Source organism: Rathayibacter sp. AY1F9 (assembly GCF_002932155.1).
Classification (GTDB): Bacteria; Actinomycetota; Actinomycetes; order Actinomycetales; family Microbacteriaceae; genus Rathayibacter.
Window position 1 is genome coordinate 1 of record NZ_PSVA01000012.1, and the last position, 92,126, is coordinate 92,126.

Sequence of the window (92,126 nt, forward strand, 5' to 3'; positions counted from 1 at the left end):
GAGCTGGTCCACTGCATCCGCACCGACCTCGCCTGCGCCGGTCCCTCCTCCGCACCGCCCTCATCTGGACGACGACCGCTCTGCTGGCCGTCCTGGTCGCGGCGGCGCTCCTGTTCCACGCGTCCGGCGGACGCTGGTTCATCGTGCAGACGCCCTCCATGGGCACGGCCGCCCCGGTCGGCACCCTCGTCCTCACCGAGCCGACGGCCCTCGAGGACGTCCGGGTCGGCGACGCGGTCAGCTTCCACCCCACCACCACGCCCGACGAGACCTACACCCACCGGGTCGTCGAGATCGCGGACGACGGCACGCTCCGCACCCAGGGCGACATCAACGGAGCCGTCGATCCGTGGGCCACCGGCCAGGATCAGCTCATCGGAGTCGTCACCACGGCGCTGCCGGTGCTCGGCTGGCTCGTGCGCGGCCTGCCGCTGCTGATCATCGGCGCCGTCCTCGTGCAGCTGCTCACCCGCTTCATCGCCTCGCCCACCCAGCGGGCGTCGATGCGGATCCTCGGCCTCTCGCTCGTCGCGTCCGTCACCGTCTTCGTGCTCCGCCCGCTCGTCGGCATCGTCGTCCTCGAGGCCACGGTCGACAGTGGCACGACGAACGCCACGCTCGTCTCGACGGGCGTCCTCCCCATCCGCGTGAGCGCCGAGGGCGCCGACCCCGTGGACCTGGTCTCCGGACAGGTCGGCCGCCTGCAGATCCCGGCGCACGACGGAGACGCCTACGCCCTCTCCTCCGCTCTGCACCTGCCGTTCTGGGGCTGGGTCCTCTTCGTCCTGCTCTGCGCGATCCCGGTGCTCTACACGGTCTTCGTCGGTCTCCCCGGCGAGCCGGAGCGGACCGCCGAGCGCGGCCGCCGCGCCGCCCGCGAGGAGGAGACGGCATGAGCCGGCACCGCCTCTCCGCCGCCTCGCCGGCCGCGCGGCTGCGTACCCTCCTCGCCCGCCCGAGGTCTGTCGTCGCCGCCCTCGCCGCCGCCGCCCTGGCCGCCGTGCTGCTCACCGCCCCTGCCACCTCCGGCGCGTACACCGCCTCGATCCTGAACTCGACCAACACGGTCGGCAGCGCCGCCGCGTTCTTCACCTGCGACGGCGCCCTCGCCGCCGACCGCGGGGCCGCGCTCTTCGCCTACACGCTCGCGCAGCCGAGCGGATCGACGACCGCGCCCGACACGGACTCCGGCCAGTACCCGGGCACCTACCGCTCCACCGGCCTCTTCCCGACCGCGATGGTCAGCTCCGCCGCGACGCCCAAGGCCTGCCCGCGCGACGCGGGCGGCTCGTGGACGCCGAACGGCACCAACCAGTACCTGAGCACGCCGCTGGAGATCAGGAACCCCGGCACCTTCAGCACCGAGATCTGGTTCAAGACCACGAACGCCGGCGGCAAGCTCTTCAGCTTCAGCGCGGGCGCCACCGCTCCCGGCGGCCAGTACGACCGCCACACCTACATCGGTGCCGACGGCAAGCTCGTCTTCGGCGTCTACAACGGCGCCGCGCAGACCATCACGAGCACCCGAGCCGTCAACGACGGGCTCTGGCACCACGTCGTCTCCACGCTCTCGCCGACGGCGGGCATCGCGCTCTGGGTCGACGGCGTGAAGGTCGCCTCGAACAGCACGTACCGCACGGCCGAGAACACGACGGGCACCTGGAAGATCGGATACGACAGCCTGGGCGGCCAGTGGCCGAACGTCGGCTCCTCGTACTTCGGCGGGAGCCTGCGCTACGCCGCGGTGTACTCGACGGTCCTCACGCCGGAGCAGATCCAGACGCACTACGCGGCAGGACGCTGAGCGAACGGCCCGGTCGGCGGCGCCTCCGCAGCCCTAGGGTGAGCGGATGACCGCCCCCGCCCTCTCGCGCCGCGCCCGCTTCCACCAGCGGTTCCTCGTGGAGGAGCGCGTGATGGCCCCGGAGGCGCGCCGCGGCCTCGACCGGGCCGGCTTCGGCCTGATCGGCGTCGGCGTCGTCCTCTTCGCGGCCTTCACCGCGCAGGTCGCGAGCGGCACCGGCCTCACCGTCCTCGATCCGGTCGTCGCCGAGTGGTTCCGCGAGAAGCGCTCCGCCGAGGGCACGGTCGTGATGGACGCGCTCGCCACCGTCTTCGGGCCGGTCTACCTGCCGGTCATCATCCTGGCGGTGCTCGTGCTCTGGATCGTCCTCGCGCGGCACCTCTGGCGGCCGATCCTCCTGGCCGGCGGCATGCTCGTCGGGATGCTCAGCGTGCAGCTGGCCGCTCACCTCGTGATGCGGATGCGCCCGCCGGTCGAGTACATGCTGCTCGGGCCCGACGGCACGTTCTCGTTCCCCTCCGGCCACGTCACCGGCGTGAGCGACTTCTTCCTGATCACCACGTTCCTCCTCGCCTCCCGCCGCTCCTCCCGGAGCTGGATGATCGGGGCCTTCGCGCTCTCGCTCGGGATGATCGCCGGCCAGATCGTCGCCCGGCTCTACCTCGGCTACCACTGGCTGACCGACACGCTCGCCTCGGTGTCGCTCGCCCTGATCGTGCTCGGCTCGGTGATCGTGATCGACACCCGCCGGACCGCGGTCGTGCGGGGCGGCGCGGACTGACCGGCGCGGCGCCTCCCGCTGCGGCGAGGAGCCGGCCGCGGGAGCAGGCCCTGTCGTCAGCCCCGGTCGGCCGGATCCTCCCCGGTGACGATCGGCACCGGCTCCGTCACGCCGATCGTGCTGACGATCGGGACGATCCCGGTGCGGGTGAACGGCTCCTCGGCGGCCGACGCCGACTCGTCGGACAGCGGTGGGGGGTCGACCGCGGCCGGCGCCGACGGGTCGGACGCCGTGAGGCCGGATCCGCTGCCCGGCGCCGTGACGACCTGCGCGGTGTCCGCCTGCCCGGCCTCGGCGCCGTCGGGGTAGAGGACGTCGGCGGCGAGGGCCTGCTCGATCCCGCGGTCCCGGCGGGTCCGGGCGCGGACCGGCGCCACCGCCCGCACGATCGGGGTGCGCAGGCGGCGGTAGGCGATCCGGCCGAGCGTGACTCCGCCGGCGAGGCCCAGCGCGATCATGCCCGCCTGGAGCAGGAGCTCGATCCCGGCGCTCGGGCCGGCGTTCGAGGTGAGGCCGAGGACGCCGCGGTAGAGGGTGAGGCCGGGCAGGAGGGGGACGATCGCGCACGCGGTCGTCACCACGGCGGGCACCCGCATCCGCTCGGCCAGCATCTCGCCGAGCAGGCCGATCGCCAGCGCCGGGAGGGCGTTGGCCATGAGCGGCGCGAAGCCCGAGGTGGTCAGCGAGTCGGAGACGAGGAACGCGCCGGCTCCGGTGAGGGCGGCGATGAGCGCGGGCCGCGGCGGGGTGTGCGACGAGAGTGCCCAGGCGCCGGCCGCGACCCCGGCGCCGAGCACCTGCACGGCGGCCGGCCAGGGGCGGGCGTAGGAGTCGACCAGCACCAGCTCGACCCCGAGCGAGCGCGCGCCGTCGAGCACCACGGCGATCCCGACGACGATGCCCAGCGTCAGCAGCCCGACCTCGAGCAGTCGGCCGCCCGCCGTGATCGGGAACCCGTTGATCGCGTCGTCCGCCGCTCCCACGAACGAGAGCCCGGCGAGGAGCACGACCACCCCCGACGCGACGACGAGCGCGGGCGGCAGCACCGCCAGCTCCACGGGCAGCCGCGGCACGACCGCGAGCAGCACCACCGCCACTCCGGTCGCCAGCGCGGCGCCGGCGATCTGCTGGAAGAAGGCGGGCAGGCCCCAGCGGGCGAGCAGCTGGTTGACCAGGTCGATCGCGGCGGCCGTCGCGGCGGCGAGGAGCACGACGAGCGGGCCGCCCCCGAGCAGGAGCGCGACGCCCGCGGCCATCAGCGCGAGCGTGAGGGTGACGACTCCGCGGCGGTAGCGGTGCGGCTGGACGAGGATCGCGTCGAGCCGGTCGTGCGCGGCCTCGAACTGGTGCCGGGCCTCCTCGCGGGCCTCGGCGGAATCGACGGCGTCGGCGACCCGCACCTCCGGCGAGCCCTCGGTGATGGCGGTGACGAGCGCCGTCACGCGGGCGAGCCGCTCGTAGTCGGCGCTGCGGGAGGGGACGACGCGCAGCACGCTCACGCTGGGGGAGTCGTCGCCTCCGTCGTGCACGACCAGGATCGACGTGAAGGTGAGGTCGACCTGGCACTCGATGCCGTAGGCGCGGCACACCCGCTGGATCGTCTCGGTCACCTCGGCGGCCGCGGACCCCAGCGAGAGCAGCGTCTCGCCCAGCCGCACGGCCAGCTCGAGCACCCCGCGGACCGTCTGCTCGGCGAGGAGCGCGCGCTGAGCTCGACGGCTCACCGGGGCCGCGGGCCGCTGCCCGCCGAGCTTGCCGACGACCTGCTGCAGAAGACGAGGAGAGCGCACCGTCCAGGGTAGGCACGCGGGGGCCGGTCCGGGGACGGGTTGCGGCGGCTTTCCCGCGGATGTCCGAGCAGCAATCCTCAGAAGCAGGCGAGCACCCGGGTCGTCAGCCAGAGGGCGGCCTCGAGCTCGGTGTGCAGCTCCCGGCCGAGGGCGAGCCAGCGCTCCTCAGCCTCAGCGCTCCTCCAGCCCTCGAACACGTCGCATCCGGACGCCCAGAGCTCCTGCCAGCGGAGCAGCGGTCCGTGCAGGGCCTCCGGGACGCCGATCGCACCCGGATCGTCGATCGGGCCGTCGACCGCCCAGAGCGGATACTCCGCGCCGTGGTCCGGGTACAGGCGGAGGTTGGCGAGCCGCCCCTCCCGATCGGCCCGCGCGCGGGCGAGGGTGTCCTCCTCCGTCGCGAACGGCGGGACGATCCACTCGATCTGCGTGACGGGATCGACGACTCGGCGTTCCACGGCTCCTCCTCCGCTCCTCGATGCGCGCACGACGGTAGCAGGGCCGTTCCGCGCCGCATCGGAGGGGGCCTGCCTACACTGGCGAGCGACTGCGTCCGCGAACGGGCGGGCGGGGCGAGGGGGGGGAGCGCATGAGGGTTCACGAGCGCGCGGTGCGGCACGGGCGGCTCCGGCGGCGGTCCGGGGTGCGGACAGTGGTGGTCGGGATCGCGGCGGTGGTCGGCGTCCTCGCCGTCAGCGCCACCTCGCTCGTGGCGATCGCGACGGTGAGCATCAGCCGGAACGTCGCCGACAACGCGGTCGATCTGGGCGTCGCTCCTCCCACCGCCGGGAACGTGCAGATGGGCGCGGTCGAGGGCGGCTTCGACGTCCTGGTCGTCGGCACCGACAACGACGCCACGCAGGGCGACTCCTTCGGCGTCCGCGACGACACGCTGAACGACGTCAACATCCTGCTCCACGTCTCGGCCGACCACCGCAGCGCGACGGTGATCAGCTTCCCGCGCGACCTGATCCTGGACCGTCCCGCGTGCACCGACCCCGAGACGGGCGTCGTCACCGAGGCCGCGGCCGGCGTCCCGCTCAATTCCGCGTTCCAGTACGGCGGGCTCGCCTGCGTCAACGACACCCTGCAGCAGTTCACCGGCCTGACGGTGCCCTACGCCGGCTGGGTGTCCTTCAACGGCGTCATCGAGATGAGCAACGCCGTCGGCGGCGTCCCGGTCTGCCTCACCGGTCCGATCCTCGACACCGACTCGGGCCTCGACCTGCCCGCCGGCACCTCGACCGTCTCCGGGTCGATGGCCCTCTCGTTCCTCCGCAGCCGCCACGGCGTCGGCGACCAGAGCGACCTCAGCCGCATCTCGTCGCAGCAGCAGTACCTGGCCTCCCTGATGCGCACCGTCCGCTCGGCCGACACCCTCTCGAACATCCCCGCCCTCTACGGACTCGCGCAGGCGACCTCGTCGAACGTGCACCTGTCGACGTCGCTCACGAGCCCGGCGACGATGATCTCGCTCGCCCTCGCACTGAAGGACGTCGACCTCTCGAAGATGGTGTTCGTGCAGTACCCGGCGCTCGACGACCCGGACTATCCGGGCAAGGTCGTGCCGAACGCCGAGGTCGGCGCCGAGCTCATGAACCGCGTCCTCAACGACCAGCCGGTGACCCTCGCATCCGACGCTCCGGCGGAGGAGGCGCCCGCGGCGGAGGCGCCCGCGGACGGCGGCGCGGCTCCGACGGATCCCGCTCCCGTCGCCGTCGACGCTCCGGGCCAGACCGCGGCGGAGGAGACCTGCGCGGTGCCGTCCGACTGACCCGACGGGTCTCGCGACGACGAAGGCGCCCGGGCGGTGTGCCCGGGCGCCTTCGTCGTGCGCGGTGCGCGGCCGTCTACGCGCGGCGGCGGCGGAGCACCGTCAGGGCGAGACCGCCGAGGATGCCGAAGGCGGCCAGGGCGAGCGGCGCGGTCGTCGAGACGCCGGTCGAGGCGAGGACGGGGCGGTGGCCGCCCGTCTGCGCCGCGGGTCCGGAGCCGGCCGGGTGCACTGCGGGCCCGGCGCCGGCAGGGTGCGCCGTGACGGCGGCGACCGCGGCGGAGCAGTCGGCCTCTCCGGCGATCGGGTCCTCCTCCGTCAGCGTGTAGTCGTAGGAGGTGCTCGCCACGAGACCGCTCGACGTGCCGCGGGCGATGACGCAGTAGATCTCGCTCGCCGGGTCCTGCAGAGGGTACTCGCCGAGGGAGATCAGGCTCCAGCCGAGCCCGTCGACGCCGACCTCGAGGCTCGAGCCGCCGCCCGTGAGCGTCTGGCGCGCACCCGAGGTCGAGAAGACGCCGATCGAGACGGTCTCGTCCGCGCCGAAGCCGAGGAGAGCGCCACCGCTGGTGGGCTGTCCGTCCGCCGGGGCGGGCTCGGGCGAAGCCCCCTGGGGCCAGATCCGGATCGCGGTGCGCGAGGGGACCTGCTCGAGCGACGACGTCACGGAGCGTCCGCTGGTCTCTCCCGTGGCGGTGACGGTGAAGGTGCCCAGCTGGTCCGCCATGGTGTCGGCGTCGAGCAGGACGAAGGCCTCGCCCGAGAGCGGGGTCGGCGCGGGGGGCACGAGGGCGGAGGTGCTGCCGTCGGGCGCGGTGAGCGTCACGGACACGTCCTCGCCGCGGTCGAATCCGCGGAACGAGGCGACGACGCCGTAGATCCGGAACTCTCCGACCTGGATGTCCGCACCGGCCGGGAGCACCCCGCCGTCCTCCCGGTTCTGGAAGACGACGCTCGTGTCGGGCTGCGTCACGGTCAGCTCGACGGCATCGGAGGCGACACGGGCGCCCGAGGCGTCGAGTCCCTCCGCGACGACGGAGATCGTCTCGCCGGGGAGCGGGAGGTGGGGGTCCACCGCGACGCCGTCCGCGTCGGTGGGGAGCCAGTCCTGGAGGCGGAGCTCGCCGGAGGCGGTGATCACGCTGGTGGTGACGGCCTCCTCCGAGGCGCCGTCGCGGAGCACGACGACGGCGACGGTGCCGGGCTGGAAACCGGTCCCGGACACGTCCAGGCCGCCGGCCCAGCCCTCCGCCGAGGGGATCGCGGAGAACGCCGAGCCCGCTTCGTAGGTGGTGCGGTCGAGGGCGATCGCCAGGGGCGACTGCGCGCTCTCGACGGGCGCGGTGGTCGGAGCCGGAGTGGGCGCCGGAGTCGAGGCCGGCTGCGGCGTCGCCGTGGGCTCCGGAGTCGCGGTCGGCTCCGCGGTGGGAGCCGGCTCGGCCGGTGCGGGGCTCGAGGCGGCGTCAGGGACGACCTCGGTGGCCAGGGCGACGGACGGGAACGCGAGCGCCCCCAGCAGTGCCGCAGTGGTGATGATGGTGACGCCGTGGCGTCGTCGCGCAGAACGCACGATTCCTGCTTTCTCCGAGCCGCTGATCGCGGTCGGCTTCCCCATGAGCGGGGGACGATCGCCCCCTGTGGCCGAGTGTGTCCTATGCGGAACCTCAGCCTGTGCTGGATCCTGCAACGATCCGATCACGCCGCGCGGCGCGAGGTGACGGTTCGGTCACGGCCGGGCGCGGCGATTCTGACGGGCCGGTGGTCGTCGCTCTCCGGAGGCTCCTCAGGCCGGCGGCACGACCAGCAGGACCACGCCGATCGCGGCGCTCACCGCGGCGACCACGCACCAGCGCTCCGCCCGGGTTCCCGCGGGTCCGCGCGTCCGCGCCACGGCGCCGAGACCGATCGCGAGCACGGCGATGCCGATCTGCAGGGCCACCGTCGTCCGGATCAGCGCCCACGCCTCGAAGGCGCTCGCTCCGGTCGATCCGGTGGCGAGGAGCGGCACTCCGCCGACGCCCGCCGGGACGAGCAGCAGGCCGGATCCGATCGCCAGCGCCGCGATCAGGTGGGCGAGCACGTCGTCCAGCGCGGTCCGAGGCGGCGCGCCGACCGGCGCGAGGGCGGCGGTGCCGGGCCTGATCGCGACCGTGCGGAGGTGCATGGGGCGAGCGTAGGCCCGGACCGCACCCGAGCGGACCCCCTGCGGAGGCCCCTGTCCGGTGGGCATTCCGGGGGAGGATCGGCGCTGAGCGAGTAGTCGAGGGCCCCGCCCTCCGGTCGCTCGTCGACGCCGTCCGGGCGGCTCGCTTCACGCCCGTCAATCGCTGCTTCCGGTCCAGGTCCCTTCGATCACCTGGATCAGGTCGTGCCGCTCAGCGGGACCCAGGTGGGGTTCGAACTCGATGACGAGCCGGTCCGACCGGTAGACGTCCGTCGTGTTGTACACCGTCGCCTGCCGCGCGAGATCGAGGGAGTGGTAGCGGTGGATCGACGCCCCGGGCCCGTCGACGCCCTCCACGCACCCACGACGATCTCCGCAGGCCTCCCTGCTCGGAGCGGCAGCGCGCTCGAGTCCGTCCAGCTCCGCGCGGGTGACGTCCCGGATCGTGATCCTCGATCTCGAGTCGTCGAGGAGGAGCCCCGCTCCGAAGACGGCGGCTCCGCCGACGACGGCCCCGACGACGAGACCCGCCGCCCCGAAGACGACGGCGGTCCGGCCGACCGTTCCCGTGGCTCTGCTCGTCGCTGTCATGGAGGTCCTCTCTTCGGCCGGCTGCTCGGGCGGACGGCGGAGTGCCACCGCATCCGGAGAACCTCCCAGCGCGCATCGGCGGAGTCAAGAGCGCACACCTCGATGGCAGGAGATGTGGCGCGATCGTCGACGCAGAGGGTGCAGCAGCAGGCTCCGCATCCGCCCGGCGCCTCCGCCTCAGGCGCCGTCTCCGGCAGGATCAGGGGATGCGCCTGCAGACCCTCACCACCGGATCCGGACCGCAACACGTCGGGCTGGTGCACGGCCTCGGCGCGTCGGCGACGACCTGGGGGCCGTTCGTCGAGCGGCTCGTCGCGACCGGCCGCTACACGGTCACGGCCGTCGATCTGCGTGGGCACGGCGCGAGCCCGCGGGCGGAGTCGTACCGGATCGACGACATGGCCGCTGATCTGGTCGAGTCGCTGCCGGCGGGGCTCGACAGCGTGGTCGGCCACTCGCTCGGCGGCGCGGTGCTGCAGCGCGCCGTCGCCGCACTCGCGCCCGGCCGGGCCGTCTACCTCGATCCCGGGTTCGCCCTGTCGCTGCCGACGAGCGGCCTCGCCGGACGGCTGTTCTGGGCGGTGCCGCTCCTGTCGCTCGGCCTCGCTCAGCTCGGACAGGCGCGGGCGGGCGCCGCGGTCCGCGCCGCCTACAGCCCCGAGACCCGCGCGCTCCTCGACGACGCGAAGAAGCGGTTCGACGCGCGGATGGCCGTCGGCGTGTTCCGGGACGTCGCCTTCCACCCGGTCCCGGTCGAGGCGCCGACGGTCCCGTCGACGGTCGTGCTCTCCGACCAGTCGCCGGCGGTGCTGCCGGACGCCCTGGCCGCGCGGCTCGAGCAGCGGGGCTGGCAGGTGCGCCGGCTCCCGGGCGTGCACCACGACATGCAGCTCGAGGACCCGGACAGGACGTTCGCCGCGATCGCGGACGTGCTCTAGCCGCCCCCTCCGCGGGTCGGGCGCCGGTGAACGGGGATTCCGGGTGCATCCGTACCTCGCGGATCGAGACGGCGGGCGATCCCGGAGGCCCGCCCGCCGTCCCCCTGCGCCCGCCGTCAGCGGACGGTCGTCGCGGCGGTGTCGGCGTTGCTCCGGATCGACGGGTCCGGCGTCCTGACCGAGAACGCGGCGGCGAAGGCGGTCGCGGTGCCGGTGCCGGTGGCCGTGACGGTGATCCTCTCGGTGACGGTCCGCCCGTTCGCGAGACTCGAGCGCGGGAAGATCACGATGCTCCCGATGCGGCTGTACGAGCCCGTGGCGGACACGAACTGCACGGTCGGGGGGAGGATCACCTTCGAGTAGACGGACGTCGACGCGGAGGGTCCGGCGTTCTTCGTGATGATTGTGTACGTGAACGTCCTCCCCTTCACCGCGGTGGTCGGAGCGGAGACGTCGACGCGCAGGTCGGCCCTCGTGGTCGCCTTCTGCGGAGAGACGGTCAGCGTGCTCGCCGCCTCGACGGTGCCCGCCGGGTTCGCCGCGCGGAGGGTGAAGCCGTAGGTCCCCGCGGTGGTCGGGGTGCCCGTGAGGCGGCCTGAGCCGTCGAGGGCGAGCCCGGGAGGCAGAGTGCCCGACGCGACGGTGACGACCGGCATTGGCGATCCGGTCGCCGTGTACGTGAAGTCGTAGGCGGAGCCGACCACGCCGGCCGCGGCCGTCCCCGAGAGGGTCGGAGCGGTCGCCGCCGGTCCGACGGTGAGGGTGTGGGGCGCGCCGGTGGTGGTGCCGAAGGTGGTGCGGGCGGACACACTGAAGGAGGACGCTCCCTCGACGGTCGGGGTGCCGGAGAGGACGCCCGCGGAGGTGAGGGTCAGGCCGGCCGGGAGGGACCCGGAGGCGAGCTCGATCGTCGACGCGCCGCCGGTGGCGAAGGTGTAGGAGAAGGGCGTTCCGAGAGGCGCCGTCGCCGGAGGGGCGTCGGCCGTGAAGATGGGCCGAGCGCCGAGGGCGAGGCTGTGGAAGCTGCCGCCGGACACGGCGGTGGCGCCGGTGAGTCCCGCCGGCACGGAGGCCTCTCCGAAGCCGTCGTAGCCCCAGGCGGTGACGGTGCCGTCGCGGCGCACAGCGAGGCTGTGGTACCCGCCGGCGGCGACGGCGGTGACGTCCGCGAGGCCGTCGGGGACATCGGACTGGCCGTCGCTGTCGCTGCCCCAGGCGACGACGGTCCCGTCCGAGCGCAGCGCGAGGCTGTGAGAGGCTCCGGCGGAGACGGCGGTGACGCCGGTGAGTCCCGGGGGCACGTCGGTCTGCCCGAAGGCGTCGTCTCCCCAGGCGGTGACGGTGCCGTCGCGGTGCAGCGCGAGGTCGTGGAATCGGCCGGCGGCGATGGCGACGACTCCGCTGAGCCCGTCCGGCACGGTCGCCTGGCCGTAGAAGTCGTATCCCCAGGCGGTGACGGTCCCGTCGCCGTGCAGGGCGAGGTTGTGGTAGCCGCCGGCAGCGATGGCGGTGACGTCGGCGAGCCCGTCCGGCACTGTGGCCTGCCCGTCGCCGTCGTCGCCCCAGGCGGTGACGGTCCCGTCTCTCCGCAGGGCGAGGCTGTGGTTCACGCCGGCGTCGACGGCGACGACGTCGTCCAGACCGGTCGGCACGGTGGCCTGCCCGCTGCTGTCCTCGCCCCAGGCGGCGACGGTGCCGTCGCTGCGCAGGGCGAGGCTGTGGGAGCCGCCCGCGGCGATCGCCGTCGCGTCGGTGAGCCCAGCCGGCGCAGTGACCTGCCCGCTGGAGTCGTCACCCCAGCCGACGACACCGGTCGCAGCGGGAGCCGCGGCGACCGCGGACAGGGGAGCCGTGGTCCCGAGGAGGAGCGCGACGGTCGCCGTCAGCGCGAGCAGGCCGAGCGCCGGCCGAGGCCTCGTCCTCCGCTCAGGGGTCGAGCGGGCCGTACCGGCGTCCGGGTCGGTCGGGCGGGAGGCGGAGGGAGAGCGCATGCTGGAGCCTTCGATCGGGTCGACCGTGGGCGGCCGTCTCCGAACAGTGGCACCCGGTCCCACCGCGGACAACAGCCTCTAGCGGACATGTCCGCAACAGGGCAGGGGCCGGTGCGCGGAGGACGCGTCGCCTCGTCTCGTCCCCCGCGGAGCATCCCCCTCCGGTGCCCGGGGGCGGTCCCGCCGGATCGCGCGCAGGCGTCTCGCGCGGACCGATCGCGGCGAGACGTTCTCCTCCCGGCCACCCGTGCCGGACGGCCCGGCCCCTACCGTGGCCGCATGACAGCAGCGGAGTCAGGACGTCCCGGAGCCCGAGAGCGGAGCTCGAGCCGGATCCTCGTGGCCGGCGCCCTGCTGCTCGCCTCGGCCGGGCTGCAGCAGCTCGCAGCCGTCCAGCGCTGGGCCGTCGCCGGGCCGATCCTGGGCGAGCAGGCGATCGAGGACCACCGGTACGACTACTCGTGGCCCGCCGATCCGTGGGAGAACGTCGGATCGGCAGCGCAGCTGCTCGGGATCGGGCACCTCCTCGTCGCTCTCGCCGTCCTCGCCGCGGTCGGTCCGGGACGGCGGCGCCCGGTCGCGGTGATGCGGACCGTGGTCGCCGCGGCGTTCGGCTGCCTCGGCCTGCACGCGGTCCTGTCAGGGATCCTCGGCGCACCGACGATCCTGCAGGCGATGCTCCCGGCGGTCGTGCTGGGCCTGGTCGCGCCCACCGCTCTTCTCGCGCTCGCGGTCCTCGTGGCGAGGACGTCGCCCCTCCGCGCAGCGTCGTTCGTCCTCCTGATCGGATCGACGCTGCCCGGCTACCTCGTCGCGACGTTCGCGATCGCTCCCGCGCTCGTCGGCTCCCAGTCGTACGACACCACGCCCTGGACGGAGTCGGTCGTCGCCGCCTCGGTGGCGCTCGCCGGGGCGCCGCTCCTGCTCGAAGCGCTGATCCGCTCGATCGTGCATCGCGCGGGGGCCGTGCCGCGTCGCGAGTCGCCGGGAGCCGACGCGTCCTGATCGAACGGCGGGCTCACCCGGCCCGCTCGGTTGTGCCGATACCCCCGGACGCGAGGAAGGGCCGCCCCGAGGGACGGCCCTTCCTGCGACTCCGCCGGCCCGCGCTCCTCCAGAGGAGCCGGGCCGACGAGTGCTCAGTGCTGGCGGATCTTGTCGATCAGCTTCCCGCCGATGTCCTTGACCTTGTCGGTGATGGGGGTGCTCGACTTCGGGCGCTCGGTGACGGTGAACGGCAGGGTGATCGCCTTGCCGGTCTGGTCGCCGGTCACCGTGACGCTGTAGTCGCCGGGCGTGGTGGGCGCCTTCGCCGTGACGGTGAGGCCGCCGCCGGCGAGGTCGCGGGTCGCGGTGCGGTCCGTGAAGAGGGGCGCGGAGCCGATCAGCTGCGTGTCTCCGTTGAAGCCCTTCGCGGTGAGAGTGACGTCGGCTCCGGGGGCGAACGACGAGCCGGAGAGCTCGGCGGTGGCTCCGAAGCTCATCGAGCGGATGTCGCGGTCCACTCCGAGCGCGTTCGTGATGGTGAAGAACGTGTCGGTCTGGTCGGTGAGCCCGGCGACGTTCGCCGCGCCCGGTCCGTAGGCGGCGATGCGCAGCTGCGTTCCGGTGTGCTGCTGCGATCCGCCCTCGGCGGCGGTGCCGTACGACACCTTCATGGTGCTGCCGTCGGCGGTCTTCAGCGCGGTGCTGAGCGAGGTCGGCGGGGTGGAGTCGACGATCTGGCTGGAGTGGGCGTGGTCGGCGGTGACGATGACGAGGGTGTTCCCGTCCGCCTCGGCGAACGCGAGCGCGGCCTGGACGGCCTCGTCGAGGTCGACGGTCTCGCCGATCTGGCCGCACGCGTTCGCGGCGTGGTCCTGCTTGTCGATGCTCGCGCCCTCGACCTGGAGGAAGAAGCCCTTGTCGCCGGTGTCGAGGAGGTCGATCGCCTTCTCGGTCATGGAGCGGAGCGTCGGCTGCTCGGCCGGACGGTCGGGGTTCGCGACGCAGGTCTGCGGGGCGGCGTCCGCTCCGCCGACCGTCGCCGGGGTGGGCGCGTAGCGGACGGGCAGGTTGCCGGAGTTGAACAGTCCGAGCACGGGCGCGTCCTGGTCGGCGACGGTCAGCGCGTCGAGCTGCGCGGCGGTGGCGGCAGTCGTGGCGTCCCCGAGCACCTGGAAGCCGCGCTCCGCGGCCTGCTGGAACAGCGGCTCGCCGCTCCAGTCGCCGGCGCGGGCGACCTGCGCGAAGCTGGCCGAGCCTCCGCCGAGGGTCAGGTCGGCGCGGGTGTCGAGGATCTGCTCGCTGATCGAGCCGAGTCCGCCGTTCTCCAGCGCGTCGTCGCCGCAGCTCGCGCTGTCGGGTCCGTAGCAGCTGCGGGCGTCGACGTGGGCGGCCTGCACGGCCGGGGTGGCGTCCTGGATCTCGGCGGTGGTGACGTTGCCGGTCTTCAGGCCGTTCGCCTTCGCGATCTCGAGGAGGGTGTCCTTGCGCTGCTGGTCGATGTCGACCGAGATGGCGTTGTCGTAGGTCTTGGTGCCGGTGGCCCAGGCGCTGCCGGTGGCGGCGGAGTCGGGCACGTAGTCCGGGGCGCCCTTGACGGCGCCCGTCGCCGGGTCGTCCGCACGGTAGAGCGAGTAGGTCGTGTACTGGCCGGTGATCGGCAGGGCGTCGATCCCGGGGAAGCGGCCGGCCGCTCCGTACTGGTAGTTGCGAGCGACGGTGATCTCCGAATCGCCCATGCCGTCCCCGATGAGGAGGATGACGTTCTTCGCGTCCTGCTCCTTCACCGCTGCGCGCAGCGAGTCGGAGAGGTCGGCGTCGACCGGGGAGATGCGGGCGGCTCCGCCGGTGGCGGAGAGGTCGGCGGCACCGACAGCAGTGGCGGCGCCGGGTGCGGCCAGTGCGGCGGCGCAGACCAGAGCAGCGGCCGAGAGGGCCAGAGCGGAGCGTCCGCGGTTCGCGGAGCGGAACAGTCGTGTCACGTCGTGGACTCCTTGAGAGGTGAGACCCCGGAAAGGGGCACGCTCATCTCACTCCGGATCGCCCCGTCGGTGGGTGAACGGTGATGCATAGCTGAGTGAACTTTCCGACGAGGGCTCTCGGCCCCGGCGGCCCGCCGGAGCGTCCTGCCGACCGGCGTCCTGCCGACCGGCGCTCACCGGGAGCGTCGGTCGGCAGGGGCGCGGTCGCCGGGAGCCTTTCGGGTCAGCGCTGGACGAGCGGGACGGCGATGTCCGTGACGTCCGCGCCGATGGCGCCGAGCGGAGTCGCCGTGCCGTTCAGCAGTCCGATCTCGTAGAGCGACCCGTTGACGGCGGCGAGGCCGACCGAGCCGATGGAGCTGCCGTTGCGGAGGACGGAGTAGATGTCGAAGCCGGTCGCACCCGCGGCGTCGAGGCCGAGCTTCCCGGTCGGCGCCAGGGTGCCGGCGTTGGCCGGGGACTGGATCGCGATCTGGTCGAGGGCCGTGTCGAGGACGAACAGGGTGGTCGCGCTGTTCGCGTCGAGGTCGTTGTTCGTGTACGCGGCCCCGGCGACACCGGTGGCCACGGCGGGCGCGGCGTAGCTGAGCGTGCCGTCGGCGACCGTCGCGGCGCCCGCGGTGGCGAACGGCTGACGGAGGTTCTGGCCCGTGTCGCTGACCACTCGGAGCGCGTTGGCGGCGGGGTTGAAGTCGACGCCGAAGGAGGTGCCGCTCAGCGCCACGGTGAGACGGGTCACCTGGGTGGCCACACCGGTGGACGGGTTGATGGAGTAGACGCCGGCGCTCGCCGCGTTGTCGCCGACGCCGTAGAGGGCGCCGTCCTGGACCCGGTAGTCGATGCCGATGAGCGCGGTGTCGCCGCCGGTGAGGCCGGTGACGGCGACGCGGTTGGTGACCTTGCCGGGCTTGGTCGGGTTGAACTGCACGAGCTTCGTGCCGCCGTCGGAGAGTCCGACGACCCGCAGCTTCGCCGCCACGGAGCGGACCGCGTTGATCAGGTTCCTGTCCGACGCGCTGCTGGAGTCGCTGGTCGCCGCGGCCGGAGCGACGCTGCTCGCACCGGCGAGCACGGGTGCCACCGCCATCACGCCCGCGACGGCGACAGCTGCGATACCGACTCTGATGTTCCTGGTCATCGTGCACTCCTCGAGACTTGCGGTCGCCGGAGATCGGCGGCTCGGAGGGGGATACCGTCCGGAGCGCGCGAGCGTTCATCCGATCCGGAGATCCGTGCCCCGTCACTCCAGAGAGCCGTCGGCGAACCGGCGGAGCGCGGCCGCGTAGCGGTCCGGGTCCCGGTGGTCGCTGTCGGTCAGGAGCAGCACCGAGCCGGAGACGGCGCGCGTGTACTCGCCGCGGCAGGGGAGGGTGACCACCGTCGTCAGTCCGGCCTCCCAGGCGGGGACGAGGGAGCCGAGGCAGCGCCGCTCGGGGGCGGCGTCCAGAGGGACGTCCCGTGCGTCCATCCGGGCGGACCGCAGCTCGTCGTGCCAGGCGCGGAAAGGCGCTCCGAGGGAGTCGTCGCCGAAGCGCTCCCGCCAGCCGGGGCCGCGCGCGAGGTCGAGGAGGCGTGCGCGCTCGGGGGATCCGTCGGCGGTGCTGGAGAGCTGCCGGAGGAGCGGGCCGGTCTCGACCGCCAGATGCTCGACGCAGTCCTGCCACAGCTGAGGCCAGGCGCGCTGCTCGTCGGCGCCGGGCTCCGCCGACCCGACCCGTTCCGGGGACCGCTCGAGCGGCGGCGGCCCGTCGCCCGCCGGAGTGAAGCCCCACGCTTCGCGGATCCAGAGGAGCTCGAGCAGCGCCGCGGGGTTGTCCTCGACCGTGATGACCATCTCCGACGGCCAGGGGTCGCCGGGAAGAGGACGGGATGCGCGCATGAGAGGAGCTCCTTCCGAGGGGATGAGGTCGGATCGTGCCGGAGAAGGCTCCAGGGAGGCTGGGCTCGCGTCGGCCGACGCGCCACTCCTCCGGGCGCCCAGCGGCGTCCCCGGTGATCGTCCCCGCGAGCGGTCGAGGACGGCGCCGAGCGCCTCCCGAATGTCGGTGCCCCCGACCTACACTCGGACGCGTTCGAACACCCGTTCGATACCACGAGGAGGGAGCCGACCATGGGCGTGACCGTCGTGGAGCGCATCGCGACCCCGGCCTCGGACGCCGTCGCCGTCACCTTCCTCGTCACCAGCGAGGCCGTGGCGGCGGGATTCCCGTCGCCGGCGCAGGACTACTTCGACGGGTCCCTCGACCTCAACGACCACCTGATCCGCGACAGGACGTCGACGTTCATCGTCCGCGTCTCGGGCGAGAGCATGGTCGGCGCGGGCATCAGCGACGGCGACGAGCTCGTGGTCGACCGGTCGATCACGCCGACGCACGGGAGCGTGGTCATCGCGATCCTCGACGGCGAGCTGACCGTCAAGCGCCTCGAGCTGCACCCCGGGGGAGTGGTCCTGCGGGCCGAGAACCCGGAGTACCCGCCGATCCACGTCGCCGAGCTGAGCGACCTCCAGGTGTGGGGCGTCGTCACCGTCTGCCTCCACCGGCTGCACCGTGCGCTCTGAGCGGCGCATCGCCCTGGTCGACGTGAACTCGTTCTATGTCTCCTGCGAGCGGCTGTTCGACCCCAAGCTCGCCGGCCGGCCCGTCGTCGTCCTCTCGAACAACGACGGCTGCGTGGTCGCGCGCTCCGACGAGGTGAAGAGGCTCGGGATCGAGAACGGCACGCCCTGGTTCCAGATCGAGCCGCTCATCCGCTCCGGTCGCCTCCCGGAGGTGATCGCCCGATCGAGCAACTACGAGCTGTACGGCGAGCTGTCCGCGCGCGTGATGGAGCTGCTGGGCCGCTACTCCGCCTGGCAGGAGGTGTACTCGATCGACGAGTCCTTCCTCGGCGTCGACGGCGACGTGGCGGAGCGGGCGAAGATCGGCCGGGCGATGCGGGCGGCCGTCGCGAAGAACGTCGGCCTGCCCGTCTGCGTCGGATTCGGGCCGAGCAAGACTCTCGCGAAGTTCGTCAACAAGGGCGGAGCGAAGAAGCACCCGCGCCTCGGGGGCGTCTGCGACACCGACTGGTACACGCCCGAGCAGCTCGACGCGCTCATGGCCTCGCAGCACGTCACCGAGCTGTGGGGAGTCGCCGGCCGCACAGGGAAGCGCCTCGCGGAGCTGTCCATCCACACCGTCCGCGACCTCCGCGACGCGGACCCCGCGCTGATCCGCAAGAAGTTCTCGGTCGTCCTGCAGCGCTCCGTCTACGAGCTACGCGGCGTCGACTGCATCCCGCTCGAGGGCGCCCGCACCGTCCGCGACCAGCTGATCTTCTCCCGGTCGTTCGCCACTCCCGTGACGACGATCAGCGACATGGAGCAGGTGCTCTCCGTCTACGCGCAGCGCGCCGCCCACCGCCTCCGCGCGCAGGAGTCGGTCACCAGGACGATGAGCGTGTTCGCGTCGACGTCGCCGTTCGCGGACGCGCCCTACGAGTCCGCCGGCGGCCTGGCCGGCTTCCCCGTCCCCACGGACGACCCGGTGGCGATGGTGAGGGCCGCGATCGGCACCCTGCGCCCGCGGCTGCGGGAGGGCGCGCGCTACGTGCGGGCCGGCGTCATCCTCACGAACCTGTCGCCTCGGAACTCCCACGCGCTGCTCGAGATCTTCGACACCGCCTTCGACACGAAGGGCCTCGGCGCCACCATCGACGCCGTGACCAAGCGCCACGGCCGGTCCGCGGTCGGCCTCGGGCTGGCAGGCATCCGCACGGGGCCGGTGTGGACGATGAAGCGCGACGCCCTCTCGCTCCGGGCGACGACGCACTGGGGCGAGCTGGCGACGGCCCACGCGCGGTGAGCCCGCCGGCGGGGAGATCGGGTCATCCGACGCGTAGGCGCCCGGGGCGCTCTCGGGCAGGCTCGTCGCCATCGACGAGTGTCGGTGCGGGGACGGCGGGAGGACCCATGGCCGAGAGCTGGCAGGACGCGTCGGTGCGGGGTGTCGCGATGATCGAGAACGAGCTGGTCGTGCGCGACTTCCTCGAGGTGTGGAGCGCTCGCGACAGCCGCCAGCTCATCCCGTTCCTGCATCCGGAGGTCGTCTACAGCGCGTCGAGTTCGCAGGAGATCGCGGGGCGGGCGCGGGTCCTCGAGATGTGCGACGAGGTCCACCGGGCGTTCACCGAGATCCGGATCGCCCTCGTCACGATCGCCGTCGCCGGCAGCGTCGTCCTCACCGAGCACGCCCTGCACCTCCGCTCGGACACGGGGGAGGGCCACTGGCTCCGCTGCTTCGGGAGCTACGAGCTCCGCGGCGAGCAGATCGTCACCTGGCGGCAGCTCCATGGGTGAGGGCCGCGCGTGACGGCGGTGACCGGCCCCGCGCGCCTCAGGCTCGCCCTGGTGCTGCTGGCCATCGCCTCGGGCGCGACCGACGCGTTCGCGTTCCTCCTGCTCGGCGGCATCTTCACCGCGAACATGACGGGCAACCTGGTGCTGCTGGGGCTGTACCCCCGCTCCGCCTGGCTGACGACCGCGGCCGGAGCGGTCACGGCGATCGTCTTCTTCGCCGGAGCGGTCTACGCCGGGTTCCGCACGACCCGGGCGCGCACGCCGTCGACCGGCGACGGGAGACGTCCGCTCCGCGCGATCGCGCTCGTGGGGGTCGTCCTGCAGCTCGCCGTCGCGGTCGCCTGGCCGACGGTGCAGGGCGGCACGTCGCTGCTCGTGGACTGCGCGTTCATCGCGACCAGCGCGGCGGCGCTGGGGCTGCAGACCGTGCTCGCGAAGCGGATCTCCGGCGCCGCCGGCCTGACGACGACCTTCGTCACGGGCACGCTCACGAGCCTGATGCAGGAGCTCGCCGAGCGCTCGTCCGGGTCGAGGACCCTCCAGGCGCTCATCGTCGCGAGCCTCGCGGGCGGGGCCGTCGTCGGAGCGGCGACCGTGACGCTCGCTCCGGCCTGGGCCCCGACGCCGGCCCTGGTGCTCTCGGCGGTCGCCGTCGTGCTTCTCTTCGCGCACCGCGCGCGAGCCGTGCCCGCGGGAGCGGAGCCCTGGGCCCCGCGTCCCGCGTGACCGGAATCAGGCGTCGAGCGCCCACTTCGGCCGGACCCAGTGGCAGGTGTAGCCACCGGGGTGCTTGCGCAGGTAGTCCTGGTGCTCCTCCTCGGCGTCCCAGAACTCTCCCGCGGGCTCGACCTCGGTGACGACCGGTCCGGGCCAGCGGCCCGACGCGTCGATCTCGGTGATCGTCTGGCGCGCGACCCTCTCCTGCTCAGGCGAGAGGAAGAGGATCACGGAGCGGTAGGCCGTGCCGATGTCGTTGCCCTGACGGTTCTTCGTCGTCGGGTCGTGCACCTGGAAGAAGAACTCGAGTAGGTCGCGGTAGGAGAGCTGCTCGGGATCGAACTCGATCTCGACCGCCTCCGCGTGGTCGCCGTGGTGGCGGTAGGTCGCGTTCGGCGTGCTGCCGCCGGCGTACCCGGCGCGGGTGCTGAAGACGCCCGGCATGTCGCGGATGAGCTCCTGGAGCCCCCAGAAGCATCCGCCCGCGAGGATCGCGCGCTCCTCGGCCATCAGACGCCTGCCTTCGTGTCGTGCGCGGACTCGCGCGGAGAGATCATCATGCGGGCAAGTCCATCACGACCGGGGACGCCGCGGCGAGCGTCGGACGACTCTCCGAGCAGACCGTCGGCGGGGGAGCCGAGCGTGTCCCGGCCGAGCGCTCCGTCACTGCGATCGGTACGCCGCCGGAGATGCACCGGTGGGAACGAGTCATCTGACCGGGTCGCTCCGGGTGCCCCCGTTCCTACGCTCGTCGGTACAACCGAGGAGAGAGCGGAGCCGACCATGGAGCAGCCGAACGTCGAGACGCGCAGTGCACGGCGGGTGATCGAGACCCTGACCGCCAACGGCGTGAAGTACGTCTTCGGGATCCCGGGAGCGAAGATCGACGCGGTCTTCGACGTCCTCGCCGACGAGGGGCCGGAGCTGATCGTCTGCCGGCACGAGCAGAACGCCGCCTTCATGGCCGCCGCGGTGGGACGGCTCACGGGCAGCCCGGGTGTCGTCCTCGTGACCTCCGGCCCCGGCACGACCAACCTCGCCACCGGCCTGCTCACGGCCAACACGGAGCAGGACCCGGTCGTCGCGCTCGCCGGGGCCGTGCAGCTCTCCGACCGCCTCAAGCGCACGCACCAGTCGATGGACGCGGCCGCCTTCCTCACCACCGTGACGAAGTACACGGTCGAGTCGACGGATCCGGACGACGTCACGGAGGCGGTCAGCAACGCCTTCCGCGCCGCCGTCACCGAGCCCCGAGGCGCCGCGGCGGTCGTCCTGTCGGCCAGCGTGATGGCCGCGCCGACCTCGCAGGTCATCACCCGGGCGGCCACGGGGCCGACGAGCGGTCCGGCGCGCGCCGAGGACCTCACCCGCGCCGCCGACCTGATCAACACGGCGGAGCGGCCCGTCCTCCTCGTGGGCCTCCGCGCGTCGGAGCCGGGGACCGTCGCGGCCCTGCGGGCCCTGATCAGCGAGACGGAGCTGCCGGTGATCGAGACGTTCCAGGCGGCCGGCCTCGTCTCCCGCGAGCTCGAGGACCACTACCTCGGCCGCGTCGGCCTCTTCAAGAACCAGCCCGCCGACCTCGCCCTCGCCGAGTCCGATCTCGTCGTCGCGATCGGCTACGACGCCGTCGAGTACGACCCGGTGATCTGGAACAGCGACGTCGACCGCCAGATCGTCCACATCGACTCCGTCGACGCCCCGCTGGACAACCACTACCTGCCGGCGCTGGAGCTGAAGGGCGATCTCGCGCAGACCGTCGCGGCCCTCACGCCGCTCGTCTCCGGCCTGCAGCTCGACGAGGACGCGGCCGACCGGGTCGCCCGGCACCGGAGCGAGCTGGAGCGGATCGACGACGCGGCGCGCACGGCCGAGGCTGCTCCCGGGACCGTCGATCCCGCCCGCCTCGTGCTCCTGATGCGCGACCTGCTCTCGGACGACGCCACCGTGGCCTGCGACATCGGCTCGAACTACATCTTCATGGCCCGGCACTTCCGGGTGTACGAGCCCAAGCACCTGCTCTTCTCGAACGGGCAGCAGACCCTCGGCGTCTCCTTCCCGTGGGGCATGGCGGCGAGCCTCCTGCGCCCCGGGACCCCGGTGGTCTCCGTCTCGGGTGACGGAGGGTTCCTGTTCTCCGCGACGGAGATCGAGACGGCGACGCGGCTCGGCCTCTCGTTCACGCACGTGATCATGCGGGACGACACCTACGACATGGTCGGCTTCCAGCAGCTGCTGAAGTACGGCCGCAAGTCCGGGGTCCAGCTCGGCGACTACGACATCGAGAAGTTCGCCGCGGCGTTCGGCGCCACGGGCAGGCGGGTGAGCGGCCTCGCCGAGTTCGAGGAGGCCTTCCGCGCCTCCCTCGCCGAGCCGGGCGTCTCGATCATCGACGTCGCGGTGGACTACAGCCGCAACGTCGACATCGCCGCCCACCTGGTCGAGGACGCCTTCGAATGAGCACGCACACGGTCGACTCGACCGACGACTACGCGATCTACCAGAGCTCGACCATGGCCGCCCTGCTGGCCGGGGTCTACGACGGGGACCTGACGATCGGCGAGCTGCTCACCCACGGCGACCTCGGGCTGGGCACCTTCAACCACCTGGACGGCGAGATGGTGATCGTCGACGGCGTCTGCTACCACCTGCGCAGCGACGGCTCCGTCCAGGTCGCGGACGGCGACGACCGGACGCCCTTCGCCGCCGTGCTGCCCTTCCACGCGACCACGACGTTCCCGGTGGAGGAGCCGACCGGTCTCGCCGGCCTCACCCGGCTGATCGACAACGCGGTCGACGGCGGGAACATCCCCGTCGCCCTGCGGATCGACGGCCGGTTCACCGAGGTCCGAACCCGGACCGTGGGCGCGCAGACCGAGCCGTACCCGCCCCTGATCGAGGCGACCGCCCACCAGAGCGTCACCGGCATCGCCGACACCCGCGGCACGATCGCGGGCTTCCGCACTCCGCAGTTCGAGCAGGCCGTGTCGGTCCCCGGGTACCACCTGCACTACGTCGACGACGCCCGCGAGAAGGGCGGGCACGTCCTCGACGTGACCGTGGCCGAGGTGACGGTCTCGCTCACGACCGTCGCCGGACTGCACCTCGCGCTTCCGGAGACGGACCAGTTCCGCCGGGCGGACCTGGCGATGAAGGACATCGCGGCGCAGGAGGCGCGAGCGGAGGGGTGAGGCGGGCGGGACCTCCGGGGAGACGGGCCGGCCGCGACCCGTCTCCCCGGAGGCCGGTCAGGGCGCGAGCTCCTCGCGGACGATCGCTGCTCCCGCGCTCAGCGCGCTGAGCTTCCCCCAGGCGAGGTCGCGGGGCAGCGGTGCCATGCCGCAGTTCGTGCTCGGGAGGAGCAGGTCCGCGTCGACGAACCGGAGGGCGCGGCGCAGGGTGTCGGCGACCTCCTCGGGCGTCTCGACGGTCCCGCTCGCCACGTCGATCGCTCCGAGCATGACCTTCTTGCCGCGGACGAGCTCGATCAGCTCCATCGGCACGTGGGAGTGGTGGCTCTCCAGCGAGACGATGTCGAGCGAGGACTGCTGGAGGAGCGGCAACGACTCCTCGTACTGCCGCCACTCCGACCCGAGGGTCGCCTTCCAGTCGGTGTTCGCCTTGATCCCGTAGCCGTAGCAGATGTGCACCGCGGTCTCGATGCGGAGTCCCTCCGCCGCCCTCTCCAGCGCGGCCACGCCCCAGTCCTGCACCTCGTCGAAGAAGACGGTGAAGGCGGGCTCGTCGAACTGGACGATGTCGACTCCGGCGTCCTGGAGGGCTCGCGCCTCCTCATTGAGGATGGTCGCGAACTCCCACGCCAGCTTCTCGCGACTCCCGTAGTGCCGGTCGGAGAGAGTGTCGATCATCGTCATCGGGCCGGGTAGCGCCCACTTGATCGGCTGATCGGTCTGCTCGCGCAGGAACCGGGCGTCGTCGGCGAACACGGGCCTCTCGAGCCCTACGGCGCCGACGACGGTCGGCACGCTCGCGTCGTACCGGTCGCGGATGCGCACCGTCTCGCGCCGCTCGAAGTCGACGCCCGTGAGGTGCTCGATGAACGTCGTGACGAAGTGCTGCCGGGTCTGCTCCCCGTCACTGACGATGTCCAGGCCCCGGTGGTGCTGCTCGTGGACAGCGGCGCGCAGGGCGTCCTGCTTGCCCTCGGCCAGGGCGTCGCCGGTCAGGCGCCACGGGGACCACAGGGTCTCCGGCTGCGCGAGCCACGACGGCTTCGGCAGGCTGCCGGCGATCGAGGTGGGCAGGAGCGGGAGGGACGTCGAGGATCCGCGGGCGCTCATCGGACCGCTCCCGCGTACCCGGCGGCCCACTGCCGCAGCCGCTCCCCGTGCGGCTTCATGAGGTGCTCCTCCGCGAACCGCCCCTGCTCGACCGCGAGCCGGCCGCGCTCCTCGCGGTCGTAGGAGACCGCGGGCCGCTCGTAGTCCTGCTGCTCCAGGTCCGGCCGGTAGACGTCGGCGGCGGCCGAGCGCGCGCCGTAGATCTCGGGCCGGTAGATCCTCTGGAACGTCTCCATCGTGCTGATGGTGGCGATGAGCTGGAGGTCCGAGTAGTCCTCCAGCAGGTCGCCGCCGCAGTAGAACGCGAGCGGCGCCGTGCTGCCGGGCGGCATGAAGAAGCGGACCCCGAGGCCCATCTCCGCGAAGTACCGGTCGGTCAGCGAGAGCTCGTCCTGCCGGTACTCGACGCCGAGGATCGGATGGAGGGTCCCGGTGCGCCGGTACGTCCTGCTCGTCGAGACGCTGATGCAGATGACGGGCGGCGTCGACGAGAGCTCCGCGTACTGCGCGGAGTCCCGGAAGTGCTGGAAGAGCGCGCCGTGCAGGACGCCGAAGTCGTCGGGGACGGTGAAGCCGGCCTGCGCGGCGTTGACCGCCGGCAGTCGCACGCTGAAGTCGTGGTCGCGGAGGTAGGAGGAGAAGTTGTTCCCCAGTGTCCCCGGCTGACATCGGCCGGTGCGGCGGTCGAGGATCCGGGTGCGCAGGACCTCCAGCAGGGGGAACTCCCGGTCCTCGCCGTCCGTGGTGAGCCGCAGCCCGACGGAGACGATGTCGAGCCCGACCGTGTAGCGGCCGCGGCTCGGATCGTCGCCCGGCACGAGATCGTTCAACCGGTCGTCGATCATCCGCAGCGCGGTCCGGAGGTTCTCCCGGCGGCGCTCGCCGCGGGCCAGATTCGCGAAGTTGGTGGTGATCCGGGAGCTCTGGGCCGGCGAGTAGTCCTCGTCGAAGGGGGTGAGGGTGATGCTGAAGGCGGGTTCGTTCGTCATGATCGGCCGATCGGTAGGAGGGACAGGGGCGGGGGCACGATCAGTGCGGGTGGTCCTCGGTCAGCTTGAAGCCGAGTCGGCCGTGCGCGAAGGCGGCTCCGGCTCCGATGGCGGCCGCGACCCAGGCTGATTCGGCGAGCTCGGTCTCGGTCGCACCGGCGCGCACGGCGTTCTGGCCGTGGCCGTCGATGCAGTAGACGCACTGCTTGCTGATGCCCACGGCGTAGGCGATGAGCTCGCGGTACTTGAGCGGGATCTCGCGACCCTGCGGAGCGAAGACGGCGGTGTCGAAGGCGGTGAACGCCGCAAGGACGTCGGGGGTCTCCTTCTTGTAGGCGGCGGTGTAGCGGCGGTCGGCTGCGCGGTCGTAGTAGGCGTCGGTCATGGTCTTCCTTCGGAGGTCGGAGAGGGGGCGGAGGGGATGAGGTCACGGCCGGGCGGGGATCTCCAGGCCGAGGTTCTCCCGCAGGGTCGTGCCCTCGTACTCGGTGCGCAGCGAACCGCGCTCCTGCAGCAGCGGCACGACGCGGTCGACGAACTCGTCCAGACCACCCGGGTGCAGGTGCGATCCGAGGACGACCCCGTCGCCGCCTCCGCTCTGCACGAACTCGTCGAGACGGTCGGCGACCTGCTCAGCCGTGCCCACGTACTCCGTGCGGTCGAAGACGGTCTCGGCGAGACCGCGGAGGGTGAGGTCGCGCTCCTGAGCGAGCGCACGCCAGGCGCGCACGGTCCCCGCGCGATCACCGTGGATCAGTGCGCGGCCCTCGATCAGCGGCGGCGCCTCGAGGTCGGGCTCGAGATCGGGTACCGGCCCGTCGACGTCGAAGCCCGACAGGTCCCGGTTCCAGACCTGCTCGAAGAGCACCTGGATCGTGCGCGGTGTGAGTTGCTGATTGCGGATCCACCGCGCTCTCTCCTCCGCCTCCGCAGCGGTGCCGCCGAGGACGACGGCGGCTGACGGGAGGATCCGCACGGAGCCGGCCGGGCGACCCGCCGCCGCGACCCGGGCCGCGATGTCGCGCGCGAACTCGTGCGCCTCAGGTCCCCGGTGGTAGGGGGAGAAGATCACGTCGGCGCTCGACGCCGCGAAGTCGCGACCCTGCGGAGAGACGCCCGCCTGCACGATCACCGGGCGGCCCTGCGGGCTGCGCGGCACGGTGAAACGGCCGGAGACGTCGAACTGGCTGCTCGAGACGGCGAACGACCCCGTCGACGAGTCGGCGAGGAACTCGCCGGAGGGGGCATCGGCTCGCACGGCGTCGGAGGTCCAGGTGTCCCAGAGCGTCGTCACCGCGCGGACGGCCTCCTCGGCACGGGCGTAGCGGTCGGCGCGGTCGAGGAAGCCGCCGCGGCGGAAGTTCGCGCCCGTGAAGGCGTCGAAGGACGTGACCACGTTCCACCCCGCTCGTCCGCCTGAGAGGTGGTCGAGGGTCGCGATCTGACGGGCGAGCTCGAAGGGCTCGTTGAACGTCGCGTTGAGCGTGCCGACCAGGCCGATGTGCTCCGTGACCGCGGCCAGCGCGGCGAGGAGCGGCAGAGTGTCCGGTCGTCCGGCGATGTCATGGTCGAACGGGCGCCCCGCGCGCTCCCGCAGTGCCAGACCCTCGGCGAGGAAGAAGTAGTCGAACCGCCCGCGCTCCGCGGTCTCTGCGACGCGGCGGAACGTCGAGAAGTCGACCTGGCTGCCGGCGTCGGGGTGCTCCCACAGGGTGTGCTCGTTCACCCCGCCCACGTAGGCGGCGAGGACGATCTGCTTCGGTCGCCGCGTCATGACTGCTCCTCGGAGGCGTAGCGGTTCGGGATCGACGTGGGCAGGCCCAGGGCTGAGCGGAGGGTGCGGCCCTCCTCCGTCCCGACGAGCAGACCGCGTCGGCGCAGCTCGGGCACGAGGTCGTCGGCGATCAGCGGCAGATCGGTGGCGAGAACCGCGGGTCGGAGGCGGACGCCGTCGTAGCCGAGCCGTGAGAGCTCGGCGATGCGGTCGGCGACGGACGCGGCCGACCCGGCGGCGACGGCGGCGTCGCCGGTGAGCGGTCGGCCGAGAGCGTCGAGGCGCGAGAGTCTGGCCGCGGCGGACTCCGCCGGGGTGTCGAGGACGACGACGAGGTCGGCGAGGACCCGCAGGCGCTCGCCCGTGCGCCCCGCCCCGCGCTCCGCCTCGGCGATCTCCTGGAGGATCCTCTCGGCGTCCGCTGCGTTCTGAGGCGTCGCGAACACGACGTCGGCCGAGCGCGCGGCGAAACGGTACGGGATGTCGGCGTGTGCGAGCGCGGCGACGACGGGCTGCCCCTGCGGCGGCCGGGGAGTGATCGCGGGGCCGCGCACCGAGAACCAGCGTCCTGCGAAGTCGACGCGGTGCACCTTGTCGGCGTCGAGGAAGCGATCGGTGGCGACGTCGCGGATCTCGGCGTCGTCCTCCCAGCTGTCCCAGAGTCTCCGTGCGACCTCGACGGCGTCGGCCGCCTCCTCGAAGAGCTCGTCGACGACGGCGCGGATCGCGGGGTCCTCGAGAAGGGGCGTGCCCGGCTCCGGCGGCACGATCGCCGCGATTCGTCGTCCGACGTGCGAGGCTTCGTCGACGCGTGACGACACCCTGACCTGCCAACCGCCCCGCCCCCGGCTCAGGTGGTCGAGCGTCGCGACGGCCTTCGACACGTGGAAGGGCTCCGTGTGCGTCACGGTGACCGTGGGCACGAGACCGATGCGGCTCGTGAGGGGGGCGACGTAGGAGGCGATCAGCAGCGCGTCGAGCCGGCCGCGGACCTCGTCGGTGCGGTCGTCGGCCAGGAAGGGGTCCGCCGATTGCAGGGCGAAGGAGTCCTCGATCGTCACGAAGTCGATCCCGCCGCGCTCCGCCCGCTGCACGATGTCCGCCCAGTACGCGCCGGTGAAGAGCGCGTCGGGACGGGCGCCAGGCTCGCGCCAGGACGCGGGGTGCCAGCCGGCGCCCTCGAGGGCGACGGCGAGGCTGAGGGGTGGGGCGGCGGTCATCGTGCTCCTCGGATCAGGGTGCCGGCTCGGACGAGCTCCTCGTCGTCGAGTGCGCGGAGGCGGCGCAGCAGCGCGCGCGCGACCTTGTCGTTCTCGCGGAACGACACCGCGTTCGTGCCCGGCCGGGAGAAGGCGCCGACGAACGGCGAGTCGGTGTACGGGCCGATCGCGTACCGGCGGCCGACGCGGCCTCCCGCCGTCGAGCGCAGCAGGGTGTCGTCCTGGTGCACGCGCAGCCTCCCGGTCGACAGGAGAGTGTCGCCGACGTCGACGAGGTCCTCGACCGCCGACCCCGACGCGACGAGCGCTCGCATCAGCGCGTCGTCACTCCTCGCAACGGACGTCCGGGGGAGGCGCGCGTCGACGAGAGCGTCAGCGAGGACGACCTGATCGGTCGCCCCGCCGCTCGCGACGAAGCGGCCCTCCTCTTCGGAGGTCTCCACACGGATGCCCGGGCCGAGGAAGTCGACGACGCCCGCGTCCGAGAGTGCGAGCAGCTCCTCGAGACGGTGCGCGGGCGGCCCGCTCGCGAGGAAGCTGAACCAGCCGAGCCACCATCCGTGCAGATCCTCGATCCGCGAGCGGGGCGTCCACCTCGCGGACGCGGTGAGATCGGCGACGAGGAAGTGGCTGCGCAGAAGCGCGAGGAAGAGCGCCATCGTGGCGCTGTGCTCCTGCCGGCTGCGCAGAGCCAGGTCGTCCCGGATGTAGGCGCGCACCGCCTCCTGCAGCGCCGAGCCGTCGGCGAACCGCACATCGGCGAACGGGCGGTCGAGATCGGGGAGGAGCAGCCTGTCGAGGCTGTCCGGCACAGTGTCCGCGACGAGCGCGGTCAGGGTCCGCGCATCTCCGAGGACCCGCTCGGCGTCGGCCCCGAGTGCGGGGAGAGCGTACCCCTGTCCCGCTTCGGGTCGCGGGCCGCGGGAGCCGGCGAGGACCGAGGCGCGCGGGTCGAGCCGCGAGAACACCTCCGAGAAGTGCGTCCAGTCGGTGCTCACCCGGTCGGGGTGCCCGGTGAAGAGCTCACGGTAGTAGCCCCAGAGCATCTCCTGGGCGATCAGGGGCCAGACGTCCTCGCTGAAGTCGAGCGGGCGGTGTCGCGAGCGCAGCTCCTCGACGACGGACGCCGAGAACCAGCGGGGCTCGGGCGCGGCTCCCTGGAGCGTCGAGCCGATCTTCGAGTGGTAGGGGACCCCGCGGCGGCTGCCGATCAGGATGCGCGGCTCACGTCCCGACGGGTGGTAGCGCAGTCCGCCGGCGTCGTCCCGTTCGAAGCGGCCGCCCCGGCCCTCGGTGAGCAGCACCAGGAGGTCGACCGCGACGAGGCCGAGGCCGCGCACGATCACGTCGTGTCCGGCGCGGAGGGATCCGAGGTCGGCGTCGGCCGTGAACGACGGCGGCAGGTAGGCGAGGCCGTGGCGCTCGGCGAACCCGGCCAGCCGGGTCTCGTCGACCGTCGGCAGAGCGCCGCTGTGCCCGAGCGAGAACAGGACCAGGTCGGCCTCGATCACGTCGCCGGAGTCGAGGACGACCCGCTGCGCACCGTCGTCGCGGCCGAGCACCTCGACGACGCGCGCCGCGTGCTCGCGGACCTCGACGTCAGGGCGGAGAGCGGCGAGCGCCTCCCGGTGGAACCAGCGCAGATAGAGGCTCTGCAGCCGGCGGGTGGGGAAGCTGTCGGCGCGGAGCCCGTCGAGCTCGCGGCGCACGGCTTCGTCGCCCTCTGCGAGCGCGATCCGGCCGGCCCGCACCGCCTCCGCCCACTCGATCAGCGAGGGTCCGGGGCGCACCGGCCCCTCGATCGTCGCGCTCGCGTCGGTGAACATCGTCACGTCGGCTGCGAGCGAGTTGAGCTTCAGCAGCGGCGACTGCTCGTAGCGCCAGATCCGGCCGGGGCCGACGGGGTACGGGTCGACGACGTGGACGACGAGCGCGGCCGGCCCGAGGGCGTCCTCGGCGGCGTTCGCGGCGAGGCGCTCGAGGACCCCGACCGCGCGGGGACCTCCCCCGACGATCACGAGGGAGCGGGTCCCGTCCGATGGCGCTGACATGCGTCCACGATGACCCGTCCCCCGTGAGGGCGCCGCTCTGTGACGACTCGTGACGATGTGAAGAAGTGTGTAGCGGCGGGTTGGAGCCGGGTGGCCGCGGACCCTAGCGTCGGCCCCCACGGCGTGCAGAACGGTGCGCCCCGACAGGCAGGAGCCTCGAGTGCCCATCGAATTCCTCGGCATCGCCGCGCTCAACGACGGCAGCGAGACACGAGCACGCAGCGGCGCGAGCTTCGACCCGGAGTACACGGTGCGTCTGGCCGCGGCTCATGAGGACAGCGGGTGGGACCGCATCCTGTTCGCCTACCACTCCGGAGCCCCCGACCCCGCCGTCGCCGCCGCTTTCATCGCGTCGCGGCTCGAGCGCATCCAGCTGCTGCTGGCGCACCGGCCCAACCTCTCCTACCCCACGGTCGCGGCGAAAGCCTTCGCGACCCTCGATCAGCTGAGTGGAGGCCGCCTGAGCGTCCACGTGATCACGGGCGGGTCGGACGCGGACCAGGCCGCGGAGGGCGACTACCTGAGCAAGGACGAGCGCTACGCGCGCACCGCCGAGTACATCAGGATTGTCAAGCAGGTCTGGACGACCCGTGAGCCGTTCGATCACGTCGGGGAGCACTACCGCTTCTCCCGGTTCGTCAGCGACGTCTGGCCGGTGCAGCAGCCTCGGCCGCAGATCTCGTTCGGAGGCTCCTCTCCCGCCGCTCTGTCCGTCGGTGCCGCCGAGAGCGACGTCTACGCGCTCTGGGGCGAGCCGCTGCGGGACACCGCCGAGCAGATCCGCAGCATCCGGGAGGCGGCGGCGGCGGCCGGCCGCGACGTCGCGCCGCGCATCCAGGTCGCCTTCCGACCCATCCTCGGGGCCACCGAGGAGCAGGCCTGGGAGAAGGCGGAGGGGATCCTCCGCCGCATCGAGGCGCGCACCCGCGAGACCGCCCCCGGAGGCCTCGCCGCGCCGGAGAACACCGGCTCGCAGCGCCTCCTCGCGATCGCCGCCGCAGGCGACCGTTTCGATCGCGCGCTCTGGACCAGGGCGGGAGTCGCCGCGGGAGCGCGCGGCAACTCGAACGCCCTCGTCGGGACGCCGGAGACGGTGGCCGCCGCGCTGCTCGACTGCGTCGATCTCGGGGTCGACATCATCTCAGCGCGCGGCTACGACTACGTCGACGACACCCTCGACTTCGGTCGCCACGTGATACCGCTGGTGCGCGAGGAGGTCGCTCGACGCGACGCCGCGGCCGCCCAGGCCGCCGAGGAGGCCGCTCGTGTCCTCGTCTGACACCGTCGCGGCCGACGAGTTCGTCCATGTGCGGGCCGATGACCCGCGGGCCCGGCCCCTGCTCGACGAGCTCGAGCGCGAGTACGACACCCGCTACGGCACCGCCTGGGGCGAGCCGGCATCGGCCGAGCTCGCGCGCTACCCGAGCGAGGTGTTCGCCCCGCCGGAGGGATCCTTCGTCCTGCTTCTGCGCGACGGCACCGCGATCGCCGGAGGCGCGCTGAAGAGATTCGACGACACGACCGCCGAGCTCAAGCGCATCTGGACATCCTCGGCGCACCGTCGGCAGGGACTCGCCCTGCGCGTGGTCGCAGAGCTCGAGGCGGAGGCCCGCCGGCTCGGCTACTCGACCGTCTACCTCACGACCGGGCCGCTCCAGCCGGAGGCGCAGCGGCTCTACCTCACCGCGGGCTACACACCGCTCTACGACGTGACCCAGCCTCCGGAGGTGGTCGTCCTGCACGGCTATGCGCGGACGCTCACCGATCGGCCGCTCGACGTCGCGAGGATCCGGACCGCGCACGACGACTCCTTCGCGCAGCTCACCGCGTCCCTGCCCGACGGCGGAGCACGCCTGCGCGGTGGCGTCACGGGGCGTGCCTCATGAGCGGCACGATCGCGCCGCCTCGACCGCGGGACACGTCCGGCCCCCTTCCCGGAGGCATCGACCTCGCCCGACTCGGCGAGCGGCCGGTGCTGCCGCTGCGCCACCCGGTGCGCTGGGTGGTCGCCGCACTGGTCCTCGTGCTCCTGCTGAACGCCGGACAGACCCTCTTCACGAACCCGTCGTGGGAGTGGCCGAAGGTCGGGACCTGGCTCTTCAGTCCGGCGATCCTGAAGGGGCTGCAGCTGACGCTCCTCGCCACCGCCATCAGCGCCGTGATCAGCTTCGTCGGAGGCATCGTCGTCGCCGTAGCACGGCTCTCGGGCAATCCGGTGCTGTCGACGCTCAGCTGGGTCTACATCTGGCTGTTCCGCTCGGTGCCGCTGATCCTCGTCCTCATCTTCCTGTTCAATCTCGGCAACCTGTATCCGACCGTCGGCATCGGCATCCCCTTCGGTCCGCAGTGGTCGGTGCCGACGGTGTCGCTGCTGCCTCCGCTCGCCCTCGGCGTGATCGGCCTGAGCCTGTCCGAGATCGCCTACAGCGCCGAGGTCGTCCGTTCCGGGGTGCTCGCGGTCGATCAGGGGCAGCACGAAGCGGCGAAGGCGCTCGGGATCCCGCAGCGCCGCCAGTTCACCCGCATCGTCCTCCCGCAGGCGCTCCGCTCGATCGTGCCCGCCTACGTGAACCAGATCATCGGCCTGCTGAAGGCGAGCTCGCTGCTGTTCTACGTCTCGCTGCTCGACCTGTTCGGGGTCGCTCAGAACCTCGGCAGCACGTACCCGACGGACATCATCCCCCTGCTCGTCGTCGCGACGATCTGGTACCTGGTGCTGACCTCGGCGATCTCGGTCGTGCAGTTCTACATCGAGCGCTTCTACGCCCGCGGCGCGCACCGGGAGCTCGCGCCCACGCCCCTCCAGCGGGTGCGGCGCTCGCTCGCCGGCCTGAGGAGTGCGCGATGACCGCCGCCATCGAGATCCACAACGCGACCAAGTCCTACGGCGACCGGACCGTGCTCCGGGGAGTCGACCTGCGCGTCGAGGCGGGCACCGTCACGGTTATCCTCGGTCCGAGCGGCTCGGGCAAGTCGACCCTGCTGCGGGCGATCAACCATCTCGAGAAGCTCGACGAGGGGTTCGTCTCCGTGAACGGCGAGCTGATCGGGGTGCGGCTGCGCGGCGGTCGGCTCAAGGAGCTGCGCGAGAAGGAGATCCTGCGCCAGAGGGCGAGGATCGGCTTCGTCTTCCAGAGCTTCAACCTCTTCCCGCACCTGACGATCCTCGAGAACGTCACCGAGGCGCCGATCTCGCAGGGGCAGCCGCCCGCGGAGGCCCGCGAGCGGGCACGCGCCCTGCTCGAGCACGTCCGTCTCGCCGACAAGGCGGCGGCCTATCCGAGGCAGCTCTCCGGCGGCCAGCAGCAGCGCGTGGCCATCGCGCGTGCGCTCGCGCTCGACCCCGAGGTGATCCTCTTCGACGAGCCGACCTCGGCTCTCGATCCCGAGCTCGTCGGGGAGGTGCTGCAGGTCATCCGGTCGCTGGCCGAGAGCGGCCGCACCCTCATCGTCGTGACCCACGAGATCGGCTTCGCCCGCGAGGTCGCCGACCGGGTGGTGTTCGTCGACGACGGCCTCGTCGTCGAGCAGGGCAGCCCGAGCGAGGTCCTCGACCGCCCGCAGAATCCGCGGACCCGCGACTTCCTCGGCCGAGTCCTCGGCTGATCCGCACGACAGACACAGGAATCGAATCATGACCAGACCGCACATCACTCGTTGGACCAGAGTCGGGGCGCTTCTCGCTGCCGCCGCGCTGACGACGGGCCTCGCGGCCTGCTCCGGTGCCGCCGCCTCCGACCCGGCCTCCCCGGGAGCCGCCTCCGGCACCACCACCGTCACCGTGGGTGCCCTCTCCAACGGAGCGGCGACCGAGACGGACATCGACGTGCCGGTCGTCGACGAGATCCGCGGCACGCTGCCGCAGGAGATCCTCGACCGCGGGACCCTGACGATCGGCGTCGGCGCTCTCCCCGCAGGCTTCCCTCCGCTCGCGTTCACCGGGACCGACACCGAGACCCTCACCGGCTCGGAGCCCGATCTCGGCCGCCTCGTCGCCGCCGTCCTCGGGCTGCAGCCCGAGGTGGAGAACTCCACCTGGGACAACCTCTTCGTGGGCATCGACACCGGAGGCAGCGACGTCGGCTTCTCGAACATCACCGTCACGGAGAAGCGCAAGGAGAAGTACGACTTCGCCTCCTACCGCGCCGACACCCTCGCATTCCAGGTCCTCGCCTCGAACGACTGGGAGTTCGACGGCGACTACGAGAACCTCGACGGACTCACCGTCGCGGTCAGCAGCGGCACCAACCAGGAGAAGATCCTGCTCGAGTGGCAGGCCCGTCTGCAGTCCGAGGGCAGGTCCCTGGAGATCACGCGACTGCCCGATGCCAACTCCGTCACTCTCGCTCTCGGCTCCGGCCGGATCGACGCCTACTTCGGGCCCAACCCGACGACGGTCTACCAGAACCGGATCTCGGAGGACGGCGCCGACCCGACCCGCAACGCCGGCACGTTCTCCGGAGCGGGCGAATCGCTCGACGGGCTGATCGCGGCGACTGTGAAGAAGGACTCCGGACTCGCCGAGCCGATCGCCCAGGCCCTCGGCTACCTCATCGGGAACGGTCAGTACCAGGACTGGCTGTCGGCCTACGGCCTGCAGGACGAGGCCGTGGACGAGGCCCTGGTGAACCCGCCCGGGCTCCCGCTCGACAACAGCTGAGCCGCCCCCGCCTCGGGCGCCCCGATCGACCAGCGGGGGCGCCCTCCGCCCGCTTCCCCGAGGACTCCCATGCACCTGTTCGACTCGCTCACGCGCGAACGACTCGACCGCCCGACGAGCCGCAAGTGGAGCCTCCGCCCCGGCACCATCGGAGCCTGGGTCGCCGAGATGGACTTCGGTACGGCGCCGGCCGTTCGGAGGGCACTGCACGACGCCGTGGCCGGCGACGTGCTGGGCTATCTGTCCCCCTCGACTGCGGGCGAGCTGGGCGAGGCCGCCGCGGAGTACCTCGCTGAGCAGTACGCGTGGACGGTCGACCCCGCCCGCGTGCACTCCGTCTCGGATGTCATGGCCGCGCTCGGAGTGGCCGTCACCGAGTTCTCCCGCCCCGGCTCACCTGTGATCGTGCCTACCCCCGCTTACATGCCGTTCCTCACCTACCTGTCGGCCATCGGACGCGAGGTGATCGAGGTCCCGGGAACGATCGTCGACGGCCGCTGGGAGCACGACCTCGACGGGATCGATGCGGCCTTCGCGCAGGGAGCGGGCACCCTGGTGCTCTGCAATCCGCACAACCCGACGGGCTCGGTCCTGCCGCGGTCTGAGCTCGAAGGTCTCGCCGCTGTCGTCGAGCGCCACGGCGGGCGGGTCTTCGCCGACGAGATCCACGCGCCGCTGCGGTTCGACGGCGTCCCCCACATCCCTTACGCCTCGGTCTCGGAGGAGGCCGCCCGGCATTCCGTCACCGGAACGAGCGCCTCGAAGGCGTGGAACATCCCCGGCCTGAAGGCCGCGCAGCTGATCACCACGAATGACGCAGACGAGGACGTCTACTCGCGCTTCGGGTTCGCGGTGCAGCACGGCGCTTCGAATCTCGGCGTGATCGCCTCGACGGCCGCCTACCGGGAGGGCGGAGCGTGGCTCGACGAGGTCGTCGACTACCTCGACGGCAACCGGCGCCTCATCGCCGACTTCCTCGCCTCCGAGCTGCCCCGGATCGGGCACCGCACCCCGGAGGCGACGTATCTCGCCTGGTTCGACCTGGGTGCTCTCGGCCTCGCCGATCCCGCGCAGCACCTGCAGCGCGAGGCGGGAGTGACGCTCACCTCCGGACGCCTGTGCGGCGCCGGATACGCCGACCACGTGCGTCTCGTCTTCGCCATGCCGCGTCCCCTACTCCTCGAGACGCTCGAAGCCGTGCGGGCCGCCGTGTGAACGGCGGAGCGCCTTCGCGGGGACTCGACGAGGTGGGACGGCGGAGCACCGAGGCGGGCGGCATCGCACGACAGTGGCGAGGAGCCGTCCTTCAGCGCCTCCGCTCCCTCTGCACCCCCGATGAGGCCGGGCCGCCGGCGGTGGACCGGGCGGCCTCGCGTGTCGAGGCTGTGCAGCTCGCCCACGAGATCGAGCACGGGTTCTTCCGCCCGGTGCCCGGCCGGGCGCAGGATCCGGAGTGAGACGGGGCGGACCCCCCCTACGTCCCGAAGAGGTTGGCGCGGGTCCCGCCGGGAGCGAGCTCGTCGCGGAGGATCCCGCGGCGGCGCAGGACGGGGACGAGGTCGTCGAGCATCCGGTGCAGGGTGACCGGGTGCAGGTCCCCGGAGAGGAGGAGCCCGTCGCTGCCGCCGTCGTCGCCGAGCTCCTCGACGAAGTCGGCGAACTCCTCCGCGGTGCCGACGAAGCCGGCGCGCTCGGCGACGCGGCCCTTGCGCGCCTTCCTGGTGAGCAGCTCCCGCAGCGGAGCGTCCTCCGTGCCGCCGTACAGGCCGGCGATGGTGCCGTGCGAGACGTGCTCGCCGAACACCGACCGCGGGACGGGGAGGTCCAGGTCCAGCCCGGTGAGGTCGGTCTCCAGGTCGCTCGACCAGCCGAGCGCGATCCGCCGCAGCGCGTCCTCGTCGGGGTGGCGCGACGCCTCGACGACGCGCGCGGCCTCCTCCGGGCTCGACACGATCTCGGGCTTCACGACGAAGAGCACGCGCAGGTCGTCCGCCGTCCGCCCGTGCTGCTCGGCCGCGGCGAGCACGCGCGCCCGGTAGTCGCGCACCGCCCGGGCCTCCAGAGGGGCGAGCGCGAGCTGCACGTCCGACTGCGTGCCGGCGAAGGCCAGGCCGCGCGGAGACCCGCCGGGGGAGACGACGATCGGGTCGCCGTTCGCGAAGGGGACGGCGTTCAGGGGTCCGTCCACGTGGAAGTGCTCCCCGCGGTGCCGGAACGCGTCGATCCGGGTGCCGTCGGCGTAGCGGCCCGACCCGGGGTCGGCGATCAGCGCGCCCTCGCCCCAGCTGTGCCAGAGCCGGCGGACGACCGCCATCCACTCGTCCGCCCGGTCGTAGGCCGCGTCGTGCGACAGCGGCTCCAGGCCCACGTGGCGGGCGCTGCCGACGTCGGTGACCAGGTTGATCCCGAAGCGGTCGGAGCTGAGGTGCTGCAGCGTCGCCGCCTGCCGGGCGGCGAGGTACGGGGGCGTGATGCCGGCGTTGATCGTCGGCGCCAGCCCGATCCGCTCGGTCGCCGCGAACAGGTACGGCGCCAGGAGGAGCGGATCGTGCTTCGGCCCGCCGTACGCTCCCCGCACCCGCAGGTCGAGCGTCTCCGGGGAGCCGAGCGAGACGGCGTCCTCCATCACGATCAGCTCGAAGCCGGCCTGCTCCAGCTCGCGGGCCGACTGCTGGTAGAGGCCGGGCTTCGTCCAGTCGTGGTTCCACTCCCGGTAGGGGTGCTCCCATCCCTGCGGTCCGAAGCCCCGGGAGAAGAACCAGCCGAAGTGCTGACGGCGCGCCACGCTCACACCTCCGCGAGCGCGGGGAGGGCGCGTGCGCGCACCGCGGCGAGCCCGCGTTCGAGGTCGCGGAGGAGGTCGTCGACGTCCTCGATCCCGATCGACAGCCGGAGGAGCCCGGGGTGGATCCCGGCGGCGGCGCGCTCGGCGGGGGTGCGTCCGGCGTGGGTGGTCGACGCGGGATGCAGCACCAGCGAGCGCACGTCGCCGAGGTGGGTCATGTGGCTGAACAGCTCGACGGCGTCGATGAAGGCGGCCGCGCCCGCCTCGCCTCCGGCCACGGTGAAGGAGAAGACGGAGCCCTGCCCGCGGGGGAGCAGGCGCTGCGCGAGGGCGAACGACGGGCTCGACTCCAGGCCGGAGTAGTCGACCGACACGACCTCGGGCCGCCCCTCGAGGAAGCGGGCGACGGCGAGGGCGTTCGCCGAGTGGCGCTCGACCCGCAGCGACAGCGTCTCGACGCCCTGCCGCAGCAGGAAGGAGTTCAGCGGTGACGGCGTCGGTCCGAGGCGGGAGACCACGATGTCCCGCGTGTACGAGACGAAGGCGCGCCGGCCGTGCTGCTCGGTCCAGCTGCGGCCGCCGAACGACCGCTCCTCCTGGTTGAGGTGCGGGAAGAGCGCGGGGCGCGCCGCCCAGTCGAACGTGCCGGCGTCGACGATCACGCCGCCGAGGGCGGAGCCGTGTCCGGCGAGGAACTTGCTGGTCGAGTGCACGACCACGTCGGCCCCGTGCTCGATCGGGCGGAGGAGGTACGGGGTCGCGAGCGTGTTGTCGACCACGAACGGCAGCCCGTGCCGATGCGCGATCGCGGCCAGCGCCGGGAGGTCCAGCAGATCGTTCTTCGGGTTCGGGATCGGCTCGCCGAAGAGGACCCGGGTGTCGGGCCCGATCCGCCGCTCCCACTCGCCGAGGTCCGACGCGTCGTCGACGAAGTCCACGCCGATCCCGAGCCGACCGAAGTTCTGCACCAGCAGCCCGCGGTTGCCCTCGTACAAGCGGCGCGACGAGAGCACCCGGTCGCCGGCCTGCAGGATCCCCAGGAGAGCGGAGGCGGTGGCCGCCTGGCCGCTCGCCACCAGGATCGCCTCGGCGCCGCCCTCGAGATCGGCGAGCCGACGCTCGACCTCCTCGGTGGTCGGGTTCCCGTTGCGGGTGTAGAGGTAGCCCTCGTCCTCGCCGGCGAACCGCTCGCGGGCGTGCTCGAAGCTGTCGAACACGAAGCCGGCGCTGAGGTGCACGGGAGTGACGCGCGCCCCGTGGGCGCCGTCGGGCGCGGCACCGGCGTGCACCTGGCGCGTGGTGAAGCCGGCGGCCGCGGAGGCACGGTCTTCGGACGCCGGGGTCGAGGTCGCGGCGCTCGCCGCAGTGGTCGCTGTGGTCGCCGCAGCGGTGGTCGCGGTGGTCGCCGGTGCAGTGATCGTCACGGTGTGCTCCTGTCCAGACGCCCTGAAGGCGGATGCCGGGAGCCTGTCAGGCCGAGGGGAGTGCGCGCCGGATCGTGACGGAGTGTGACTGCGAGGGGTGCTGTCGCGGGTCGTGGACGTCGACCGCTCGGAGTCCGCGGGTCGTGCCTCAGCTGTGCGTCGTGTTCGCCCGGATCTCCTCGACGGACAGCTCCGGCGCACCGCCCGCCGCGGCCGCCGGGTCCATCCAGACGAAGTCCCAGTGGTGGCCGTCGAGGTCGTCGAAGCTCTTCGAGTACATGAAACCGTGGTCCTGCTCGCCGGCCGGGGTCGCGCCTGCGGCGAGGGCCCTGCCGTGGAGGGTGTCGACCTCCTCCCTGCTGTCGGCGCTGAGGGCGAGCTGCACCTCGGTCGAGGTGGTGGCGTCGATGATCGGCTTGCTGGTGAACTCGGCGAAGAACTCCCGCGTGAGCAGCATCGCGGTGATCGTGTCGCTGATCACCACGCTGACGGCGTTCTCGTCGCTGAAGCCCTCGTTGATCGAGTAGCCGAGCGACTCGTAGAAGGCCCTCGCCCGGGCGAGATCGGCGACGGCCAGGTTGACGAAGAGCATGGTGGGCATCGGTGCACCGTTCCTGTCGGGACGCCGGTGGCGCGCCGCCGCCGGTCGTGACTGCATGATGGTGACCGGCCGGCGGCGGTGTCAAGGAAGCGCTGCCGAGTAGGCGGTGGATGCCCGGCGCGGGCGTCCGGAGGAGGACGCGGCGCACGGATGCCGCGGATCTGCTGGACTGGCCTCGAGCACCGCAGCACGAGCAGGAGGGAGCGGAGATGATCCGGACCCTCGTTCCCACCGTCCTCGCGGCAGCCCTCCTCGCCGCCGCCTGGCACGCGATCGGACCCTCGCGCCCGGTCTTCGCCGTGGTCGCGCAGATGGTCCTCACCGGCTGGGCGGCACTGACCTTCGGTGCGCGCACCCGTCCGCTCGAGCAGTCCTGGTTCGACGTGGGCCGCCGTGAGCCGACGGTGCTGCGGGCGCTCGGGGTCGGCGTCTTCGGTCGGCTGCTCGACGTCGTCGGGTGGAACCGCCTCGTCACCCGCGAGCGCGGCTTCGACGGCACGCGCGCGGGGCTGGCCGCTCTCGATCAGCACACCCGCCGCTCCGAGGCGGTGCACGTCGCGTGCACGGCCGTCGGAGTCGCGCTCGCCCTCGCCGCGACGGTCACGGGTGCGACGGGCGGCGCGGCCTGGCTGCTCGGGTCGACGATCGCCGTTCAGCTCTACCCCGCGCTGCTGCAGCGGCTGGTGCGGGCGCGCATCCAGCGGGCGGGGCGGGCGGCGCGAGGTGCGCTTCACGTCGCGGACGCGGGAGACAGCGCCGCCGGCGGCGGACCGTCCACGGCTCCGGAAGGGCGGTGATCACGGGGTGCCCGACGCGCCGCGATCGTCACCGGGATCGGCCAGGGGATGGCGGCGCGCGAGGACATCGCGAGCCACGTCGGGCGGATCGCGCCGGTCGTCCTCCGCCGCCGTCAGCAGGAGAGCGAGGGCCGTGTCGGCGGGGACCCGCTGCGCTGCGCTGATGAAGCCGACGGCCTGCAGCACGGCGATCGTCCCCGGCGTGAGCGGGGCGCGGGACGCCGCCCAGCGACGGACCTCGGCGTCGTCCGTGTCCCCGGTCAGAGCGTCGGCCAGGGGGCGTGGAGGGAGGGCATGGGCGGGCCGGTCAGTACCCGAAGCCGTGCTCTAGCTCGACGTCGAAGGTGACGTCGTCCTCGCTCGGCTGCACGGGGAACACTCCCGTGAGCATCCTGGTGCGTTCGCGGATGCGGGCGACCTCGGCCGTGTTGTCCGGCTCCGGGAGATCGGAGGGAGTGGTCTCGGCGACCAGGGCGGCGCCGGCGTTGAGCAGGAACACCGCCTGCACGGTGCCGCCGTCGCCGCCGATGCCGGTGTACTCCACGCGGTCCGCCGTGCTGCTCACGGCGAGGGCGACGCCGTACTCGACCAGAGCGTCCGCCGCGTCGTCTCCGACCAGCATCGTCTTGTTCGCGAAGAGGAGATGCTTCATGCCCCCAGCGTGCGCAGCGCCGAGGCCGACGGGGGAGAGACTTGACAGCTCCTGGGGCGGTCGACAGACGCGACCGCGGCACCCGGTGACGGCCGGTCGCGCCCGGTCGTCCTCGACGTCGCCGAGACGGCACCCGTGGCGTCGGCCGTCCTCTGAGCAGGTCCGCGTCACAGGGACGTGGATCGACGGACCCGTGCTGATGTCGGCCGCCGAGACACCCGGCCGAGAGCAGGGCGACGTGACAGGCGGTGTCAGCGGGACATGCGCCGACGCCCGCGCCGCTTCTCCCCTCTGAGGATCAGGGCGGCGAGGAACGCGGCGAGGACTGCGCCGATGGTGTTCATGAACCAGTCGTTCGTGTCGCAGGAGCGGCCGATCGCCGGAACGCACGCCTGGACCACCTCGATCAGGGCGGACAGGCCGGAGACAGCGGCGGCGACGAGCAGGGGCCGGCCGACCGCGACCGCGAGCAGCAGGGCCCCGGGGAGCAGGAGCGCGATGTTCGCGAGGGTGTCGATGCCGTCGAACGGCACCGAGAACTGCACGGTGCAGAAGACCCGCGGCGTCCCGTCGGGCGGATACACGGTCAGCGCGATCCCCACGACGAAGGCGAGCGCGGCGAGGACGAGAAGAGACCTTTCCGCGCCGCGCCGGTGCAGCAGCCAGGCGATCGCCGTGACCACCGCGACCGCGATCCAGAAGGCGATCGGGACGAGCGCGGCGTGGTCGACGAGGAACGTGCTGATCACGGTGCTCCGCTTCGAGGTGTCGGGGTGGCGGGAGAGGAAGAGGTCTTCCGTTGACGGACGGCCCGCTCACTCCAGGTCGGCCTGTGCCGACGGCCGGCAGGCCTTCGGCGCGAGTCAGCTCCGGAGGGGAGAGCCTGCTGAGTCGAAGCGGTAGCCGCCGAAGGCGCCGCTGAGCAGCGGGCGCGCCGTCGCGATCGCGGCCTGGACCCGGGGGAGGGCGAGGGAGGCCCGATGCGCCTCGGCGCTCTCCCACAGCTCGACGACGAAGACGGTGTCAGGCTGCTCGTCGTCGACCCCGACCTCGTAGAGCAGGCAGCCGGCGTCGACGAGGTCGTCGTTGTGCTCGGTGAGGACGGCGACGAGCTCGTCGCGTCTGCCGGGGACGGCCCCGAGGGTGCCGACGTTCACGAAGGTCATGCCGCGAGGGTACCGCCGAGGACACCGGCGGCGGGTGGCCGTCCCGACGGTCGGAGTGCGGTCGGGACGTCACGCGGGACGGAGTCGCCGTGCTCCCGCCTGCGAACCGCAGACCGGTCGCGCTCGGCCCGACGCCACGCCCGCTCGGGAGGATCGCGTCGCGAGAGAGGATCCCCGGTGGTCTCCGCGATCCCCGTCGGGTCCCACCGGCCAGGCATGGGCGTGCTCGGACCGACGGAGTGCGCCCGGTCAGCCTGCGGGCCTGCTGAACAGGTTGACGACGTTCCCGTCCGGGTCGCGGACGAGGGCGGAGCGGTTGCCCCACGGCATGGTGCTCGGCGGGAGCACCACGTCCTCGCTCCGGGGTGCGAGCTCGGCGAAGGCGCGGTCGACGTCGGGCACCTCGAACTCGAGCATCGCGGAGCGGTTCGACGCGGGGACGACGGCGCCGTCGAGCATCCCGACGGTCGTGGTGTGGGCGATCGCGAGGGTCGCGCCCGCTCCGGTGAACTGCGCGAAGACCGGCGCCGGGCGCTCGGCCGGACGGCCGATGACCTGCTCGTAGAAGGCGACGAGGCCGTCGAGGTCGTCGGTGACGATGCGGAGGGAGGTGAACGACACGGGGCTCCTTCAGGGCCGGGATGAGGTGATGGCACCAGGCTCGCCGGTCGTCGCGACACCGTCCTGTCGGTGTTTCCGAAGATCGTCCGGGACTCCGCGAGGTCCGCGGCGGCCGTCCCCGGAGCGGGTCAGTCGTCGACGACGGACCGCAGCCGTCCGTACTGGAGCGCGAGGTCCTCGGCTCGCAGGGTGCGCTGCGGAGGCCGCTCGTCGGTCACCTCGACCGACAGCATCCGGTCGCCGCGGAACGCCCTGACCCCCTCCCGCAGCCGGCACCACGCGATCAGGTACCAGTGCTCCTCCTTCCCGATCGAGCCGAGCGGTTCGACGTCTCGGACCGATTCCGCGCCGCTGCTGTCGCGGTAGCGGAGCCGGACGACACGATCCGCTCGGAGGGCCGTCGCGAACTCCGCCGGGACGACCGCCTCCTCCTCGCTCTCGAGGAAGTGCACCCGGGAGGCGACCGCGCCGGCGCGGGCGGCCACGTCGTCCGGCAGGACCGCGAGCGTCTTCCGGGCAGCGGTCCTGGCTGCCTGCCGGAACGGACTGCGCTGCAGCGCGCTGAGGCCGATCAGCACGGCGACGGCCTCCTCCACCGTGAATCCGGCCGGCCCGAGGGTCGCGGACGCGTCGATGACGTAGCCGCCCGTGCGGCCGGGCTCCGCCCAGATCGGCAGACCCGCCTGCTGCAGCGCGGACAGGTCCCGCTCGATGGTCCGCACCGACACCTCGAACCGCTCGGCGAGACGGCGCGCGCTCCGCGGCCGGGGCGAGACCGCCCGCAGCTCCTCGACGAGCCCGTACAGACGATCGGTGCGGTTCACCCGACCATCATCCGCCCGGGCCTTCGGGGTGGCGTCCGTCGCCGGACTCACTGCGGAGAGATCTCCGCGGCAGCGGCCGCCGCGGGGCGCCTGCGGGAGGAGCCGTCCTGACGGTGGGCCGCCCCTGGGAGTCGCCCGTCTACTCCGCGAGCGCGCGCAGGTGCACCGCCGCCCAGGAGCGGAACGGCGTCCACGTCTCGGAGATCTCGTCGATCGACCGGTCGTCGCCGTAGCGCTTCGCGACTTCGTCGCTCAGCCTGCCCTCGTTGCGCGGCAGGACGTCGGGGAAGTTCGCGCCGCGGATCACGACGAGCTCGGCCGAGAACGGCCCCATCCCCAGGATGCTCTGCACCTGGACGAACGCCTCGGCCGGCTGGAGCGAGCGCAGGTGGGAGCCGGAGAGCTGTCCGTCGAGGGCGGCCTCGGCGATCGCCTGCAGGTACTCCGCCTTGCGGTCGGGCAGGTCGAGGGACGCCGCACACAGGACGGCCGGGGACGGGAAGGCTCCGTCATCACCGAGCTGCTGCGCGAGACGCGTCCTGACCGCCGCCGCCTGCCGGATCTGCAGCCGACGCGACAGGACCGTCCAGACCGCCGCCTCGTAGGGCGAGAAGAAGCCGCACGGCCGGAACCCGGGGAGCCGAGCCTGCGCGTCCGCGATGACCTCGTCGCGCGCCGCGACGTCGGGCCAGCTGCGCCCGTCGATGTCGATGGACAGCAGCCGACGGACCTGCTCGGTCGCGGCGTCCAGGTCGCCCGGGCCCTCGACCACGATGCGGGCGGACGGCCCGTCCTGGGTGACCGCGACGTCCACTCGCTGCCAGTCGGCATCGCAGAGGAGGGCGGAGCGGATGCCCGCGGCCTGCGGCTGCGACGCGAGCCGGTTCGGGGTGAAGCCCTTCCAGAACCGCTGGGTGGTGGCCAACGACCAGGGCCCGAGGATCTCGTGAACGGTCTCGAGTCGAGTCACGGTCGGGCCTCGGGGCTCTGAGCGGCGGCAGGACCGTCGGTCCCGGAGGGGGTGGACGAGCCGTCGGGCGGTTCATCGGCGGGTGCCGCATCGGTCGACCGTTCTCCGAAGAGGAAGGCCTCGCCGTCGGAGTAATGGCTGTTCACGCTCAAGTGCTCGGCGAAGCGCTCGTCCCCGAACGCCGCTGTCAGGTCGTCGGCCGAGCGCCACTGCACGTACTCGATGATCCGATCGCTCCGGAGGTCGCGGAAGAAGCTCGTCGAGACGAAGCCCTCGAGCGTTCTGATGTGACCGCGCGTCTCGCTCTCGTTGTACTCGGCCATCCATGCCTGCTTGCCCGCGACGGGCGCCAGTCGGATGATCTCGTGGGCCGCCGTCGGGGCAGCGCGCACCGGATCGACGGGAGTCGCGTCGTCCGGGCTCGCCGTCGCCGAGGTGGTGAACCGGTAGATCCCCTCGTCCACGACCCACGACGATTCAGTGCGGCTCAGTTCCGCCGCGAAATCCTCGGCGTCGCGGCGGCTGCGCCAGAAGAGCAGCCCTAAGAGGAGCTCGGTGCCGGGGGAGGAGGGCGGGCCGAGCACGCGGCCCTGCGCCAGCCGGATCGCTCCGCCGTACCCCGTCCTCGGACGTGCGAGCGCTGCCGGCGAGGTGGCCGGATCGGACCGTTCCGAAGCCGCGCCGCTCGGGTGCGCTTCTGCGCTGACCACGACGACGAAGGGGGACGCGTCACCGTCGACGGTGGTGCTTCGTGGGGACACTGACATGGGAGGACCTCCGGGCTTCGAGGACGCCGGAGGTTTTCAGCCCCGGATCGACACCGCCGGTGAGACGGGTCGACCACTCCGATGAGAATCGGTCAGGCGATGACGGTACACCACTTCCCTCCCGCCGTCCCGATCCCGGACGCCCGATTCGCATCCCTCGGGTGAAGCGGTCGGTCCCGCGCGGCGGTGACGGGGACAGCCGCCCGACCGGCGACCGCGGCTCAGTACTGCGCCTGCTCGTGCACCTCGAGCGAGCCGTAGAGGGGGGCGCGTCGGGCGTACCGCACGGCGTCGTCCCGGGTCGGGCAGTCGAGCAGGTAGTAGCCGACGAGGGCGGACCGCTCCTCCGCTCGGGAAGGGGCCGGAGCGCCGCTTTCTCTGCCCGCCACGGTCAGATCCGTCTCGACGGAGACGTCCCCGGAGGCGTCGGCGAAGCGTCCGGAGTCGACGAGGACGCCGTCCGCCTTCAGCGACGCGTCGTAGTCCGCCCAGGCCGCGTAGTCCTCGGGCGCATCGCCCCCGGCGTAGCTGCCGTCCGACCGCATCACGAGCATGATCTTCATCGCGCCTCCTGGTTCATCCGACCACCGTTCCCCCGGCGGCCGCCTCCGCGGTCGGATCGCCCCCGGGAACCGGCACGCCGAGCCTCCGACCATTCTGGGTCGAGGCGACCGTGCAGGGAAGGGATCGCTACGGAGCGGGATCGTCCGCGTCGAGGGCCTGCTGGAGGAGCCGGAGCGCCTTCGGCCCGACTCCGTGGAGGGTTGCGAGACGGTCGAGGCCCACCCGCCTCACGTCGTCCACATCGTGCACGCCCGCGTCCTCGAGCGCACGGGTGGCCGGGGCGCCGACGGCGGGAAGCGGTCGCGGATCCATACGTCCGACACTACGAACCGGACGACCGTGCCGACAGCCGATCATTCGGCGACTTCTGGCGGCGGGTGATTCCGGCGGCTGCCGTCACGACAACAGCGGCGGCGAAGGCGACCATCGTGCCCAGCCCGTCGAGCAGCGCTCCGAGCCCCACTGCGCCCACGGCCTGTCCGGCGATCAGCACCACGAAGAGCAGGGCCGTGCCGGTCGCCGCGCGGTCCGAGTCGAGAGCGGCGGTCCAGGCGATGAGCGACCCGGTGGCGGCGGTGCATCCCCATCCGAAGAGCAGGCAGGCCGCGAGGGCGGACGGCGTGCCGGCGGCGAGCGCCAGGCCCAGGGTTCCCGCGGCGGCGGTCGCGGTGGTGATGGTCCACGCGGTGCGAGGCGACAGGGTACTGGTCCAGCGGGCGGTGGCGATCGTGACGGCGGAGCGCGAGCCGCTGCGTCGAGCGAGACCTGTCGTCCGCCCGGTCCGTGCTCGTGGTGCCGGAAGGCCGTCGACCGTTCCGCCGATCGGAGGTCGGCACGACGCTCCGGAGGGACTCGAGAACGAGGGACGGAGAAGACCACTGTCTCGATAGCCTCTGGATCGAGACGCCCGGTCTCACGCCCTCCTCCTGCCACCGAGGCAGGGCCCTGCAGCCCCGAGAGGACCGCTATGAGCTTCCCGCCTGTCGACTACGCCACGTACCAGGCCCTGCGTGACGAGGAGATCAGCCATCCCGATGTGGAGGGAGGAGGCTGGAAGCTCGGGCACGCGACGTCCTGGGCGAGGTGGGGCGAGCGCGGTGATCTGGCCGGCCCCGTCACGGCGAGCAGTCCCGAGGAGTTCGTCGAGCTGCAGCCCATGACGACATCCGTCGTGCTGTTCGCGATCAACTGGGGCGGGAAGAACCCTCCCTCCGACCCGACGTTCTGGCAGACCTTCCATTCGCCTGGTCATCGGGGCGACGGCGCACTCCGGAACAGTGTGCGCGCCGCCTACGACGAGGTCCTCGACTCGAGTGCGCCTGTCGCCTACATGTCGGACGTCTTCAAACTGGTTCCGACCCGTGACGCGGGGGCTCTTCGGACGACTCTGCGCGACGAGCAGCAGGCGGGCAGGGACCACGTCGAACGCTGCGCCGAGCTGCTGACCTGGGAGCTGATCACCTGTCGCGAAGGAGCCGACGGCCGGACGCCGGTGGTGGTCGGCATGGGCGACGCCGCGTTCGAATGGCTGTCGGGCACAGGACCGGACACCCGGATCGCCGAAGCACTGGAGAAGGCTCTCGGACCCGACGCCCGGTCGTTCGTGAGGAGGATGCCCCACTACACGTTCGGATCGGCCACCAATCACGAGAGGACGACAGCGCTGACCCGCATCCTTCGGGAGGTTCTCGACGACCTCTGAATCCGCGGCTGATGCTCTCGCTGGTCGCGACTGCTGCCGGACTCCGGGGTCCCGACGCCCTCCTGCGGTCCGCGGCCGACGCCTCGTGGTCGTGGTCCCGGGTGGAGGGAGAGGGCGCCCGGGGGAGGTCGTACGCTCAGGCCGCGGGAGCCGGACGCGGAGGCGCCGTGCTGCCACGTTCGACGATCTCAGGGCCGAGGAGGCGCACGACGTACGCCTCCTCGGTGTCGGTCGCGCCTTCGATCCGGCGGACGAGCTGACGCACCGCCATGCTCCCTAGCCGGTCGGGTGCGCTCTCCACGAAGGAGTAGGGGAGCGAGAAGGTGCGCGCGAACTCCTCCGAGAACCGGCCGAGCACGGAGACGTCCTCCGGGCTCCTCGTGCTCCGCGCTCCCAGAACGCTCGGAAGTGCCGCTGCGGCCGCCTCGTTGTTGACGAGCAGGCCCGTCGCCCGAGGGTGCGCGTCGAGCAGGTCTCCGAGCGCCCGGCCGACGTCCGGCTGGGTGGAGGGCGCGAACGACGTGTGCAGTCGGATGCCGTGGGCGTCGGCGGCCTCGAGAGCGGCGTCCTGCAGGCGCCAGACGTAGGCGCCGCCGCGATCGACGACGTGCTGGGGCGGGGACACGAGCACGAGCTCCCGATGCCCGAGGGCGTGGAAGTGCTCGATCATCGCGCGACCGGTCTCCTCGAAGTCGAGGTCGAAGACGTCGACGCCGGAGCAGTCCCTCGGCAGGCCGACGAGGGCGCCCGGCTGCCGGGCGTTGCGCAGGATGTCCAGCCGCGGATCGTCCACGGCGACGTTGAGCAGGACGATCCCGTCGACCATGCGGGAGTCGCTGATGCGTCGCAGGGCGCTCGTGCCGTCGGCGTCGGTGACCAGCAGGATGTCGTATCCGAGCTCGCGGGCCATGTTCGAGACGCCGAGGGTGTACTGCAGCATCGCGGGGGCGAACTCGTCCTCGAGGAACTGCGCCAGCAGGCCGATGACCCGGGTCTGCGAGGTCGCCAGCGATCGCGCGCCCGCGTTGGGCGTGAACTCCAGGCGACGAGCCGCAGCGAGCACTCGTCGGCGCACTTCGGCCGAGATCGGGCGGTTGCCCGAGAACGCGTAGGACGCGGTGCTGCGGGAGACGCCCGCTTCGCGGGCGACGTCTGCGATGGTGGCCACTGTCGTTCTCCTCGGAGGCTGTCGGACGGCGAGGACCGGTCGGACTGCTGCCGGCTCTCCGCTCAGGTGCAGGAGAGCACGCGGCGGTCGCACCTCATGCTCCTGCATCCAGGGGCCGCTGCCGGTCCGGGTGGGGGGCGCCCCAGCTGCGCCCAGCCTGCCGTGGCATGCCCCGCACACGCTCGAGGCGCCCCGTACGGATACGGGGCGCCTCGAGGTCCGGGTCAGTTCAGGGTGAACTGGACGGTGGTGGTGTTCCCGGCGACGTCGTGGACGACCATGGTGTTGGCACCCTTGACCGCGCCGAAGACGCCCGGCTTGATGAAGTTCACGTCGGACCACGCGTTGTCGGTGAGATCCTTCACGCGACCGTTGATGACCGCCCTGTCGATCCTGCCCGCGTCGTACAGCTTGAAGCTCACCTGGTCGTAGACGCCCTTCTCACCGGTGGTGAAGGAGGGCTCGGTCTTGACCGTGGCCGTCGGCGCCGTGCTGTCCAGCGTCACCGCGAAGGTCTTCGTGGGCGCGATGTTGCCCGCGAGATCCTCCGCGTTGTACTTGACGGTGTAGTTCCCGTCGGGCAGCTGCACCGTGGCCGAGTGCGATCCGGTCCTCGCTCCACCGGCGACCGGGGACTGCGTGCTCGTGACGAGCTTGCCGTCCTTGTAGATGTTGGCCACGATGCGCTTCAGTCCGCGGTCGTCCGTCGCGTCGACCTGGACGGCCAGTGCGGAGAAGGGGCCCGCCGTGGTGGGCGACACCAGCGTGACCGCCGGCTTGGTCGTGTCGGCGACGGCGACCGGCGTGAGCGTCCAGAACCGGTCGGCGGTCTGGGCGTCGGTCGCGGTGCTGGTGGTGGCTCCGTCGGTTCCGAGCACGATGGTCCCGTTCCGGTTGTTCCCCGAGGAGTCCTGGAGCGCGGCTCCGGACGCCTCGTCGAACGCGTACTGCGCGACGGTGCCCGCCGCCGCCCGGCCGCCGGCCAGAGCGGCCACGTCGGCCGCGGACAGTGCCCGGTCGTAGACGGCGAAGTCGTCGATCGCGCCGTCGTAGGCCGGGTCCCCGTACTGCGACTTGCCCAGGTAGTTCCGGTTGGTGTTCCCGAGAGCCGACGGCTTCACCGTCATGTTCGGGTTCGTGGCGACGACCGTGCCGTTGAGGTACATCGTGCCCTGCGTGCCCGAGACGGTGACGACCACGTTCGACCACTGGTTGAGCGGGAAGTTCTGACCGCCGTAGGTCAGTCGCTGCTCGCCCCCGGCGCCGGTGTTCGTGATGGCGAACCGCGGTCCGGCGCCCCCGGCGTTGAGGGTGAGGAACATGTTGACGTTCTGGCCCGTGCCGAAGTCGAAGACGCGGGAGTAGTTCGTCAGCGACGCCGGCTTGATCCAGGTCGAGACCGACCAGTCGCCGGTGAGTCCGCTGACGATTCCGCTGGGGAGCGACCCGTACGACGCCGTCTTGCAGAAGTCCAGTGCCGTGCCGAACCTGCCCGGCTGGCGGGCTCCGCTGACCTGGCAGTTGGAGGTCGGTGCGCCGTCGGACCACTGGATGACCGCAGCGCCCGCGTCCTTGCTCAGGTTGAGGACCCCGAGCGTCTTGCCCGTCGCGTAGTTCGCGAGGCGGACCTTCCCCTTCCCGTCGGGGATGAGCTGCCAGAGCTGCTCGTCTCCGCCGTTCGCGTCGGCGATCACCGCGGCTGCTCCGTTGGACGTCGCGGCGCCGGCGATGGTCAGGGCGCGTCCGCTGGGCGTGTGGATGACGCGGTAGAGGCCCTGGCCCGCTGCCGTGATCCTCCACGCTTGTCCGGTCGAGGTCGCGGAGTCGGCCTGGACGACCGGCGTCCCGTTCGCGGTCGCGCCGCCCTGCGTGGCGAGCTGCAGACCGGAGTTCGCGTTGTCCACGGTGTAGTCGCCCGCCAGGCTGGTCGGGCTCTTCTCCGGGGTGACGATCACCTGGTAGCCGTAGGTCGGGTTCATCACGATGGGCACCGTGATCGATCCGTCGCTGGCGACCTCGTAGGTCGTGTTCGAGATGGTGACCGGGCCGTCGGTCTTCACCGTGCGGCCGTAGGAGGCGGTGAAGTCCACCTGGACGTCGACCTTCGAGCCGAGCGACAGCTCGTCGAGCCCGTTGACCTTGATGGACGTGGCTCCGGTGTTGCCGCCGGCGATGACGCGCACTTCGTCGCCCTCGTCGCTGACGGAGGCGGCGCCGTCGAGCGGGCTCTCGTTCGACGGCGGCGTGGTGGTCACCATCTGGCCGCTCATCTGGGCGTACCAGGTGTAGAGCCAGTACGCGCCGTTGGGGTCGCCGTTCCGTCCGGTGAGGAGGTCGCCCAGGGCGCCCGACTGGTTCCAGAACGGGAGCTCGGCGCGGGTGATCCCGTAGCGCTCGAGCTTCGCGATGTAGCCGACCAGCGGGCCGGACAGGCCGACCTCGGCGGGTGCCGCGTACTCGGTGATGTCGATGGGCGGCTCGGGGAGGTCGAGGTCGTCGAGGATGGCCCGGACCTTCTCGACGTCGCCCTTGATCTTCGAGGAGCGGATCAGCTCGTGCCACTCGAGGACGTCCGGGAGGGTGTCGGTCGCCTTCGCGTGCTCGTAGAACGCGCGCATGTTCGTGATGTTGTCGGAGTAGGCGGGGCCCTGGATCGGCATCTCGGGGTCGAGGGTGCGGATCAGACGGTAGGTCTCGGTCCAGAGATCGAAGAAGGAGCCGTTCGACGCCTGCCAGGTGATATCGGGCTCGTTCCAGATGGCATAGGCGACGATGTTCGTCTTGCCGGACGCCTGGGTGTCCTGGACCATCTTCTCGACGGCCGGGAGCCAGGAGGCCTTGTCGTATCGATAGGGCCAGCCGGGCAGGTAGTCCACCAGGCGGACGACGACGCCCGCACCGGCCGACTTCGCGGTGTCTGCGACCGACAGGGCGTCACCGGTCGGCTGCTGGGTGCCCCCCTCGGGCTTCTGCACGAAGGTGTGCGGCTTGATGGGGAGGATCTTGTCGAGGGACGGGACGCCGGCGCTCGCCAGTCCGTACAGGGACCCGCTGGCCATGTGAGTGACGGGACGGAAGGGCTGGTCGGCCTCCACGACGAGCGTGGCTGCGGCTCCGGGTGCCGCTTCCGCGGGAGCGCCCACGGCGAGGACGCTCCCCGCTGCGACGACCGCCGCTGAGACGACTGCTGCGAGGACACGACGCCCGCGGATCCTACGGCGCTGTCGCCGGTCGGCATCCGTGGGAGGCGTCTCGCGTAGAGCGATGGATCTGTTCATCTGCTGTATCTCCATTGATCGAGCGATTGGTCGAACCTGTCCGCACAGTGCTGCATAAATCATCGAACCGGTTCGATGTGGATTAAAGCATTAACTGGCCGAGGCCTCAATACCTCTGAGCTCTTCGAGCCTTTCGCGCCTGATGCGACATGATGCGTTCGTATCTTTCCGACACCTCTGCACCAGAAGTTGCGAAAGCTTATGAGGAGGACCGCGAGTGACTCGGGAAAGAGCTGTCGACGGCGTTTTGTCCTGGGCGCGCGTCCCACGGGGGAGGACCGTGCGGGAGCGGATCCCCGGCTGTGCCGCATCGTCGAAGGTCTCGACCCGGTCCGTTCACCGGGGCGGGGTCGAGGGAGAAGCCCCTCCGCCGCGACGAGCGGCAGAGCAGCGACCCTCAAGCGGTTCGGACCTCTACCGTTGCACCCGTGCCCCTCCTTCTCGCCGACCTGCTGTCGTGAGAGCGCTCGTCGCCTGGCTCGAGCGCCGCCAGATCCCGCTCTACCTCGCCGCGATCGCCGCCGGCGCCGCTCTCGGACTGCTGCTGCCCGCCGCGCACCACCTCGAGGTCGCGATCGAACCGGTGCTCGCGCTGCTGCTGTTCGCCACGTTCCTCGGGGTCCCGTTCGCCGCGATCGGACGATCTCTGCGCGACGGCCGCTTCCTCGCCGCGGTCGGGGTGCTGAACTTCGTCGTCGTGCCGCTCGTCGCCTACGGGCTGTCTCGATTCGTCGCCGACACTCCGGTGCTGCTGTTCGGGGTCCTCCTGGTGCTCCTGACGCCGTGCATCGACTACGTGATCGTGTTCGCCGGGCTCGCCGGAGGGGCGTCCGACCGACTGCTCGCCGCCGCACCGCTGCTGATGCTCGCGCAGATCCTCCTCCTCCCCGTGTATCTGCTGCTCTTCATCGGTCCTGCGGGGGTGGCGGTGGTCGACGCCGGTCCGTTCGCGCGGGCGTTCCTGCTGCTGATCGTGGTGCCGCTGTCCGCGGCCGGGCTGGTGCAGGCACTCGCGCGCCGACACGTGTCCGGCCGGATCGTCGAGTCCACGATGCTCGGGCTCATGGTGCCGCTCATGACGGCCACGCTCTTCACCGTCGTCGCCTCCCAGGCCGGCGCCGTGGGCGCCTCGGCCGGCCGGCTTCTCGTCCTCGTCCCGCTCTACGCGGGATTCCTCGTGGTCATGACCGCTCTGGGGCTGGGTGCTGGACGCGTCTTCCGACTCGACGTGACCGCGACGCGCGCCCTCGTGTTCAGCGGCGCGACCCGCAACTCGCTCGTCGTGCTGCCCCTCGCACTCGCGCTCCCGGCACCGCTGTCGCTCGCGCCCGTCGTCGTCGTCACGCAGACCCTCGTGGAACTCGTCGGCATGGTCGTCCTCGTCCGACTGCTCCCTCGGCTCGCCCGAGACCGAGCAGTGCGGGCCAGCCCGGTCTGACGCGGACTCACCAGCACCCGAGACGACTCGGGCCTGCAGAAGGGCCGCCCGGGGAGTCGCCCGGGACGTGCTCGCTGGTCAGTCCTTCTCCGGTCTGCCCGCAGTCCCCGCGTCAGCGGGCTCATCGGCCGGGGCGACAGGAGCTGCGGACTCGACCGCGGTGGGCTGGACCTCGGCTGATCTCGCATTCCTGGCGGCGAGGCGCTTCTTCTGGGACTTGCCGGTGCTGAACGGGCTCACCCACAGCCAGGAGAAGCGCCGCAGCGACTGGAAGATGAACAGCGACGCCCAGAGGGAGAACACCGTCAGGGCGACCGGGAAGACCGTCGCCGGAAGGGGTGGGACATTCGTCTCGCCGAGCAGGGGGACGAATGCGACGACGACCGCGATCACGAAGAGGTGCAGGAGATAGATCTGGAAGCTCTGCTGCCCCATGGTGACGAAGATCTTCAGTGCGCGGACCTTGACGAGGTACTGGGAGCCGGCGATGCCCGCGATGATCGCGACCGAACTGGCGATCAGGATGACGCCCGGAACGCGGTTGGCGTCGAAGGCGACGATCACCGCGATGATGCCGAGGTAGGCCACCGCGAGCGCGAGCGCCTGCCAGAGCTTCACGCGAGCGGCGAAGCGGTAGAACGTGCGGGGGATGAACATCGCCACGAGGAAGAAGATGAAGTTCTGGAGCACCCGGTCCCAGCCGATGTTGTCGGTGTCCAGCAGGCCGGTGGTCGTCGCCGCGACGGCCAGCAGCCCGGCCACCGAGAGCTGGATCCATCGGGGCACCTTGCGGATCAGCCAGGCGAGGATGCTGAAGATCGCGAGAGCCCAGATGAACCAGTAGCTGCTCGACGGCAGGATGGGGAGCACCAGCACGTTGAGCGGGTCCGTCGGCGAGGTCGCCTCCGACCGTGAGAACGGGACGATGAGGTAGAAGACGACCCGGATGAACGACCACAGCAGGTAGAGGTACACCAGCGCGAGAACTCGGCGGCGCCACAGTTCGGCGAACGTCCACGTCAGCATCCGGGCGGCCGTGAGGCCCGCGATGAAGAAGAACACGGGCATGGGGAAGTAGAGGAGCACGGTCCGGAGCTTCGGGACGTACCCCGCGAGGTCGAAGAATCCGAGGAACAACGACGAGTGGTAGAGCACGACGAGGCTGATCGCGACGCCCTTGGCGAAGTCGATCCACTCCCGCGACTCGGGGCGCTTCACCACGGCGCCGGTCGCACTCGACCCGGTCATCCGCCGCTCCTCGCGTGGGCGCACACGGCGCGATCACTGTTCACCAATTGCTGCGGATCCATTGCGCCCCCAAGATGTCGAATTCGAACCGGATGCGAATGAGCCCCCGGTTCATTCCCCGTACGGGTCCTGAGAGTACGGGAAAGTTTCCGATCACGGACGAGTCGATGGAGTATCGAGGCGGCAAGGGAAGTCCGGACGCCTCGCCGCCGCCTGTCCGCGGAGATCGCCCGTCCGATCCCGGAGTCGCTCGGTCGATCGGGACGGGCGGCGGAGGATCGCAGACGAATGGACAGTCCAGAGACGTGCGGACGGCGCTTTCGTCCAGATCTCGGGACCGCGGACCCGAAGAACGAGACGAAACCGGCGTGCGGCCAGGACACCTCGACCTCTCCGGCATACTCCATGACGTGAACGACGCCACCACCGCCCCCAGTCTCGACGGCCGCGAGTTCGTGATGACCTCCTCGACCAACAGTGCGGTCGACCCGGAGTCGCCGTCGCGGTTCCACTACTCCGAGCGCGACGGAGTGGTCTGGGGCGACTACGTCGGCGACACCGTGACCTTCGGCCGGTTCGTGGGCACGCGCACCGGCGACGCCCTGCAGGTCTCGTTCGTGCACCAGCTGATCGACGGCGGGACCGTGGTCAGCGGCACCGGCGGCAGCCGCGTCGAGCTCGACGGGGAGGGCCTGCTGCGGCTCGTCGAGGAGTTCGAGATCGACGGCGACGACCACGTCAGCATCTGCGTCGAGGTCTGACGCTCAACGCGCCGCGTCGCGGCCGTTCCCCGCGGTGGTGAACCGCGTCATGCCGAGCCGGTTCGTCGATCCGGAGCGGTCGGGGATGTCGGAGGGCAGCAGGTAGGCCTTGCGCACCACCTCGTCGAGCACGACGACCGAGACCACCGATTTCACCTCGGGCCGGGCCGCGACCACGCCGGTGACGAAGTCGTGCACGCCGCCGATGTCGAGCGAGCGGACCAGGAGCATCGCGTCGTGCTCGCCGGTCGTGATGCAGCAGTACTCGACGTCGGGCATCTGGAGGATGCCCTCGCGGAACCGGTGCCACGACTGCGGATGCACCGTCACGAACACCAGGGCGCAGACGTCGAGCCCCACCTTCCCCGGATCGACCAGGGCCGAGAATCCGGTGATGACGCCGGATGCGGTCAGCTGCTCGACCCGGTTGTAGACGCTCGCCCGCGAGACGTTCACCCGCTCGGCCAGGGCGGACATCGAGATGCGCCCGTTCTCGCGCAGGACGGCGAGGATGCGCAGATTGAGGTCGTCGAGCCCGCCCGCGCTTTGTCCAGCGACCGCACCGGCGGCCGGATCGGTGATCGACATAATCCACTCCTTCGTCGCTGCGGGCGGCAGTTCGTCCACGATAGCGGCCCTCTGGAAACGGAGTGCGTCGCGATGTGCCATCGTTTCGCAACACGTCCAGCCGAACCCTCGCCAGGAGGCCTCCATGGTTGTCCGCTCCACCCGCACCCCGCGCTCCGCCCCGACGCGAGTGGTGATCGCCGCTGCGGCGGTCTCCCTCGCCCTTCTGGTGGCGGGCTGCTCCTCGGGCCGCGTCGACACCGCCGACGGCAGCAGCGCGACGCTCACCATCAACAAGGCGTTCGACCTCAAGACCGCCGACCCGGGCCGCATGTACGAGCCGACCGGCCAGATGGTCGACAAGGCGCTCTACGAGACCCTCCTCACCTTCGAGGGCGGCGACGTCTCGCAGGTCGTCGACGGCCTCGCGAGCCTCGAGCAGGCCGACGACGCGAAGACCTTCACCCTCACCCTGAACGGCGAGCACACCTTCTCGGACGGCACCGCGATGACCGCCGACGACGTGGTGTTCTCGCTGCAGCGCGTGATCGGCCTCAAGGGCAACCCCTCGTTCCTCCTCGACGGCGTCACCGTCACGAAGAAGGACGACACGACGGTGGTGCTGACCACCGAGAACCCCACGCCCGCCCTGCCGGCGATCCTGGCGAACCCGGCGCTCGGCATCCTGAACTCGAAGGTCGTGAAGGAGAACGGCGGCACCACCGACGAGACCGACACCGCCGAGACGTTCCTCAACACCACCTCCGCCGGCTCCGGCCCGTACGTGCTCGACACGCTCGACCTCGCCTCGCAGGTCGTGCTGACCGCGAACGAGAACTACGACGGCGACGCCCCGGGCTACGGCCGCGTGGTCATCCAGAACGTCGAGGGTGCGACCCAGAAGATCAACGTCGAGGGCGGCAGCGCCGATGTGGCGCTGGACCTCTCGGGCACTCAGGCGGAGGCGCTCGGCGACTCGGTCGCGGTGACCAGCGACCCGTCGGCGAACGTGATCTTCCTGCTGCTCAACCAGAACCCGAGCGTCTCGGCGATCACGTCGAACCCCGACTTCGTGAAGGCTGTGAAGGAGGCCGTCGACTACGACGACCTCGTCTCGATCGCAGGCAACGGCACCGCCCAGGCGTCCGGCGTCATCCCGAGCATGCTGCTCGGCGCCCTGCCCGAGAGCGGCGCGCTCACCCAGGACCTCGACGCCGCGAAGGCTGACCTCGCGAAGAGCGGCTACGCCGGCGAGTCCGTGACGCTCAACTTCCCGAGCGACATCAGCCTGAACGGCATCGACTTCCCGACCATCGCGCAGCGCATCCAGTCGCAGCTGAAGGACGCCGGCATCACCGTCGAGCTCGCCCCGGCCCCCGTCGCCACCGAGCTCGACGCCTACCGCAACGGCACCGAGACCATGGGCCTCTGGTACTGGGGCCCGGACTACCCGGACCCGAGCGACTACCTCGTCTTCACCCCGGGCGACGTCGTGGGTCTCCGCTCCGGCTGGACCGACGGTGCGGCCCCCGCGATCTCGGCGCTGGCCGACGCTGCGGCCACCGGCGGCAGCGACGACGAGCGCCAGTCGCGCTTCGAGGAGCTGCAGACCGCGCTGAACGCCGACGGCCCCTTCATCCCGCTGCTCCAGCCCGGCAACAACATCGCCGCGGCGAAGGACGTCTCGGGTGTCGTCTACAACGCGGTGTGGACCATCGACATCGCGGCCCTCACCGCGCAGTAGCCCGTGTCCACCACCACGACGGCCGTCCGGACCCCGCGTCAGCGCGGGGGCCGGGCGGCCCACCCGTTCCTCCGCTACGCGCTCCGCCGCGTGCTCACCTCGCTGCTGCTGGTGGTGGGCGTGACCCTCGTCACCTTCATCCTGACCAACCTCGTGCCGGGCGACCCCGTGGCGGCCGCTCTCGGCCAGCGCGCTGCGGAGGATCCGGAGATCGTCGCGCAGTTCCGCGCCCAGTACGGTCTCGACCAGCCGCTCGTCGTGCAGTACTTCACCTATCTCGGCAACCTGCTGCACGGCGACCTCGGCGTCTCCACCACCACGCACAACCCGGTGGTCGCCGACCTGGCGAAGGCGCTGCCGGCCACCCTCGAGATCGCCTTCGGCGCCATCGTGCTCAGCGTGATCGTCGGCGTGCTGTTCGGCACCGTCGCCGCCTACCGGCGCGGCAGGGCCTCCGACCACGTTCTGCGCGTCGTGTCGCTGGCCGGCCTCAGCGTGCCGACCTTCTGGCTCGCGCTGGTCCTCTACTACGTCCTCTACTTCCAGCTCCGGATCGCGCCGGGATCCGGCCGGCTGAGCAGCGACTTCACCACGCCGCCGACGGTGACGGGCCTCTACACGGTCGACGCCCTGCTCGCCGGCCAGCTCGACACCTTCCTCGACGCGGCGTCGCACCTCTTCCTCCCCGTCCTCGTCCTGACGCTCTACACGGTGGGCCTGCTGACCCGGTTCGTGCGCACCGCGGTGCTCGAGATCCTCGACCAGGACTACGTGCGGGCCGCCCGCGCGAAGGGGCTGCCGAACCGCGCGGTCACCTTCTCCTACGTGCTGCGCGGGGCGAGCATCCCGATCCTCACCGTCGTGGGCCTCGCCTTCGGCAGCCTGCTCAGCGGCACCGTGCTCGTCGAGGCGGTCTTCGGCTGGCCCGGGATCGGCTCCTACGCCTACCAGGCCGCGTCGCACCTCGACCTGCGCGGCATCATGGGCGTCGGCCTGCTCATCGGCGTGATGTACCTGCTCGTGAACCTGATCGTCGACCTGCTGTACGGCGTGCTCGACCCGAGAGTGAGGCTGGCCTCGTGACGGATCCGCGAACCACCCGGTCCGACCCGCGCGACGGCGCTCCTGCCGGTCCGCGCGACGGCGTCGGTGCCGGAGTGCTCGACCCGGTCGCCGCCCCCGGCCTCCGCCTGCGCCGCCCCCGCCTGCGCCTGGGTCGCTGGTCGGCGCCGCTCGGACTCCTCGGCGCCGCCGTCGGCGTGCTCTGGATCCTCATCGCCGTGCTCGCCCCCGTCATCGCCCCGCACGATCCGCTCGCGCAGGACCTGCCCCTCCTCCAGGCGCCCGGCGAGGGCACGCTGATGGGGACCGACGCGCTCGGCCGGGACGTGTTCTCGCGGGTGATCTGGGGTGCCCGGGTCACGATCCCGCTCGCCCTGCTGCTCGTCGTGATGTCGGTGCTGATCGGCGCGATCGTCGGATCCGTCGCCGGATTCCTCGGCCGTGCGGTCGACGAGGTCGCGATGCGCATCACCGATCTCGTGATGGCGTTCCCCACGGTCATCCTGGCGATGGTGATCGCGGCCGCGCTCGGAGCGTCGCTCCTGAACGCGGTGCTCGCGGCGCTGATCGTGTCGTGGCCGTCCTACGCCCGGCTGACCCGCGGTCTTGTCCTCGGCCTCCGCTCGTCGAACTACGTCGTGTCCGGCCAGCTGCTCGGCTTCTCGCCGCTGCGCTCCCTCGTCCGCGACATCGCGCCCAACATCGTCGGCCCGGTGCTCGTCCTCGCGAGCCTCGACATCGGCACGGCCATCCTCCTGCTGTCGGGCCTGTCGTTCCTCGGGCTCGGCGCGAAGCCGCCGACCGCCGAGTGGGGCTCGATGGTGTCGGACGCCATCCAGAATTTCGATGCGTGGTGGATCGGGGTCTTCCCGGGCCTGGCCATCCTCACCGTCGTCATCGCGTTCAACTTCGTCGGCGACGCCCTGCGCGACGCCCTGGACCCGCGGTCGCAGACGATCCGCGGAGGAGGCGCCACGCTGTGAGCGACGCACTGACCATCAGCGGGCTGCGCATCCGCACCCGCAGCCACGCCGTCGTGGACGGCATCGATCTGGCGCTGCGCCGCGGCGGCATCCACGGTCTCGCCGGCGAGTCCGGCTCGGGCAAGACCATGACCGCCCTGGCGGTGCTCGGACTGCTGCCCGGATCGATGACGGCCAGCGGGAGCATCCGCCTCGCCGACGACACCGGCGACGGCACGACGGAGCTCGTCGGCGCGTCCCGGCAGGTGCTCGGCGCGGTGCGCGGACGCCGGGTCGCCATGGTCTTCCAGGACCCGTCGACGAGCCTGCACCCGCAGCTCACCGTGGGCCGCCAGCTCACCGACCACCTGCGCCACCACCTCGGTCTCGGCAAGGAGGCCGCGCGGTCCAGGGCCGAGGCCCTGCTCGAGCGGGTGCGGGTGCCGGACGCCCGGGCCTCCCTCGGGCGCTACCCCCACCAGTTCTCCGGTGGTCAGCGGCAGCGCATCGCGATCGCGGTGGCGCTCGCGTGCGAGCCCTCCGTGCTGCTGGCCGACGAGCCGACGACCGCGCTCGACGTGACCGTGCAGGCCGGAGTGCTGCAGCTGCTGCGGGAGCTGGTCGACGACGGCGGGCTGAGCATCCTGCTCGTCACCCACGACCTCGGCGTGATGAGCGCCGTGGCCGACGAGGTGACGGTGATGCGCCAGGGGCTCGTCGTCGAGTCGGCTCCGCGGGAGCGGCTGTTCACCGCGCCCGAGGACGAGTACACGCGGGCGCTGCTCGCGGCTCTGCCCGGCTCGAGCTTCGAGGAGAGCCCGGAGGAGCTGGTCGCCGAGCTCGTCGAGGGGCACGAGAGGGCCGCCGCCGCGGACGATCCGGGCGCGGCCACGGCAGGCGACGTCGAGAGGGGTGCGCGATGAGCGCGGGAGCGGTTCTCGAGGCCGACGGCATCGTGGTCGAGTACGGGCGGCGACCGCCGCTGCGTGCCGTCGACGGGGTCGGCTTCCGGGTGGCGGCCGGCGAGGTCGTGGCGCTGGTCGGCGAGAGCGGCTGCGGCAAGTCGAGCCTCGCGCGCGCCGTGGTCGGCATCGAGAAGCGCCGCGGTGGCGACGTGCGCCTGAACGGCGTCGACGTGCCCGCGCTCGGACTCCGTCGGCGCAGTCCGGCGATGACCGGAGTGCAGATGGTCTTCCAGGACCCGAACTCCTCGCTCAACCCCCGTCGCCGCATCGGCGAGCAGATCGGCGACGGCGTCCGGGCGGCGCTCGCCCGGGGCGCCGAGGGCTCGGATCCGGCCGACTGGCTGCGCCGCGTCGGGCTCGACCCGGCGATGGCGAGCCGGTTCCCGCACGAGTTCTCCGGCGGCCAGAAGCAGCGCATCGCCATCGCGCGGGCCCTCGCGGCGCGGCCGCGGATGCTCGTGGCCGACGAGCCGATCTCGGCCCTCGACGCCTCGACCCAGACGAGCGTCGCCGCGCTGATGCGCTCGCTCAGCGTCGAGGCCGGCGCGGGCATGCTGTTCATCTCGCACGACCTCTCGGTGGTCCGGCGCATCGCCGACCGGGTGCTCGTGATGTACCGCGGCCGGGTCGTGGAGTCGGGGGACACCGAGACGGTGTGGCAGAGCCCGCTGCACCCGTACACGCGAGCGCTGCTCGCGGCGATCCCGCTGCCGGACGGCCTGGGGCGGCTGCCGCTGGCTCCACTCGACGCCGACCGGGCGGCCTGGCTCGAGGAGCTGCCCGACGCGCTGGAGCGGACGGGCGCGTGAGCGCGGTGGAGGAGGCCCGGGCAGAGGAGTCCGCACTCTGGAGCATGCCGAGGGCCGTGAACCGCAGCCCGCTCCCCGGGGACGGCGCGTTCATGACCGCCGGCTGGGCCGATCCGGAGCCGGTGATCGACCCCGACGACCCGGTGCTCGCCTACACCGCGGAGCGCCGGTCGCGACTGGCGCAGGCGCTGCCCGCCGAGCTGCTGATCATCCCCGCCGGCCTGCCGCGGGTGCGCTCGAACGACAGCGACCACCGCTTCCGCCCGGGCACCGACCACGTGTGGCTGACGGGCAACGGAGTCGCCGAGAGCGTGCTCGTCGTCGACACGACGGGAGGGGAGGCCGGCTCGATCCTGTACCTGCGTGCTCCCTCCGGCCGCGACGGAGACGAGTTCTGGCAGAACGACGCGCTCGGCGACCTCTGGGTCGGGCCGCGGCCGTCGCTCGCCGAGACGCAGGCGGCGCTGGGCATCGAGACCCGGCCGCTGGCCGACTTCACCCGCGACGTGGAGCGGGCCGCGCGGCGGGCCCGGCGCATCCGGGTCCTGCCCACCCTCGACGAGAGCGTCGACGAGCTGGTGCGGAGCATCTGCGGGCCGGAGCTCGGACCGCACCTCGTGCTCAAGGCGACGCTCGACGAGCTGCGCCTGATCAAGAACGACTGGGAGATCGGACGGCTGCAGCTCGCCGTCGACGGCACGGCGCGGGGCTTCGACGACTGCCTCGAGGCGTGGCCGGTCGCCCGCGCGATGCCCCGCGGCGAGCGCTACCTCGAGGGCACCTTCGCCCGCCGCGCCCTGGTCGAGGGACAGGGGCCGGCCTACGGATCGGTCGTCGCCTCGGGAGCGCACGCCACGACCCTGCACTACACGCGGAACACCGGGCCCCTCGCCGAGGGCGATCTCGTCCTGATGGACATGGGGGTCGAGCTGCCCTCGCTCTACGCCGCCGACATCACCCGGACCTTCCCGGTCAGCGGGGAGTTCACCCCGCTGCAGCGGGACGTGTACTCGATCGTGCTGCGCGCGCAGCAGGCCGGCGTCGACTCCCTGCGCGCGGGAGTGCGCTTCCAGGACTACCAGGACGCGTGCGGGCGAGCCCTCACCGAGGGGCTGATCGACCTCGGCCTGATCCGCTGCTCCGTCGACGAGGCCATGGCCCCGTCCGCGTCGTACCACCGCCGGTGGAGCATCTCCCGCGCCGGGCACATGCTCGGGATGGACGTGCACGACTGCAACCACGCTCCGCACGAGACGTACCTCGGCGGAGTGCTCGCGGCCGGCCACACGCTCACCGTGGAACCGGGCCTCTACTTCCAGCCGGGCGACCTGACGGTCCCCGCCGAGCTGCGGGGGCTGGGCATCCGGATCGAGGACGACCTCGTGGTCACGGAGACGTCGTCGATCCTGCTCTCGGCGGCGATGCCGCGCACGCCCGACGCGGTGGAGGAGTGGATGGCGAGGTTGGCGGGCTGAGAGATCGGGCCCTCGACGCGATCGGCCGACGCGGCCTACGGGAGCTGCGGGGGCGCGATCAGTTCGAGGAATCCGCCGAGGGCACCTTCGAGGTAGATGATGCGCGTGCCGGCTCGGGCGCCAGCGGTCATCCGGTGAGGTGTCCCGACCGGTCTCCAACCGTGTCCAGCGCAAAGCTCGAGGACACGATCGAGGTCCGAGACCGTGAGCGCGATGTGCACCGTGCCGACCTGTGCGGGCGTGCCGGCGGACTCGAGCTGTCGGGGCGGGTCGTACTGCAGCAGCTCCACACGGTGGGGGCCGAGGGTCACCGTCGCTGCGCGGATCACGGCTCCACGGACGCCGGTGGTCGCCGCCGTGACCTCCACGTCGAGCGTGAAGGTGCGCTCGAGCACGAACCCGAGACCGGAGCACCACAGCACCAGCGCGTCGTCGAGGTCGGCCACGGTGAGACCGGAGTGAGCGACGTCGGAGACGAGCGGTGATGCCATGACATCAGTATCGAGCTCCGACACTCCTGCCTGCGGATGTGCGGCGATCCTCACCCTCCCTGGGTGAGGCCGGTGATGAGGTTGATGGCGACGGCGACGACGAAGGTGCCGAAGAAGTAGGACAGCAGGGCGTGGGCCAGGGCTACGCGGCGTGAGGGGGTGGAGGACTGGGTGATGCTGCTCGCGCTGTAGGCCATCCCGATCGAGAACGCGGTGTAGGCGAAGTCGCTGTAGGACGGGTCCTCGTCCTGGTCGAAGTCGAAGCGGTGGCGGTCGTCGAGGTAGTACATGAGCGCGTACTTGAAGGCGTAGACGGTGTTGACGAGCGCCCAGGCCGCGACGACCCCGACGACCGCGAGGATCGCGGCCGCGGATCCGACGGGGTCCTTCTGCTGGCTGCGGAGGAGTGCGACGACCACGAGGACGAGGCTGAAGAAGGTGGCGGCGATGATGAGCGAGTCGACCAGCTTCCGGGACCGGTCCTCGTGGCGGGCGAGGTCGCGGGTGCGTTCCGGGCCGGCCGGCCACGCCGTCGACCAGGCCCAGACGAGGAACACCGCCGCGGCGATCGCCCAGCGGAGCAGAGGCGACAGATCGGGGACCGCAGTGGACCCTGAGCGCTCGGGCCGGAGATCCTTCAGACGGGCACGATCGGCCCCAGCACATTGAGCGCGACGACGGCCACCAGCTGGACGACGCCCGCGGTGACCAGTCGACCACCGAGGTGCGACGTGTCAGCGGGCCGCTCGGTCACCGAGCCGATCCGTACTGCTCCCGACGTCGTCCGGCACGTGAGTCAGGATGTCGCCCACCTGGCAGCCGAGGACCTCGCAGATGGCGTCGAGTGCTGAGGAACTCACACCATCCTCCTGCGAAGAGGGGGCGGTGTCAGCCGGAGAGGGCAGTGCCCGAGAGCGGGTGGGTCAGTCGTCGTCGCTGTCGGGCGCGGGTGCCTGATCGGTGCTGGTGCTCGAGGTGGAGTCGGACCAGACTGCTTGTGCGCCGGAGTCGCCGATGCGGATGACGTCGATGGTCGCTCCGACGGAGATGGCGATCGCTGCGACGGCGAGCACGATTCCGACGAGGGGGCGGCGGGTGGTGGCGGCTCGGTCCTCGGTTCGTCGCGTGCGGCGGAACCAGAGCCACTGGACCAGGGCGACGAGGAACAGGCCGGCAGCCCAGGGGAGCAGGTGGTCGCCGAGCTCGGTGTGCTTCTCGAGGATCGCGGACGGCTCCGTCTGTCGTTCGAGCGCTTCACCGGCCTGCGTGGTGAGCGGGACGGCGATCAGCGCGGCGAGGGCGATGATCGGGGTGAGGATCCCGAACTTGCGGCGGGCGGCCGGCCAGAGGCTGCCGAGGATGAGCATCAGTGCGGCGAGGGGGAGCAGAACCACGACGGCGTGCACGAGGAGCGGGTGGAGGGGGAGGCCGTTGATCTGCCAGTCGTTCATCGGGGGCGCCTTCGGTCGAGAGGGGGGCTGTCCTCGTGACGCTAACGCGCCCCGCCCTGCGCGCTCTGCCGTTGGACGTATTCGTGTGAGCCCTCGAACGATCACTCGCCCGTCCTCCGAGCCGACTCCCCGCTTCACCGCCGATATGCGAGGAGCCGACCGAGCGGAGTCAGGACGTGTGCCGGCTCGCCGGTGCGATCAGGCGGCGGAGCCGGTCGGTCACGAGAAGGGCACCGGCGGCGTCGATGGTGAGGACGTCGACGTCGAAGCGGTCGGTGACGGTGTCGAGCGTCCCGACGCCGCCGGCGAGGATCGCGGTCGCGAGGACGTCGGCGGTGACGATGTCCTCGGCGATCACGGACACCTGCACGAAGGGGACGTCACCGGGCTCGGCAGGTCGGCGCCAGACGTGCTCTCCGCGTTCGGCGGTCCCGGAGGTGGCGATCGCGCGGCGACCGTCGCCGAGGGGGACGATGCAGAGCAGCGCCTGCCGGTCGCCGGGATCCACGATCCCGATCGTCCAGCTGTCGGCGGGCGAGGTGAGGACGTCTCCCCCGACATCGAGGAGCCATTCGCCGTCGCCGAGCAGCCGGGCCGCGTGCGCCATGGTGGTCGCTTTGACGGTTCCGGCGAGGTCGATGACCCCGTCGGGCCGGTGCGGGGTGAAGGCGCCGTCCGTCGCCGTTCGCCAGTGCAGCGATTCGGTGTAGGCGGTCCGCATCTGCTCGGACGCGGCCGTCAGCGCGAGCTCGCCGCGGGCGATCCGGGACGCCTCCGACTCCGGCCGGTACAGGCTGAAGCGGGCGTCGGCGTCGGCGAAGACGGCTTCGACGTCGCCGACCGGGGTGTCGTCGGCGGCGCGCAGGCTGACGACGGTGCCCATCGTCGTGAACGTGTGCACGGTCAGAGTCCGGCCTGGTCGATCGCCGATTGCAGGGAGGTGAGGTACCCGTCGCTGGTGTAGGTCGCTCCGCTGACCGCCTGCACGTTCGCGGACTGGGCGGCGAGGACTTCTTGACGCAGGATCGGCGCGGCCCGGTGCGAGATCGGCACGGACCGGCCGTCCTTGTCCGTGAGGTGCACGGCCGTGACGTCGGTGATCTGCCCGCCGGCGACGGTGATCGCGACCTGCACAGCGCCGAAGCGAGTCGGAACAGATGAGCCGGTCCACGTGCCGTCGGCCGAGGCGGACGGGCTCGCAGTGGCCGTCGAGCTCGTACCGGCCGACGGGTCGGTGGGCGCGCCGGCGGAGGGCGTCGTCGAGGCGGGGGCGCCGGCCGGGGTCGGCGTGGTCACCGCGGGAGCCGCTCCTTCCGTGGCCGTGGTGGCGCTCGTCCCGGTGGCGAGCGAGGACCCGGTGGCGCCGGCGGATCCCATCTGCCAGCCGACGACGAGGACGGCGAGGGAGGCGAGGACGCTGGCGACTGCTGCTCGTGTTCTCACCAGTCGAACCTCTCCACGTGGATCTGCCGGTCGGGCAGGCCTGCCGCTCGCGCGTCGCGGACGACGAGGTCGGCCCAGGCGGTCGGACCGCAGACGAACAGGTCGGATTCGAGCAGGCCCGGCAGTGCCGAGGTGATCGTCACACCTCGGGCGACGGACTCGGCGGACATCCACGTCGCCAGCCCTGCGGGCCGCCGGCCGATCATCCCGAACAGCGCGCCGCGGCTGCTGCGGACCAGTGTCCGAGTCTCGTCCCAGAGGTAGGTCTGGGAGTCGTCGGTGGCGCGCAGCAGGACGGTGGCCTCGCCGGGTCGGAGGCCGCCGTGCTCGAGGAGCGCTCGGGCGGGGGTGATGCCGATGCCGGCGGCGATGATCGCGAGCCGCGGGGCGGTGCGGGCGACGTCGGTGAAGATCCCGTAGGGGCCCTCGATCGAGACCGCGGTCCCGGGGCGCAGTCGTGCGAGACGGTCGGTCCCGGCTCCGAGTGCGCGGACGGTGATCCGAGCGCGGGTGTCGGTCGGGACGGCGGAGAAGGAGATCGGGTGCGCATGCCACCAGGTGCCGCGGCTCCAGAACCGCCAGATCGCGTACTGCCCGCCGATCACGCCGAGGCGGGAGAGGTCGCGGCCGGAGAGGTGGAGCGAGAAGACGCCGGGGGCGATCGTCTCGACGGCCTCGACCTGGATCCGGTGCCGCAGGGTGGCGAGTACGGGCACCGCGAACCGGAACCTGGCGATCGCTCCGAACGCCAGGACGTAGAGGGCGAGCCAGTAGACGCGCTGCGGGGTGCTCCCGGCGAGGACCTGGCCGGCGGAGAGCTGGTGGGGGACGGCGACGAGGACCGCCGCGTAGCTGAGGAGGTGGATCGCGTGCCACGCCTCGTACGCGAAGCGGCGGCGCACGGCGACGAGGGAGGTGACGACGACGAGCACCAGCAGGGTGCTGCCGAGCAGCGCCAGGAGCATGTCGGCGCCGGAGTACAGAGCGAGTGTCTCGTTCCACAGCGTCAGCCCGTCGGTGAGGGCGTAGCCGACGGTGAGCAGGGCACCGTGCCCGAGGATCAGAGACAGGGCGGGCTTGCCGAGGCGACGGTGCAGCGCCATCGCGGTGTCCTGGCCGAAGGTGCGGTCGATCCAGGGGATCCGGGCGGCGAGGACGAGCATGACCAGGATCAGGTCGGTGCCGACGAGGCCGGCGACGATCCCTGCGGCCGTGAGAGCTCCGGCGATATCGGTGGCCTCCGCGGGCCCGCCGGCTGCGAGGTAGAGCGCGATGGCGAGGGCGACCGAGACCCAGCCGGCGGTGACGAGCGCGTCCGCGGAACGCAGGCGCCGACGCAGGGATCGCTCGCGGTCGGCCTGCGACCGCCGCAGGGTGGTCGGCGCGTGGGGTGCGGGTGCGTTGGTCGGTCGGATCGTGGTGCTCACGGCGGCGCCCTCCGGTCGGTGTCGCATGCGCCGACCTCGGGTTTCCGGGGGGCGCGCTCCTACCGTCGCGGGGGAGTCTTGGTGTCGACTATGAGGGATGCGTGCCGATTCCCCGCGGGGGTCCGATTCGTGTTCGAGGTCTCACATGTCAGCGCTCGGGCAGCACGATCGTCACCCGCACTCCGTTGGGGCGGCGGTTCTCGATGGTGACCGATCCGTCGGCTGTGTCGACGAGAGCTGCGACGAGGGCGAGCCCGAGCCCGCTGCCGCCGTCGCGGCTGGTGCGCGCCTCGTCGGGTCGGGAGAAGCGCTCGAACGCGTGCGGCACGAACTCCTCCGGAATGCCGTGCCCGGTGTCCTCCACGCGCAGCTCGAGGGTGGAGTCGTGCTGCTGCAGGAGGAGGGTGATGCGTCCCGCAGGAGGCGTCGCGGCGATCGCGTTCGCGCCGAGGTTGTCGAGGATCCGCGAGAACGCGCTCACCGAGAGCGGGTAGGGCGCGTCGGCGCGCTCGATCGCGGTGTCGAGCTCGATGTCGGGGCCGGCGCCGCCCGTGATCGTCCTTAGCCGGTCGACGGAGTCCATCAGCTCGGTCTCCAGCTCGCTCGCCGTCGAGCGCGTCGCGGCGGGCGGTGCGGCGTCCAGGCGGGAGAGCTCGAGGAGGTTCGTCGCCAGGCGGGACAGGCGGGCGAGGGATCCCTCGGCGGCGCGGATCTCCTTTTCGAGGGCGTCCGCGTCGCCGAAGTGCCGGTGCGCGAGTTCGAGCTGGGTGATGACGACGGCCAGCGGCGTGCGGATCTCGTGGCTGGCCGCGGACACCATCTGCCGCTCCCGATCCGCGGTGTCCCGCGTCCGGGCGATGAAGGCGTTCAACGTCTCCGCCAGGTCCGACAGCTCGTCAGCCACCGGGCCGACGGGGAGCTTGCCGCCGTCCCGGTCGCCGAGGGACGCGGCGGTGCGGCGCATCCGCTCGACCGGACGCAGGGCGGCGCCGGTGAGCAGCCATGCGGCGAGGGCGGACAGGATCACGAGGGCCGCGGCGCTGACGAGCAGCGTCCGGTCCAGGGCCGAGACGGTCAGGTCGCTGCCGGCGCCGCTGCGCGCCGCCCACAGCTCCCACGTGCCCGCACTCGTGTCCAGGGTCCGGGAGACGATCGTGAACCGGACGTCCTCGTCGGTCATCACCGTCGAGGTGCCGTCGCTGCCGGTGCTGCGCTCCAGAACCTCGTGGACGTCGTGCGGCATCGTATCGACGGGGACCGCTCCGCCGGGAGCGCGCGCGAAGATCAGGATCCCCTCGGCCGGCGGGTCGGGGGTCTCGGTCGGGTCCGATCCCAGATCGGCGAGATACGGGGCGAGGTCGCCCTCGGCGAGGGTCACCTCGGACGCGACGACGATGCTGCGGAACTGCCCGTGCAGCACGAGGGTGATCACGCCGACCCCGATCAGCGCGACCAGGAGGCTGCCGAGGGTGATCCGGGAGCGGATCGACAGGGAGCGCAGCAGCCTCACTCGGCGCGCTCCAGCCGGTATCCGGCGCCGCGGACGGTCGTGATCCGGAGGCCTGTGTCGGCGAGGGCGAGCTTCTTGCGGAGGTAGCTGACGTACTGATCCACGAGGGTCGGCTCGAACGTCTCCGTAGACCCCCACACTTCGGCGAGGATCTCCGTCCGGGTCAGTACCTCATCGAGATGCACGGCGAAGAAGCGCAGCAGCGTGAGCTCCTTGACACTCAGCGCGAAGGGACGCTCTCGGACCGTCGCGCGCACGGACAGGGCATCCAGGCGCAGCGCTCCGATCTGGACCACTGGCTGCGGGCCGCTGGCTCGGCGCCGGATCTGTGCTCGGATCCGGGCGCTCAGCTCGCCGAAGTGGAACGGCTTGGTGACGTAGTCGTCGGCGCCCGAGTCCAGCCCGAAGATCCGGTCCTCGACGGCGTCCCGCGCCGTGATCAGCACGACCGGGACGGTGCTGCCCGACTCGCGCATCCGACGGCAGACCTCGAACCCGGTCATCCCCGGCAGCATGACGTCGACGACGGCGACGTCGACATCTTCCGCCGTGAAGGCGATCAGCGCATCGACACCGTTGTCGACGAGTTGCACGTCGTAGCCGTCCTCCCGCAGTCCTCGCTCGACGAGGGCGCCCATCTGCGGGTCGTCCTCGACGACGAGGATCCGGGACATCAGATCGCGCCGGACGTGCCGAGCAGCGACCCGATCAGGAACGTCGCGGCGAGGGCCAGCGCGCCGCCGACGACGATGCGGATCATCGGGCGCAGAGCCGGGCTGCCGCCGACCCGTGCGCTGATGTATCCGGTCGCGGCGAGGGCGATCAGCACCACGGCGAAGGTCACCGGAACCCTCCAGTCCGGCGGAGGGAGCAGGATCGCCAGCAGCGGCAGCACGGCTCCCAGGAGGAACGCCAGCGCCGAGGCGCCGGCGGCGGCGAGCGGGCTGGCGACCGCTTCCTCGTTCAACCCCAGTTCCGCTTCCAGATGTGCGGTCAGAGCGTCGTTCTCGGTCAGCTCGCGGGCGACCTGATGCGCTGTCTCCGGGGTTAGACCGCGCGCCTGGTACAGCCAGGCGAGTTCTTCGAGCTCCCCGTCGGGATCCTCGGCCAGCTCGACGCGCTCCTTTGTGATCAGCGCACGCTGACTGTCGCTCTGGCTGCTCACCGACACGTACTCGCCCAGCGCCATCGAGATCGCACCGCCGACGACACCCGCGACACCCGCCGTCAGGATCGGTGCCGTCGCGGTCGTCGCACCGGCGACACCCACGACGAGAGCGGCGACCGAGACGATGCCGTCGTTCGCGCCCAGCACGCCCGCTCGCAACCAGTTCAGCCGACCTGAGATCGCGCTGTCGTGCGGTTCCGCGCGGGGCGAGGAGGGCGGAGGCGTGGACGGGGTCGACATGAGGGCCATGCAAGCACCCGCCCCGCGGGAGCGCTAGCCAGGAGAGCCTGCCCAATCCCGTCGGTGCTGCACCGGCTGAGAAGAGACGCAGGGGAGAGGCAGAGCCCAGCGCTGGCAGGGAGCTACGGTGCGAGCACGCCCCGGACTGAAGGAGTCACCATGCCACTCATCCGCATCGACCTGATCGAGGGCCGCTCCGACCAGCAGATCACCGCACTCGGTGACGCGCTGATGCGCACCCTCGTCGAGGTCTACGGCCTCCCGGAGCGTGACCGCTTCCAGATCGTCACCGAGCACAAGCCCGGCCGACTCACCGCCCTGGACGTCGGACTCGGCATCGAGAGGTCCGAGCAGATCGTCATCATCCAGATCTTCACCCAGACCGGCCGCAGCACCGAGGAGAAGCAGGCGTTCTTCGCCGCCCTCGCCGCCGCGCTGGACGCGATCGGCATCGACGGCGCCGACCTCGTCATCGGCTTCATCGAGAACACCGCGGCCGACTGGTCCTTCGGTTTCGGCCGAGCGCAATACATCACCGGCGAGCTCGCGGCGCCCGGGAGCGCTTGACGGTGAGGCTCGGCGGAGGAGCGCTGCCGGCGTACCTGCGGTGAGGGGGTGAGCCTCAGAGTGCGGTGAGCCGATCGAAACGCGGGAGTATTTCGGCGCTGTCGCGCGGAACGACAGTGAACCCCAGCCGCTCCAGCTCTGCCACGGCGGTCATCGGATCGTCGGACACCGCGGCGGCGAGTTGACGCTTGCGCCACCGAAGGCGACCCTCGTGAAGGGCGGCGCCCGCGCCACTGATGGTGTCGATACCGAACTCGATGATCATCATCTCCAGCACGTCCTCGAGGCACGGTCGGAACCGATGGCCGCCAGTCGGGAAGTGAACATCGCCGAATCGCGGCGGGTCACCTTTCGCTACGCGCTTCTGTTAGATCTTGCCGCGACGTCGAGCTCCTGTGGCGGCGAGGGCGTCCGTCATGTCCTGCCGCTCGGCATGCACGTTGTAGTGCGCCGAGGGGACGTCGCTGCCGCTGTCTCGGAGGTAGTCGACGGTGAAGAGCGGCCGGGCCGAGCCGCGCACGTTCACTTTGAACGTCGAGCGTTCCACAGAGACGAGGTGGCTCACCGGACTCAGGACCAGCCGATACTGGACGACGAGACGGAAGGTCTCGGTGCCCTCGATGTCCAGACGAAGCCCGAGCTCCTCGGTGGGCTCGACAGTGACGGCGACACCGCCGCCGCGCATGCGAACCACGCTGCTCTCTAGGCCGACGAGTCCGTTGGGGATGATCTTCGCGAGCATCTCCATGATTTCGAGCATGAAGTCGAAGACCTTCTCTTCGAGGTCCCCGTCGGACTGACCGCCAGGGTCAACGCTCGGCATGCTCCCGCAGGTACGTCAGGTCCTCGAGCTTGCGCAGGATCGACTGTCCCTCCTGGGACAGCTCGTACCGGTCGGCGCGCTGGCGCAGCTCATCAACCGAAGCCCCTGCGCGTGCCTCAAGTTCAGCGAGACGAGCGCTGATCTTCGAAATCGTCAGTACCTCGAGGGTGGGAACCATGCAGTCATGGTGACACGGACCCCCGTCATTCGCACTCGGACAGATTCATCGATGGCGCAGGGCTCCAGTCGAAGCGGCGATCTGCACACCTCGGTGGGTGAGGAGATGCGGACGGTGCCGGCAGGCTGACCGCTGCCAGCCGGACGGCGCTCGCTCGCCCGAAGGGCCAGCCCCCACCTGAGCACGCTCGACAAAATACCCCCGGGGGTATAATTTGGTCATGAGTTCCTACTGAAAGGGGAAGTGATGCTGCTCGAACGCTTCTACGACGACGACCTCGCCCAGGCGAGCTACCTCATCGGCTGCCAGGCCACGGGAGACGCGGTGGTCGTGGACCCGCGACGGGATGTCCAGGTCTACCTCGACACCGCCGCCCGCAACGGCATGCGCATCGTCGCGGTGACCGAGACCCACATACACGCCGACTACCTCTCCGGCACGCGCGAGCTCGCCCGCGCCACCGACGCCGAGATCTTCGTCTCGGGGGAGGGCGGCGTCGACTGGCAGTACGGCTTCGACGCGACCCGGCTGCACGACGGTGACGTGATCCCCGTCGGCAACCTCCGCCTGCAGGCCCGGCACACCCCCGGCCACACTCCGGAGCACCTCGTGTTCCTCGTCACCGACGGCGCCCTGACTCAGGATCCCGGCTACCTGCTCTCCGGCGACTTCGTGTTCGTCGGCGACCTCGGCCGCCCCGATCTGCTGGATGAAGCGGCGGGCGGTCAGGACACGCGGTTCCAGGGCGCGCAGGACCTCTTCGACAGCCTCAAGCGCGTCCTGCTCACCCTTCCCGATCACGTGCAGATCCACCCCGCGCACGGCTCGGGTAGCGCCTGCGGCAAGGCGCTCGGAGCGATCGCGTCGACCACCGTCGGCTACGAACGCCTCTACACCTGGTGGGGTCCCTACCTCGCGGCGGATGACCGGGACGGGTTCGTCCGCGAGCTGCTCGACGGGCAGCCCGACGCGCACGCCTACTTCGCCCGCATGAAGCGCGAGAACCGCGACGGCCCCGCCGTGCTCGGACCCCTGTCCGAACTGGCGGCGGTGACGTCCGAGGACGCCGCCGAGCTGCTCCGCGACGACGAGGTGATCCTGGTGGACACCCGCGCCCCGGCCGACGTGCGCGCCGGCTCGGTACCCGGTGCCCTGGCGATCCCCGTGACAGGGAAGACCGCCGCGTGGGGTGCCTGGGCGGTGGACCCGGAGCAGGAGAAGCGCCCCCTTCTTCTCCTGGTCGACGGGCCGGAGCAGGCCGATCACGTGCGCGATCACCTGATCCGCGTCGGAATCGACTCCTACCCCGGCTACCTCACCACCCTCGACGGGCTCGAGACGCGACCCTCCGCCACCATCGCCCCCGACGAGGTCGCGGACATCGAGGACGCCTTCGTGCTCGACGTGCGCGAAGCGAGCGAGTACGCCGCCGGCCACGTCCCCGGAGCGACCCGGATCGGCGCAGGACGCGTGCTGTGGGAGACCGACCGGCTCCCGAAGGACCGCACGATCATCAGCTACTGCCAGAGCGGCGCCCGCAACATCATCGCCAGCCAGGCGCTGCGCCGCGCCGGGTTCCCCGTCATCGAGATCGAGGGCAGCTACCTCGGCTACTCCCGCGCCCAGCAGAACGCCGACGCACCCACCGCCTGACACGCCCTCCTCACGGCGTCCCGCCCGCCGCGCCCCACCCTGGCGCGTCCTACTCACGCGCCCGAACTCGGGCGCGGCGGGCGGACACCGGCCCGAGCGCGAGTGTCCCCTCGCCGGGCTGCCGGGCCCCGCCGCCCGGCATCTCACCCGTGCCGGCCACGGCCTACCTCTTCGCTTCCCACCATCGGCGACGCCCGCCTTCGGTGTTTCCGCGCTCTCGAAAGGGCAACCATGACGACCACTTCTTCCCCTCTCACCGTCGACTCGAGCACTCTCCAGGAGTGGGTGAGCGAGCACGAGGACCTGCTCGTCATCGACGTGCGCTCCGCAGCGGAGTTCGAGTCGCTGCACATCCGCGGCTCCTTCAACGTGCCCCTGCCGCTGCTGTCCGAGCACACCGACCAGCTCGCCGAGCGCCTCGGAAGCCGCGTCGTGCTGGCCTGCCAGTCCGGGGTCCGTGCGGAGCAGGCTCGACAGCGCCTGGCCGCGACCGGCCTCACCGGCGCCTACGTCCTCGCCGACGGAGTGCCCGGCTACGCCGCCGCCGGCGGCGACGTCGTCCGAGGCGCTGAACGATGGGCGATGGATCGCCAGGTCCGCTTCGCCGCCGGCGTCCTCGTCCTCCTGGGTCTTGTCGGCGGACGCGTCATCGGCTCTCCGCTGCGTCTGCTGTCCGGCGCGATCGGCGCGGGCCTGACGTTCTCGGCCGCGGTGAACAGCTGCCCGATGGCCTCCGTCCTCGGACGACTGCCGTCGAACAAGGCCGCCGTCGAGCCGACGGCCACCGGCGCCATCACCAAGATCCCGGTCCGGAGCGCAGCCTGATGGGTCTTCTCGACCGCCTGTTCCGCCGCTCGTCCCGCACTGTCTCCGTCGCGCAGGCGAAAGAGCTCGTGCTCTTCGGCGCCACCCTGGTCGACGTGCGCACCGCACAGGAATGGCGCACCGGCCACGCCGCAGGAGCGAAGCACGTCCCTCTGGACACGTTGCAGAGCACGAGCGCAGGCATCCGGAAGGACCGTCCCGTGGTGCTCATGTGTCAGTCCGGCGTCCGCTCCGCATCCGCGGCTCGCCTTCTCGCCGACCGCGGCTACAGCACCCACTCCCTGCGCGGCGGGATCACCGCCTGGCGCTCCGCCGGCGAACCCCTCCGCTGACCCCTCCCAGTGAGGCATCACCCCGCTCATTACTTGAAGGAGAACTGATGAACGAGATCACCGTCACCGAAGCCGACCGTCGTCGTCCGACGAGCCAGATCCTCGACGTCCGCGAGAACGACGAGGTCGCCACCGGCATGATCCCCGGCGCACTGCACGTGCCGATGGGGCAGCTGGGGCAGCGCCTCTCCGAGCTCTCGGCCACTCAGCCGATCATCGTCGTCTGCCGCAGCGGAAGACGCAGCGCCGCCGCAGCGGCCGCACTCGCCGGCGCCGGCTTCACCGCCGACACGATGGCCGGCGGGATGGACGCCTGGACCCTCGCCGGCCTCCCCATTACCTGACCTCGGATCGATGACCGTCCACACCCTCACCACGCACACCTTCGACGCCGCCACGACAGCGCACGACGTCGCCCTCATCAGCTACCGGGCGAGCTGGTGCGGACCCTGCCGAGCCTTCGCATCCGTGTTCGCGAGCCTCTCCGAGCACTACCCGGCAATCCTCTTCGCCACCGTGGACACCGAAGCCGAACCGCTTCTCGCTCGAGCAGCCGGAATCCGGTCCATCCCAACAGTCCTCCTCCTGCGCCGCGGTGAGGTGGTGCGCCGCCACTCCGGCATCCTCGCCGCCGCGGCCCTCGCCGACCTCGCGGAGAGTGCCCTCACCCACCCGACAATCCGGAAGAGCGCATGAGCCTCATCTCCCTCCCTCTCGGCCTCCTCATCGGAGCAGTCCTCGGCCTGGTCGGCGCCGGCGGCTCGATCATCGCCGTCCCCGCCCTCGTCTACGGCGTCGGACTGTCGACCGACGAGGCCGTCCCCGCGTCCCTGATCGTGGTCGGGCTTGCCGCGCTCTCCGCCGTGATCCCTCGACTGCGCCGTGCGATCGACTGGCGCACCGCCGCCCTCGTCGGCGCCGCAGGAATCCCTGCCGCGTGGGTCGGCTCCCAGATCAACAAGGTCCTCGACCCGGACGTGCTGATGCTGCTCTTCGCAGCCCTCATGGTCGCTGCCGGCATCCGCATGTTCACCGCCCCACCCACCGGACACGATCACCGGGTCCGCCTCTACGCGCTCCGCGCGATCGGAGTCGGCCTGGTCGTCGGATTCCTCACGGGCCTGCTCGGCATCGGCGGGGGATTCCTCATCACCCCCGCCCTCATCCTCCTTCTCGGCCTGTCCGCCGGCACCGCGGTCGGCACCTCGCTGGTCATCATCGTGATCAACTCCCTCGCAGGCCTCAGCGCCCACCTCCCCGGCGCCACCCTCGACTGGCCCGTCATCCTCCTGTTCAGCGGCGCCGCGATCGCCGGATCCCTCATCGCCTCCCGCTACGCCTCCCGCCTCCCGGACAGAACCGTCAAGATCGTGTTCGCCGTACTGGTCCTCCTCGTCGCCGTGTTCGTCGCGTCCGTCAGCATCGCGGGACTACTCACCCGCTGACGCTCTCGCAACGGGCCGCCAAGCGATCAAGAATCGCCCACAGCCTCCACGCCGATACCCCCAGGGGTACTCTGATCCGGAAGCTACCGCGCACCCGCAGCATCAGAGCACTCGACGCGCACCTCGCGCCGCGAACAGGAAGAACGAGCATGACCGACACCGCTGGCCAACTCCACGACACGGACGCCATCCGGAAGATCGCGAACCGCCTCAAGCGCGCGCAGGGGCAGCTCACCGCCGTGATCAGCGCGGTCGAGAGCGGCGGTGACTGCCGAGACGTCGTCACCCAGCTCTCCGCCGTCTCCAGCGCTCTGGATCGGGCCGGCTTCGCGATCATCTCCACCGCCATGCGTCAATGCCTCATCACCGATGACGCGGACTCCGCCGACGACGTCGCGGCTGACGCCTCTCCGCGCAAGCTCACCGTGGAAGAGCTCGAGAAGCTCTTCCTCACCCTCGCCTGACACGCCAGACCGGGCACTTCGTGTCCGGTCATCGTGTTCATGGGGAGCGCCGCGCCGCACGTGCGGCTGGACACTTCCGCGGCCACTACTCGACGTCTGGCAAGAGGAGACGGCGTTCCAGGATGTCGGGGGCGAGGATGCTCAGGTCGGGGCGCAGCTGCTGCGCCTTCTGCTGGAAGGCCCGCGGAGCGTCGCAGGGCGCGCGGATGACGCCGGCGCCGACGCCGTCAGCCCACCCTCTAGAAGGGCCACACCGGTTGCACTTCGACGAGCCCGAAACGCGCCATCGGATGCTCGGAGGCAATCGCGATCGCCGCGTCGAGATCATCAGCCTCGACGATGTCGAAACCGGCCACCTGCCCGGAACCGTCGATGGACGGCCCGTCGACGACGATGCGTTCCCCTCCACGCACGCGCACGGTTCTGGCGTCCTCGGCTGGTCGCAACCGGTCACCGACCGCATACGAGCCGGATGCTCGCAGCGCCTCTACCCGCTCGCCGGTGGTCCCGTCGCTCCCGGTGAACGTCGCTACGCCTAGGTCGCCGGCCAGTGACGTGGCGAAGCCGTCGTCCGTGTTCGTCGCCAGAGGCGGGCCGACGGTGCAGGCTGCGCCGTGCACCCCGTCACGACCATCAGGCATGCCGCGATCGCGACCGTGCTGCGCACTTTCGAGAACGTCCCCACCGGCTCAGGCTGAGCGACGTCACCACTTTCCTGGTGGTCGCCTCTCGGCCTGAGCGATTTAGCGCCGTTCCGAAAAGGAGTGTCTGCTGCGGGTCATCAGGAAGCCCGACGGCTCCTAGGCTGACCCGATGAGTTCCCCGGCACCGACCCGCCCATTCGTGGGTGTAGCGCGCATCGCCGTCGGTGCAGCCGCGGTCGCGGTGATCCTCCACACCTACGCGCTGAGCATCGCGGCCGGCGACCCGAATCCGTTCGACTACTTCGGCTACTTCACGAACCAGACCAGCCTGCTCGCGAGCGCGGTGCTGATCGTCGCCGGATCGGTCGCGCTCGCCCGCCGTCCGACGCCGGTGTGGCTGAGCTACGTCCGCGGCGCGGCGACGGCCTACTCGATCGTCGTCGCCGTGATCTACAACACCCTCGTTCCCGGTACCGGGACGGCCCCGCCCTGGGTCAGCGCCGTCCTGCACGTGGCGCTCCCCGCCCTCGTCCTCCTCGACTGGATCGTCGTCAACGACCGCGGACCGCTCTCCTGGCGCCGGCTGTGGGTCGTCCTGCCCTACCCGATCGTCTGGGTCGTCGTCGTGCTCGTCCGCGGAGCGACCGACGGGTGGGTGCCGTACGGCTTCCTGCTCCCCGAGAACGGAATGCCGTCCCTCGTCCTGCACGTCGCCGGGCTGACCTGCGCGGTGCTCCTCGCGGGCGCGCTCGTCTGGGCACTGAGCCGACGCCGCAGATCGGCCGGTTGATGTCCTGTCCTCCGTCGCCGTGGATCATGAGGCGTGCTGATTCCCGACGTCGGGCGCGTCACCTCTCGTGCGCCGCGGCTCGGCCGCAGCGGGCTCTGATCACGCGCGACACGAGATCGATGACCAGCAACCCCGACATCATTTCAGTCTCGCGAACCCGAGCGCCTTGTGCGCGTCCCGTATGGGGATGGTCCAGCGGGCGTCCGGCAGGGCGTCTCCATGCCGGACGACGAGCGGCCCGCTCGCAGGGGGGGGGCTTAGCGACGCGCGGATAGTGTGCACTGCGTGGTTGACGTCGCTCGGAAGGGACCCCTGAGTCCGGTGATCGCCGCGATCGCCGTCCTCGGGATGATCGTCGCGCCCGTCATGCTGACCTACCTCTCCATCAGTGAGAGAGGAATCGGCATGGGATTGATGCCCACCGACGAGGAGGCCGCAGCAGGGAAAGCCTTCCTCCTCGCGGCTGGCATCGTCGCCCTCACCAGCGCTATCAGCGTCTGGGTCCTCACCGTCATTCGCGCGACAAGCGGGGCCCATGCTCACCACGGGTGGGAAATCGTCTGGTGCATCCTGGCGTTGCCGACCGCACTCGTCGGCTTCGCCCTCGCGGCCATCGCCTCCCACATGCCTTAAGGCCGTCCCTCGACTCCCGAGCGATGATCACGGCGGCGCGATGCCAGGCCGACCGTCGCGCGCGGATGATGATCTGGCGGGCGTCCGGTAGGGGATAGGTCACAGAGGCACTGTCGAACCGACAAAGTTCGTTAGTGACGCCTGAGACGAAACCGTGCTCTGAGGGCATTCACTACTGAGGGGGTGATGTCGGGTGGTCGGTGCTGCTGAGGCGACGCTGGTAGATCGTCTTCGCGGCGGTGACCCGTCGGCGCTGGACGTTCTCTTCCGGATGCACGGCCGCGCGGTCTACCGCGCCGCGGGAAGCTTCCTCGCGGACGCCGGCCAGGCGGAGGACGTCGTTCAGGAGAGCTTCTTCCTGCTCTGGAAGCGCCGCACGAGCGTGCGCATCGTGGGGGAGTCGGTGCTGCCCTGGCTGCTGGTCACGGTACGCAACCTCAGCTTCTCGACCAACCGCCGCGAGCAGCGCCGACGCCACCTGCCCCTCTCCGACGACACCGCCTCTCGCGGCGTCGACGCGGAGACGAGCGACCGGCTGCTCGACGTGCGGCGTCTGGTCGAGCAGATGAGCGCGACGGACCGGGCGATCTGGACGGCGTGCATCGAGGACGACCTCAGCTACAGCGATGCCGCTCGCTCCCTCGGCCTGTCCCACGGGACTGTCCGCAACCGCCTCTCGCGGGTGCGGACATCACTGGCGAGAACCCTGACGGAACGGACAGAAGACCATGGACGAGCCTGACCTGAGCGACGAGCAGCTCGAGCGCATCAGCGCACGCCTCGCGCACCGCATCCGCCGCCGCCGACGTCTCGGCCAGGCCGCGGCGGTGACCCTCGCCGGCATCGCGGGCGCGATTCTCAGCGTCGCTGTCCTCACGGCAGTGACGACGGAGCGCGGCACTCCGGTCGCAGCGCCCGTCACCTGCTGGGAACAGGACGGGCAGGGCGTCGCCCTGTCGGGCGAGATTCAGACGCCCGCGAAGCAGTCCACTGCGTCGCTCGCAGCGGCGTGTGCTGCGCTCGCTGGGACCGACGCAGACGGGACGGACGCCGCCTTGTTCTCCCTCGCAGGAACGCAGGTGTGCCAAAAGGGCGGCCGGATCGAGATATTCACGGGACTGACCACCGCGGTCGACTGCACCAACCCGCCCGCGACGCAGACCGGAGTGGACCAGTGACCGTCAGGCGGGCGAGAGTCCTCCCCCTCATAATCCTCTGCCTCTCCGCGGCGCTCCTCGCCAGTGGATGCGCGACGAGCGCCAGCAGCCCCGGGTCGCCGTCGACGGCGCAGGTGCCGGGTGAACTGCTCGGCGCCGAAGTCGCGACCAGGCTCGTCTACGAGACCACTTCGGTCGTCGGTGACCAGGGATCGGGCGGATGGCTGCTCGATCACCCCGTCAGCCTTCGCATCACCGGCACCGACGGCCGGTCGCAGCTCAGCGTCGACGGTCCCTGCAACACGCTCACCTACGACCTCCAGTCCGCCGGCCTGCAGACCTCCGTATGGGTGGTCACCGGAGGCCCCGCGACGACGTACGTCGGCTGCCTCGACGCCGCCGACGAACGAGAGCAGTGGCTCATGGACGTGCTGGGCGCCGAGGACGTCAGCCTCACCCAGACCTCCACGACGATGCGCATCCGCTCCGGCCCCGTCACCATCGACGCCACCGCCAGCACGACCCCCATCTCCACCGAGACGCCTGCCGAACCAACAGAGATGACGGAGTCCCTGACACCCACCGTCCCGACGGAGGGCCCACCGGGCACCCCCATCGCCACCGCCGCCTCTGAGGGGCCGATCATCGACGTCCAGCAGCTGACGAACCCGGCGCTCGACCTGGCCAACGACACCGGAGTCCAGCTCTCGACGCTCAGTGCGGAGGAGAAGAAGCAGTACCCGATCTACGCGGTCGGAACCACGTACGAGGAGCTCGCCGCTTATGACCCCGCTCTCGCGGACCACTACTGGGTCGCACAGGACGAGCCGGTCTGGGCGCTGACCGTGCACGCGCCCGCGGAGAGAACAGACGTGCCCTATGGCTTCGACCTCCATCGGGTGGACGTCTTCACCGCCGTCTACGACGGGATCAGCGGAGAGCTCCTGACGTCACAGGGCGATGTCGACCTCGCGTCTCTCGGTGCGCCCGGCGAGCTGATCACCGCCGGATAGATCCTTAGTTACCGTCCGTATGGGAATCCCCAAACGGGACGCCAGAGGCGATGCGGATGAGGCGAAGCGCGCGATTGCTTGGTGGCGCGCTCGCTACGCTCACGTGATGGTCGCCTCTCGCAGTGGCGCCGGCGAGCTGACGCTCGCCGTTCGCGCCGCGCCCGGTTCCGGGTTCTGCTCGCTGAGGTTTGTGGTGAGTGCTCGCACCCCTGGGTGGAGCACCTCGCGGACGCCGGCCTGGTCGGCAGCCCCGTGTGCTCGGAGTGCGTCTACGAGCTCGAGCATGGGTTCAGTAGCGGACCGATTTGTCACCGACCGGTTCCGATCGATGTGTTGAGTCGCGCTGATGCCGCTGCGGCGGCGGCAGGGCAGGGCGGCAGTGATCAATTGGTCGGAGGAGGCCGGATTCGGGTCGCAAAAGAAGACCTTGACGCCTCATGTCAGCGTCCGGCGAGAGTGGTCAGTAGGTCCTGGATGCTCGTCTTCTCGACAACCGGGTCGGGGCTGCCGGCGCGGACGGAGGAGAGAACGGGGTCGATCTGCTGGTCGACGTAGGTCCACGTCTGGCAGTTCGCGGCGTTCAGCACGGGCTCCGCGTCGTCCCAGGCGGTCTCGAGGTCGGTGGCGCGGACTTTCGCGCCGGCCTGGTCGCCGCTGGTGACGAGGGCGAGGGTGTCGGCGGTGATCGTCTGGAAGTTCTGCACGTCGGCGGAGGGGAAGTCGGTCTGAACGGATGCCTTCGCGTCAGCTGCGGACAGCGTTCCCGACGCATCGCAGGCCGGGGCTGCGCCTTCCGGTGCCGGACTGGTGTGCGGCTGGCTGTTGGTGAAGGCGAGCAGCCCGACGACGGCGACGGCGAGGACCGCGAAGGCGACGAGTGAACGGCGTTCGCGGGCGACTGGCGTGGTGTAGTGCTCGGATGCGCCCTTGTCGACATCGGCCTTGCTGAGGGAGAGGTAGACGACGGTGGCGAGGATCGCGAGCAGGAAGATGATGCTGGTGACGAAGGTGCCGAGCCCGAGGCCCTGCTCGTCGGGAGACAGGCCGAGCCAGTCGCCGATATTGGCGCCGAGGGGGCGGGTGAGGATGTAGGCGATCCAGAACGCGAGGACCGGGTTCGCGCCGTAGCGCCAGAGGCCGGTGACGATCGCGAGCAGCGTGAGGGGCAGGAGGATCGAGACGCCAGGGCCCCAGCCGGTGAGCTCGAGAGTCCAGTCGCCGAGGGCGGTGCCGAGCGCGAAGGTGACCAGGACGGTGACCCAATAGAACGCCTCCCGCGGGGTGGTGTCGATGCTGTGGATCGAGAGGGTGCGCTCCTTCGAATACCAGACGCCGAACACGATCACGAGCAGCAGCGAGAAGACGAGGGAGCTGGCCCAGAGAGGCACTCCGAGCTGGTCGGTGAGGATGTCGGTGAGCAGGGTGCCGGTGACGCTCATCACCACGACAGTCAGCCAGTACGCGGCGGGCACGTAGCGTCGCAGCCGCATCTGCACGGCGAGCACGACCGCGGTGACGATGATGAAGATCACAGCCGTCGCGATGAGGCCGACGCCGAGGACCATGTTGATCCAGTCGGCGAAGCTCTCACCGACGGTGGTGCAGAGGATCTTGATGATCCAGAACCAGATCGTGACCTCGGGGACCTTGCTGAGCAGCCGCCGGACCGAGTCGCGGGATGTCGTCGTGGAGATGTCCATGCCCGCAGAGTCGCAGTCGGGAAGTGGGCGGCGGCTCGGGATGCGCCGTGCTGCATTGTGTTTGCTCACAACGACCCGAAGCACCCGAACGCGATCAGGTCGGTACCGAGCTGAGGGGGTCGAGGCTCTGTGCTTTCACAACGGATGCAGGGGAATCCGCCGCCGCCACAGACGACTCGTTCGTAGCGTGGACTTCTGCGGCGTGCTTCGCGTCGAGAGACGAGGACGACATTGATGCCGAACCGGGAACCCCTACCGGACGGTGCGATCGCGTATGGGGCGGCGCGACGATGGCCGCTGATCTCGGCGGGCCTCGCGGTGCTGCTCACTGTCCTTCTGGCCGCGCTGATCTTCTACCGCGAGCACGACAAGCCGTTCGGGTTCGACACCGCGTGTATGAACGAGGTCATCGAGCACCGGTCGACGTTCTGGCTGGTCCCGTCGCTGGCGATGAACAGCCTCGGCGGCGGAGTCCTCGGCACGGTCGTGATCCCGCTTGCCGTGTTCGTGGCGCTGCTGATTCGGCGCGGACGCTGGGCGGCAACGTACTTCGCGATCGCCGCGCCGCTCAGCGGGCTGCTGGTGCAGATCCTGAAGAACGCGGTCGGGCGTCCCAGGCCGCTGGAGATCCTCGTGAACGCCGACTTCGGCTCGTTCCCCTCCGGCCACAGCGCGAACGCCGCCACGACCGCGATGGTCCTCGCGATCGTCTTCCCGCTGTGGTGGGTCCGCATCGCCGGAGCCCTTTACACGGTGGCGATGATGCTCAGCCGCACCTACCTCGGTGCGCACTGGATCTCCGACACCGTCGGCGGGCTGCTCCTGGGCGCCGGGGTGGCGTTGATCGTCTGGGCGCCGCTCGCGGTCAGGCTGCACACCGAACGTGCTGCATCACCGTCGTTCCGTTGGCGGCGCTTCTCCGGGCACCGTCCGACCAGATGACGGCGGAAGGCAGCGGGCAGCGCTGCCGGTGAGCGGGTCGCTGTGCGCTTGTTCAACGGACCCGGCGAAGCCCCCAGCCCCGGGTACCGCAGGCTGCCCGAGCATGGCGGCATGATGCACCTCACCGATCAGCGCCGCCCTCCGCTCCCTCGGATCCGCTCACATCTCGTCGCCGGCCGGTACGCCGCCTCGACGGTGCCCGAGGCGACGGCGCTGTTCTGGATCCTCAAGGTGCTGACGACGGGGATGGGCGAGACGGCGTCGGACTTCCTCGCGACCGCGTTCGACCCGGTGATCGTTGTCGGAGTGACCGGGCTCGCGTTCCTCGCCGCGCTGGCGCTGCAGTTCGCAGCCCGCCGGTACGTCCCCTGGGTGTACTGGCTGGCGGTGCTGATGGTGAGTGTCTTCGGCACGATGGCCGCCGACGTGCTGCACGTGGTCGCCGGTGTCCCGTACCTCGTCTCCACCCTCGGGTTCGCGGTGGCTCTCGCGGCGGTCTTCCTCGTGTGGTGGCGGGTGGAGCGGACGCTGTCGATCCACTCGATCACGACGCCGCGCCGGGCCGCGTTCTACTGGCTCGCCGTCTCGGGGACGTTCGCACTCGGCACCGCAGCGGGCGACCTGACCGCGTCGACCCTCGGCTTCGGCTACCTGCCCTCCGCCGTCCTGTTCGCGGCGATCATCGCGATCCCCGCTCTCGCACACCGGTTCACGGGGCGGAACGCGGTCCTCGCGTTCTGGGCCGCCTACGTCGTCACGCGACCGCTCGGCGCCTCGGTCTGCGACTGGCTCGCGGATCCCGTCGCCCAGAAGGGCCTGGGCCTGGGCACCGGCCCGGTCACGCTCGCGGCCCTCGCGGTGTTCCTGCTGCTGGTCGCGGTGATCGCGCTCCGCCGACCGCGCGCGGCCGTCACGGCGACCCCCTGAGCGCTGGGCTCAGGCGTCGCGTCCGGCGCGGTTCTTCTGCCGCCAGTAGGTGAGGGCGATGCCGGCGAGGCTGATCACGACGATGCCGACGAGGACGATGTCGATGTACTTCCCCACGAAGTCCGCGACGCCGGGGATCTGCCCGAGGAAGAAGCCGAGGAGGATCACGCCGGTGGACCAGACGGCGGCGCCGAGTGCGTTGAAGCCGACGAAGTGGCCGTAGTGCATCTTCCCGACGCCCGCGGCGACGGGGGCGAAGGTGCGCACGACCGGCACGAAGCGGGCGATGGTGACCGCCCAGCCGCCGAACCGGTCGAAGAACGACTGGGTGCGGGCGACGCTCGAGCGGCTGAAGAGCCCGCTGTCCTTGCGCTCGAAGATCCGCGGCCCGCTCGCGCGGCCGATGACGAACCCGAGCTGGTCGCCGAGGAACGCGGCGGCGGCGACCATCAGGATCACCAGCGGCACCGGCAGGGAGATCACGCCGGTCGCGACGAAGACACCGGTGAAGAAGAGGAGGGTGTCACCGGGGAGGAAGAACCCGATCAGCAGGCCCGTCTCGACGAAGGCGATCAGGCAGACCAGGGCGATCGCCCAGGGTCCGGCGCCGTCGAGGAGGGATTGGGGGTCGATCATCGGTTCTCCTTAGGAGAGGTCGGGTGGGGCTGCGTCGCGGGGATGCGGACGTCGACACCGAGGCCGTGGGGGGCGAGGTTGCGGAGTCGGAGCTCGCCGCCGGCGGCGCGGCTGAGACCGGCGACGATCGCGAGCCCGAGGCCGGCGCCGCCGTCGCGGGAGCGGGCGGCATCCGGGCGGGTGAAACGGTCAGTCGCGACCGCGAGGAACGCGTCAGGAACGCCCGGGCCGTCGTCGTCGACGGAGAGGACGATCTCTTCGGCGCGCTCGACGAGGGTCGCGCTGACGCTGCCGCCGTCGGGCGTCGCAGTGACGGCGTTCGCGAGCAGGTTGTCCAGGATCCGGCCGAAATCGGTCGGGGAGATCGGGTACCGGGCGGCGACGATCGAGGCGGGGGCGACGAAGTCGATCGCGAGGTCCCGCTCGCGGGCGAGCATCCGGGCGCGGTCGACGCTGTCGGCTACCTCCTCCCGCAGAGCCGCCGAGGAGGCGTCGCCGGTAGCGATGCCCGCGTCGATCCTCGACAGGATCAGCAGCCCGTCCGTCAGGGACTGCAGGCGGTCGATCGAGCGGCGCGCGTCGACGACATCGGCGTAGAGAGCCGCCGGATCGTCGCGGACCCGCTCAGCGAGCTCGAGCCGGGTGCGCAGCGCGGCGAGCGGGGTGCGCAGCTCGTGGCTCGCGTCGGCGACGAGCCGCCGCTCCCGGTCCGCCGACTCCCGCAGGTCCGCGATCAGCGCGTTCAGGGTCGAGGCGAGGTCGGAGAGCTCGTCGCGGGCGGGCCCGACCGGGAGCAGCTCGGTGGAGCGTCCCTGGCGCAGCCGGTCGGCGATCGCGCGCATCCTGCCGACGGGGCGCAGCGCGAGGCCGACCAGGACCCAGGACGTCACAGCGAACGCGACGAACAGGATCGCGAGGGCGATCAGGAGCGTCGTGCTGACGCCGCCGACGACGGCCTCGGCGGTGTCGCGGCTCTCCTCGATCAGCGCCTGCGACGCTCCCGAGCGGACCAGCTCGATCGTGGAGGCATCGAGGATGTGATCGAGCTGCTCGCGCACGACGACCGCGACGATCCCGAAGAACAGCATCGCGACCAGCAGGCTCGACACCGTGATCCGCACCCGGATCGACAGGGACCGCCAGCTCACGGCGTCACCCCGAGGCGATAGCCCGCACCCCGTCGGGTGAGGATCTCGACCGACGCCCCGCCCGCGGCCAGCTTGCGGCGGAGGTAGCTGATGTACTGCTCCGCGATGTTGTGGTCCACGAACTCCGCCGACCCCCACACCTCGAGCAGGATCTCCTCCCGCGGCACGAAGTCCCCGGCGCGCGCCGCGAGCGCGCGGAGGACGCCGAACTCCTTGGGGCTCAGAGGCAGGACGGCGCCGTCGACCGTCGCGGCGTGCGCGTAGGGGTCGACGCGCAGATTTCCCAGCACGACCGGTGCCCGGTTCGTGAGGTGCTCTCTGCGGATCATCGCTCGGAGGCGGGCGGAGAGCTCCTCGAAGTGGAACGGTTTCGCGAGGTAGTCGTCGGCGCCCGCGTCGAGGCCGAACACGCGGTCCTGCAGGGCGTCGCGGGCGGTGAGCATGATCACCGGGAGCGTGGCACCGCTCGCGCGCAGGTGCCGGCAGATCTCGAAGCCACTCATCCCCGGGAGCATCACGTCGAGGATCGCCGCGGAGTAGTCCGCTTCGCGCGCCGAATTGAGCGCGTCGACCCCGTTCGAGAACAGGTCGACGTCGTAGCCGTCGCCGGTGAGGCCCCGCTTGATGAGCTCGCCCATCTCGACGTCGTCTTCGACGACCATCACCGCGTCACGCATCCAGGCCTCCTACGGTCATGCTCGCACCCGTGGCGCGGCGGAACCGGCCTACTCCGCGGAGATATGCGGCTTCTCAGCGGTACGCACTGCATACAAAGGCAGCACGTGCGGCCCGATGGAGCAGCACGCCCCTGGTGCGCAGACGATCTCGGACGCGGGCACCGACATGGACGCCGACCTCCGGCCGACGCGGTGCTGTGCGCTGTGCGCATTTTTGCCTGGAAGCCTTCGGCAACGTACGGGCCTGCGGCGTCCACGCAAGCCGCTGCGCGGCCGGCTCCTCCGACGTTCTCGGCACGCGGTCGCTGCGCTCCCTCACATCGCGCCGACAACCTCTCCTCCTCCGCCTTCCGGGTTGCGCTCCCACCTCCGACCCTGCTCGGCACTACGTGCCTTCCAGGCAAAAAAACGCTGGGAGAGAAGGAAGAACAACCGAGCCAGACCACCCCCGCTGGCTTGACAAACCTGATTGAGAATCTTCACCTCTCCGCGGTTCCAACCTATTTCGCTCCACCGGCTGCGTGCCACCGATCCCGGACGCGCCCTACGGGCTTATTTCGCCCGTGATCGGTGTCACTCCGCCGGCTCCACTCAAACGGTTTTCCCCGCCGGAGAGGCAAAGAAAAACGATCAGCCAGGAGCAGGAGCAACACACATGGACACCCTCGAAGCGATCCTCCGTGACCAGACGGTCACCTACCTCGTCAGCAAGAACATCCTCTGCCCGCGCACCGGGGCCGTTCTCGACTCGCGCACCTGTGTCGTCTTCAACGACGCGGACGGGGATCCCGCGGTCGTCATCTCGCCCGAGGGCTGGCAGCAGATCGCGAAGGAGCCCGCCACCCTCGACCGCCTCGCGGAGCGCGGGATCACCGTCGACATCAACACCGCGCTGGCCGCAACCCGCTGAGAGGAACAGACCATGTACCGCACCGACACCGACACCGGCCTCGCGACCCCCGATCAGGTCGCCCTCATCATCACCGACCAGCGCGCTCACTGGGACCAGAACGCCGACGACAGCGACGACGTGATGCTCGCCGCTGTCCGCAACGCCCACGCCCTGCCGGGCGCCGAGCCCGTCGAGGACGACAGCTCCGCCCTCGCCGCCGCACTGATCGCGTTCCTCACCCCGGACCCCGCCCGCACCGCACCGGTCATCGACGCCGACACCGGATGCGCGACGCCCGAGCAGATCGGCCTCATCGTCGCGTTCGAGCGCAACTACTACGAGGAGCACGAGAGCTACAGCACCGAACGGCTGCTCGCGGGCGTCCGCAGCACGCTCACCCTCCCCGGGGTGTGGGTGCTCGGAGGGTTCCCCGTCCGGGAGGACGGCACCGACCACGCCGCCGCGCTGATCGCGTTCCTCATCCCGGCGGTGACTACGTGATCGAGCGCAGCCGTGTCGATGAGCGGCCCGGGGCCGCGCGCGCGGCTCATCAGCTCTCGCGCCTGTCCAGCGGCCGACTCCAGCAGGAGGCCGACCGTGTGCGCCTGCACGGCGAGCGGCTGACGGGGCTGAGTCGGAAGACGAGCCGCCGCCTGATCGAGCAGGAGGAGGCGATCCGAGCGAACCGGATCGCCGCGGCGGACAGCGCCGCTGAGCGGCGGCTCATCGTCGGAGTCGTCATCGCGACGGGCGCTCTTCTCGCGGTCGGGCTGCGGCTGATCCTCACCTCAGGGCAGCTCCCTCCTCTGTTCTGACGAGCGGGCCGCGCTGACTTGTTGTCATGCTTACAAGTCGGACCTCGCCCACCGTCCCGCCTCCGCCTGCGCATCCCGTCAGGGCGAGCAGCAGTGCTCCTGCCAGTGCGATCCCTGCGGTCGTCCGCCTCATCGTGTCCCCCGATCACTCCGCCGCGGCACGTCGCCGGGCGCGTCACCTCGACGCCAACAGCAGCCGCCCGCCCGGACGGAGTCGTCCTGGCGGGCGGGCAGCCCCCGTCCCGGTCACGCGCGCGGGATGACCACCGAGACGCTCGCGCGCGAGGCGCCCGAGACGGCCGTGACCGTGCCGGTGCCGGCGGCGATCGAGCTCTTGCCCGTGCGGAACACCTTGGTCACCGTGGCGCCCGGGGCGACCGCGGCCGAGGACGCCGTGCCGTAGGGCGTCACGACGGTCAGATCGGCGGCCGCGCGGCCGGTGTTCGTCGCCGTCACCGTGACGACGACCTTCCCGAGGATCAGCCGCGAGGTCGCCTTCGCGGTGACGGAGGCGCCGGGCGCAACGCTCGCTCCGGCCAGCGCCGTCGTCACGCCGTCGACGCGCGCGGTGATCGAGACGGTGCCGGCGGTGGAGCCGGTGCGGATCCGGGGGAGCGCGGCGACGCCGTCGGCGCCCGACAGCACCGCGGCGGTCGTCGCTCCGCTCTCGAAGGCCGCCGGCCCGGTGATCGCGAAGCCCACCGAGCGGCCCGCGAGGGCGCGACCGGAGGAGTCGCGCACCAGCACGGACTGCGCGAGGTCGCGCGTCGTCGCGGTCGGCACGCTCTGCAGCGTCCCGCGCGCCTCCGCCGAGGCCGCGAGGGCGATGCCGTTCACCTCGATCTCGGCCACGCCCGTGGACCCGCCGTACTCGCCGGCTCCCCACGCCGTGAACACGAGCCGCAGCGCCGTCGTGGTCACCGGAGCGAACGTCGCGCGGTTCAGCACGTCGTGCTCGCGGCCGGGAGCCGCTCCGCTCACGGGAGTCCAGACGTCGCCGACCAGGTGCTCGACCCGCCACGACCGCGCGGGGATCAGCCCGCGTCCGTCGGCGTCGGCCGCGTCGCTCGCGAACAGCACCGAGGCGCTGTCGACGGTCACGGCGCTCGGCCAGCGCAGCTCGACGTGCTGCTCTCCGACCCGGGGCCAGGAGCCCCAGATCGTCGAGGCGGCGCCGTCGGCGACCGCTCCGACCGAGGTCCACGGCGAGGTGTACGAAGCGCTCGTAGACGAGGCGAGCGGAGCGATGTCGCCGACGTAGTCGGTGCACGGCACGGTCACGGTGACCGCCGCGGTCCGGGTGAGCTCGTCGATCCGGTCGACCCGCACGGACATGCCGGAGTTGAGCACTGCGCTCTCTCCGGCGAGCACGAACTCGTTCGCCTCGCTCGCGTCGCCCGGACGCTCGAGCAGGTCGCCGGCGTACGGCTGGCCCGGGTTCGAGCGCAGGATCTGCACGCCCGAGACGTCGCGGCGCACCTGGAAGGGACTCGTGTACGCGCCGCCGTCGGACGTCGTGTCGGCGCGGTCGTTGTACTGCGCCCAGTAGCGGATGCCCGTGTCCTGCGGGTCGTTCCAGGTGAGCGCACGCCGGCCGGCGGGTCCGGCTCCGAGGGTGTCGAGCGTCGTGGTGCGGGGTGCGCCGCAGACCGGCTGGCGGGTGTTCGGCAGCGTGCCCAGGCGCGCCAGCGACGGGGACGACAGCGGCAGGAACGACCAGGCGCCGCCCATCACGTCGGTCCGGTTGCCGTACTCCTCGCGGCGGCAGTCCGCGGGCAGCGGGGTGGAGGCGTAGTCGCGGGTCGTGGCGCAGTTCACGCTGTAGGCGTGCGGCAGCGAGAGGTTGTGGCCGAGCTCGTGCGCGAGGAAGTACGCGTCCGGTCCGGGCTGGAACGCGCGTCCGCCGTCATCGGGATCGCCGGACTGCTCGCCGTTGGCCCAGTTCGGGCACGGGTCACCCTCAGGCACCATGGCGACCAGGTGCTTGCCCGGTCCGCGCTGCCAGCCGGTCCTCTGCGCGATCCAGTCCTGCAGTCCGCCCGTGTTCGTGCAGCCGATCGGCTGGTCGACGACCTGCCAGTCGACGACCTGGTCGAGCTCGAAGCGGATCGCCCCGCTGGTCTCGCGGGAGTAGAACCGGTCGACGAGGTCGAGGGCGCGGACGGCGTCGGCGGTCGTGTACCCGCCCGGGACGGTGCCCTGCGGAGCGACGAGCGCGATCGTCACGCGGTGCGTCTGCACCTGGGCGCGCGCCGGGATCTCGACGTCGACGAAGTCGGCGTCGAGGGCGAGGGCGGCCTGCTGCGTCGTCGCGTCCGCCTCCGGCTCGATCACGGTGGGCTCGGCGTCCGGAGCCGCGACGGGGCGGTCCGGAGCGGGAGCGGGAGCGGCGGGAGCGGGGGCCACCGGAGCGGCCGCCGCTGGAGCCGCGGCGGGCCCTCCGGCGACGAGCCCGGAGGCCAGCAGCAGTCCGGTGAGCGCTCCAGGGAGCAGGGCGTGTCGTCGTCGCATGGTCGTCCTCTGGGTCGGTCCTCGCTGAGTGCCCCGAGCGGCAGCAGGCGGGGGCACGAGCTCCCGCCGACCTCCTCGCCGCTGAGGAGTCGGCTGACGTTACCGTGAACATCCGTGCAGGAACGGGCAGATGTCCCTCCGCGGCGGCCCCTTTCCGGGTGGGGACCAGAAATGACGAAGGCCGGGAGCGGGACCCCGGCCTTCAGCGACGATCAGATCTCGGTGTGCCCCAGATCCGCCGCGTCCAGCAGTCGGATCTCGGTCTCACATGCAGGGGTCGCAGGTGGGGGAGGGCCGGCCTTCCAGCCGGCCCGCGAGGGGCGATCCCCTCACACTCTCTAATGATCTCGGCTGGCCTGGTGCCGGCTGTCAGGCTGGTTCTGGCTTGCTCGGGCGTGACTCATCACACTCTTGACCGCTGTGT

Annotated in this window: 99 protein-coding genes; 46 read left to right on the plus strand and 53 right to left on the minus strand. The window is 71.5% G+C overall.

The features are described 5' to 3' along the window. The 3 genes from C5C37_RS17480 to C5C37_RS09370 all read left to right on the plus strand — a co-directional run. Nucleotides 1-896 (plus strand): S26 family signal peptidase (locus C5C37_RS17480; RefSeq protein WP_104338833.1); only part of this gene is annotated, 896 nt, incomplete at its 5' end. Beyond that, nucleotides 893-1,804, plus strand: a complete 912-nt coding sequence (locus tag C5C37_RS09365) for a LamG domain-containing protein (protein ID WP_104338834.1) — start codon at nt 893-895, stop codon at nt 1,802-1,804. The genes C5C37_RS17480 and C5C37_RS09365, both read left to right, overlap by 4 nt. Nucleotides 1,805-1,850: 46 nt before the next feature. Beyond that, complete coding sequence (locus C5C37_RS09370; protein WP_104338835.1) at nt 1,851-2,585, plus strand: phosphatase PAP2 family protein; 735 nt, start codon at nt 1,851-1,853, stop codon at nt 2,583-2,585. A gap of 56 nt (nt 2,586-2,641) precedes the next feature. Here the strand turns inward: C5C37_RS09370 and C5C37_RS09375 are convergent, their stop codons facing one another. Next, nucleotides 2,642-4,375, minus strand: a complete 1,734-nt coding sequence (locus tag C5C37_RS09375; protein ID WP_104338836.1) for a threonine/serine exporter ThrE family protein — start codon at nt 4,373-4,375, stop codon at nt 2,642-2,644. A 77-nt stretch (nt 4,376-4,452) separates the two neighbouring features. Next, complete coding sequence (locus C5C37_RS09380) at nt 4,453-4,833, minus strand: hypothetical protein (RefSeq protein WP_104338837.1); 381 nt, start codon at nt 4,831-4,833, stop codon at nt 4,453-4,455. Between the two features lie 131 nt (nt 4,834-4,964). Between C5C37_RS09380 and C5C37_RS09385 the strand changes: the two genes are divergently transcribed. Continuing rightward, nucleotides 4,965-6,149, plus strand: coding sequence for an LCP family protein (locus C5C37_RS09385; protein ID WP_104338838.1), 1,185 nt, complete (start codon nt 4,965-4,967; stop codon nt 6,147-6,149). Between the two features lie 76 nt (nt 6,150-6,225). Here C5C37_RS09385 and C5C37_RS09390 read toward each other — a convergent pair whose 3' ends face one another. From C5C37_RS09390 to C5C37_RS09400, 3 genes are all read right to left on the minus strand, one after another. Next, nucleotides 6,226-7,719, minus strand: coding sequence for an LPXTG cell wall anchor domain-containing protein (locus C5C37_RS09390; RefSeq protein ID WP_146085208.1), 1,494 nt, complete (start codon nt 7,717-7,719; stop codon nt 6,226-6,228). A 213-nt stretch (nt 7,720-7,932) separates the two neighbouring features. Continuing rightward, nucleotides 7,933-8,313, minus strand: coding sequence for a hypothetical protein (locus tag C5C37_RS09395; protein WP_104262235.1), 381 nt, complete (start codon nt 8,311-8,313; stop codon nt 7,933-7,935). A gap of 156 nt (nt 8,314-8,469) precedes the next feature. Beyond that, entirely contained in the window at nt 8,470-8,904 is a 435-nt protein-coding gene (locus C5C37_RS09400; protein ID WP_104309622.1) for a hypothetical protein, read from the minus strand. A gap of 206 nt (nt 8,905-9,110) precedes the next feature. Between C5C37_RS09400 and C5C37_RS09405 the strand changes: the two genes are divergently transcribed. After that, the gene (locus C5C37_RS09405; protein ID WP_104338840.1) at nt 9,111-9,842 is read left to right on the plus strand and encodes an alpha/beta fold hydrolase; all 732 of its coding nucleotides are present in this window, start codon (nt 9,111-9,113) and stop codon (nt 9,840-9,842) included. Nucleotides 9,843-9,958: 116 nt separating this feature from the next. On the opposite strand, the gene C5C37_RS09410 is transcribed toward C5C37_RS09405, so the two are convergent. Beyond that, entirely contained in the window at nt 9,959-11,833 is a 1,875-nt protein-coding gene (locus tag C5C37_RS09410) for a DUF11 domain-containing protein (RefSeq protein ID WP_104338841.1), read from the minus strand. A 279-nt stretch (nt 11,834-12,112) separates the two neighbouring features. Between C5C37_RS09410 and C5C37_RS09415 the strand changes: the two genes are divergently transcribed. Further along, a complete protein-coding gene (locus C5C37_RS09415; RefSeq protein ID WP_146081503.1) occupies nt 12,113-12,838 on the plus strand; it encodes a hypothetical protein in 726 nt (241 codons plus the stop codon). 134 nt (nt 12,839-12,972) lie between these two features. Here the strand turns inward: C5C37_RS09415 and phoA are convergent, their stop codons facing one another. From phoA to C5C37_RS09430, 3 genes are all read right to left on the minus strand, one after another. Continuing rightward, a complete protein-coding gene (gene phoA, locus C5C37_RS09420; protein WP_258074093.1) occupies nt 12,973-14,799 on the minus strand; it encodes an alkaline phosphatase in 1,827 nt (608 codons plus the stop codon). Between the two features lie 223 nt (nt 14,800-15,022). Then, nucleotides 15,023-15,937: a DUF4394 domain-containing protein gene (locus tag C5C37_RS09425; protein WP_219812590.1), complete on the minus strand. Its 915-nt coding sequence runs from the start codon at nt 15,935-15,937 to the stop codon at nt 15,023-15,025. A 102-nt stretch (nt 15,938-16,039) separates the two neighbouring features. After that, on the minus strand, nt 16,040-16,678 hold the full coding sequence (locus C5C37_RS09430; RefSeq protein WP_104226551.1) for a hypothetical protein: 639 nt from the start codon (nt 16,676-16,678) through the stop codon (nt 16,040-16,042). A gap of 231 nt (nt 16,679-16,909) precedes the next feature. On the opposite strand from C5C37_RS09430, the gene C5C37_RS09435 reads away from it, so the two are divergent. The 4 genes from C5C37_RS09435 to C5C37_RS09450 all read left to right on the plus strand — a co-directional run bounded on the left by C5C37_RS09435 (nt 16,910) and on the right by C5C37_RS09450 (nt 19,864). Continuing rightward, nucleotides 16,910-17,359, plus strand: coding sequence for a LexA family transcriptional regulator (locus C5C37_RS09435; protein ID WP_104238880.1), 450 nt, complete (start codon nt 16,910-16,912; stop codon nt 17,357-17,359). After that, a complete protein-coding gene (locus tag C5C37_RS09440) occupies nt 17,349-18,644 on the plus strand; it encodes a Y-family DNA polymerase (RefSeq protein WP_104338842.1) in 1,296 nt (431 codons plus the stop codon). Before C5C37_RS09435 ends, C5C37_RS09440 begins: the two co-directional genes overlap by 11 nt. Nucleotides 18,645-18,751: 107 nt before the next feature. Further along, nucleotides 18,752-19,138, plus strand: coding sequence for a nuclear transport factor 2 family protein (locus C5C37_RS09445; protein ID WP_104247117.1), 387 nt, complete (start codon nt 18,752-18,754; stop codon nt 19,136-19,138). A 9-nt stretch (nt 19,139-19,147) separates the two neighbouring features. Further along, entirely contained in the window at nt 19,148-19,864 is a 717-nt protein-coding gene (locus tag C5C37_RS09450) for a YoaK family protein (protein ID WP_104338843.1), read from the plus strand. A 6-nt stretch (nt 19,865-19,870) separates the two neighbouring features. Here the strand turns inward: C5C37_RS09450 and msrA are convergent, their stop codons facing one another. Then, entirely contained in the window at nt 19,871-20,365 is a 495-nt protein-coding gene (gene msrA, locus C5C37_RS09455; protein WP_104226547.1) for a peptide-methionine (S)-S-oxide reductase MsrA, read from the minus strand. Nucleotides 20,366-20,638: 273 nt separating this feature from the next. On the opposite strand from msrA, the gene alsS reads away from it, so the two are divergent. Beyond that, nucleotides 20,639-22,315: an acetolactate synthase AlsS gene (gene alsS, locus C5C37_RS09460; protein WP_104338844.1), complete on the plus strand. Its 1,677-nt coding sequence runs from the start codon at nt 20,639-20,641 to the stop codon at nt 22,313-22,315. Continuing rightward, nucleotides 22,312-23,046 carry an acetolactate decarboxylase gene (budA, locus tag C5C37_RS09465; protein ID WP_104338845.1) on the plus strand — a complete coding sequence of 245 codons (735 nt, stop codon included), beginning with the start codon at nt 22,312-22,314 and terminating at the stop codon, nt 23,044-23,046. The genes alsS and budA overlap by 4 nt, the downstream gene beginning before the upstream one ends. A gap of 57 nt (nt 23,047-23,103) precedes the next feature. Here budA and C5C37_RS09470 read toward each other — a convergent pair whose 3' ends face one another. Genes C5C37_RS09470 through C5C37_RS09495 form a run of 6 tightly spaced genes read right to left on the minus strand, consistent with a single transcriptional unit; the run spans nt 23,104 to nt 30,190 of the window. Then, nucleotides 23,104-24,156, minus strand: a complete 1,053-nt coding sequence (locus C5C37_RS09470) for a methionine synthase (RefSeq protein WP_104223328.1) — start codon at nt 24,154-24,156, stop codon at nt 23,104-23,106. Then, nucleotides 24,153-25,145: a putative oxygenase MesX gene (locus C5C37_RS09475; RefSeq protein ID WP_104338846.1), complete on the minus strand. Its 993-nt coding sequence runs from the start codon at nt 25,143-25,145 to the stop codon at nt 24,153-24,155. Before C5C37_RS09475 ends, C5C37_RS09470 begins: the two co-directional genes overlap by 4 nt. Before the next feature lie 40 nt (nt 25,146-25,185). Further along, nucleotides 25,186-25,530 (minus strand): carboxymuconolactone decarboxylase family protein, encoded by a 345-nt coding sequence (locus tag C5C37_RS09480; protein WP_104223293.1) that lies wholly within the window; start codon nt 25,528-25,530, stop codon nt 25,186-25,188. A 42-nt stretch (nt 25,531-25,572) separates the two neighbouring features. Next, a complete protein-coding gene (locus C5C37_RS09485; protein WP_104338847.1) occupies nt 25,573-26,919 on the minus strand; it encodes an NtaA/DmoA family FMN-dependent monooxygenase in 1,347 nt (448 codons plus the stop codon). Further along, nucleotides 26,916-28,139 carry an LLM class flavin-dependent oxidoreductase gene (locus C5C37_RS09490; RefSeq protein ID WP_104226542.1) on the minus strand — a complete coding sequence of 408 codons (1,224 nt, stop codon included), beginning with the start codon at nt 28,137-28,139 and terminating at the stop codon, nt 26,916-26,918. The genes C5C37_RS09485 and C5C37_RS09490 overlap by 4 nt, the downstream gene beginning before the upstream one ends. Next, nucleotides 28,136-30,190 carry an FAD/NAD(P)-binding domain-containing protein gene (locus C5C37_RS09495; protein ID WP_104338848.1) on the minus strand — a complete coding sequence of 685 codons (2,055 nt, stop codon included), beginning with the start codon at nt 30,188-30,190 and terminating at the stop codon, nt 28,136-28,138. Before C5C37_RS09495 ends, C5C37_RS09490 begins: the two co-directional genes overlap by 4 nt. Before the next feature lie 160 nt (nt 30,191-30,350). Here C5C37_RS09495 and C5C37_RS09500 point away from each other — a divergent pair, with 160 nt between their 5' ends. The 6 genes from C5C37_RS09500 (at nt 30,351) to C5C37_RS09525 (ending at nt 36,065) form a co-directional block, all read left to right on the plus strand. After that, nucleotides 30,351-31,469, plus strand: coding sequence for an LLM class flavin-dependent oxidoreductase (locus tag C5C37_RS09500; protein ID WP_104338849.1), 1,119 nt, complete (start codon nt 30,351-30,353; stop codon nt 31,467-31,469). Further along, a complete protein-coding gene (locus C5C37_RS09505; protein WP_219812286.1) occupies nt 31,456-32,076 on the plus strand; it encodes a GNAT family N-acetyltransferase in 621 nt (206 codons plus the stop codon). The genes C5C37_RS09500 and C5C37_RS09505 overlap by 14 nt, the downstream gene beginning before the upstream one ends. After that, the gene (locus C5C37_RS09510; RefSeq protein ID WP_104233982.1) at nt 32,073-33,038 is read left to right on the plus strand and encodes an amino acid ABC transporter permease; all 966 of its coding nucleotides are present in this window, start codon (nt 32,073-32,075) and stop codon (nt 33,036-33,038) included. The genes C5C37_RS09505 and C5C37_RS09510 overlap by 4 nt, the downstream gene beginning before the upstream one ends. After that, nucleotides 33,035-33,796, plus strand: coding sequence for an amino acid ABC transporter ATP-binding protein (locus C5C37_RS09515; protein ID WP_104223287.1), 762 nt, complete (start codon nt 33,035-33,037; stop codon nt 33,794-33,796). The genes C5C37_RS09510 and C5C37_RS09515 overlap by 4 nt, the downstream gene beginning before the upstream one ends. Before the next feature lie 28 nt (nt 33,797-33,824). Beyond that, nucleotides 33,825-34,850: a transporter substrate-binding domain-containing protein gene (locus tag C5C37_RS09520; RefSeq protein ID WP_104223286.1), complete on the plus strand. Its 1,026-nt coding sequence runs from the start codon at nt 33,825-33,827 to the stop codon at nt 34,848-34,850. A gap of 69 nt (nt 34,851-34,919) precedes the next feature. Then, nucleotides 34,920-36,065, plus strand: coding sequence for a MalY/PatB family protein (locus C5C37_RS09525; RefSeq protein WP_104247108.1), 1,146 nt, complete (start codon nt 34,920-34,922; stop codon nt 36,063-36,065). A gap of 259 nt (nt 36,066-36,324) precedes the next feature. On the opposite strand, the gene C5C37_RS09530 is transcribed toward C5C37_RS09525, so the two are convergent. The 3 genes from C5C37_RS09530 to C5C37_RS09540 all read right to left on the minus strand — a co-directional run bounded on the left by C5C37_RS09530 (nt 36,325) and on the right by C5C37_RS09540 (nt 39,660). Beyond that, entirely contained in the window at nt 36,325-37,635 is a 1,311-nt protein-coding gene (locus C5C37_RS09530) for an LLM class flavin-dependent oxidoreductase (RefSeq protein ID WP_104338850.1), read from the minus strand. Between the two features lie 2 nt (nt 37,636-37,637). Continuing rightward, a complete protein-coding gene (locus tag C5C37_RS09535) occupies nt 37,638-38,924 on the minus strand; it encodes an O-acetylhomoserine aminocarboxypropyltransferase/cysteine synthase family protein (protein WP_104247137.1) in 1,287 nt (428 codons plus the stop codon). A 283-nt stretch (nt 38,925-39,207) separates the two neighbouring features. After that, entirely contained in the window at nt 39,208-39,660 is a 453-nt protein-coding gene (locus tag C5C37_RS09540; RefSeq protein WP_104238888.1) for a VOC family protein, read from the minus strand. Nucleotides 39,661-39,869: 209 nt separating this feature from the next. Here C5C37_RS09540 and C5C37_RS09545 point away from each other — a divergent pair, with 209 nt between their 5' ends. After that, the gene (locus C5C37_RS09545) at nt 39,870-40,457 is read left to right on the plus strand and encodes a hypothetical protein (protein ID WP_104338851.1); all 588 of its coding nucleotides are present in this window, start codon (nt 39,870-39,872) and stop codon (nt 40,455-40,457) included. On the opposite strand, the gene C5C37_RS09550 is transcribed toward C5C37_RS09545, so the two are convergent. From C5C37_RS09550 to C5C37_RS17490, 11 genes are all read right to left on the minus strand, one after another. Then, nucleotides 40,458-40,643: a hypothetical protein gene (locus tag C5C37_RS09550; protein ID WP_104233977.1), complete on the minus strand. Its 186-nt coding sequence runs from the start codon at nt 40,641-40,643 to the stop codon at nt 40,458-40,460. It abuts the gene before it with no gap. A 121-nt stretch (nt 40,644-40,764) separates the two neighbouring features. Next, nucleotides 40,765-41,109, minus strand: coding sequence for a hypothetical protein (locus C5C37_RS09555; protein WP_104338852.1), 345 nt, complete (start codon nt 41,107-41,109; stop codon nt 40,765-40,767). A gap of 251 nt (nt 41,110-41,360) precedes the next feature. Further along, nucleotides 41,361-41,858, minus strand: a complete 498-nt coding sequence (locus tag C5C37_RS09560; RefSeq protein ID WP_104338853.1) for a VanZ family protein — start codon at nt 41,856-41,858, stop codon at nt 41,361-41,363. A 114-nt stretch (nt 41,859-41,972) separates the two neighbouring features. Then, complete coding sequence (locus tag C5C37_RS09565; RefSeq protein WP_104338854.1) at nt 41,973-42,275, minus strand: putative quinol monooxygenase; 303 nt, start codon at nt 42,273-42,275, stop codon at nt 41,973-41,975. Nucleotides 42,276-42,524: 249 nt separating this feature from the next. Then, the gene (locus tag C5C37_RS09570; RefSeq protein ID WP_104338855.1) at nt 42,525-42,896 is read right to left on the minus strand and encodes a VOC family protein; all 372 of its coding nucleotides are present in this window, start codon (nt 42,894-42,896) and stop codon (nt 42,525-42,527) included. Nucleotides 42,897-43,024: 128 nt separating this feature from the next. After that, a complete protein-coding gene (locus C5C37_RS09575; protein ID WP_104262256.1) occupies nt 43,025-43,720 on the minus strand; it encodes a YafY family protein in 696 nt (231 codons plus the stop codon). A 139-nt stretch (nt 43,721-43,859) separates the two neighbouring features. Then, complete coding sequence (locus C5C37_RS09580) at nt 43,860-44,690, minus strand: DNA-3-methyladenine glycosylase (protein WP_104338856.1); 831 nt, start codon at nt 44,688-44,690, stop codon at nt 43,860-43,862. Beyond that, entirely contained in the window at nt 44,687-45,451 is a 765-nt protein-coding gene (locus C5C37_RS17485; RefSeq protein ID WP_181127395.1) for a hypothetical protein, read from the minus strand. Before C5C37_RS17485 ends, C5C37_RS09580 begins: the two co-directional genes overlap by 4 nt. A 227-nt stretch (nt 45,452-45,678) precedes the next feature. Further along, on the minus strand, nt 45,679-46,020 hold the full coding sequence (locus C5C37_RS09595) for a YciI family protein (protein WP_181127396.1): 342 nt from the start codon (nt 46,018-46,020) through the stop codon (nt 45,679-45,681). Between the two features lie 127 nt (nt 46,021-46,147). Further along, a complete protein-coding gene (locus C5C37_RS09600; protein ID WP_104223264.1) occupies nt 46,148-46,333 on the minus strand; it encodes a DNA-binding protein in 186 nt (61 codons plus the stop codon). Nucleotides 46,334-46,343: 10 nt separating this feature from the next. After that, a complete protein-coding gene (locus tag C5C37_RS17490; RefSeq protein ID WP_181127397.1) occupies nt 46,344-46,517 on the minus strand; it encodes a hypothetical protein in 174 nt (57 codons plus the stop codon). A 471-nt stretch (nt 46,518-46,988) separates the two neighbouring features. On the opposite strand from C5C37_RS17490, the gene C5C37_RS09605 reads away from it, so the two are divergent. Next, nucleotides 46,989-47,723 (plus strand): hypothetical protein, encoded by a 735-nt coding sequence (locus C5C37_RS09605; protein ID WP_104262258.1) that lies wholly within the window; start codon nt 46,989-46,991, stop codon nt 47,721-47,723. Between the two features lie 136 nt (nt 47,724-47,859). Here the strand turns inward: C5C37_RS09605 and C5C37_RS09610 are convergent, their stop codons facing one another. Next, on the minus strand, nt 47,860-48,891 hold the full coding sequence (locus C5C37_RS09610) for a LacI family DNA-binding transcriptional regulator (protein WP_104226529.1): 1,032 nt from the start codon (nt 48,889-48,891) through the stop codon (nt 47,860-47,862). Nucleotides 48,892-49,115: 224 nt separating this feature from the next. Then, complete coding sequence (locus C5C37_RS09615) at nt 49,116-51,950, minus strand: LamG-like jellyroll fold domain-containing protein (RefSeq protein WP_219814422.1); 2,835 nt, start codon at nt 51,948-51,950, stop codon at nt 49,116-49,118. Nucleotides 51,951-52,626: 676 nt separating this feature from the next. Here C5C37_RS09615 and C5C37_RS09620 point away from each other — a divergent pair. Next, nucleotides 52,627-53,607, plus strand: coding sequence for an arsenic resistance protein (locus C5C37_RS09620; protein WP_104223261.1), 981 nt, complete (start codon nt 52,627-52,629; stop codon nt 53,605-53,607). Nucleotides 53,608-53,685: 78 nt separating this feature from the next. Here the strand turns inward: C5C37_RS09620 and C5C37_RS09625 are convergent, their stop codons facing one another. Further along, on the minus strand, nt 53,686-54,855 hold the full coding sequence (locus tag C5C37_RS09625) for an acyltransferase (RefSeq protein ID WP_104223260.1): 1,170 nt from the start codon (nt 54,853-54,855) through the stop codon (nt 53,686-53,688). 410 nt (nt 54,856-55,265) lie between these two features. Here C5C37_RS09625 and C5C37_RS09630 point away from each other — a divergent pair, with 410 nt between their 5' ends. Beyond that, entirely contained in the window at nt 55,266-55,616 is a 351-nt protein-coding gene (locus C5C37_RS09630) for a hypothetical protein (protein ID WP_258060307.1), read from the plus strand. A 3-nt stretch (nt 55,617-55,619) separates the two neighbouring features. Here C5C37_RS09630 and C5C37_RS09635 read toward each other — a convergent pair whose 3' ends face one another. After that, nucleotides 55,620-56,204, minus strand: a complete 585-nt coding sequence (locus C5C37_RS09635; protein ID WP_104223259.1) for an Lrp/AsnC family transcriptional regulator — start codon at nt 56,202-56,204, stop codon at nt 55,620-55,622. A gap of 124 nt (nt 56,205-56,328) precedes the next feature. Here C5C37_RS09635 and C5C37_RS09640 point away from each other — a divergent pair, with 124 nt between their 5' ends. The 6 genes from C5C37_RS09640 to C5C37_RS09665 are packed head-to-tail and all read left to right on the plus strand — an operon-like array spanning nt 56,329 to nt 63,200. Next, nucleotides 56,329-57,927: an ABC transporter substrate-binding protein gene (locus tag C5C37_RS09640; RefSeq protein ID WP_104260247.1), complete on the plus strand. Its 1,599-nt coding sequence runs from the start codon at nt 56,329-56,331 to the stop codon at nt 57,925-57,927. Nucleotides 57,928-57,930: 3 nt separating this feature from the next. Continuing rightward, a complete protein-coding gene (locus C5C37_RS09645; RefSeq protein ID WP_104226525.1) occupies nt 57,931-59,010 on the plus strand; it encodes an ABC transporter permease in 1,080 nt (359 codons plus the stop codon). Continuing rightward, nucleotides 59,007-59,972 carry an ABC transporter permease gene (locus C5C37_RS09650; RefSeq protein ID WP_258063303.1) on the plus strand — a complete coding sequence of 322 codons (966 nt, stop codon included), beginning with the start codon at nt 59,007-59,009 and terminating at the stop codon, nt 59,970-59,972. Before C5C37_RS09645 ends, C5C37_RS09650 begins: the two co-directional genes overlap by 4 nt. Further along, nucleotides 59,969-60,874 (plus strand): ABC transporter ATP-binding protein, encoded by a 906-nt coding sequence (locus C5C37_RS09655; protein ID WP_104223256.1) that lies wholly within the window; start codon nt 59,969-59,971, stop codon nt 60,872-60,874. The genes C5C37_RS09650 and C5C37_RS09655 overlap by 4 nt, the downstream gene beginning before the upstream one ends. Beyond that, the gene (locus C5C37_RS09660; protein WP_104223255.1) at nt 60,871-61,725 is read left to right on the plus strand and encodes an ATP-binding cassette domain-containing protein; all 855 of its coding nucleotides are present in this window, start codon (nt 60,871-60,873) and stop codon (nt 61,723-61,725) included. Before C5C37_RS09655 ends, C5C37_RS09660 begins: the two co-directional genes overlap by 4 nt. 56 nt (nt 61,726-61,781) lie before the next feature. Then, nucleotides 61,782-63,200 carry an aminopeptidase P family protein gene (locus C5C37_RS09665; protein WP_219814475.1) on the plus strand — a complete coding sequence of 473 codons (1,419 nt, stop codon included), beginning with the start codon at nt 61,782-61,784 and terminating at the stop codon, nt 63,198-63,200. 35 nt (nt 63,201-63,235) lie between these two features. On the opposite strand, the gene C5C37_RS09670 is transcribed toward C5C37_RS09665, so the two are convergent. The 10 genes from C5C37_RS09670 to C5C37_RS09715 form a co-directional block, all read right to left on the minus strand. Beyond that, nucleotides 63,236-63,691 (minus strand): VOC family protein, encoded by a 456-nt coding sequence (locus C5C37_RS09670; RefSeq protein ID WP_104338859.1) that lies wholly within the window; start codon nt 63,689-63,691, stop codon nt 63,236-63,238. 50 nt (nt 63,692-63,741) lie between these two features. Beyond that, nucleotides 63,742-64,332: a DUF1345 domain-containing protein gene (locus C5C37_RS09675; RefSeq protein WP_104338860.1), complete on the minus strand. Its 591-nt coding sequence runs from the start codon at nt 64,330-64,332 to the stop codon at nt 63,742-63,744. Nucleotides 64,333-64,425: 93 nt separating this feature from the next. Beyond that, complete coding sequence (locus C5C37_RS18070; RefSeq protein ID WP_181127398.1) at nt 64,426-64,551, minus strand: helix-turn-helix transcriptional regulator; 126 nt, start codon at nt 64,549-64,551, stop codon at nt 64,426-64,428. Nucleotides 64,552-64,614: 63 nt separating this feature from the next. Beyond that, a complete protein-coding gene (locus C5C37_RS09685; RefSeq protein ID WP_104226519.1) occupies nt 64,615-65,142 on the minus strand; it encodes a DUF2231 domain-containing protein in 528 nt (175 codons plus the stop codon). A gap of 169 nt (nt 65,143-65,311) precedes the next feature. Further along, nucleotides 65,312-66,043, minus strand: a complete 732-nt coding sequence (locus tag C5C37_RS09690) for an FAD:protein FMN transferase (RefSeq protein ID WP_258059425.1) — start codon at nt 66,041-66,043, stop codon at nt 65,312-65,314. Between the two features lie 2 nt (nt 66,044-66,045). Further along, nucleotides 66,046-66,585: an FMN-binding protein gene (locus C5C37_RS09695; RefSeq protein WP_258074098.1), complete on the minus strand. Its 540-nt coding sequence runs from the start codon at nt 66,583-66,585 to the stop codon at nt 66,046-66,048. Beyond that, nucleotides 66,582-68,012, minus strand: a complete 1,431-nt coding sequence (locus tag C5C37_RS09700; protein WP_258067668.1) for a ferredoxin reductase family protein — start codon at nt 68,010-68,012, stop codon at nt 66,582-66,584. Before C5C37_RS09700 ends, C5C37_RS09695 begins: the two co-directional genes overlap by 4 nt. A gap of 148 nt (nt 68,013-68,160) precedes the next feature. Then, nucleotides 68,161-69,522: a cell wall metabolism sensor histidine kinase WalK gene (locus C5C37_RS09705; RefSeq protein ID WP_104273008.1), complete on the minus strand. Its 1,362-nt coding sequence runs from the start codon at nt 69,520-69,522 to the stop codon at nt 68,161-68,163. Then, nucleotides 69,519-70,196, minus strand: coding sequence for a response regulator transcription factor (locus C5C37_RS09710; RefSeq protein WP_104273009.1), 678 nt, complete (start codon nt 70,194-70,196; stop codon nt 69,519-69,521). The genes C5C37_RS09705 and C5C37_RS09710 overlap by 4 nt, the downstream gene beginning before the upstream one ends. Then, nucleotides 70,196-70,930, minus strand: a complete 735-nt coding sequence (locus C5C37_RS09715) for a VIT1/CCC1 transporter family protein (protein ID WP_258063306.1) — start codon at nt 70,928-70,930, stop codon at nt 70,196-70,198. Before C5C37_RS09715 ends, C5C37_RS09710 begins: the two co-directional genes overlap by 1 nt. A 159-nt stretch (nt 70,931-71,089) precedes the next feature. On the opposite strand from C5C37_RS09715, the gene C5C37_RS09720 reads away from it, so the two are divergent. Next, nucleotides 71,090-71,497, plus strand: a complete 408-nt coding sequence (locus C5C37_RS09720) for a tautomerase family protein (RefSeq protein ID WP_104268952.1) — start codon at nt 71,090-71,092, stop codon at nt 71,495-71,497. 55 nt (nt 71,498-71,552) lie between these two features. Here C5C37_RS09720 and C5C37_RS09725 read toward each other — a convergent pair whose 3' ends face one another. From C5C37_RS09725 to C5C37_RS09735, 3 genes are all read right to left on the minus strand, one after another. Continuing rightward, a complete protein-coding gene (locus C5C37_RS09725; RefSeq protein WP_146085209.1) occupies nt 71,553-71,765 on the minus strand; it encodes a hypothetical protein in 213 nt (70 codons plus the stop codon). A 99-nt stretch (nt 71,766-71,864) separates the two neighbouring features. Beyond that, nucleotides 71,865-72,320: a hypothetical protein gene (locus C5C37_RS09730; RefSeq protein WP_104338862.1), complete on the minus strand. Its 456-nt coding sequence runs from the start codon at nt 72,318-72,320 to the stop codon at nt 71,865-71,867. After that, on the minus strand, nt 72,307-72,498 hold the full coding sequence (locus tag C5C37_RS09735; RefSeq protein WP_104268950.1) for a hypothetical protein: 192 nt from the start codon (nt 72,496-72,498) through the stop codon (nt 72,307-72,309). The genes C5C37_RS09730 and C5C37_RS09735 overlap by 14 nt, the downstream gene beginning before the upstream one ends. A 246-nt stretch (nt 72,499-72,744) precedes the next feature. On the opposite strand from C5C37_RS09735, the gene C5C37_RS09740 reads away from it, so the two are divergent. From C5C37_RS09740 to C5C37_RS09770, 7 genes are all read left to right on the plus strand, one after another. After that, on the plus strand, nt 72,745-74,151 hold the full coding sequence (locus C5C37_RS09740; RefSeq protein ID WP_104338863.1) for a rhodanese-like domain-containing protein: 1,407 nt from the start codon (nt 72,745-72,747) through the stop codon (nt 74,149-74,151). A 231-nt stretch (nt 74,152-74,382) separates the two neighbouring features. Continuing rightward, nucleotides 74,383-74,976, plus strand: coding sequence for a rhodanese-like domain-containing protein (locus C5C37_RS09745; RefSeq protein WP_104338864.1), 594 nt, complete (start codon nt 74,383-74,385; stop codon nt 74,974-74,976). Then, nucleotides 74,976-75,308, plus strand: coding sequence for a rhodanese-like domain-containing protein (locus C5C37_RS09750; RefSeq protein WP_104268947.1), 333 nt, complete (start codon nt 74,976-74,978; stop codon nt 75,306-75,308). Before C5C37_RS09745 ends, C5C37_RS09750 begins: the two co-directional genes overlap by 1 nt. A 47-nt stretch (nt 75,309-75,355) precedes the next feature. Further along, nucleotides 75,356-75,652, plus strand: a complete 297-nt coding sequence (locus C5C37_RS09755) for a rhodanese-like domain-containing protein (protein ID WP_104273012.1) — start codon at nt 75,356-75,358, stop codon at nt 75,650-75,652. A gap of 10 nt (nt 75,653-75,662) precedes the next feature. Continuing rightward, entirely contained in the window at nt 75,663-76,004 is a 342-nt protein-coding gene (locus tag C5C37_RS09760; protein WP_104338865.1) for a co-chaperone YbbN, read from the plus strand. Then, complete coding sequence (locus C5C37_RS09765) at nt 76,001-76,753, plus strand: sulfite exporter TauE/SafE family protein (RefSeq protein WP_104273013.1); 753 nt, start codon at nt 76,001-76,003, stop codon at nt 76,751-76,753. Before C5C37_RS09760 ends, C5C37_RS09765 begins: the two co-directional genes overlap by 4 nt. A 149-nt stretch (nt 76,754-76,902) precedes the next feature. Further along, nucleotides 76,903-77,217 (plus strand): metal-sensitive transcriptional regulator, encoded by a 315-nt coding sequence (locus C5C37_RS09770; protein ID WP_104268943.1) that lies wholly within the window; start codon nt 76,903-76,905, stop codon nt 77,215-77,217. Between the two features lie 239 nt (nt 77,218-77,456). Here the strand turns inward: C5C37_RS09770 and C5C37_RS09775 are convergent, their stop codons facing one another. After that, entirely contained in the window at nt 77,457-77,858 is a 402-nt protein-coding gene (locus C5C37_RS09775) for a YciI family protein (protein WP_104268942.1), read from the minus strand. A 172-nt stretch (nt 77,859-78,030) separates the two neighbouring features. On the opposite strand from C5C37_RS09775, the gene C5C37_RS09780 reads away from it, so the two are divergent. From C5C37_RS09780 to C5C37_RS17495, 5 genes are all read left to right on the plus strand, one after another. After that, entirely contained in the window at nt 78,031-78,651 is a 621-nt protein-coding gene (locus C5C37_RS09780; RefSeq protein ID WP_104338866.1) for a Pr6Pr family membrane protein, read from the plus strand. Nucleotides 78,652-78,936: 285 nt separating this feature from the next. Continuing rightward, nucleotides 78,937-79,284: a hypothetical protein gene (locus tag C5C37_RS09785; RefSeq protein ID WP_146081505.1), complete on the plus strand. Its 348-nt coding sequence runs from the start codon at nt 78,937-78,939 to the stop codon at nt 79,282-79,284. Nucleotides 79,285-79,477: 193 nt separating this feature from the next. Then, on the plus strand, nt 79,478-80,026 hold the full coding sequence (locus tag C5C37_RS09790) for an RNA polymerase sigma factor (protein WP_258074100.1): 549 nt from the start codon (nt 79,478-79,480) through the stop codon (nt 80,024-80,026). Then, nucleotides 80,013-80,462 (plus strand): hypothetical protein, encoded by a 450-nt coding sequence (locus C5C37_RS09795; protein WP_104338868.1) that lies wholly within the window; start codon nt 80,013-80,015, stop codon nt 80,460-80,462. The genes C5C37_RS09790 and C5C37_RS09795 overlap by 14 nt, the downstream gene beginning before the upstream one ends. Before the next feature lie 113 nt (nt 80,463-80,575). Continuing rightward, nucleotides 80,576-81,454 carry a hypothetical protein gene (locus C5C37_RS17495; protein ID WP_181127399.1) on the plus strand — a complete coding sequence of 293 codons (879 nt, stop codon included), beginning with the start codon at nt 80,576-80,578 and terminating at the stop codon, nt 81,452-81,454. A gap of 440 nt (nt 81,455-81,894) precedes the next feature. On the opposite strand, the gene C5C37_RS09805 is transcribed toward C5C37_RS17495, so the two are convergent. After that, on the minus strand, nt 81,895-83,154 hold the full coding sequence (locus tag C5C37_RS09805; RefSeq protein ID WP_104338870.1) for a hypothetical protein: 1,260 nt from the start codon (nt 83,152-83,154) through the stop codon (nt 81,895-81,897). Nucleotides 83,155-83,472: 318 nt separating this feature from the next. Between C5C37_RS09805 and C5C37_RS09810 the strand changes: the two genes are divergently transcribed. Both C5C37_RS09810 and C5C37_RS09815 read left to right on the plus strand, forming a co-directional pair. Further along, on the plus strand, nt 83,473-84,096 hold the full coding sequence (locus tag C5C37_RS09810) for a phosphatase PAP2 family protein (protein ID WP_258074103.1): 624 nt from the start codon (nt 83,473-83,475) through the stop codon (nt 84,094-84,096). Between the two features lie 111 nt (nt 84,097-84,207). Beyond that, the gene (locus C5C37_RS09815) at nt 84,208-85,023 is read left to right on the plus strand and encodes a hypothetical protein (RefSeq protein WP_104273020.1); all 816 of its coding nucleotides are present in this window, start codon (nt 84,208-84,210) and stop codon (nt 85,021-85,023) included. A gap of 9 nt (nt 85,024-85,032) precedes the next feature. On the opposite strand, the gene C5C37_RS09820 is transcribed toward C5C37_RS09815, so the two are convergent. From C5C37_RS09820 to C5C37_RS09830, 3 genes are read right to left on the minus strand one after another with little or no spacing between them, the layout of a single operon-like run. Next, the gene (locus tag C5C37_RS09820) at nt 85,033-85,659 is read right to left on the minus strand and encodes a DedA family protein (RefSeq protein ID WP_104250829.1); all 627 of its coding nucleotides are present in this window, start codon (nt 85,657-85,659) and stop codon (nt 85,033-85,035) included. Further along, nucleotides 85,656-86,807 (minus strand): HAMP domain-containing sensor histidine kinase, encoded by a 1,152-nt coding sequence (locus C5C37_RS09825; RefSeq protein ID WP_258067669.1) that lies wholly within the window; start codon nt 86,805-86,807, stop codon nt 85,656-85,658. Before C5C37_RS09825 ends, C5C37_RS09820 begins: the two co-directional genes overlap by 4 nt. Continuing rightward, nucleotides 86,804-87,484, minus strand: coding sequence for a response regulator transcription factor (locus C5C37_RS09830; RefSeq protein ID WP_104223238.1), 681 nt, complete (start codon nt 87,482-87,484; stop codon nt 86,804-86,806). Before C5C37_RS09830 ends, C5C37_RS09825 begins: the two co-directional genes overlap by 4 nt. A 655-nt stretch (nt 87,485-88,139) precedes the next feature. Between C5C37_RS09830 and C5C37_RS09835 the strand changes: the two genes are divergently transcribed. From C5C37_RS09835 to C5C37_RS09845, 3 genes are read left to right on the plus strand one after another with little or no spacing between them, the layout of a single operon-like run. Continuing rightward, a complete protein-coding gene (locus tag C5C37_RS09835) occupies nt 88,140-88,394 on the plus strand; it encodes a hypothetical protein (RefSeq protein ID WP_104223237.1) in 255 nt (84 codons plus the stop codon). 12 nt (nt 88,395-88,406) lie between these two features. Then, a complete protein-coding gene (locus tag C5C37_RS09840; RefSeq protein WP_104260295.1) occupies nt 88,407-88,877 on the plus strand; it encodes a hypothetical protein in 471 nt (156 codons plus the stop codon). Then, complete coding sequence (locus C5C37_RS09845) at nt 88,874-89,191, plus strand: hypothetical protein (protein WP_104260266.1); 318 nt, start codon at nt 88,874-88,876, stop codon at nt 89,189-89,191. The genes C5C37_RS09840 and C5C37_RS09845 overlap by 4 nt, the downstream gene beginning before the upstream one ends. Nucleotides 89,192-89,437: 246 nt before the next feature. Here C5C37_RS09845 and C5C37_RS17500 read toward each other — a convergent pair whose 3' ends face one another. Next, the gene (locus C5C37_RS17500) at nt 89,438-91,702 is read right to left on the minus strand and encodes an Ig-like domain-containing protein (protein ID WP_181127401.1); all 2,265 of its coding nucleotides are present in this window, start codon (nt 91,700-91,702) and stop codon (nt 89,438-89,440) included. Between the last annotated feature and the right edge of the window lie 424 nt (nt 91,703-92,126).

What these genes read in the sequence shown, in the direction of transcription:
- C5C37_RS09735 (WP_104268950.1), bottom strand. Translation starts at nt 72,498, where the DNA reads ATGGTTCCCACCCTCGAGGTACTGACGATTTCGAAGATCAGCGCTCGT.
- C5C37_RS09595 (WP_181127396.1), bottom strand. Translation starts at nt 46,020, where the DNA reads ATGAAGATCATGCTCGTGATGCGGTCGGACGGCAGCTACGCCGGGGGC.
- C5C37_RS09385 (WP_104338838.1), top strand. Translation starts at nt 4,965, where the DNA reads ATGAGGGTTCACGAGCGCGCGGTGCGGCACGGGCGGCTCCGGCGGCGG.
- C5C37_RS09415 (WP_146081503.1), top strand. Translation starts at nt 12,113, where the DNA reads ATGACAGCAGCGGAGTCAGGACGTCCCGGAGCCCGAGAGCGGAGCTCG.
- C5C37_RS09565 (WP_104338854.1), bottom strand. Translation starts at nt 42,275, where the DNA reads ATGACCTTCGTGAACGTCGGCACCCTCGGGGCCGTCCCCGGCAGACGC.
- C5C37_RS09760 (WP_104338865.1), top strand. Translation starts at nt 75,663, where the DNA reads ATGACCGTCCACACCCTCACCACGCACACCTTCGACGCCGCCACGACA.
- C5C37_RS09660 (WP_104223255.1), top strand. Translation starts at nt 60,871, where the DNA reads ATGAGCGCGGGAGCGGTTCTCGAGGCCGACGGCATCGTGGTCGAGTAC.
- C5C37_RS09540 (WP_104238888.1), bottom strand. Translation starts at nt 39,660, where the DNA reads ATGCCCACCATGCTCTTCGTCAACCTGGCCGTCGCCGATCTCGCCCGG.
- C5C37_RS09840 (WP_104260295.1), top strand. Translation starts at nt 88,407, where the DNA reads ATGTACCGCACCGACACCGACACCGGCCTCGCGACCCCCGATCAGGTC.
- C5C37_RS09715 (WP_258063306.1), bottom strand. Translation starts at nt 70,930, where the DNA reads ATGTCGACCCCGTCCACGCCTCCGCCCTCCTCGCCCCGCGCGGAACCG.
- C5C37_RS09780 (WP_104338866.1), top strand. Translation starts at nt 78,031, where the DNA reads ATGAGTTCCCCGGCACCGACCCGCCCATTCGTGGGTGTAGCGCGCATC.
- C5C37_RS09720 (WP_104268952.1), top strand. Translation starts at nt 71,090, where the DNA reads ATGCCACTCATCCGCATCGACCTGATCGAGGGCCGCTCCGACCAGCAG.
- C5C37_RS09495 (WP_104338848.1), bottom strand. Translation starts at nt 30,190, where the DNA reads ATGTCAGCGCCATCGGACGGGACCCGCTCCCTCGTGATCGTCGGGGGA.
- C5C37_RS09710 (WP_104273009.1), bottom strand. Translation starts at nt 70,196, where the DNA reads ATGTCCCGGATCCTCGTCGTCGAGGACGACCCGCAGATGGGCGCCCTC.
- C5C37_RS09520 (WP_104223286.1), top strand. Translation starts at nt 33,825, where the DNA reads ATGACCAGACCGCACATCACTCGTTGGACCAGAGTCGGGGCGCTTCTC.
- C5C37_RS09605 (WP_104262258.1), top strand. Translation starts at nt 46,989, where the DNA reads ATGAGCTTCCCGCCTGTCGACTACGCCACGTACCAGGCCCTGCGTGAC.
- C5C37_RS09485 (WP_104338847.1), bottom strand. Translation starts at nt 26,919, where the DNA reads ATGACGCGGCGACCGAAGCAGATCGTCCTCGCCGCCTACGTGGGCGGG.
- C5C37_RS09670 (WP_104338859.1), bottom strand. Translation starts at nt 63,691, where the DNA reads ATGGCATCACCGCTCGTCTCCGACGTCGCTCACTCCGGTCTCACCGTG.
- C5C37_RS09470 (WP_104223328.1), bottom strand. Translation starts at nt 24,156, where the DNA reads ATGAGCGCCCGCGGATCCTCGACGTCCCTCCCGCTCCTGCCCACCTCG.
- C5C37_RS09410 (WP_104338841.1), bottom strand. Translation starts at nt 11,833, where the DNA reads ATGCGCTCTCCCTCCGCCTCCCGCCCGACCGACCCGGACGCCGGTACG.
- C5C37_RS09775 (WP_104268942.1), bottom strand. Translation starts at nt 77,858, where the DNA reads ATGCCTGATGGTCGTGACGGGGTGCACGGCGCAGCCTGCACCGTCGGC.
- C5C37_RS09525 (WP_104247108.1), top strand. Translation starts at nt 34,920, where the DNA reads ATGCACCTGTTCGACTCGCTCACGCGCGAACGACTCGACCGCCCGACG.
- C5C37_RS09430 (WP_104226551.1), bottom strand. Translation starts at nt 16,678, where the DNA reads ATGCGCGCATCCCGTCCTCTTCCCGGCGACCCCTGGCCGTCGGAGATG.
- C5C37_RS09480 (WP_104223293.1), bottom strand. Translation starts at nt 25,530, where the DNA reads ATGACCGACGCCTACTACGACCGCGCAGCCGACCGCCGCTACACCGCC.
- budA (WP_104338845.1), top strand. Translation starts at nt 22,312, where the DNA reads ATGAGCACGCACACGGTCGACTCGACCGACGACTACGCGATCTACCAG.
- C5C37_RS09795 (WP_104338868.1), top strand. Translation starts at nt 80,013, where the DNA reads ATGGACGAGCCTGACCTGAGCGACGAGCAGCTCGAGCGCATCAGCGCA.
- C5C37_RS09805 (WP_104338870.1), bottom strand. Translation starts at nt 83,154, where the DNA reads ATGGACATCTCCACGACGACATCCCGCGACTCGGTCCGGCGGCTGCTC.
- C5C37_RS09490 (WP_104226542.1), bottom strand. Translation starts at nt 28,139, where the DNA reads ATGACCGCCGCCCCACCCCTCAGCCTCGCCGTCGCCCTCGAGGGCGCC.
- C5C37_RS09755 (WP_104273012.1), top strand. Translation starts at nt 75,356, where the DNA reads ATGAACGAGATCACCGTCACCGAAGCCGACCGTCGTCGTCCGACGAGC.
- C5C37_RS09445 (WP_104247117.1), top strand. Translation starts at nt 18,752, where the DNA reads ATGGCCGAGAGCTGGCAGGACGCGTCGGTGCGGGGTGTCGCGATGATC.
- C5C37_RS09835 (WP_104223237.1), top strand. Translation starts at nt 88,140, where the DNA reads ATGGACACCCTCGAAGCGATCCTCCGTGACCAGACGGTCACCTACCTC.
- C5C37_RS09515 (WP_104223287.1), top strand. Translation starts at nt 33,035, where the DNA reads ATGACCGCCGCCATCGAGATCCACAACGCGACCAAGTCCTACGGCGAC.
- C5C37_RS09770 (WP_104268943.1), top strand. Translation starts at nt 76,903, where the DNA reads ATGACCGACACCGCTGGCCAACTCCACGACACGGACGCCATCCGGAAG.
- C5C37_RS09425 (WP_219812590.1), bottom strand. Translation starts at nt 15,937, where the DNA reads ATGACCAGGAACATCAGAGTCGGTATCGCAGCTGTCGCCGTCGCGGGC.
- C5C37_RS09765 (WP_104273013.1), top strand. Translation starts at nt 76,001, where the DNA reads ATGAGCCTCATCTCCCTCCCTCTCGGCCTCCTCATCGGAGCAGTCCTC.
- C5C37_RS09740 (WP_104338863.1), top strand. Translation starts at nt 72,745, where the DNA reads ATGCTGCTCGAACGCTTCTACGACGACGACCTCGCCCAGGCGAGCTAC.
- C5C37_RS09370 (WP_104338835.1), top strand. Translation starts at nt 1,851, where the DNA reads ATGACCGCCCCCGCCCTCTCGCGCCGCGCCCGCTTCCACCAGCGGTTC.
- C5C37_RS09750 (WP_104268947.1), top strand. Translation starts at nt 74,976, where the DNA reads ATGGGTCTTCTCGACCGCCTGTTCCGCCGCTCGTCCCGCACTGTCTCC.
- alsS (WP_104338844.1), top strand. Translation starts at nt 20,639, where the DNA reads ATGGAGCAGCCGAACGTCGAGACGCGCAGTGCACGGCGGGTGATCGAG.
- C5C37_RS09400 (WP_104309622.1), bottom strand. Translation starts at nt 8,904, where the DNA reads ATGACAGCGACGAGCAGAGCCACGGGAACGGTCGGCCGGACCGCCGTC.
- C5C37_RS09745 (WP_104338864.1), top strand. Translation starts at nt 74,383, where the DNA reads ATGACGACCACTTCTTCCCCTCTCACCGTCGACTCGAGCACTCTCCAG.
- C5C37_RS09830 (WP_104223238.1), bottom strand. Translation starts at nt 87,484, where the DNA reads ATGCGTGACGCGGTGATGGTCGTCGAAGACGACGTCGAGATGGGCGAG.
- C5C37_RS09685 (WP_104226519.1), bottom strand. Translation starts at nt 65,142, where the DNA reads ATGAACGACTGGCAGATCAACGGCCTCCCCCTCCACCCGCTCCTCGTG.
- C5C37_RS09615 (WP_219814422.1), bottom strand. Translation starts at nt 51,950, where the DNA reads ATGGCCAGCGGGTCCCTGTACGGACTGGCGAGCGCCGGCGTCCCGTCC.
- C5C37_RS09435 (WP_104238880.1), top strand. Translation starts at nt 16,910, where the DNA reads ATGGGCGTGACCGTCGTGGAGCGCATCGCGACCCCGGCCTCGGACGCC.
- C5C37_RS09475 (WP_104338846.1), bottom strand. Translation starts at nt 25,145, where the DNA reads ATGACGAACGAACCCGCCTTCAGCATCACCCTCACCCCCTTCGACGAG.
- C5C37_RS09640 (WP_104260247.1), top strand. Translation starts at nt 56,329, where the DNA reads ATGGTTGTCCGCTCCACCCGCACCCCGCGCTCCGCCCCGACGCGAGTG.
- C5C37_RS09815 (WP_104273020.1), top strand. Translation starts at nt 84,208, where the DNA reads ATGATGCACCTCACCGATCAGCGCCGCCCTCCGCTCCCTCGGATCCGC.
- C5C37_RS17500 (WP_181127401.1), bottom strand. Translation starts at nt 91,702, where the DNA reads ATGCGACGACGACACGCCCTGCTCCCTGGAGCGCTCACCGGACTGCTG.
- C5C37_RS09730 (WP_104338862.1), bottom strand. Translation starts at nt 72,320, where the DNA reads ATGCCGAGCGTTGACCCTGGCGGTCAGTCCGACGGGGACCTCGAAGAG.
- C5C37_RS09365 (WP_104338834.1), top strand. Translation starts at nt 893, where the DNA reads ATGAGCCGGCACCGCCTCTCCGCCGCCTCGCCGGCCGCGCGGCTGCGT.
- C5C37_RS09820 (WP_104250829.1), bottom strand. Translation starts at nt 85,659, where the DNA reads ATGATCGACCCCCAATCCCTCCTCGACGGCGCCGGACCCTGGGCGATC.
- C5C37_RS09395 (WP_104262235.1), bottom strand. Translation starts at nt 8,313, where the DNA reads ATGCACCTCCGCACGGTCGCGATCAGGCCCGGCACCGCCGCCCTCGCG.
- C5C37_RS09510 (WP_104233982.1), top strand. Translation starts at nt 32,073, where the DNA reads ATGAGCGGCACGATCGCGCCGCCTCGACCGCGGGACACGTCCGGCCCC.
- C5C37_RS09725 (WP_146085209.1), bottom strand. Translation starts at nt 71,765, where the DNA reads ATGATGATCATCGAGTTCGGTATCGACACCATCAGTGGCGCGGGCGCC.
- C5C37_RS09600 (WP_104223264.1), bottom strand. Translation starts at nt 46,333, where the DNA reads ATGGATCCGCGACCGCTTCCCGCCGTCGGCGCCCCGGCCACCCGTGCG.
- C5C37_RS09625 (WP_104223260.1), bottom strand. Translation starts at nt 54,855, where the DNA reads ATGACCGGGTCGAGTGCGACCGGCGCCGTGGTGAAGCGCCCCGAGTCG.
- C5C37_RS09555 (WP_104338852.1), bottom strand. Translation starts at nt 41,109, where the DNA reads ATGAAGCATCTCCTCTTCGCGAACAAGACGATGCTGGTCGGAGACGAC.
- C5C37_RS09405 (WP_104338840.1), top strand. Translation starts at nt 9,111, where the DNA reads ATGCGCCTGCAGACCCTCACCACCGGATCCGGACCGCAACACGTCGGG.
- C5C37_RS09545 (WP_104338851.1), top strand. Translation starts at nt 39,870, where the DNA reads ATGATCCGGACCCTCGTTCCCACCGTCCTCGCGGCAGCCCTCCTCGCC.
- C5C37_RS09635 (WP_104223259.1), bottom strand. Translation starts at nt 56,204, where the DNA reads ATGTCGATCACCGATCCGGCCGCCGGTGCGGTCGCTGGACAAAGCGCG.
- msrA (WP_104226547.1), bottom strand. Translation starts at nt 20,365, where the DNA reads ATGGCCGAGGAGCGCGCGATCCTCGCGGGCGGATGCTTCTGGGGGCTC.